This is a genomic window from Methylobacterium sp. WL119, assembly GCF_008039875.1.
GTDB lineage: Bacteria > Pseudomonadota > Alphaproteobacteria > Rhizobiales > Beijerinckiaceae > Methylobacterium.
In genome coordinates, this window is record NZ_VRUU01000005.1 from 1 (window position 1) to 109,005 (window position 109,005).

Consider the following 109,005-nt stretch of genomic DNA (forward strand, 5'->3'; position numbering starts at 1 on the left):
CCCCCGCCCCCTGGGCCGAGCCCGTCGCCACCGCCCTGCTGGTTCTGGCCGACGGCACCATCCTCGAAGGCTTCGGCATCGGCCAGACCGGGATCGCCGACGGCGAGGTCTGCTTCAACACCGCGATGACCGGCTACCAGGAGATCCTGACGGATCCGTCCTATGCCGGGCAGATCGTCACCTTCACCTTCCCGCATATCGGCAACACCGGCACCAACGACGAGGACCTCGAGAGCCTCGACGCGGCCCCGGCCTCGGGCGTGCGCGGCACGGTGATCGCCTCGGCCGTGACGCAGCCGTCGAGCTGGCGCTCGTCGTCCCACCTCGATGCGTGGCTGAAGGCCCGCGGCATCCTCGGCATCACCGGGATCGACACCCGCGCGCTGACCGCCCGCATCCGCGACCACGGCATGCCGAACGCGGTGATCGCCAACGATCCCCAGGGCAACTTCGACCGCGAGGCGCTGAAGGCGCGCGCCGCCGCGCTGGCGCCGATGGAAGGCCTCGACCTCGTGCCCCCGGTCACCAGCCGCGAGCGCTCCGACTGGAGCGAGTCGACCTGGACGGTGAAGGCCGGCTACGGCCGCGGCGTTCCGGGCGAGGGCCTGCGCGTCGTTGCGATCGATTACGGGGTGAAGCGCAACATCCTGCGGCTGCTGGCCGAGGCCGGCTGCTCGGTCACGGTCGTGCCGGCCACCACCAGCGCGGCCGACATCCTGGCGTTGAAGCCCGACGGCGTCTTCCTCTCGAACGGCCCCGGCGACCCGGCGGCAACCGGCGAGTACGCCGTCCCGGTGATCCGCGAGCTGCTCGCCGAGAAGGTGCCGACCTTCGGCATCTGCCTCGGCCATCAGCTGATGGGGCTCGCGCTCGGCGGCCGCACGGTGAAGATGGGCCAGGGCCATCACGGCGCGAACCATCCGGTCAAGGACAAGACCACCGGCAAGGTCGAGATCGTCTCGATGAACCACGGCTTCGCCGTCGATCCGGCGAGCCTGCCCGAGACCGCGGTCGAGACCCACGTCTCGCTGTTCGACGGCTCGAATTGCGGGCTGACGCTCACCGACCGCCCGGCCTTCTCGGTCCAGCACCACCCGGAAGCCTCGCCGGGCCCGCGCGACAGCCACTACCTGTTCGAGCGGTTCGTGACGCTGATGCGCTCGGGCACGCCGGAATCCCGCAAGCCCGAGACGGCGGCCTGATCGACCGGTTCCGCCGCCCTCGCAACGCCGAAGACGCCGCGCTCCGCCATGTGGCGGGCGGGGCGCGTGACGATCGCGCCTGGCGGTCGGAAGCAACCGCCGCCTGCCGTCGGTGTTGTTGGTCCACACGATGGATCGACAGCCCGAAAGGCGCATCATGGCCGAGCACGACGCAGACCGCCCCTCGCTGAAGGGGTTTTCCGCGAACGCGGACCGCAACGGGCAGGATCTCGGGCAGGATTCGCCTCTCGACGTCGGCAGCCCGGCCCGGACCCAGGCCGATCTGAAGGGCGATCCGGCGGGCGAGGCCGAGACCGCGCGGATCGCCTCGGGCATGCCGAGCGAGGACGCGACCGACCAGACCGAGGCCGAGACGCCGGCCGAGAACCTGCGGGCGATCCGCGGCGAGGGTCAGCCGGGCGCCTCCGCCTCCGAGGCGATCGACCGTGCCACCGCGCCGGTCGGCCACGACGACGGCAAGCGCTGATGGCCCGCGACACGGACGAGGCCTCGCAGACCGTCACCCGCAAGCCGGACGATCAGGTCGGCAGCAGCGGCGAGCCCGCGGCCGGCGGCGGCGGCCAAACCGCCGAGCAGTCGGCGATCACCGACATGGGCACGGGCGGCAAGTCCGACCCCGAGCGCAAGTCCGACTGGAAGCAGGGCGGCGAGCCCGGCCGCGCTCCGCCGACGCCCGGCGGTTCGTCGGGCGGGCATTCCGACCAGAAGGCGTCGCGCGGCCCGCAGGCCGACGAGACCGTCGCCTCCGGGCATTACAAGGCCGAGCGCGAGGAGGGCGAATGAGCGATCACGACAAGCCGGCGGACGAGACGCCGGACACGAAGAAGCCCGCGAATTCCGCACCCGATGCGGTGATGGACCCGAACGAGAAGACCGAGGGTCATCCGGGCATGGGGCCGAAGGGCGGCGGCACTGACAAGGATACCGACCCGGGCGGCGGGTGAGCCTCGCCGCCGGAACCCTCCTCTTGTCGGGAGCCCTCGCTCCCTCGTCGCGGCAGACGCACCTTCCCTCCCCCCTCTGCGGGGGAGGGTGGACCTCGCGTGAGCGAGGGTCGGGAGAGGGGAGCGACCTCTCCGGACAGCGCGCTCCCCTCTCCCGACCCGCTTCGCGGGCCGCCTCCCCCGCAGAGGGGGGAGGGAGCTGCCCCTATTTCGATAGCGTCACGATATCGACCCAACGAAAAAGGGCCGGGCGATCGCCGCCCGGCCCTTCGTATTCCGATCCTTATGGATCCTCAGCTCGCGCTGCTCGCCGCTCCGCCCGAGCGCTCGAAGCGCTTGCGGTCGTTCGGATCGAGGTGGGTCTTGCGCAGGCGGATCGACTTCGGGGTGACTTCCATCAGCTCGTCGTCCTGAATCCAGGCGAGCGACTTCTCCAGCGTCATCCGGATCGGCGGGGTCAGGCGCACGGCCTCGTCCTTCGAGGTGGTGCGGATGTTGGTGAGCTTCTTGCCCTTGAGCACGTTCACCTCGAGGTCGTTCTCGCGGTTGTGCTCGCCGATGATCATGCCCTGGTAGACCTTGGCGCCGGGCTCGATCATCATCGGGCCGCGGTCCTCGAGGTTCCACATGGCGTAGGCCACGGCCTCGCCCTTGTCGTTCGAGATCAGCACGCCATTGCGGCGGCCGGCGATCTCGCCCTTGAAGGGCTCGTAGGCCTTGAACAGGCGGTTCATGATCGCCGTGCCGCGCGTGTCGGTCATCAGCTCGCTCTGGTAGCCGATGAGGCCACGGGTCGGTGCGTGGAAGACGAGGCGCAGGCGATCGCCGCCCGACGGACGCATCTCGATCATCTCAGCCTTGCGCTCGGACATCTTCTGCACGACGACGCCCGAGTACTCCTCGTCGACGTCGACCACGACCTCCTCGATCGGCTCAAGGATGCCGCCGTCCTCGTCCTTCGAGAGCACGACGCGGGGACGCGACACGGCGATCTCGAAGCCCTCGCGGCGCATGGTCTCGATCAGGATCGCCAGCTGCAGCTCGCCGCGACCAGAGACGAAGAAGCTGTCCTTGTCGGCGGCCTCCTCGATCTTCAGCGTGACGTTGCCCTCGCCCTCCTTGAACAGGCGGTCGCGGATCATGCGGCTGGTGACCTTGTCGCCCTCGGTGCCGGCGAGCGGCGAATCGTTGACGATGAAGGACATGGTGACGGTCGGCGGATCGATCGGCTGGGCCTGGATCGGGGTCTCGACCTGCGGGTCGCAGAACGTGTCGGCGACGGTGCCCTTCACGAGGCCGGCGATGGAGACGATGTCGCCCGCCTCGCCGACGTCGATCGGCGCCCGCTCGAGGCCGCGGAAGGCGAGGATCTTCGAGACGCGGCCGGTCTCCACGAGCTTGCCCTCGCGGTCCATCACCTTGATCGCCTGGTTCGGCTTCACGGTGCCGGAGGCGATGCGGCCGGTGATGATGCGGCCGAGGAACGGGTTGGCCTCGAGCAGGGTGCCGAGCATCCGGAACGGGCCTTCCTCGACGCGGGCCTGCGGCACGTGCTCGAGCACGAGATCGAACAGCGGCGCGAGCCCTTCGCTCTGATCGCCGTCCGGCGTCGTGGCCATCCAGCCGGCGCGGCCGGACCCGTAGAGGATCGGGAAGTCGAGCTGGTCGTCGGTGGCGTCGAGCGCCGCGAACAGGTCGAACACCTCGTTCACCACCTCGGTGATGCGGGCGTCGGGACGATCGACCTTGTTGATTGCCACGATCGGGCGCAGGCCGATCTTGAGGGCCTTGCCGACCACGAACTTGGTCTGCGGCATCGGGCCTTCGGCCGCGTCCACCAGCACGATCACGCCGTCGACCATCGACAGGATGCGCTCGACCTCGCCGCCGAAGTCGGCGTGGCCGGGGGTGTCGACGATGTTGACGCGGGTATCCTTCCAGACGACCGAGGTCGCCTTGGCCAGGATGGTGATGCCGCGCTCCTTCTCGAGGTCGTTCGAGTCCATCGCCCGTTCCTCGACCCGCTGGTTGTCGCGGAAGGAGCCGGACTGCGACAGCAGCTTGTCGACGAGCGTCGTCTTGCCGTGGTCGACGTGGGCGATGATGGCGATGTTGCGCAGCTTCATGGTGTTTCCGAAGCGAGTAGAACCCGCCACGGGACGGACCGCGATTGCAGTCGGCCACGCCGGGTCGAGAACGGGTTCGAGCTATTGCGCCGCAATATAAGGAGTCGGCCTCGGCGGCAAGGGGGCAGCGGTTCTGCGGTGATCGCGAGCCCTGCTCAACCGTTCAGGGCGAGCGGCAGCGCCACGAGCGCGATCGGCAGCGCCAGCAACGCCGCCGGGCGGAGCCAGCCCGGGCGGTAGGACAGGAAGGCGACCACGAGCAGCGCCGCGCCGGTCAGGGCGCCGATCCATTGCACCGGACCGAAGTTCCAGCCCTCCAGCGCCACCGCCGCCACGAAGGAGAGGCCGATGCCGGACCAGCCGGCGATGCGCAGGGTCCGGGCGCGGGCCGCGCCGGGACGCACCAGGAAGGCGTCGCGATGGTGACGGTCGAGGCTGAGCGCCAGCGCCGACAGTCCGGCGAAGCACAGGGCGAGGTTGAGGCCGACGACGATGGCGGTCACGCGCGCAGGGCCTCCCCGCCCGTGATGCCGGCGTCCGCCCGGAGCGCCGGCCGGAGCCGCGCCTGCCCCGCCTTCCGCGCGGCGAGCCCGAGGAGGATGCCGAGGGCGATCATCGCGGCGTCGAAGCCGAGGAAGCGCGTCTCGCCGGCGAGCGGATGCAGGCCGGTGGTGAGCGCGCCGACGACCGGCACCGCCAGGAATAGGCCTCCGACCAGCCCGAGGCCTTCGCGCCAGACCGATTCGGCCGGGCGGAGGGCGCCGGCGACCGCCACCAGCGCCCAGGCGCCGAAGAACGTTCCAACCTCCCAATCCGCGCGGGCGGCAAGGTCGAGCGGCAGCAGGCGGTTGGCCAGGAAGTAGGCGGCGATTCCGGCGGGCAGGCCGACGATGGTCCCGACGTTGAGCGTCCGCACCAGCCGCAGGCCGAAGCCTTCCGCCTCCGCCCCTTGCGGCGCCCGCGCCACGGCCCACAGCACGAGCCCGGTGGCGACGGTGGCGGCGCCCATCACCCCGCACAGGAAGAACAGCACGCGCAGGGCCGCGCCGGCGAAGTGCCCCTCGTGCAGCCCGAGCATGACGGTCGAGGTCTTGGCCGCGGCGCGGGTCGCGCCGTTGCTGCCGAGCATCGCCCCGGTCGCGCCGTCGAACGCGATCTGCGGATGCTCGTGGGCAAGCCCGTGCGGCTCCTCGAAGACCGCAAGCACGGAGGGCGTCGCGTCGGCAGGGTTGAAGACGGAGACCCCTTCCGGCGCCTCGCCCCTGGCGGCGATGCCCTGCGCGACCATGCCGGAGAGCGGCGCCAGGGTGCCGGGCTTCCCGGACGGGGCGCGGAGCTCCGGCATCAGCCCGCTGTCGACGTAGAAGCGCATCTCGTCGCCCTTGTAGGCGGAGACGACGCCCCACGGCATGTACATCGGCGCGAGGGTGACGAGGCCGGTATAGGTGATCATCAGGTGGAACGGCAGCGCGAGCACGCCGAACACGTTGTGCGCATCGAGCCAGCCGCGCTGCGAACGACGCCGCCGGAAGGTGAAGAAGTCGGCGAAGATCCTGCGGTGGGTGACGATGCCCGAGACCAGTGCCACCAGCATCACCAGCGCGCAGGTGCCGACGATCCAGCGGCCCCAGAGCGGCGGCATGCCGAGCTCGAAATGGAAGCGGTAGAGGAAGTCGCCGCCGCGTGTGTCGCGGGCCTTGGTCGGCGTCCCGGTGGCGGGATCGAGCAGGGCCTGATGGAACGGGCCTTCCAGGCTCTTCCACCACATCACGCCGATCAGCGGCTTCTCGGGCTTCGGCAGCTCGATGTACCAGCCGGTGGCGTCGGGCATCGCCCTCTGCAGGTAGGCGGCGGCGAGGTCGGCGGAGCGGGCCGGGTCGCTCGCGGTCTCGGCGAGCTCCGGCCGCATCCACTGCGAGATCTCGGTCCGGTAGTAGCTCGCAGTGCCGGTGACGAAGACGCAAAACAGCACCCAGCCGACGACGAGGCCGGACCAGGCGTGCAGCCACGCCATCGATTGGCGAAAACCCTGCCTCATGCGGCACCGACCGCAGCGAAGCCGCCGGCGAGCCAGAGCCCGCCGCCGAGGACGGCCGCGAGCCCGGCGACCGTCAGGGCGGCACGGCCGAGCGTCGGCGCGGCGAAGACGTAGATCACCACGGCGACCATCACCGCGAAGCTCAGGAGGGTCGCCGTCGCGACCGCCTCGGAGCGGACGAGCGGCAGCGTCAACGACAGCAGGGCGGTCAGCAGCGCCGCCACCGCGTAGCCGCCGGCGACCGCGAGCACGATCCGCCCCACGACCGCGAGGCGGTAGGCCGGACGGCGGCGTGCGACCTTCTGCGGTGCCATCGGGCCGACTCCAAGGGGCTTCACGCCCTCGAAGGGCGGCGTTCCGTGCCGGGGGTAGCAAGGCGCCCTGCGGCCGCGCAACCGCTATGTTTCAGAACCATTCCAGTTCTCGCCCAACGGTTTAGCTGTCGTCGACGACGGGATTGCGGGGTGCGTCTCGAACGTGCGCGACCATCGGCGGGCGACAAGGGGCGTGGGCAAGCGCCCGGCAAGGATTGCTCCGCGGGCGCGCACGCCGCATGCAGGCAGGGTCCAGGCCCGACACGCGAGATGCCGACCCCCGTGACCCAGCCCAAGCCCGATGCGCCCCGTCCGCCGATCCGCTTCCGCGGCCGCTCGTTCATGGCGACCGTGCTCGCGCCGCTGCCCCCGATCGAGGATTGGCTCGCCGATCTCGACGCCCTGCGCCAGCGCGCACCCGCGTTCTTCGCCGGGCGCCCGGTGATCCTCGATCTCACCGGGCTTACGCTCGATCGCGACGACCTGACCGGTCTGGTGGCCGAGCTCTCGGCGCGCGCCATCGCGATCTACGGGATCGAGGGCGCGGCGCCCGCGCTGCTCGGGCCGGGCCTGCCGCCGGCGCTGGCGGGAGGGCGGCCGACCGGGGAGATCAAGATCCCCGAGGCCGAAGCCCCCTCCCCCGAGGCGGCCGTGCCGGCGCCGCCCGCGCAGGCTTCGGCCGTCTCGCTGATCCTCGACGCACCGGTGCGCTCGGGCCAGGCGGTTCTGCATCTCGAGGGCGACGTGACGGTGATGGGCGCCGTCGCCTCGGGCGCCGAGGTGATCGCTGGCGGCTCGATCCACGTCTACGGCGCCCTGCGCGGCCGCGCGATCGCCGGTGCCGCCGGCAACCCGAACGCGCGGATCTGGTGCCGCAAGTTTGAGCCCGAGCTGATCGCGATCGACGGCCTGTACAAGGCCGCCGACGACCTCGATCCGAGCTTCACCGGCCAGGGCGTCGAGGTGCGGCTCGTCGAGGACGCGATCCGCTTGGCGCTGCTGGAGCGCGGCTGAGCCGACATCACAGGATCCGGGCATGAGATTGCGACAGGATCCTCATCCTTAACCGTTCGGTAACCATATCCGCCGTCAATGATCCGGTAAGGAATCGTTGACCCGTGAAAACACAGATCGTTCCGGACCCCAACCGTCCCGTTCCGGCACAGCCCGAGAAAGCCGTTTCCCTGGAGACGGTTGCTGCGCCCGCCGGCACCGAATCGTCCGCGCCCGAGCCGGCTACGGCAGCCTCGGACCCGGCAAAACCTGCCGCCCCGGCGAAGCCCGCCGCCCGACGCGCCCTCGCCTTCCGAGGGCGTGCGTTCAAGGCGATGGCGCTGAAGCCCGAGCCGCCGCTCGCCGACTGGCTGGCGGATCTCGACGCGGCGCTCAAGCGCTCGCCGACCCTGTTCGACGGGCGCGCGATCATCCTCGATCTCGGCGCCCTGCGCCCGGACCACGACGCGCTGCAGGCGCTGGTGGCCGACCTCGTCGGACGACGCGTCCGCATCCTCGGCTTCGAGGGCGTGGAAACGATCGCACCCGGCCTGCCGCCGCTGCTCGTCGGCGGGCGTCCGGCGACCAATCTGGATCTGCCGAAGGTGCCGGACGAGCCGGTCTCCACCTCGATCACCATCGAGGGCTCGGTCCGCTCCGGGCAGACGGTGGTGCATCCCACCGGGGACGTCACGGTAATGGGCTCGGTCTCGTCCGGGGCGGAGATCCTCGCGGGCGGCTCCATCCACATCTACGGCGCGCTGCGCGGCCGGGCGATCGCGGGCGCCGCCCGCAACCCGCGGGCCCGCATCTACTGCCGCAAGTTCCAGCCCGAGTTGCTCGGGATCGATCGCCTCGTCCGCACGGCCGAGGACATCGGAACGCAGCTGCAGGGCAAACCCGTACAGATCTGGCTCGACGGCGGCGCGATCCGCATGGCCGGCCTGGACTGACTTTCGAACTTTCAGAACTCGATCCGATCACCGCAGATCAAGGAGCGACACGCGTGGCAAAGGTTTTGGTCGTCACATCGGGCAAGGGCGGCGTCGGCAAGACGACGACAACGGCGGCACTCGGCGCCGCGATCGCGCAGGGCGGGCAGAGCGTCTGCGTCGTCGATTTCGACGTCGGCCTGCGCAACCTCGACCTCGTCATGGGTGCCGAGCGCCGGGTCGTCTACGACCTCATCAACGTGGTCAACGGCGATGCCAAGCTCAACCAGGCGGTGATCCGCGACAAGCGGCTCGAGACCCTGCACCTGCTGCCGGCCTCGCAGACCCGCGACAAGGACGCGCTCACCGACGAGGGCGTCGCCCGCGTCATGGAAGAGCTCCGCGAGAAGTTCGACTGGGTGATCTGCGATTCGCCCGCCGGCATCGAGCGGGGCGCCCAGCTCGCCATGCGCCACGCCGACGTCGCGGTGGTGGTGACCAACCCGGAAGTTTCGTCGGTGCGCGACTCCGACCGCATCATCGGCCTGCTCGACTCCAAGACGATCAAGGCCGAGCGCGGCGAGAACATGGACAAGCACCTGATCCTGACCCGCTACGACCCCGCCCGGGCCGACCGCGGCGACATGCTCAAGGTCGAGGACGTGCTCGAGATCCTCTCGATCCCGCTCCTGGCGATCATCCCCGAGAGCCAGGAAGTGCTGCGCGCCTCGAACGTCGGCTGCCCGGTGACGCTGAACAACCCGCACTGCGCGCCGGCCCGTGCCTATTCCGACGCGGTGCGCCGGCTCAAGGGCGAAGAGCTGCCGATGACCATGCCGACGGATCGCAAGTCCTTCCTCGACAAGCTGTTCCTGCGGAGGGCCGCATGACCCTCCTCGGTCTCTTCAACAAGCGCGCATCCGGCTCCGTCGCCCGCGAGCGCCTGCAACTGATCCTCGCCCACGAGCGCTCCGAGACCGGCCAGCCCGACCTCGTGATCACGCTGCGCGAGGAGATCCTGGCGGTCATCGCCAAGCACGTCTCGGTCGAGCGCGACAAGGTCAAGATCACGCTCGAACGCGGCGAGGGCGTCTCGACGCTCGGGCTCGACATCGAGCTGCCGCTGATAGCCTCGAAGACGCGGACCGAGGCGAAGCCCGAGAAGGCGGCCCTGGAGAAGGCAGCGCCGGAGAAGCGCAAGCAAGCGGCCTGAATGGCTGCTCGGCCCGACTGGCCAGCCCGCGGATCCCAGCGATCCGCGGGCTTTTTCCGTTCGGCCCCGGGACATCGGAACAGGCGCGATCACCCACGAATCGGTGACGGAACGATCGCGGCCGCGCAGCATTCCTAGCCACCCCATTCGGGTTGTGGAGATAGCAATGCGTCGTCTGATCCTGGCATCCATGGTTGCCCTCACCGTTTCCGGCACGGCGTTCGCCGCCGAGAAGCAGACCACCCCGACCACGGCCGCGAAGTTCGTCCCTGTCCCGCAGGACGCGGTGCTGAGCTACAACCTGATCGGTCTGAACGTGATGGACGGCTCGAACAACAACGTCGGCGAGATCAAGGATCTCGCGATCGAGAACGGCAAGCTCAGCAGCTACATCCTCTCGGTCGGCGGCTTCCTCGGCATGGGCGAGCGCTACGTCTCGGTCGAGCCGTCTTCGGTGGCGCTCGGCTACGACGAGGGCGCGAAGAAGTGGAAGGCGATCATCGGCGCCACCAAGGACCAGCTCAAGGCGGCGCCCGAGTTCAAGTACGACGGCAAGTTCAAGCGCTGAGCCTCAGCCTCGCGACGTTTCGCAAGCGCGTGGCAGCCCGCGGGTCGAAGGATCCGCGGGCTTCCTCATGTTTCGATCTTCCCGTCGGCCAGAAAGGCGATCAGCGACGCGTTCACCGCCTCCGCCGCGTCGTGCTGGACCCAGTGGGTCGCCTCGGGAAACCATGCGATGCGGCCCGCATCGCAGAGCGCGAGGCTCGCCTCGGCGAGGCCGGATTCGAGCGCGTGATCGCGCCGCCCCCACAGGATCAGGGTCGGCATCGTGATCCGCGGCGCGGTGCCGGGCCGCGGAAGGCGTAGCGCCCGGTACCAGTTCAGCATCGCCGTCATCGCTCCGGGCCGGGCCCAGGCATCGGCGTAGCGATCCAAGTCCGCCGCGGTGAAGCTGCCCTTCCGCCCGGTCTTCGCCAGCGCCTGGCGTAGCACCGCACCGTCGTTCGCGGTCAGGCGCGTTTCGGGCAGGCGCGGGATCTGAAAGAAGCCGACATAGAGGCTGCGCAGCATCTGCGTCGGATGCCGCCGGACGTAGGGGCCGAAGACCGCCGGATGCGGCGCGTTGAGGATCGCCAGCCGCGCGATCCGCTCGGGATGGAACGAGGCCGTCCACCACGCGACGAGGCCGCCCCAATCGTGGCCGACAAGCCGGAACGTCGCGAAGCCGTAATGGTTGGCCAGCTCGATCACGTCGGCAGCGAGCCGGTCGAGATGGTAGGCGGCGAGGCCCTCGGGCTTGTCGCTGCAATTGTACCCGCGCTGGTCGGGCAGGACGAGGCGCAGGCCCGCCTCTGTCAGGGGGCCGATCTGGCGGCGCCAGCCGTACCAGAATTCGGGGAAGCCGTGCAGGACGATCGTGGGAAGCCCGTCCGCCGGACCGGCTTCCGCGACGTGCAGGCGGATGCTCGGCAGGGCGACCGACGACGTCCGGACCGATTCGAGCAAGGCGACCTCCCCTCGTCGCGCGTCGCGGGCGGCGGGACCCCTCGGCACCGCCGCCCCAGCGATGCCCTCAGCCTTCGCGAACGAATATCATGGTCGAGAGCGGCGGGAGGGTCAGGCTCAGGGAATGACCCTGGCCGTGGCTCTCCGCCGCGTCGGCCTCGCGGCCGCCCATGTTGCCCATGTTCGAGCCGCCGTAGATGCCGGCATCCGAGTTGAACGCTTCGCGATAGAAGCCGCCCGCCGGGACGCCAATGCGGTAGTTCTCGCGCGGCACAGGCGTGAAGTTCGAGACGACGATGGCGATCTCGCCGGCCTCGCGGCCCTTGCGGGCCCAGGCGATCACGCTGTTGTCCTGGTCGTCGGCCACCAGCCACTGGAAGCCCGCCGCCTCGGTGTCGCGGCTGTGCAGTGCCGGCGTCGAGACGTAGAGCCGGTTCAGGTCGCGGATCACGTCCTTGACGCCGGCATGGGCGGGGTCGTCGAGCAGGTGCCAGTCGAGCGACTGGTTGTGGTTCCACTCGCGCTCCTGGCCGAACTCGCCGCCCATGAAGAGCAGCTTCTTGCCGGGATGCCCCCACATGAACCCGAAATAGGCGCGCAGGTTGGCGAACTTCTGCCAGCGGTCGCCGGGCATCTTGCCGAGCAGGGAGCCTTTCCCGTGCACCACCTCGTCGTGGGACAGCGGCAGAATGAAGTTCTCGGAGAAGGCGTAGAGCAGCCCGAAGGTCAGGTCGTGGTGGTGGTAGCGGCGGTGGATCGGGTCCGTCGAGACGAAGTTCAGGGTGTCGTGCATCCACCCCATGTTCCACTTGAAGCCGAAGCCGAGCCCGCCGGTGTAGGTCGGGTGCGAGACGCCGGGCCAGGAGGTGGATTCCTCGGCGACCGTGATCGTGCCGGGGGCGTGCGCGTAGGTCGCCTCGTTGGTCTTGCGCAGGAAGTTGATCGCGTCGAGGTTCTCGTTGCCGCCGTACTGGTTCGGGATCCACTCGCCCTGGCGGCGCGAGTAGTCAAGGTAGAGCATCGAAGCGACGGCATCCACGCGCAGGCCGTCGAGGTGGTAGTGCTCGAGCCAGAACCGGGCATTGGCGGCGAGGAACGTCGCGACCTCGGCCCGGCCGAAATTGTAAATGTAGGTGCCCCAATCCTGGTGGAAGCCCTGGCGCGGGTCGGCATGCTCGTAGAGGTGCGTGCCGTCGAACTGGCCGAGGCCGTGCGCGTCGAGCGGGAAGTGGCCGGGCACCCAGTCGAGCATCACGCCGATGCCGGCCTCGTGCGCCGCGTTCACGAAGGCCGCGAAGTCGTCGGGCGTGCCGTGCCGGCTCGTCGGCGCGAACAGGGAGACCGGCTGGTAGCCCCAGGAGCCGTCGAACGGGAACTCAGTGATCGGCAGCATCTCGATATGGGTGAAGCCCATCTCCTTGACGTACGGGATCAGGCGCTCGCCCATCTCCTTGTAGGTTAGGTAGCGGTTGCCCTCGTCGGGCACGCGCGCCCACGAGCCGAGATGCACCTCGTAGATCGAGATTGGGGCGTGGCGCGGGTCCTTGTCGCCGCGGGTCGCCATCCACTGCTTGTCGTGCCAGGCGGGCTCGCTGGTGCCCTGCAGCACGGAGGCCGTCTCCGGCGGGTGCTGCGCGGCGAAGGCGACCGGGTCGGCCTTCAGCGGCAGCAGCGCGCCGTCCGGGCCGCGGATCTCGAACTTGTAGTGCTGGCCGGCCTTGAGGCCGGGCACGAACAGCTCCCACAGGCCGCCGTTCTGCCACAGGCGCATCGGATGGCGGCGGCCGTCCCACTCGTTGAAGTCGCCGACGACGCTGACGCGCCGGGCATTCGGCGCCCACACCGCGAAGCGGAAGCCGTCGATGCCATCGAGACAGCCAAGCTGCGCGCCGAGGATCTTGTAGACGAGGTTGGTCCCGACCTCGCGCAGGGTGTCGACGTCGTGCTGCTCCAGCGACGAGCCGAAGCCGTAGGGGTCGTGACGGCGGCGCTTGGCCCCGTCCCAGGTCTCGACCTCGATCTCGTAAAGCGGCCGGCCCTGGCTCTCGACCTTGGCGACCCAGAACCCATCCGGGTGGCGCCGCTCGAACGGCACCGCCTCGCCGCCGACGATGAGCGCGGCGGACTTCGCCTCCGGCAGCACGGCGCGGACCTCCCAGGCTCCGGGCCCGACCTGATGCGGGCCGAGCACGCTGAACGCGTCGCCGTGGTTGGCCGCCATCACCGCCGCGATCGCATCGGGATGCACGCTGTGCGTCGTGCCCGCCTGCGCGGAGCCGGACGGGGCGACATTCGAGACCGGGTTCGTGTCCGACGGATCGGTGCGGGTCGCGAAGGTCTGGTCGATGGCCGTCATTCAGGTGCCTCTCTCGGGTGACCGAAGCGGCGTCCGAGAAGGTCGGACGGCTTCAGGCCGGTCAGTCTCCGCGCGCGCCGACGAAGCCGTTCTTGCCCCGTCGGCACGCGCATGGGATCAGGACGCCTTGGCGTCCTCCAGAATGGTCAGAACCCCACGGGCGGGGATTTCGATCCAGTCGGGGCGGTTGTTGGCCTCGTAATCGACCTCGTAGAGCGCCTTGGTCAGCAGGCAGAGGCGAAGCAGCCGGCCATGCGTCTCGGGGTCGGTCACGGCGGCGCGGCTTTCCGAGACCGCGGTCTCGTAGCCCTTCAGGAACGCCGCATCGATCATGCCACGCCACGCGAAGGCGGCGGTGCGCGCCCGATCCTCCGAATCCGCGAAGCGGCCGGCGATCTCGCGGGTCACCGTCTCGGCGCCGTAGGCGAACGAGCGCAGCATGCCCGCCACGTCGCGCAGCGGCGTCGACTTCGCCCGGCGCTCGTCGGCCGGACGCGAGGGCTCGCCCTCGAAGTCGACCAGCACCAGGTCGCCGCTCGACACCAGCACCTGCCCGAGATGGTAGTCGCCGTGGATCCGCGTCTTGAACGCGCCCTTCGGCGGGTCGCGGGTCAGCGACGCGATCAGGGCGTCGACCTCGCCACGACGCCCGGCGAGCGCGACGCTCGAAGGGCGGCCCGCATCGAGCCCGCGCTCGGCGATCGCCTTCAGGCCGCGGAAGGCCCGATCGGCCTGGTGCCGGGCATCGGCGCCGAGCACCGCCAGGTCGTCGGCGGTGAAGGGCTCCGCCGCGAAGGCCGCGTCGCCGGTCTCGATCGCGAAGGCGTTGTGCATCTCGGCGGTCCGCCGCCCGAGCAGGTCGGCCCAGCGCAGGTGATCGTGGAACGCCTCCGCCGGCGTCGGCGCCTCGCTCTCGGGGGCCAGCACCACGGTCTCGAAATCGCGGCGCAGGCCTTCGAGCATCACCGTCCAGGCGTCGCCCTGGTTGAGGACGAAGCTCTGCAGCACGGCGAGCGCCGTGCGCGTGCCGTCCTCGGCGACGTGCTCGAGGGTGCCGAGCAGCGCCGGCGTGTTCGGGAACTTGGCCTCCTCGGTGAGGAAGCGCCCGACCTCGACTTCCGGGTGCGTGCCCGGCTGCAGGCGGCGCAGCAGCTTGAGCATCATCTTCGCGCCGATGGCGATCGAGGTGTTGCTCTGCTCCGCCGAGAGCCGGCGGACGTCGCTCGCCTCGAACGGCACGCTGTGGTCGAAGGCCGAGGTCGAGGAGAACACGAGCTTGCCGCCCTCGGTCGGGATCTCGCGGCCGTCGCGCATCCCCTCGGCGAGGCAGATCGCGAAGTCCGGCGAGGCCGCCGCGCCGTAGAGCAGGCCGGTGCGCGGGCCGCGGCGCACGCGCGCCACGGCGAATTCGAGCAGCGTCTCGTCCTCGCGCCCCTCGTCGACGCCGACGGGGACGAAGTATTGCTGGCGCTCGCCGTTGGAGAGCTGGACGTCGAGGCGCGGCAGCAGGAAGCGGGCTTCGCCGCCGGCCTCCTTCACGGTCGCGCAGTCGACGACCTGCACGCTCTTGATCCGCGAGCCCTTGGCACCGAACCAGCGCCGGCTGGCGATGAAGGGCGGGATCACCGTGCGCTCGAAGGCGAGGCGCTCGCGACCGGCCATCAGGCTCTCGATGCCGCCGGTGAGCACCAGCGTGAACAGCTCGGGCGCCTCCTTCATCGGCCCGATCGTGCCGGTGTTCGCCGACGACAGCGAGAACCAGTAGAAGCCGTAGGATGGCAGGGTGAGCAGGTAGGGCAGCTCGCCGATCGGCGGGAACTCGGTTCCGCCGGTGAGCTCGATCGGCACGGCGCTGCGCAGCTCGGACAGGTCGAGCTGCACCGCCTGCGGCGCCCGCGACAGGTTGGCGACGCAGAGCACGCGCTCGCCCTCGAACTCGCGGATCCAGGCGAGCACCTTGCGGTTCGACGGATACAAAAACTGCATCGAGCCGCGGCCCAACGCGGTGCTGTTGTTGCGAATGGCGATCATCCGCCGCGTCCAGTTGAGCAGGCTGGTCTGCGACTGCGTCTGCGCCTCGACGTTGAGGGCGTCGAAGCCGTAGATCGGGTCCTGGATCGCCGGCAGGAACAACCGCTGCGGGTTGGCCCGCGAGAAGCCGCCGTTGCGATCGGGCGACCATTGCATCGGCGTGCGCACGCCGTCGCGATCGCCGAGGTAGATGTTGTCGCCCATGCCGATCTCATCGCCGTAGTACAGCACCGGCGTGCCGGGCATCGACAGCACGAGGGACTTCATCAGCTCGATCTTGCGCCGGTCGTTCTCGAGCAGCGGCGCGAGACGGCGGCGGATGCCGAGGTTGATGCGGGCGCGGCGCTCGGCGGCGTAGAACGACCACAGGTAGTCGCGCTCCTCCGCCGTCACCATCTCGAGCGTCAGCTCGTCGTGGTTGCGCAGGAAGATCGCCCACTGGCACCCTTCCGGGATCTCGGGCGTCTGGCGCATGATGTCGGTGATCGGGTGCCGGTCCTCGCGGGCGATCGCCATGTACATGCGCGGCATCAGCGGGAAGTGGAACGCCATGTGGCATTCGTCTCCGTCGCCGAAATACTGCGCGGTCTCCTCCGGCCACTGGTTGGCTTCCGCCAGCAGCATCCGGTCGGGATAGCTCGCATCCAGCGCCGCGCGGATCGCCTTGATGACCGTGTGGGTCTCGGGCAGGTTCTCGCAGTTCGTGCCGTCACGCTCGATCAGGTACGGGATCGCGTCGAGGCGCAGGCCATCGACGCCCATGTCGAGCCAGTAGCGCATCGTCTCGATGACCGCTTCCAGCACCTTCGGGTTGTCGAAGTTCAGGTCGGGCTGGTGGCTGTAGAAGCGGTGCCAGAAATACTGCTTGGCGACCGGGTCCCAGGTCCAGTTCGAGGTCTCGGTGTCGAGGAAGATGATCCGCGTGTCCGAATACGGCGTGTCGGTGTCCGACCACACGTAGAAGTCGCGCTCGGGCGATCCGGCCGGCGCCTCGCGGGCGCGCTGGAACCACGGATGCTGGTCCGAGGTGTGGTTGATGACCAGCTCGGTGATCACCCGCAGGCCGCGCTCGTGCGCGGCGTCCACGAAGCGCCGGAAGTCGGCCATCGTCCCGTAGGACGGGTTGACCTCCTCGTAGTCGGCGATGTCGTAGCCGTCGTCGCGCAGCGGGGACGGATAGAACGGCATCAGCCAGATGGCGGTGACGCCGAGGTCTCGGACATAATCCAGCCGCTGGGTAAGGCCCTCGAAATCCCCGATCCCGTCGTTGTTCGAGTCGAAGAACGACTTGACGTGGATCTGGTAGATGATGGCGTCACGGTACCATTGCGGATCGCTGCGATCGATCATCGCGTCGTTGCCTCGCACGTCGGATTCAGGGGCGGTGGTGCCGGTCCCGCGCGAGGATGATCGTCGCGTGATCGGTGTGCGGCTGTAGAACCGCAGGATGGTGGCGACAGCGCGACCGACCGGGCCGATCGCGCTGGATTTCTGTTCACACGGGCAGCCTCAGCCCGCAACCCGCTTCGGACGGCTGAGCCGCCAGATGATGCACGAGCGCTCGACGGGATCGAGGGCGATGCGGTGCGACTTGCCGCGCAGCTCGAACGTGTAGCCGTCGAGCAGGTCCTCGACGGCGACCGCCCCGCCGTCGCCCTCGCCAAGCAGCCAGAGCGGCACCTCGTAGGTGCATTCCTGGCGGTTCTTGGGATCGAGGTTGACCATCACGAACACGCAGTTGTCGCGGTCGGGCGTCGTCTTGGCGTAGGCGATGATGCTGTCGTTGTAGGCCGCCGTGAACACGACGTTGCGGAAATCCCAGAGCGCGGGGTTCTCGCGACGGATGTGGTTGAGCTTGATGATGTGCTCGCGGATGTTACCGGGCCGGTCGTAGTCCCAGGCCTTCAGCTCGTACTTCTCGGAGTTGAGGTACTCCTCCTTGCCGGGATACGGCGCCGCCTCGCACATCTCGTAGCCGTTGTAGATGCCGTAGACCGACGACAGGGTCGCGGCCAGCGTCGCCCGCACGACGAAGCCGGCGCGGCCACTCGTCTGGAGGTAATGCGGGTTGATGTCGGGCGTGTTGGCGAAGAAGTTCGGCCGGTAGTACTCGCCCATCTCGCCCGCAAGCTCGGTCGCGTACTCGATCAGCTCGGCCTTGGTGTTGCGCCAGGTGAAGTAGGTGTAGCTCTGCTGGTAGCCGGCCTTGGCGAGCTTCTTCATCATCTTCGGCCGGGTGAAGGCTTCGGCGAGGAAGAGCGCGTCGGGATAGCGCCCGTTCACCTCCGCGATCACCCATTCCCAGAACGGGATCGGCTTGGTGTGCGGGTTGTCGACCCGGAAGATGCGCACGCCGCGGCTGCACCAGCCGAGCAGGATGTCGCGCAGCTCGATCCACAGCGACGGCAGCGCGCCGCCGTAGAAGTGCACGTTGGAGATGTCCTCGTACTTCTTCGGCGGGTTCTCGGCGAACTTCAGCGTCCCGTCCGGGCGCCACTCGAACCACTCGGGATGGTTCTTGATCCAAGGATGGTCGGGCGAGCACTGGATCGCGAAGTCGAGCGCCACCTCCATGCCGTGGGCGTGGCTCGCCGCGACCAGGCGCTCGAAGTCGGCCAGCGTTCCGAGTTCGGGATGGACCGCCTCGTGGCCGCCCTCCTCGGTGCCGACCGCGTAGACCGAGCCGACGTCGCCCGGCAGCGCCTTCAGGGTGTTGTTCTTGCCCTTGCGGTTGGTGCGCCCGACGGGGTGGATCGGCGTGAAGTACAGCACGTCGAAGCCGAGCTCGCGGATCTCCGGCAGGCGGCGGATCACGTCGTCGAAGGTGCCGTGGCGATTCACGTCCATCGACTGCGAGCGTGGGAAGATCTCGTACCAGGCCGAGAACCGGGCCGCGAGCCGATCGGCGATCACCTGCGCCGTCACGGGGTAGCGCGAGGCGTTCACCCGCTCGGCGTTGCGGCGGACGAGGCTCGCCGCGTCGGGCACGAGGATGCGGTCGAGCTGGGCGGCCGAGCCGGTCTCCTCGGCTCCGAGCGCGGCGACAAGCGCCTGCAACCGCTCCTTGTCGCGCCCCTCGGCGAGGTCGGCCGCGGTCTGGACCAGGGTGACGCCCTCGATCGTCTCGAGGCGGACGTCGACGCCGGCGTCGCGCTTCTTCAGCGTATCGCGCATCCAGGACGAGAATCCGTCGCGCCAGCCCTCGATGGTGAACTCGTAGCGGGCGTTCTTCTCGAGCGGGAATTGCCCGGCCCAGCGGTCGTTGTCGACGAAGACCATCGGGTCCCGGCGCCATTCGCTCGCGCCGACGACGCGCGACAGGATCGCCGCGTTCAGGATCTCGTGACCGTCCGAGAAGATGTCGGCCTCGATCCGCAGGTTCTCGCCGACGACGCGCTTGACCGGAGAGCGGCCGCCGTCGAGTTCCGGCGTCACCGCCTCGATCACGACGCGACCGGTGCCGTCCGGCGTTCCGCGGCTCGACAGCTTGGTCACGGCCGCCGCGACGGCGCTGATGATGCGCAGCTCGCCCGGCGCCAGGTCGATGGCGCTACCGGGATGGAAGGCGATCGGCTCGGCCTCCGGCGTGCGGTCGACGAACGGCCCGAGCTGGCCGCCCGTCCGGGTGATCAGCGCCCCGGCATCGACCGGCACCGGCTTGTCGGTCGGGTTGAAGAGCAGGATGACGGCGTGCCGGGCGGAGGCCGGATGGCCGGAATCGTAGCGGGCGAGCGCGACGAAATCGGCGTCCGGCGCGGAGATCCGGGCCTGCGCGCCCTCGACGTTGGCGGCCGGAAGCTCGGCGCGCAGGGCGTTGATCGCGGCGACATAGGCCGAGATGTCGATCCCGGTCTCGGATTCGCGGTCGGCCGGCGTCGTGTCGACGACGTGGACCGCGCGGCGATAACCCCACTCGTAGCCGATCGGCATCAGGACGCCGGCCGAGTAGAACGCGGCGAGAGCGTAGCGGCTGCGCAGCTGTGCGGCGACGGCCTCCGGGCCGCCCGACGCCTTGGCCGCGAGCCGCGGCATGTCGTGGTTCTCGGGGAACGCGATCGAGGGGGCGATGACGCGCAGGCGCTCGTACTGCTCCAGCGCCCAGGGCTTCTTCAGGTCCCACCACGCGAACGAGTTGAAGAGGTAGTCGAACCCGGCACCGGCGGTGGCTTTCGCCTCCTCGAAGGTGCAGCCCAGGGTCTCGGCGGCGAAAAGGCAGCCGGCCTCGCGCGCCTTCGCCTGCCCGATCAGGGCGCGCCACGTCTCCGGCGGGACCTTGTAGGCCGCATCGCAGCGGAAGCCGGCGACGCCGAGGCTCTGGAGATGGGCGATGTAGGCGTCCCAGATCCGGGTCAGCTCGTTGCGCGGGCCCTCGGAATGGTAATCGAGCTCGGCGAGATCGCCCCAGACGGTGCGGATCGACGGATCGTCGGGATCGACCGCCGCCGGGCTGGCGATCGAGCCGTCGGCCTCCTTCACGAACAGGTCCGGCCTGTCGCGGGCGAGGCGGCCGTCGTTGGCGGTGTGGTTGATGACGAGGTCGGTCATCACCGAGAGGCCGATGGCCTCGGCCGCCGTGCAGAAGCACCGGATCTGATCGTCGTCGGCGGTGCCGTCCTGGTCGCGGAAGCGATCGTCCAGCCGCTCGGGGTCGGCGACGGCGTAGAGGCTGCCCGAGCCGCCGGTGGCGTGGAACGGGTTCAGGTAGACCCAATCGAAGCCGAGGGCGGCGATCCGCGGCAGCTCGGCCGTCCAGTCCGAGACCCGCCCGACGAGGAGCGGGAACAGGTTGTAGATCCGCGGCCCCTGGATGCGCGCGTCCGAGGCCCGCGTCGCGAGGCCGGCCGGCGGCGCGACGGGGGCGGCCCCATCCGCTGCGGCATTCCTCGATGCGGTGGTCGGTGCGTTCATGCTGGCCTCGAGTTGTTGGATGGCGTCATCGACTAACGCCCGAATGCCGGGTGCGTGCCGTGCCCACGGATGCGGCGCGGCACGCTGGGATCACGCCCGGCGCCGGAGGACGGCGTAGGGCAGCGCGGAGAACAACGCTGCGAGATCGGCGGAGCCGTCGTAGCCGGCCCCCGTGACGATGTCGTGCCAGGACGTGCCCGCGCCGAGATCGACCGTCGTGCCGGCGAACCCCGCCCCCGACCAGGTGGCGTCCGTGACCAGTCCGGCGACCAGTCGCGGGACCGCGACGAAGATGTCGCCGTCCGCGCTCGCGTCGGAGCGAAGGTAGGCGACGACGTTGTCCGCACGCGGCCCCGTCGCCTCGATCGCCCGGTAGTCGGCCTCGGCATAGAAGGCCGGACGCGCGGCGCGGTCGGCGAGCAGACGCTTCAGGGTCGCCTGCTTCACCCGTCCGTCCGGCCAATGCGCCAGCAGTTCGGGCAGCACCCCCTGGTCCGCAAGAGCGCGTTCCATCGCCGCGTAGTTCACCGGCCGGCGGTTGTCGGGATCGACGAACGAGAAGTCCCAGAACTCGGTGCCCTGGTACACGTCCGGCAGGCCGGGCAGCGTGCATTTGAGGACCGTGCGGCCGAGGCCGGCGATCATCCCGAGATGGGCGAGGCGCCGGGCGAACGGCCGCAGCTTGGCCAGGAACTCGGACCCCGGCGCGATCAGCGCCTCGAACAGCTTGGCGACCGCACCCTCGTAGGCTTCGTCGACGTTGACCCAGCTCGACCTGCGCTTGCCCTCGCGCATCGCCTTCTCACTGTAGGCGGTCAGGCGCTTGCGGAAATCCTCGATGGCATTCGGCTCGTCGGCATCGAGCAGCTCGAGCGGCCACGCCCCGAGGATGGCCTGGAAGAACATCCACTGGTCGTTGGCGTCCGGCGCCGGCTCGTCGTCGATGGTCGTCAGGTGCGGGACGGCGATCGTGCGCCACAGGTCCCAGGCGCGGGCCCATTCCTCCGGCAGCTCGGACAGGGCGAGCAGGCGCGAGCGCGCATCCTCGCCGCGCTTGGTGTCGTGGGTCGCCGTCGTGATCATCGCGTTCGGCCAGTCGCGGGCACGCGCCGCCTGGAGCGCGTGGAAGTGCTCCGCGTCGAGGCCGTACTCGCCGGGATCGCCGCCGACCTCGTTGAGGCCGAGCAGCATCGCGTAGCGGTAGAACAGCGTGTCCTCCAGGCTCTTGGCCATCACCGGGCCGGTGAGCTGCTGGAAGCGGCGGCGGAACCGCAGGATCACGATCGGGTCCGGCCGTCCGGGCCCGGAGGTCTCGATCCGGCCGATGAGCGCGGCGGCCGCGAAGTCGTGGACCGAGCGGTCCGGCAGCGCCGACCAGCGCTTGGCCTTGGCGACCGCGCCCTCGATCAGCCGAACGTCCTCGGCCTCCACATCGCTCTCGTCGAGGTCCGGCGGCAGGTAGCTGCGATAGGTCGGGAACCGCGCGATGATCTCGATGAGCGCCCGGCGGATCGCGTTGACCGAGAAGTCGCGCGTGCGCCGGTCGGCATCGGCGATCTCCTTGAGGTCGGTGGTCAGCACCTCGAGCTCGCTGGCGAAGCTGATCTCGAGGATCTCGGCCTTCGCGGCGCGAAGCTGAAAGCCGTAGGGCTCGTCGAAGCCGGTGGCCCACTCGTAGAGCCGCTTGATCTTGCCGCGCTTGCCCTGGTCGACGAGGATGCCGTCGAGGTGGTTCAGCACGTCGTAGCCGGTGGTGCCGGCGACCGGCCACGGCCGAAGCTTCTCGCCCGGCTCCAGGATCTTCTCGACCACGACGTAGAAGCCCGGTCCGACGGCCGCCTGCAGCGCCCGCGCATAGCCCTGCGGGTCGGCCAGGCCGTCGATGTGGTCGATGCGCAGCCCGTCGATCCGCCCCTCGCGGACGTGCCGGAACACGGTCTCGTGCGAGCGGTGGAAGATGTCGTTCAGCTCGACGCGCAGGCCCGCCAGCGAGTTCACGTCGAAGAAGCGCCGGTAGTTGATGTCGCTCGACGCGACGCGCCAATGAGCGAGGCGATAGGCCTGGCTCTCCAGGAGCCGGTGCAGCGGGCCGAAGCTGTCCGGGCGGCCCTTGAAGCCGTTGAGCAGCTTGAGGCTGCGGTCGATCGCGGCTCGGATCTCCGGCGATGCGGCGCAGACGGCGGCGAGCCGCTGCTTGAGCCCTTCCGCCTCCTCCGGGAAGGCGACGCGGCGCTTCGCGTCGGTCTCGGCGCCCATGGTGCGCAGGCGCTCGGAGATGGCGAGCAGCTCGCCCTGCGCCTCCTCGTCCACGTCGCCGAGCGCCGCTAGCACCCGATTGAGGATGGTCGGGTAGTTCAGCGGGCGGATCGGGAACTGGTGCTCGTAGTGCCAGACGCTGAAGGCCCCGGCGACCGCGTCGAACTTGAGCTCGAGGTTCCCGTTCTCCAGCGCCTCGCCGTAGCGCTCGCCGAGGAAGGGGATCACCAGGTTGCGGTTGGCGCCCAGGCGCTCCCAATCGATGTCGAAGGCATGGCCGAAGGGCGAGAGCGCGCCCCATTCGAGCACGGACAGCCACCACGGGTTGTCGGCGCCGCCGACGCCCATGTGGTTGGGGACGATGTCGAGCAGCAGCTTCAGCCCGTGCGCCCGCAGCGCGTCGGACAGGCGCACGAAGCCGGCCTCGCCGCCGAGCTCAGGGTTGATCGCGCCGTGGTCGACGATGTCGTAGCCGTGGGTCGAGCCGGGTCGGGCCTTCTGCAGCGGCGAGGCGTAGACGTGGCTGATCCCGAGCTTCGCCAGGTACGGGACGATCTTCTCCGCGTCGGCGAAGGTGAAGTGCTTGTGGAACTGCAGGCGGTAGGTCGCGCGCGGCGGGGCGGTCGCGAGGCGGGCGGCACCGGAGCGTGGGCCGCGATCCTCGGCCGACAGGGCGGCGGCGAGCTTCGCCAGCGGGCCGCCCGGCGCGGCGATGGCGGCGAGGTCGCGGTCGAGCTTGCGCCGCCAGTTCGGGTAGCCCTCGGTCGAGCCCGGCACGTTGGCCTGGCTCAGCTCGGAGACGACGTCCTCGTACTGCACCGCGGTCAGCATCGACGGAGCGCGGGCGAGGTATCGCGCCGCCGCCTCGAACGGGGCCGCGTCCGGCGGCTCGGCGCCGACGATGAGCTGCTGCGCGGCCAGCGCCTCGGACAGGCGCCGGCGCTCGGTGACGCGCTCGTTGCGCTCCGCCTCGGCCCGCTCGGCGTCGTAGAGGCCGAGGGACTGGCGCGTGTCGGTGTCGACCCCGCGCCACCAGCCGACGAAGGTCGGCAGGTCGTGCGTGGTGATCGCGGTCAGCGCGTCGCGGGGATAGGCCTCGGGCGCCTTGAACCGCCCGTCCTGCTCACGCTCGAACGCCAAGATCCGGTAACTAAGGATGCCGGCCTGCATCAGCGCGTCCGAGAAGCCCTCCGGCGCGGTGCCGAGATCCTCGGCGATGACGAGGCACTTGTTGCGATGGCTCTCCAGGCGCAGCACCGCGATCATCGGCTCGAACGGCATCGCCACGTAGGCGCCGTCCTTCGCGCCGCCGCCGAGCGGGATCAGGAACAGCCGGGCGAGCTGGAAGGCGTGGTCGATGCGGATCGCGCCGGCATGGCGCATGTTGGCGCGCACCAGCGCCCGGAAGGCGGCGAGCCCGTCGCGCTCCATCTCGAGCGGATCGAAGGCCGGCAGTCCCCAATCCTGGCCCTTGGGCGCGAGCAGGTCCGGCGGTGCGCCGATCGAGACGCGGTCGGCGAAGCGCTCGGGATGCGACCAGATCTCCGAGCCGCCACGGTCTGCGCCGACGGCGAGGTCGCGGTAGAGGCCGATGCGCATGCCGGTCGCGAGCGCCCGCTCGGAGGCGTCTGCGAGCTGCCGGTCGGCGAGGTACTGGAGCCAGGCGTGATACGACACCGCGTCGCGGTGCTCGTCGGCGAAGGCCGCGACGGCGTCCGTTCCGGCGCGCCGGAATTCCTCCGGCCAGTCGCCGAGCCACTGGGCGCCCCGCCCCTTGAAGTGCTCGGACAAGGCCTCGAACGTGGCGTGCGATTGAAGATCCTCGCCGCCCTCCTCCCGGAAGGCCGTGAAGCCCGCATCCGCGCCCCGGCTCGCATCCGACTCCGCCCAGAAGTCCTGCAGCACCGGCGAGAGCACGTCCCACACGCCCTGATGGTCGACCAGGGCGGCGGCGCGCAACGCTTCGACGCGGGGCGCCATCTCGGCGAGACGCCTTTCCGCCCGCGAGCCGACGAAGCTCGGCATGCTCGTCGGCGCGATGAACAGCGTGTCGAGGAACAGGCGCGAGGACGGCGAGTAGGGCGAGATCTTGGTCCGGTCGGCGGCAAACAGGGCGTGCACCGGGCTCAGGCCGAGAAACGATGCGCCGCGCAGGCCCGCATCGCGCGCCGCCTGACCCGCGTCGGCATAAGTGCCGATCCCGAGGTTGGTGTCGGAGCGCAGGCCGTAGAGCTGGGCCGCGAGACCCCAATCGCTGGCGCCCTCGTCGGCATAGGCGCGCGGACGCCAGCAGCGCTGCGGCGCCGAAATGATCCAGGCTTCCGCAGTCCGGTCGCCGAGGGTGACGGCGAGGTGATGGTAGCCCGGGGTCAGCGGCGGCAGCTCGAACCCGGCGGTATCGCTGGACAGGGTTGCCCGGCCCTCGCGGGCGTTGCCGCGCTCGTCGACGAGGCGCCAGACCGCCGTCCCCTCCCCGCGAACCGGAACGCGCACCGCGCGGCGCGCCTCGACCGGCAGCAGCGGCGGGATCAGGCCGTTGCGCAGGGCCTCGACCTCGCCGAGGCTCCGGGCGATCTCCTCGTCGGTGCCGACCGCGAAGCCGAGCGCCGCGAGCATGCCGCGGCGGACTTCGAGCGCGGTCTCGACCGGCTTGCCGAAGGCGTCGACGTAGCCGTCGGCGATGCCTGCGAGGTCGGCAAGGCGTTGCAGTGCAATGCTCATCGGGCCGCTTTCGTCAGAAATACACCCGTCCAGGCGGGCAGAGACGCACCGGTGCGGTCCGGCGCATTGGTCCAGACCGGCGTGTCGTCGCCGGCCTCGACGGAGAACGGCGCATCGCCGACATTGGCGACGAACCGCAGGGTCCCGCCCGCGTAGGACCAGGTGCAGTCGACCACGTCGGCGCGGGGAAGGATCGCCTTTGCGTTGCGATAGCCGGACTTGGCGAGCGGCACCACCACGTCCCGGCGCAGGGCCAAGAGCCGGGTGGTCTCGGCCAGCACCTCCCGGTGCGGCGAGCGCTCGCGCTCGGACCAGTCGAGCTTCGACGCTTCGAAGGTCTCGGCCTCGGTCGGATCCGGGATCACCGACGTGTCGTCGGCGAAGGCCGCGAAGCTCTTGAACTCCTTGCGGCGCCCTTCCCGGACGGCCTTGTTCAGCTCCGCGTCCGGCGCGAAATCGACGAAGAACAGGAACGGCGTCGAGGCCGACCATTCCTCGCCCATCCACAGCATCGGAATCTGCGGGCTGAGCAGGAGCCCGGCGCGCGCCAGATCGAGCTTCTTCGGATCGGCGAGCTCACTCAGGCGCTCGCCGAGCGCGCGGTTGCCGACCTGGTCGTGGTTCTGCAGGAACGTCACGAACGCGGTCGGCGGCAGGTGGGCCGAGGGCTCGCCGCGCGGATGGTCGCCCAGCGTCTTGAACGGCTCGCCCTGATAGGCGAACCCCTCCGACAGGCAGCGCGCCAGCCGCTCGACCGGCTTGTCGCTGAAGCTCTCGTAGTAGCCGGAATCCTCGCCCGTCAGCAGCACGTGCCAGCAATGGTGCAGGTCGTCGGCCCACTGGGCGTCGTGCTGGAGCGGCTTGCCCGAGCCGTCGCGCTCGAGCCACTTGGCCTGGTTGGCCTCGTTCTCGAGCATGAGATGGATCTGGCGATCGGGGAAGGCCGCGCGGACCGTCTCGCCGAGCTCGGCCAGGAAGTGCGTCGGCGAATCGTCGAGGATCGCGTGGACGGCGTCGAAGCGGATGCCGTCGAAATGGTATTCCTCGAGCCAGTACAGCGTGTTCTGGATGAAGAACTGCCGCACGGTGTGGCCGCTCTCCTTGCCGTCGAAGTTGATGCCCGCGCCCCACGGGGTCTGGTGCCGCTCGGTGAAGAAGGTTTTGGCGTAGGCGTGGAGATAGTTCCCGGCCGGCCCGAAGTGGTTGTAGACCGCGTCGAGGTAGACCATCAGCCCGAGCCCGTGCGCGGCGTCGATCAGGCGCTTGAGGTCGTCGGGACGGCCGTAGGCGGCGTCCGGCGCGTAGGGCAGCACCCCGTCGTAGCCCCAATTGCGGGTGCCCTTGAAGTCGGCGAGCGGCAGCAGCTCGATGGCGGTGACGCCGAGCGCCTTCAGGTCGGCCAGCCGCTTCTGCAGCCCGGCATAGGTGCCCTCCGGCGTCGCGGTGCCGACATGCGTCTCGTAGATCACCGCCTCCTCGAACGGCCGGCCCTTCCACGCGTCGTCGCTCCAGGCGAAGGCGGCCGGGTCGATCACCTCGGACAGGCCCGACACGTCGTCCGGCTGGAAGCGCGAGGCGGGATCGGGCACCACGAGGTCGCCGTCGACGCGGAAGCCGTAGCGGGCGCCGGCCGCGACCCCGGGGACGGTCGTTCGGCGCCAGCCCTCGCCGGCATCCGGAAGCGCGTGATCCGTCCCGTCGACCACCAGCACGACGTCCCGTGCCGTCGGGGCCCAGAGCGCGAAGCGGACGCCTTGGTCCGCGATCTCGGCGCCGAAGGCCATGTTGTGCGTGCGCCGCATCGGGCCACCATCCTCATCGTTCGGGGCTCACGGGTCGGTCCGGATCGCGCGGGGGCGATCCCCGGAACGGTGCCGGGCGTGAACAGCCACGTCTGTCACAGAAGCGGTCGGCCCAGCTGTTGTTCCCCGCACCGCACCCAAACCCTGCCGATCGCGCGGCGGCATTCGGGCGCGAGCTTGGCCGGAGCCAGCGCAAGGCGGGAACGCGCGGGGATCCTGCGGTTGCAGGCGTCGCTCGCGGTCGCGAAAAAGGCGGCGGACGCGCCGGGATCGGGTGCTTGCGCCGGTGCGACGGGAGGAATAATTAACCGTCTGATATCATTCGTCTTCCCCCACGTCGCGCCGCGTGCGGCGCTTCGGCGTGGGATGCACCTGACAACGGCCCCGGACGCGGGGCCTTCGCCACACGGATAAAAGCCCTTGGCCGACAACGACGAGACAGGGGCCGGCACGCCGCCGCCCGCCAGCGACATCAAGCCCGTCTCCATCACCGACGAGATGCGCCGGTCCTACCTCGACTACGCGATGAGCGTGATCGTGAGCCGGGCGCTGCCGGATGCGCGCGACGGCCTCAAGCCGGTGCACCGGCGCATCCTGTTCGCCGCCTACGAGAGCGGGCACCTGCCGGAGCGCAAATACGTCAAGTCGGCCCGCATCGTCGGCGACGTGATCGGTCTCTACCACCCGCACGGCGACCAATCGATCTACGACGCCTTGGTCCGCATGGCGCAGGACTTCTCGATGCGGCTGATGCTCATCGACGGCCAGGGCAACTTCGGCTCGGTCGACGGCGATCCCGCGGCGGCGATGCGCTACACCGAATCGCGGCTCGCCAAGCCGGCGACCGCGCTGCTCGCCGACATCGACAAGAACACCGTCGACTTCCAGCCGAACTACGACGAGTCGCGCGAGGAGCCGTCGGTCCTGCCGGCGCGGTTCCCGAACCTGCTCGTCAACGGCGCCGGCGGCATCGCCGTCGGCATGGCGACCAACATCCCGCCGCACAATCTCGGCGAGCTGATCGACGCCTGCATCGCGCTGATCGACGATCCGGGCCTGACGATCGAGCAGCTCACCGAGATCGTGCCCGGCCCGGATTTCCCGACCGGCGGGGCGATCCTCGGCCGCGCCGGCACGCGCCAGGCCTACGCCACCGGCCGCGGCTCGATCATCATGCGGGCGAAGTCCCACGTCGAGGAGCTTCGCAAGGAGCGCGAGGCGCTGATCTTCACCGAGATCCCGTACCAGGTGAACAAGGCCACGCTGGTCGAGAAGATCGCCGAGCTGGTCAAGGAGAAGCGCGTCGAGGGCATCTCGGACCTGCGCGACGAGTCCGATCGCGACGGCATGCGCATCGTCGTCGAGATCAAGCGCGACGCGATGGCGGAGGTGGTGCTGAACCAGCTCTACCGCTTCACGCCGCTGCAATCCTCGTTCGGCTGCAACATGGTGGCGCTGAACGGCGGCCGCCCCGAGCTGATGAACCTGAAGGACCTGCTCCAGGCCTTCATCGACTTCCGCGAGGAGGTCGTCTCCCGCCGCACCAAGTTCTTGCTGAACAAGGCGCGCGAGCGCGCCCACGTGCTGTGCGGCCTCGCGATCGCGGTCGCCAACATCGACGAGGTGATCCGGCTGATCCGCACCTCGCCCGACCCGAACTCGGCGCGCGAGGCGCTGATGGCCCGCGACTGGCCGGCCCACGACATCGCCCCGCTGATCGCCCTGGTCGACGACCCGCGCCACCGGGTGGCGGACGACGGCACCTACCGCCTCTCGGAGGTGCAGGCCCGCGCGATCCTCGACCTGCGCCTGCAGCGCCTGACCGCGCTCGGCCGCGACGAGGTCGGCGACGAGCTGAAGTCGCTCGCCGACGAGATCGCCGACTACCTCGACATCCTGCGCTCGCGCCAGCGCATCCAGACCATCGTCAAGGACGAGTTCGCTGAGGTGCGGACCCAGTTCGCGACTCCGCGGCGGACGGTGATCCTCGACTACGATTCGAGCGTCGACGACGAGGACCTGATCCAGCGCGAGGACATGGTCGTCACCGTGTCCCATGCCGGCTACGTCAAGCGCGTGCCGCTCTCGACCTATCGGGCCCAGCGCCGCGGCGGCAAGGGCCGCTCCGGCATGTCCACCCGCGAGGAGGATTTCGTCACCCGCCTGTTCGTGGCGAGCACGCATACGCCGGTGCTGTTCTTCTCCAGCCAGGGCCAGGCCTACAAGGAGAAGGTCTGGCGCCTGCCGATGGCGGCGCCGAACGCCCGCGGCAAGGCGCTCGTCAACATTCTGCAGCTGCAGGACCAGGCCGAGCGCATCACCACGATCATGCCGCTGCCCGAGGACGAATCGTCCTGGGACACGCTGGACGTGATGTTCGCGACCGCGTCCGGCGGCGTCCGGCGCAACAAGCTGTCCGACTTCGTGCAGGTGAACCGCAACGGCAAGATCGCGATGAAGCTCGATCCGGGCGACCACATCGTCCACGTCGAGATCTGCCGCCCCGAGCAGAACGTGCTGCTGACCACCGCGCTCGGCCAGTGCATCCGCTTCCCCGTCGAGGACGTCCGCGTCTTCAAGGGCCGCGATTCCACCGGCGTCCGCGGCATCAGCCTCGGCAAGGGCGATCGCGTCATCTCGATGACGATCCTCAACAGCTTCGACGCGACGCCCGAGGAGCGCGTCGGCTTCCTGAAGATGCAGCGCGCCGTCATCGGCGACACCGCACCCGAGGCCGGCGACGCCGATGCCGAGGAGGCTGCCACCGATGCGCCGCTGCTGTCGCAGGAGCGCTACGCCGAGATGGGCGCCAACCAGCAGTTCGTTCTGACGCTGGCCGAGCGCGGCTACGGCAAGCGGACCTCGTCGTTCGAGTACCGGACCTCGGGACGCGGCGGAAAGGGCATCAAGGCGATGGAGGTCAACCCCCGCAACGGCAACCTCGTCGCCTCCTTCCCGGTCGAGGCGGCGGACCAGATCATGCTGGTGACCAATGCCGGCCAGCTCATCCGCGTGCCGGTGGACGACATCCGCGTCGTCGGCCGCGCCTCTCAGGGCGTGACCGTGTTCGACACCGCCAAGGACGAGCGCGTCGTCTCCGTCGAGCACATCGCCGGCGAGGACGAAGGCGGCGAGATCATCGACGAGACGGCGTGAGGCGGAGGCCCTGCAGGGCGGCGGATCCAGCCGTCCTGCAGGGTTTCGGCACCGGCTTTTCGCGCGTGCTAGAAAAAATGATACTCGGCGTGGGATGATTTTTCCGGGATAAACGTAGCGTATATATTTGACGAAAGCATCGTCGCGACTGGACTAACGATGTTTCCGAGTGTTGCCGCGAAGTCATATTCAAGGTGAGGCGGCGGGGTTACTGGTCTGCAACGTCAGTCCCCAACCCCGGATGCCGCCCGTGCTGAAGTCCTTCGCCCTCGCCGCCGTCGCCTCGGCGACCCTCGCCGCCTCAGCCGGCGCCGCCGACCTTCCGCGCCGGGCCCCGCCGCCGGTGTTCACGCCCGTCCCGGTCTTCACCTGGACCGGCTTCTACCTCGGCGCGAATGCCGGCTACGCCTTCTCCGAGCGCGACAACGTCCGCACCGCCGGCATCGGCGCGCTGCAGCTCAACGTCGACCGCGGCCTGCGCCGCTCGAGCGTGCCGCTGCCGCAGGACGGCTTCACCGGCGGCGGTCAGATCGGCTACAACTACCAGTTCACCCCGGGCTCCGGCATCGTCGTCGGCATCGAGGCCGACGCGCAGTACACCGACCTGCAGCGCCGCCGCACCGAGACGATCTTCAACCCGGCCTTCAACCCCAACGTCCTGACCAACAGCTACCGCACCGAGCTGAACTACCTCGGCACCGTGCGCGGCCGCATCGGCTACGCCTTCGATCGGGTGTTCGTGTACGGCACCGGCGGCTTCGCCTACGGCGACGTGACCCAGTCCGTCACGTTCCAGACCGGCGCTCCGGTGACCTACGCCGCCCGCCGCTCCAGCATGGAGACCGGCTACGCCTACGGCGGCGGCATCGAGTACGCGCTGCCGACCGAGTCGTTCCTGAACTTCTTCCGCGCCAGCGCGGTCACGATCAAGGGCGAGTACCTCCGCTACGACCTGGGGAGCCGCAACCTCTTCGTCGCCAATGTCGGCCCCGCCGGCACGCCGGGCATCGGCTACATCTCGCGCCTCTCGACCGAGGGCAGCCTCGCCCGCGCCGGCATCAACTACAAGTTCGGCACGTACTAGGATCTGCGCCGGGCTGCGGGCAGCCCGGATCGATCGAGATCGACCGGAAGGGTGGGAGCGGAAGCGCTTCCGCCCTTTCTCGCGTTTCCGGCCGGCGGTCCATTCGCCGGGGCCGGCGGTTCCGTTCGTCACGAAAATCCTCTAGGGCGTTGCGGGCATGAACCGCACCGCGCTCTATGCCGGGTCCTTCGATCCGGTGACCAACGGCCATCTCGACGTCGTCCGCCAAGCCTGTCGGCTGGTGCCGCGCCTCGTGATCGCGATCGGCGTCCATCCCGGCAAGGCCCCGCTCTTCTCCGCCGAGGCGCGGGCCGAGCTGCTCGCGGAGACCTGCGCGCCGCTCGCCGCCGCCGAGGGGACGGAGCTGGAGATCGCGACCTTCGACGACCTCGCCGTGACGGCGGCGCGCCGCTGCGGCGCCAGCCTGTTCATCCGCGGCCTGCGCGACGGCACCGATCTCGACTACGAGATGCAGCTTGCCGGCATGAACGGCGCGATGGCGCCCGAAGTCCAGACCGTGTTCCTGCCGGCCTCGATCCAGGTCCGCCCGATCACCGCGACGCTCGTCCGGCAGATCGCCGCGATGGGCGGCAACGTCTCGCCCTTCGTGCCGGCCCAAGTGGCCGAACGCCTCGCGGCCCGCTTCGCGAGCCGCAGCTGAGCCCCCAACGCTTCTCAAGGAGACGATCCCCATGAACCGCCGCAACGCCGTTTTCGCGCTCGCGCTCTCCCTCACGCTCGGGGCCTCCGCCGCCCGCGCCGCCGACGCCAACACCGTCTACCTCGACACCAAGGACAGCCGCGTCACGATCGAGCTGCGCCCGGACATCGCGCCCAAGCACGTCAAGCAGCTCAAGACTCTGATCGCCCAGGGCTTCTACAACGGCCTGAAGTTCCACCGGGTGATGGACGGCTTCATGGCCCAGACCGGCGACCCGAAGGGCAACGGCACCGGCGGCTCGAGCCTGCCCGACATCCCGGCCGAGTTCTCCTCGGCGCAGTTCCGCCGCGGCACCGTCGGCATGGCGCGCTCGTCAGATCCGAACTCGGCCAACTCGCAGTTCTTCATCTGTCTCGGCGATGCCTCCTTCCTGAACGGCCAGTACACCGTGGTCGGCCTCGTCTCCGACGGCATGGATGCCGTCGACAAGATCAAGAAGGCGGCGCCCGGCGCCGCTGGCGGCGCGGTCCAGAACCCGGACAAGATCGTCAAGATGCAGCTGGCCGAGAAGGCCAAGTAAGCGGCGATGCGGGGCCTGCGCCGCGCGTCGGCGACCCTCCTCGTCGCCCTCGTGCCCGCCGCCGCGGGCGCCCAGCCGTTCTACGGCTACGCGTTCGACGGCGAAGGCCCCGGCTATCCGCTGAGCCTGCCGCAGACGTTGCGGGCGACGATCGTCGTCCCGCTCGCGGTGAAGCCGGTTCCGCGCCCGAACACCCTGGCCGAGCTCTATCCCGCCCTCGCGGCGTGCTGGCGCCCGCCCGCCATCCTCGAGGATGCGTCGAACGTCGAGATCACCGCGCGGCTGTCGCTCCGGCGCGACGGAAGCTTGCTCGGGCCGCCGCGGATCACGTATGCGAGGGGCGTCGGTCCGAAGACGCGCCCGACCCTGGTGCATGCGACGATCGACGGATTGAACCGTTGCCTGCCGGCCCAGATCACGCCCGGCCTCGGCCGAGCGATCGCCGGGCGTCCCGTCGCCCTACGTTTCGTCTACCGGAAGGTCACCGCGAACCGACCCGGATGACGGCCACCGATCACCCCGCCGCGCCGCAGCCAGGCGCAGCGCCCCCGCCCTGAACAACCTGGAGACCGACATGGCCGACACCGAAAACCTCGTCCTCGAGACCACCAAGGGCCGCGTCGTCGTCGCGCTGCGCTCCGACCTCGCGCCGAACCACGTCGAGCGCATCAAGACGCTCGCCGGCCAGGGCTTCTACGACGGCGTGCCGTTCCACCGCGTCATCGACGGCTTCATGGCGCAGACCGGCGATCCCACCGGCACCGGCTCGGGCGGCTCCGACCTTCCCGACCTGAACGCCGAGTTCAACGCCGAGCCGCACACCCGCGGCACCTGCTCGATGGCGCGCACCAACTTCCCGCACTCGGCGAACTCGCAGTTCTTCATCTGCTTCGACGACGCCCGCTTCCTGGACAAGCAGTACACCGTCTGGGGCAAGGTCGTCGAAGGCATGGACGTGGTCGACACGATCAACAAGGGCGAGCCGCCGCGCTCGCCCGACAAGATCGTCAAGGCGACCATCGCCGCCGCCTGAATCCGGACCCGTCCGTCGCCCCCGAGAACCGGGCGACGGACGGTGCCCCACGCCCCAAGTTTTCTGCACGCGATACCCGTTTCAGTCGTCGATCCCTCGCCCGCGGCGGAGGCGATGCATGCCTCCATCGAGCAGACGTTCGTCGAGCGCGAACTGCCGACGGCAGCCGTATCGGATCGAGGATCGAAAGATCGGGATGCGCCGGCGTCCTCAACGCAGCGCCGATCGCCGACGCCCTACCCACCCTGCCTCCACGAATATCGGATCATACGGTTCGGCTGAGCCATTCGCGACGGCGCTACGCCAGGATCGAGCCGTCCGCTTGCAGCGCCATGGCCCCGCCGGCGGTTGCTCGATCGGCGATCGCTCGATCCCGCTCGTCATCGGGCTCGACACGGTGGCCGGACCCGTCACGAACCCGTCTGCGCCCCGAAGGCGCTCGCATCGCTCGCCGTAGCGATGCTTGGGCGGGACCGCTCGCTCGGCGTCGTCCGGGTCACTGGCGCGCACCCGGAACGCCCGGCGAATTTAACCCATGTTGGTGTCGGTCTTGCGCCGGCAACTTAGCGTGACGGTTGCGCTCGCCCGTCATTCGAACACGTCGCGGTTGGCGCGTCGATCTCTTCCGCCGCGGAGCCATCGTGCCGAGGCCGGCGCTCGCGGGTGCGGACGCGGATCGACACGATGTCGTCCATGGCCATGCGCGAGCAAGAACACATCGGATGGTCGAGAAGCGGGATACGGGCGTGAGCGAGGCGATTCAGGACGAGACCTTGCAGGCGCCGGTCGCGATCGCCCGCAGCCGCAGGGCGTCCCCCGCAGGTCCGCGCTATCACGCGGTCATCACCGCCCGCGACGGCGCGAAGAGCCTTCACCCGTTGCCAGCATTCGGCGACGACGAAGCCATCGCGCAGGCGCTCGCGCTCGCCGAAGGCCGGGTGATCGAGGTCTGGGACGGCCCGCGCCTGATCGAGCGCTTCAACGCAGTCACCTGGTAGCGCCCGAACCGTAAATGGCAGGCGTCGCGACCGTCGGCATGATCTACAGAAGGGGTGGAGCGGGTACCGGGAATCGAACCCGGGTATTCAGCTTGGAAGGCTGCTGCTCTACCATTGAGCTACACCCGCAATCCGCGCCGGATAGCATGGCGCGGTGAGCTTGAGAAGGCCGGAGACGCTGCGATCCGGCCCCTCCCGGCGTGGTTCTCAGTGCGCCGCGACCTGCCGCGTCGGCACGATGTCGTTGGCCATCACCTCGCCGAACGGGCCGTCGTTGCGGGCGTTCGAGGGGCCGATGCCGGTGGTGGCGCGCAGCGGCAGCTTCGGGAAGACGAGCTCGGCGAAGCGGTAGGCCTCCTCGAGATGCGGGTAGCCGGAGAGGATGAAGCGGTCGATCCCGAGATCGATGTACTCCTTCATCCGGTCGGCGACCTGGTCGGCCGAGCCGACCAGCGCCGTGCCGGCACCGCCGCGCACCAGCCCGACGCCGGCCCAGAGGTTCGGCGAGACCTGAAGCTTGTCCCGGCTTCCGCCGTGCAGCGCCATCATCCGGCTCTGCCCGACCGAATCCTGGCGCTTCAGCGTGGCCTGCGCTTTGGCGATCGTGGCGTCGTCGAGCTTCGAGATCAGGCGGTCGGCCGCCGCCCACGCCTCGCCCTCGGTCTCGCGGACGATGACGTGCAGGCGGATGCCGTAGGAGAAGGTCTTGCCGCGCGCCTCCGCGGCCGCCTTCGCGGTCGCGATCTTCTCGGCGACGCCGGCCGGCGGCTCGCCCCAGGTAAGGTAGACGTCGCAATGCTCGGCCGCCACGTCGATGCCGGCCGGCGACGAGCCGCCGAAGTAGAGCGGCGGATAGGGCTTCTGCACCGGCGGGAAGATCAGCCGGCCGTTCTCCGCCGAGAGGTGCTTGCCCGTGAACGAGACGGTCTCGCCGGCCATCAGGCCGCGCCAGATGTGAAGGAACTCGTCGGTCACCGCGTAGCGCGCGTCGTGGTCGAGGAACACGCCGTCGCCGCGCAGCTCCACCGGATCGCCGCCCGTGACGACGTTGATCAGCAGGCGCCCATCGGAGATCCGGTCGAGCGTCGAGGCCATGCGGGCGGCCGCCGAGGGCTCCATCAGGCCGGGACGCACGGCGACGAGGAAGCGCAGGCGCTGCGTCAGCGGCGCGAGTGCCGAGGCGATCACCCAGGAATCCTCGCAGGAGCGGCCGGTGGGCAGCAGCACGCCGTAATAGCCGAGGGCGTCGGCGCCCTGCGCGATCTGGCGGAGATAGCTCAGCGACACGTCGCGCGCGCCCTCAGACGCGCCGAGATAGCGGCCGTCGCCGTGCGTCGGCAGGAACCAGAGGACGTCGGTCTTTCCGTCGGTCGAGGCGGTCATCGAAAGGTCTCCGTGTCGGCTCAGGCCGCCGAGGGCGTGCCGAGCAGGTGCTCGAGGATGCGGCCTTCGAGCCGCGCCAGGTCGGGATCGCCGCGGCGGCGCGGCCGGGGCACGTCGACCCGCAGATCGAGGGCGATGCGGCCCTCGTCGACGACGAGGATGCGGTCGGCCATCGCCACGGCTTCGGCGACGTCGTGGGTCACGAGGAGCGCGGTGAAGCCCTGCGCCCGCCAGATCCGCTCGATTAGGTCCTGCATGCCGATGCGGGTGAGCGCGTCGAGCGCGCCGAGCGGCTCGTCGAGCGCCAGGAGGCCGGGTCCGCTGACCAGCGCCCGGGCGAGCGCTACGCGCTGGCGCTGGCCGCCGGACAGGGTGGCGGGCCAGACGCCGTCCTTGTCGGCCAAGCCGACCTCCTCGAGGGCCGCGAGCGCACGCGCCCGACGCTCGGCCTTGGTGCCGGTGCCGGTGCCGGACAGGCCGACGGCGACGTTGTCGACCACGCGGGCCCAGGGCAGCAGCCGCGGCTCCTGGAACATGATGCGCCGCGGCCGCTGAGACCGGCGCGGGCCGGCCTCGGCCTCGTCGAGGCCGATGCGCCCGGAGGTCGGCGTCTCGAGGCCGAGGATCAGGCGCAGCAGGGTGCTCTTGCCGCAACCGGAGCGGCCGACCACCGCCGTGAAGCCGCCGGCGGGCAGGAACAGGTCGAGCCCCGCGATCACGGCGTTGCCGTCGAAGCTCTTGTGGAGGTCGCGGACGGTGACCGCGATGCCGCGTTGCTCCCCCGCCCGGTCGGGGGAGGATCGGGATGAAGGTTGCGCGCTGCCCGAGAGCGTCGCGACCCTCTCCCCCTGGGACAGCGCAGGCGCGCCGGTGTCCGGTTCCCGCGCCGGCGGCTTGTCGCGGAGTTGGGCGTCAAGCAGCATCAGGCGCTCCTGTAGGCGGGGTTCCAGGCGAGGCAGCTGCGCTCCAGCTGCCGCGTCAGCGCGTCGGCGAGCTTGCCGAGCGCGGCGTAGATCAGGATCGCCAGCACCACGACGTCGACCAGCATGAACTCGCGTGCCTGCATCGCCATGTAGCCGAGGCCCGAGGAGGCCGAGATGGTCTCGGCGACGATGAGCGTCAGCCACATGATCCCGAGGGCGTAACGCAGGCCGACGAAGATCGACGGCAGCGCGCCCGGCAGCACCACGCGGCGAAACAGCTCGGCGTTCGACATGCCGTAGACGCGGCCCATCTCGACCAGGGCCGGATCGACCGAGCGGATGCCGTGCAGGGTGTTGGCGTAGATCGGGAAGAACACGCCGAGCGCCACCAGGAACAGCTTGGCCTCCTCGCCGATGCCGAACCACAGGATCACCAGCGGGATCAGCGACAGGTGGGGTACGTTGCGCACCATCTGAACCGAGGTGTCGGTCAGGCGCTCGGACAGGCGCGAGAGCCCGTTGGCGAGGCCGAGGCCGAAGCCGATGCCGCCGCCGACCACGAAGCCGGCGAGCGCGCGCAGCGTGCTGACGCCGAGATTGGTCCAGAGCTCGCCGGTGCGGCCGGCCGCGATCCCGGCGCGGATCACGTCGAGCGGCGCCGGCATGAAGCGGTTCGAGACCAAGCCGGCCGAGACCGCCGCCTGCCAGCCGACGAGGATCGCCACCGGCAGCAGCCAGGGCACGGCGGCGTCGCGGATGCGGGAGGGGGTGGCGCTCATCGGATCTCGGCCTTGCGTTGCGGGTGGGCCCAGACGGCGTCCGCGACCCGGATCGGTTTCGGCAGGAGGCCGAGGGCGTGGAAGGCGTCGGCCACCGCCTGCTGGTCGGCGATCGTCTGCGCGTCGAGGGCTGCGACCCCGTAGGACAGGCGATCGAGCGCCACCGTGAGCACCGGCGCCGGGATGCCGACCGAGGGCGCAAGCTCGGAGGCGACCGTGCCGCCGTTGCCGGCGGCCCAGGTGTCGACCTCGGCGATCGCCTTCAGGATTGCGGACACGATGTCCGGGCTCGCCTCGGTGAAGACGCGGCGCGACAGGTAGAACTGGCGGTTCGGTGCGATCCCGGTGCCGTCGGCGAGGATGCGCGCACCGGTCGAGCGCTCGGCGGCGGCGAGATAGGGGTCCCAGATCGCCCAGGCGTCGACCGAGCCGCGCACGAAGGCGGCGTTCGCGTCGGCCGGCGAGAGGAAGACGAGCCTGACCGCATCGTAGGCGATGCCGGCCTTCTCCAAGGCGCGCACCACGAGGAAGTGGACGTTGGAGCCCTTGTTCAAGGCGATGGTCTTGCCACGCAGACCCGAGACGGCGCGAATTGGGCTGTCCTTCGGCACCAGGATCGCTTCGCCCCGCGGGGCCGGCGGTTCGGTGCCGACGTAGCGCAGGTCGGCGTTGGCGGCCTGGGCGAAGATCGGCGGCGCCTCGCCGGCGGAGCCGAGGTCGATCGCCCCGGCGTTCAGCGCCTCGAGCAGCGGCGGACCGGAGGGAAACTCCGACCACGCGACCTCGTAGCCGAGGGGCGCGAGCGCCTTTTCGAGGGTTCCGCGGCCCTTCAGCAGGACCAGCGACCCGTATTTCTGGTAGCCGATCCGGACGGCGGACGCAGCGCGGGCCGGGCGTAGCGCGATCGCCGCCGCGAGGCCCAGGCCGGCCGAGAGCAGGGTGCGGCGTCGCAGCGGCACCGAGCCGTCGACGGCGGCGAGACGCGCGGCACGTTGGGGATGAAGGTCGTCGGTCATCGCGGATCAGCCGTTGCGTGCGGGTGGAATCCAGACCGCGTCGGCGACGCGGATCGGCTTCGGAATCAGCTTCAGGGCGTGGAAGCGGTCGGCGATCACCTGCTGCTCGGCGGCGACGCGGTCGTTCATCGGGCCGATGAGGAAGTCGGTGCGGTCGACCGCGCGACGGGTGGCGGCGAGGGGCACGCCGGTGCCCTTCGAAAGCAGGTCGGCGACCTCGCCGCGATTGTCGCCGCACCAACGCGCGACGCCGCCGAGCACGTCGATCACCTCGGCCAGCACCGCGCCGCGTCCCTCCGCGAAGGCGCGGCTCGCCAGGAAGAAGTTGTTCTGCCGCGCGATCTCCTTGGCCGTCGCCAGCACGCGGACGCCGTCGCCGCCCTCTGCGATGGCGTAGTACGGGTCCCAGATCGTCCAGGCGTCGATGCTGCCGCGCGAGAACGCCGCCGCGGCGTCGGCGGGCGCCAGCGTCACCGGCTCGATGTCGGCGTAGGTGAGGCCCGCCTTCTCCAGCGCGGCGACCGTGAGGTTGTGGGCGCTCGACGCCTTGGCGAAGGCGACGCGCTTGCCCTTCAGCTCAGCCAGCGACCGGATCGTCGAGCCCTTGGGCAGCAGGATGCCCGAGCCCGAGCCGCCGGCCTCCTGCGCCGCGGCGTAGACCAGGCTCGACTTGGCAGCCTGCGCGAAGATCGGCGGGGCGTCGCCAGTCTGGCCGAAATCGATGCCGTCGAGGGACAAGGCCTCGAGTAGCGGCGGCCCGAAGGAGAACTCGATCCAGCGCACGCTATGGCCGAGCTTGGCCAGGCGCTCCTCGATCACGCCCTGCTGCTTGGCGACCACGAGGATGCCGTTCTTCTGGTAGCCGATGCGCAGCACGCCCGGCTCGGCGGCCACCGCCGGACGGGTCAGGGGCAGCGCCGCGGCGAGGGCCGTGGCGACGAGGCGGCGGCGGTCGATCATCGCGGGTCTCAGCGCGCGGCGGCGAGCGCCACGGGGGCGGACGATTCCGCCGCGATCCCGGCGCGCACCAGGGCCGCGAGCTGGGCGCCGGCCTGGGCGATCCGTTCGCGCACGCCCGCATCCGTCGGGAGGCCGTCGGTGAAGTCCGGATCGGAGCCGTAGACGGTGGTCGGCACCTGCAGGGCGCCGAAGAACCCGAACAGCGGCCGGAACGAATGCTCGACGACGAGCGCGTGGCGGGCGCCGCCGCCGGTGGCGACGATCGCGACCGGCTTGTTGGCCAGGGCCGCCGGATCGATCAGGTCGAAGACGTGCTTGAACAGCCCGGTGAAGCTGCCCTTGTAGACCGGCGAGCCGACGACCAGCGCGTCGGCGCCCTCGATCGCCTCGATCACCCGGCGGGCGGGAAGCGACAGCGCATTCCGCGACCAGGCCGCGCCGAGCCCGGTGCCGGCATCGACGAGATCGAACAGCCGAAGGTCGAGGCCGCCGTCGACGGTGGCGGCCTCGGCCACGGCCTCGACCAGGGCGCGGGTCTTGGACGGGCGCTGAAGGTTGGCGCTGAAGCCCACGAGTTTCGGTCGCGTCATCGTCGGATCTCGTCTCGAAAGGAAGGTGGCGCAAGGCACGGTCCGGACGCGGGACGGCCGCGCCGCCACCCGTTCGGACCGTGCCGCGATGTCCTCCCAAAGGTGAGGCGTGCGGTGCACGCGGTCAATGAAACGTTCTTGCAAAAGAACGCTCCGGTTGAGGTGATCGTTGCCCGATGCGACCGGGAGGGGGTTTTTCGTTCTCCTTCCCCTAGTGCACCACGAAACGACCGACCTCTTCCACGAGCTCGGCCCACCATCGTTCTTTGTGAAGAACGCCGATACGATCGTTCGCGTGGTGCGCCGACCGCTGCGCTCCGCTCGGGGAAGCTTCGTTCCCCGGAAGGGCGGGCGACGAAAATTTCTTGCTCATTCAGGCAAAAGATTGCGCGTTGCTTCCTTTGACGGCGGCATCGACTTTGGAAATACTTGACGGACAGGCAAATCGGCACGACGGCGAGCGGCTGCTCGATGCGATCTTCGATCCGCGACCATGCGGGACGATCGCTCTTCGCCCTTGCGGGAGGCCTGACCGACGAGGAGGCGCAATCCCATGACAAACCGCAACGCGACCGAAGAGCCGATCCGCTTCGCCTACTGGGTGCCGAACGTCTCCGGGGGGCTCGTCATCAGCGCGATCCCGCAGCGCACGAGCTGGGACGGAGATTACAACCGCAAGCTCGCGCGGATCGCCGAGGATGCCGGCTTCGACTACGCGCTGACGCAGATCCGCTTCACCGCCGGCTACGGCGCCGAGTACCAGCACGAATCGGTGGCCTTCAGCCACGCGCTGCTCGCCGTGACGACCAGGCTCAAGGTCATCGCCGCGCTGCTGCCCGGGCCGTGGAACCCGACCATCGCGGCCAAGCAGATCGCGACGATCAGCGAGCTGACCGACAACCGCATCGCGATCAACGTGGTCTCGGGCTGGTTCTCGGGCGAGTTCCGCGCCATCGGCGAGCCGTGGCTCGACCACGACGAGCGCTACCGGCGCTCCGAGGAGTTCATCACCGCGCTTCGCGGGATCTGGACTCAGGAGAACTACACGTTCCGCGGCGATTTCTATCGCTACACCGATTACAACCTCAAGCCGAAGCCGGCGGTGACGCCGGAGATATTCCAGGGCGGCTCGTCGCGGGCGGCGCGCGACATGGCGGCGCGGGTGTCGGATTGGTACTTCACTAACGGCAACACCCCCGAGGGCATCCGGGCGCAGGTCGCCGACCTGCAGACGAAGGCCGCCGCCAACGGCCATGCGGTCAAGGTCGGCGTGAACGCCTTCGTCATCGCGCGCGACACCGAGGCCGAGGCGCGCGCCGTGCTGCAGGAGATCATCGACCATGCCAACCCGGATGCGGTGAAGGCTTTCGGCCACGAGGCGAAGAACGCCGGCCGGGCTTCGCCCGAGGGCGAGGGCAACTGGGCGAAATCGACCTTCGAGGACCTCGTCCAGTACAACGACGGCTTCAAGACCAACCTGATCGGCACGCCGGACCAGATCGCCGAGCGCATCATCGCGCTCAAGGATGCCGGGACCGATCTCGCGCTGCTGGCCTTCCTGCATTTCCAGGAGGACGTGGCGTATTTCGGCGCGCACATCATCCCGCGGGTCCGCGCGCTCGAAGCCGAGCGCGCTGAGCGCGCCGAGGCGGCGTAGGCGCGCCGATGCCGAGCATCCCCTCGCCGCGCGATCGGGAAGAGGCGGATGCGTATCCGACGACCGCCCTCGAACTTCGGAGAGATCGATGAACATCGCCGTCAGCACCCAGGCGCTGTCCGGAACAGCGTCCTCTCGCGGCGTCCCGGGCCCGGCCCGTCCATCCGAGGCCGCCCACGTCATCCGCGACGACGCCGAGGCGATCCGCGTCGCCCACGCGCTCGCCGCCTCGATCCGCGAGGGGGCGTCGGAGCGCGACCTCGCGCATGCCCGGCCGCTGGCGGAGCTCGACCGGTTCTCGCAGAGCGGCCTATGGTCGATCAACGTTCCGCGCGAGCACGGCGGCCCCGAGGTGTCGTATCGGACGCTGGCGCAGGTGATCGCCATCGTCGCCGCGGCCGACCCTTCGATCGCGCAGATCGCGCAGAACCACCTCGGCATCGTCGCCGCGATCCGCACCGTGTCGGACCCCGAGCAGCAGGCCCTCCTGTTCGCCGAGGTGCTGCGCGGCACCCGCTTCGGCAACTCGTTCTCGGAGAAGGGCACGGCGCGCGCCGCCGACTTCGCCACCGACTTCACCGACCACGGCGACCACGTGATCGTGCAGGGCCAGAAGTTCTACGCCACCGGGGCGCTGCTCGCCCACCTCGTGCAGATCGTCGCCGTCGACGATGCGGGTCTCGCCTGGTACGCGATCGCCGACCGCAACGCGCCCGGTCTGACGGTGATCGACGACTGGTCGGCCTTCGGCCAGCGCGGTACGGCGAGCGGCACGGTGCTGATCGAGGCCGTGCGGGTGGAGAAGAGCCACCTCGTCCCGGCCTGGAAGGCCTATCAGGAGCTGCCGCGCCTCGACGGGGCGATCTTCCAGATCATCCAGGCGGCGATCGACGCCGGCATCGGCCGCGCGGCTCTCGACGACACCATCGCCTTCGTGCGCGAGAAGGCGCGGCCGTGGATCGATGCCGGTCAGGATCGGGCCTCCGACGACCCCTACACCATCCAGGCCGTCGGCGACCTCACCATCCGCCTGCACGCGGCCGAAGCGATCCTCGACCGCGCCGGCCTCGCGATCGACGCCGCGCTCGTCGACCATGATGTAGGGCTGGTGAACGCCGCCAAGATCGCGGTCGCCGAGTCGAAGGTGCTCACCACCGAGATCGCGCTCGCGGCCTCGAACAAGCTGTTCGAGCTCGGCGGCACCCGCTCGACGCTCGCCGAGCACAACCTCGACCGGCACTGGCGCAACGCGCGGACGCACACGCTGCACGACCCCGTCCGCTGGAAGGTGGCGATCGTCGGCAACCACGCGCTCAACGGGGTGGCGCCCCCCTCTCACGCCTGGAGCTGAGGCGCGTCAGGCCGCGCGGATCGCCTCGGCGATCTCGGCCGGATATTCCTCGTGCGGGCTGAGGGCGCCCGGCACCGGTCGGCCCTCGACGCGGCCCGACGCGACGAGCGCGTCCATCTCGGCGCCGGACCGGCGCGGGGCGCGGCTCGGGCGCAGCACCCGGATCGGCGGCAGGCCGTCGCCGAACAGGGCGAGGAAGGCCTCGCGCGTCGGCACCGGATCGAGCCCGCCGGTGACGAAGGCCGCCGTGCCGAAGCGCGCGCCGCGCTGGCGGGTGATCGCGGTCTTCTCCGCGATCAGCGCGTCGGTGACGTGCGCCGCGTCGCCGTAGACGTGAGCGCGCATCATCCGGCCGGTCACCTTGGGCCGGATGTTGAGGGCATAGAGGACGTCGCCCAGCCCCGGCGTCTCGACCGCGCGGCGGATCGCGGTGAACAGGCCCCGGCGCTCCGGTCCCATCACGGTCGGGAGCGGGCCTCGCCAGGTCGGCGCCACCAGGACGAGCCGGGCGAACGCCGTCGGATGCCGGCGGGCGGCGGCCACCAGGTAGCCCGCCGCGTGGCCGGCGGCGACGCCGAGTGCGTAGGGACCGGGTGCAGCCGCGAGCAGCGCGTCGAGGTAGGCGTGGAACGTCGCCGGATTCAGCGGCAGCCGCGCCCGCGGATGCGCACCGAAGCCGGGCCAGTCCGGGATCAGGCAGCGATGGTCCCAGGCGAGCTGGTCGGCGAGGCCGCGCATCTCGGCTCGCGACGCGATCGTCGAGAGCGCCGGCAGCAGCAGCACGTCGGGGCCGGCCCCGATCCGATCGCACGGCGTCGGCACCAAGCGGCCGGCCACCGTGAGGTCGAGGGTCGCGGTCTCGCGCATCGGATCGGGCCCGGCTCGGATCAGGTGCGCAGCAGCTCGTTGATCGCGGTCTTGGCGCGGGTGCCGGCGTCGACGCGCTTGACGATGACGGCGCAGTACAGGCCCGGTCCGGGCGAGCCGTCCGGCAGCGCCTTGCCCGGCATCGTGCCGGAGACGACCACCGAATAGGGCGGCACGCGGCCGTAGAAGACCTCGCCGGTGGTGCGGTCGACGATGCGGGTCGAGGCGCCGATGTAGACGCCCATCGACAGCACGCTGCCCTCGCCGACGATCACGCCCTCGGCCACCTCGGCGCGGGCGCCGATGAAGCAGTTGTCCTCAATGATCACCGGGTTGGCCTGCAGCGGCTCGAGCACGCCGGCGATGCCGGCGCCGCCCGAGATGTGGCAGTTGTCGCCGACCTGGGCGCAGGAGCCGATCGTCACCCAGGTGTCGACCATGGTGCCCTTGCCGACCCGTGCCCCGAGATTGATGAACGACGGCATCAGCACGGCGCCGGGCGCGATGAACGAGCCGCGGCGGACGAAGCAGCCGGGAACGGCGCGGAAGCCCGCGGCGCGGAACTCGGCCTCGCTCCAGCCCTCGAACTTCGAGGGCACCTTGTCCCACCACGGCGCCTCGCCGGGGCCTCCGGAGATCGGCGCCATGTCGTTGAGGCGGAAGGACAGCAGCACCGCCTTCTTCAGCCACTGGTTGACGACCCAATCCTGGTCGCCGCTCTTCTCGGCGACGCGCGCCTCGCCGGAATCCAGCAGGGCGAGGGCCGCCTCGACCGCCTCGCGAACGGCGCCGCGCGTGCTCGTGTCGATGCCGGCGCGGTCCTCCCAGGCGGCTTCGATGGTCTGGGCGAGGGCGGCGTGGGACATGGGTCTTCCGGACAGGGTTTTCGTGAGCGCCCGTGCTTACAAGCGGCCGACCGCCCTGTCACCTGACGGTCCCGGTGCGCGGGACGGCGTCCGGCCGCCGTCCCGCAGACGGATCCCCGTGCGCAGCACCCGCGACATCGCCTCGCCGGCTCAGGGCTTCCGCAGCCGCTCGAACCCGAGCCGGCCAGCTCGGGCACTCGAACGCCTGCGTGCAACGGACGCGCCTGGATCGCGCCTCGTTCGGCAACATCTCACGGTTTCGCGGGTAGCTCCTGAAGACCGCGGCTCCGTGCCGACCGGTGCGTGGAGCGATGGGACGGCATGAGACACAAGGCATTGCGCGATCAGGTCGTCGTCGTCACCGGCGCGTCGAGCGGCATCGGGCTCGCGACCGCCCGCCGGGCCGCGGCCGGGGGCGCACGCGTGGTGCTGGCGGCCCGCAGCGCCGACGTGCTCGAGACCGTGCGGTCGGAAATAGAGGCGTCCGGCGGCCGGGCGATCGCCGTCGCCTGCGATGTCGGGAACCGGGCCGAGGTCCAGGCCGTGGCCGATCGCGCGGTGGCCGCGTTCGGCGGCTTCGACACCTGGGTGAACGTCGCCGGCCTCACCATCTACGGGCCGCTGCGCGAGGTGTCCGACGCGGACAACCTCCGCCTGATCCAGACCAACCTCTGGGGCACGGTGTTCGGGTCGCTCGTCGCGGTCGAGCACCTGCGCCGCCGCGGCGGTGCGCTGATCAATCTCGGCAGCGTCGCCTCCGACCTCGCCTTCCCGTTCCAGGGCATGTACGTGGCGAGCAAGCACGCCGTGAAGGGGTTCACCGACGCCCTGCGCATGGAGCTGCTGGCCGAGGATGCGCCGGTCTCGGTGACGCTGGTCAAGCCGACCTCGATCGACACGCCGCTGCCGCAGCGGGCGCGCAACTACATGGACCGGGAGCCGATGCTGCCGCCGCCGATCTACCCGCCCGAGGAGGTCGCAAACGCCATCCTGCACGCCGCCGTGCATCCGCAGCGCGACATCATCGTCGGCGGGGGCGGCAAGCTGATGGTGGACGGCAAGGAATTCGCGCCGGGTGCCTACGATCTGCTGGCGCCGGCGATCATCGCGATGCAGAAGCGCGGCGAGGCACCGCGCGACCCGGCCGGCGCATTGCATGCGCCGAAGCATGCGGGCGCGGTCCGCGGCACCCAGCCCGGCTACGTGATGCGCACCAGCGCCTACACCCGGGCGACCCTGCATCCGGTCGCCGCGACGGCGGGGCTGATCGGGCTCGGCCTCGCCGCGCTGGCGCTGACGGGCATCGGCAGCAAGGCGGCCAATCCGTCCCGCGGGCGCAGGCGCTCGCTCTAGGATGGCCGCCCTGCTGCTCGACCCGTCCGGCCTGCCCGGCCCTCCCCCCGAGACCCAGCGCATCGTCCCGCGCAAGATGGTCGACCTGCCGGACGGGCGGTCGATCGCCTATGCCGAGACCGGTGCCGGGCCGGACCTCGTCGCCATCCACGGCACCCTGATGACGCTGGAGGACATGTGGCTCGGTCCGGTGCCGGCGCTCGCCCGGCACTTCCGGGTGGTCGCCGTCGACCGGCCGGGGCACGGACGCAGCACCCGCGCCCGCGGAACCGACGCCTCGCCTTGGCGCCAGGCCGAGCTGATCCACACGGCCGTGCGATCGCTCGGGCTGCATCGCCCGGTGATCGTCGGGCATTCCTACGGCGGCGCCTTCGCGCTGGCCTACGGGCTGCTCTACCCCGACGACGTCGCCGGCATCGTGGCGCTCGCCCCGGTCTGCTTTCCCGAGCTTCGCCTCGAGCAGGTGCTGTTCGGCCCGCGCGCCGCCCCCGTGTCCGGCCCGGTGCTGTCGCGGGCTCTCGGGGCGTCCGCCGACCCGACGCTTCTGCCGATGCTGTGGAACGCGATGTTCCTGCCGCAGACGATGCCGAAGGCCTTCGCCGAGGCGTTCCCGTTCGGGTTCGCCGGGCGGTCCGGCCAGATCGTCGCCGAGGCGGAGGATGCGCTGTCGCTCTGGGCGGCGCTGAGCCGGAGCGCGGCGGCCTACGCGACCTGCCGCGTGCCGGTGCGGATCCTGGCGGGCGATGCCGACATCGTGGTCAACCCGATGATCCACGGCGCCCTGGCCGCCCGCGTGATCCCCGGCGCCCGTTACGAGCGGCTGCCGGGCATCGGGCACATGCTGCACCACTTCCGCGTCAACGCGGTGACGGAGGCCGCGCGCGCCGTCCTGCCACGATCGTGACGGTCGGCCACAGTGGCCCGGTCGCTCAATCCGCGTCGAGCATGGCGCGGACCCGGTCGAAGCCCCGATTCAATCCGGTCAGGTCTTCGGCCAACGCGTCGTGGATCGCGGCCGCGGCGTCGGGGAACTCCTCCAGCACCCTACGCATCAGCGTCGGGGTGATGCGCATGACCTCCGCCGCGTCGCGCGCGGTGGCCTCGCTCGGCCGCTCGCCGCGGACGAACAGGGCGAGCCGCCCGATCAGCGCAGAGCGCCCGGCCAGGATCGTCTCGCCGCCGGGCACGCGCGGCTCGAGGGCGATCGTGCCCGACAGGACGATGAAGCCGCCGTCGGCAGGATCGCCGCGGGCGAACAGCCGCTCGCCGGGATCCAGCGACCGGCGCTCTGCGGCGAAGGTGAGCAGGCGCAGGGCGTCGCGCCCGAAGGCTTCGAACACCGGCGCGGCGGCGAGGATCGCGATGTCGTCTTCGATGCCCAACCCGCGCCGGTCCTTCCCCATCCGATCGGCGATCCTTAGCGGAAGCGTCGGTAACGGGGAACGGGCTCAACGCAGCAGCGCCGCCCCGAACAGGTCGGCATGACGCTCCACGCCGCCGCGCCCGACATGGCGGGCCTCGTGGTCGAGGAGCCAGCGCTTGCGTTCCAGGCCGCCGCCGTAACCGGTGAGCGTGCCGTTCGCGCCGACGACGCGGTGGCACGGTACCACCACGCAGATCGGGTTCGCACCGTTGGCGGCGCCGACCGGGCGCACCGCGCGCGGATGCCCGATTCGCGCCGCGAGCGCGCCGTAGCTCTCGGTCGTCCCGGGCGGCACGGCGCGCAACGCGGCCCAGACCGCCCGCTGCAGCACGGTCCCGCCGGTAACCGTCTCGATCGCGTCGATGGCGGTGAGGTCGCCGTCGAAGTAGTCCGCGAGCGCGCGCAGCGCCCCGCTCGGATGCGGGCTGTCGGCGATCGACCAGCCGCCGCGGCCGTAGCCGCGTTCGAGCAGCGTTTCCATGCGGTCGCGATAATCGTCGAAGTCGACGACCCGCAGCCGCCCGTCCGCGTCGGTGAGGAGGACGAGCGTTCCGATCGGGCTCGCCAGGGTCTCGCGCCGAAGGGCGACCGGGGCGGCCCTCATGCCGGCATCACGGCAGCAGCTTGTAGCCGCCGCCCTCGGTGACGAGAATCGCGGCGAGCCCCGGATTCGGCTCGATCTTCTGCCGGAGCCGGTAGATGTGGGTCTCGAGCGTGTGCGTCGTGACCTGCGCGTTGTAGCCCCAGACCTCGGCGAGCAGCGTGTCGCGGCCGACCACCTCGCGCCCGGCGCGATAGAGGAAGCGCAGGATCGCGGTCTCCTTCTCGGTCAGCTTCAGCTTGGAGCCGCGCTCGCCGACCAGGAGCTTCGCGCCCGGCTTGAAGGTGTAGGGGCCGATCTGGAAGACCGCGTCCTCGGACGCCTCGTGGCTGCGCAGGTGCGCGCGGATGCGGGCGAGCAGGATCGCGAACTTGAACGGCTTGGTGACGTAGTCGTTGGCGCCCGCCTCGAGGCCCTCGACGGTGTCGGCCTCGGAATCCTGCGCCGTCAGCATGATGACCGGCCCCTTGAAGCCGTTCTTCCGCATCAGGCGGACGGCCTCGCGCCCATCCATGTCGGGCAGCCCGACATCCATCACCGCGAGATCGATCCGGTCGGCGGCGACGCGGGCGATGGCCCGGCCCGCATCGACCTCGGCGACCACCGTGAACTCCTCGCAGAGGTCGAGCTGCTCGGTCAGGGTCTCGCGCAGGATCGCGTCGTCGTCGCAGATGAGAAGGCGGTAGGCGTTGGACATCGTCCGAGGAACTCTTCGACAGGGCACGACCGGAACGAGTCGTGCCCCGGAACTCCGGCGCGCGGGCGATCTCGCTTCCAAAAACCCGAGGGTTCTTCGACCCGGGTAGTCGCCTTAGAATAACGCGCTTTTCGCGGCGGGGAATTGCCTTGTGCACAATTATTCGACCATTTCGGTGACATCCTGCCCGTATGGGCCTCGCAGGACGGGGCCGGCACGGGCGGGCGGAGCCGATCGGGGCCCCGAACGCCGAGCCTGGAATCACTCTCGCGCAGCATCATGATTCAACGACCTCGCCCTCCCCGAACCGGCTCCCGACCCGGCAAGACGACCACCCTGGCGACGCTTCGCGTGCACCCGCGCGTCGGCGACCGGCGCAAGGGCCTGCTGCAGGCCGGCGACGCCATCATCCCCTGCGCGTTGGGAAGCGCCGGCATCGTGCAGGTGAAGCGCGAGGGCGACGGCGGATCGCCGCGCGGTCGCGTCCGCCTGCGCGGCGGCAGCTATCGGTCCGACCATCTTCCTCGCCCTGCCACCACCCTCCCCTTACGCCGGACGGCGCCGGGCGACGGCTGGTGCGACGACGTCCGCGACCGCCGCTACAACCGGCCGATCGCCCTACCCGCGCCGGGAGTGAGCGCGGAACGGATGTGGCGCGACGACGGTCTCTACGACGTGGTGATCGACCTCGACCACAACCGCGGCCCGATCCGCCCCGGCCGCGGCTCGGCGATCTTCCTGCACATCGCCCGGCCGGGCTACACGCCGACGGAGGGCTGCGTCGCGCTCAAGCGCGCCGACCTGCTCCGGCTCCTGCGCCGCCTCGGGCCGCGCACCCGCCTCGTGATCGGGTGATCGCGCGAGGATCGAGACCAGGACCGTCGGCCGCCATGAAGCCGTGACACCAGAATCTTTGCCTATCCGTGGCTTCTCAACTGGCATCTGGGCCGATACCCTCCTAGCGCAGATCGCCACCGCCGGAGGATGAGCCGTGCTGGACGAGACCACGACGCCGGACGCGCCGGACTACGACCGCCTGCTGCGCGCGAATCTCGAACGCATCTTCAACGAACGCGACGGCGCCGAGCGCGAGCGCGCCCTCGATGAGCTCTTCGTCGCCGACCCGGTCATGTACGAGCCGACGACCGTCGTCGTGGGCCGTGCGGCGATCTCCGAGATCGCCGGCAAGCTTCTCGAGCGGTTCGGGCCGGACTTCCGCTTCGCGCCCGATGGCGTCGCGGTCGGGCATCACGGGCTCGGCGTCCTGCGCTGGAAAGGCGGCCCCCGGAACGGGCCGGTCGTCGTCACCGGCGCGGACGTCGCGAACGTCGTCGATGGGCGGATCACCCGCCTCTGGGTCATGCTGGACCCGCCGAAAACCTAGGGGCGCGTCGAGCACCACCGCGTGAGCCACGATGTGAGGTCTTCGCCGGCGTGCGGGGGGCCATCGGCGACGGGCGGTCGACTTCGGACCGCAGGCGGACCGTCGACCGAACCGATCTCTTTCCGGCCGGGACAGACTTCTGAAGCGTCGGCATAACCGGCCCTTCACCGACGCCGGGTCATGATGCGCCATGACCAGCCCCGTCGCCCGAGCCGTCCAGATCCAGGCCGGTGCCCTGTCTCAGTCGATCGGCACCGCCGTCGCGCGTCAGCAGATCGACGCGCAGAAGGCCGTCGCCGCGCTGGTCGCGGAGACGGCGGTTGCCGTTTCGCCCCCGGTGCCGGCCGGTCAGGGACGGGTCGTCGACCGGACGGTGTAGCCGTCACCTGCGCCATGGTCGTAAGCGGCGCCAGCGATCGGGCTCGATGCCTGATCGCGATGGGTCGGACGCCGGCACGCGGTTTCAGCCGGCGGCCGGCACCGCACCCGGCACCGCCTCCCGCCGCGGCGGGCTCAGCGTGAGGATCAGCGCCGAGGCGACGAGGCACAGCGCGCCCGCGGCGAAGAAGGCCGGCAGGTAGCTCTGCAGCTCGGTCCGCGAGAGGCCGGCGCCGAAGGCTGCCGTCGCTGCGCCGAGCTGGTGCCCGGCGAAGACCCAGCCGAAGACCACGTTGGCGCGCTCGCGCCCGAACCGCTGCGCCGCCAGCTTCACCGTCGGCGGCACGGTGGCGATCCAGTCGAGGCCGTAGAACACCGCGAACAGCGACAGCCCGGCGAAGGAGAAATCGGAGAACGGCAGGCACAGGAGCGAGAGCCCGCGCAGGCCGTAGTACCAGAACAGGAGCCAGCGGTTGTCGTAGCGGTCCGACAGCCAGCCCGAGGCGACCGTGCCGACGAAGTCGAACACGCCCATGCCGGCGAGCACGCTCGCCGCCTGGACCGGGCGCAGGCCGTAATCGGCGCAGAGCGGGATGAAGTGGGTCTGGATCAGCCCGTTGGTGCTCGCGCCGCAGATGAAGAAGGTGAGGAACAGCACCCAGAACACCCGCGTCCGCGCGGCCTCGCGAAGCGCCGCGATGGCGCCGACGGCGGGCCCGCGCGGCGGGGCGGCATTCGCCGCCGTCTCGCCGTAGGGCAGCAGGCCGACATCCTCCGGCCGGTCGCGCAGCAACAGGAACACGAAGAGGGCCGCCAGCCCGAGCAGGCTGCAGACCGTGAGCAGGGCGGCGCGCCAGCCGAGCGCCTCGGTCAGCGCGGCGAGGATCGGCAGCACGATCAGCTGGCCGGTGGCCGAGCTCGCGGTGAGCAGCCCGACGACGAGGCCGCGCCGATGCGAGAACCAGCGCGTGGCCACCGTCGCTCCGAGCACCAGCGCGGTCAGCCCGGTGCCCACGCCGACCACGACGCCCCAGAGCAGGATCAGCTGCCAGAGCTGCGTCATCGCGAGCGAGGCCAGCAACCCCGAGGCGATCAGCGCCAATGCCGCCAGCACGATCCGGCGCGGGCCGTAGCGGTTCATCAGGGCGGCGGCGAAGGGGCCCATCAACCCGAACAGCACGAGGCGGATCGCCAGCGCCGAGGAGATCGAGGCGGTGTCCCAGCCGAATTCGGTCTGCAGCGGCAGGATCAGCACGCCGGGCGCCCCGACCGCGCCGGCCGTGACCAGCATGGTGAGGAAGGTGACCGCGGCCGAGACCCAGCCATAATGCACGCCGCGGCGCGCCAGCGCCCGGGCGAGCGCGCCGGACAGCACAGGGGACGGACTGGCGACCATCATCACACCCTCGACCGATTCGGAGCGCCCACGCCCGAAGCAGGCATATGCATGTATTTCGGCGGGACGCCAAGCTCGGATTTCGGTCGAAGTGGCGGACCGAACGGAGCCGGCGCGCGTGCGTCGCTAGTCGCGTCCGGCCATGGCGCCGGCGTTCATCAGCCCGTCCGGGTCGATGGCGGCCTTGACGGTCTCGATCAGGGCGAGCCGGGTCGGGTCGGCGTAGCGGCGGAGCAGGTCGCGCTTGAACCGGCCGATGCCGTACTCGGCGCTGAAGCTGCCGCCGAGATCGATCGCCACCGCGTAGAGGTCGTGTGCGATGCCCGCCTCGACCCGGCGGGTGAAGGCGAGGCGGTCCTCGCCCGCCGGCACCATCAGGTTGTAGTGGACGTTGCCGTCGCCGACATGGCCGTAGAAGGACAGGCGCACGCCCGGCATCCGCTCCGCCACCAGCGCACCGCCGCGGGCCAGGAACGCGCCGAGCCGCGAGACCGGCACCGCGATGTCGAGCTTGACCGAGCCGCCGGCATGCTTCTCGCCCTCGGGGATGGTCTCGCGCACGGTCCACATCGCCCGGCGCTGCGCCTCGGAGCTCGCCAGCACCGCATCGGTGATCCATGCCCGTTCCATCAGGGCTTCGAGGGCCGCCATCAGCACGTCGTCGAGCGGGATGTGACGCGACGAGGACGAGAGCTCGAGCAGCACCGCCCCGCCGGCTCCGGTGGCGAAGCCGGTCGCGGCGCCGCGCATCTCGGCGACCAGAGCGAGCGACGAGGCCGAGATCAGTTCGAAGGTCGAGACCAGGTCCGAGGTCTCGCGGCGCAGGAACGCGGCGATCTCCGAGATCGGCGCGCCGGCGGCGAGCTGCAGCCACGCGGTCGCGCGGAAGCTCTGCGCCGGCCACAGCTTCAGCACCACCCCGGTGACGATGCCGAGCGTGCCCTCGGCGCCAACGAAGAGCTGCTTCAGGTCGTAGCCGATGTTGTTCTTGCGCAGCCGCTTCATGTCGGAGAGCAGCGACCCGTCCGGCAGGACCGCCTCCAGCCCGAGGACCAGGTCGCGGGTCATGCCGTAGCGCAGCACCTGTAGGCCGCCGGCATTGGTTCCGAGGTTGCCGCCGAGGCGGCAGCTTCCCTCCGCGCCGAGGCTCAGCGGCAGGAGGAGGTCGTGCGCGGCCGCGGCCGCCTGAGCGTCGGCGAGGATCGCCCCGGCATCGCAGGCGAGCGAGAAATCGAGGGGATCGACCGATCGGATCCGCGTCATCCGCTCCAGGCTGACGACCAGCTGCCGTCGTCCGGTTTGCGGCGTCGCCCCGCCGACGTAGCCGGTGTTGCCGCCCTGCGGCACGAGCCCGAAGCCCTCGGCCTTCGCGAGGCGCACGAGCGCCTGCACCTCGGCGACCGACCGCGGCCGCAGCACGGCCGCCGTCTCGCCCTGCATCAGGTCGCGCTGGTCCCGGGTGTAGCGCCCGGTGTCGGAGCCGGTCAGCACCCCACCCTCGCCGAGGAGGCTGCGGAACGGAGCGACGGCATCGGAGAGGGTCATGACAGCTCGCGCGGGTTTCGGACCTCGGGCGCGGACCATGTCGCCCCAACGCCCGGTTGAAAAGCCGCGATCAAGCCTCAGCCGGTCGATCCGCCTCGGACGCATGAGAAAGCGGCAGGGCTCGCACCCCGCCGCTGGATCTCGGCCCTCTGCTCGGGCGCGCCGCCTTTCACCAACGACGGCCCGCGCGTTACGACCGTCGCGATCACGCCGCGGGGAATGACCCGACGGACGACGTCGGCGACGACCTCCAAGCCCGCCAGCCGATCAGCAGCGATTGCCGCCGGCGGTCTGGCCGTACTGCTTCACCGGGAAGTTTTGCTGGTTGGCATTGCCCTCGGCGGCGGAACTCATCCGGCAGGTAGCCGGATTGCGGTCGAACCGCTGATCGAAGCCGTCGAACGAACCCGTCGTCTCGACGTCGTAGGGCGCAAAACCGGTGTAACGCGCCGGACGGTCGTAGGCCATTGCCGACGAGATCGTGGCGACGCCAAGAATAGTAGCGGCGGCGATGGCGGCGATACGGGTCTTCATGATGGCGTCTCGGCTCCTCTGCAGGACAAACCCTGATCCGGGTCCGTTTCTCTCTGCTTGAGACTGAGATGGTGAGCCGCTTACATTTTCGACGTGCCGCCGCGCACGCACCGGCCGGGATTAAAAAGCTTGCCGCAACTACAGCAGATCGCCAGCGTCGGCGTCCTCGTTTGGCAAGCTTGCAAGCTTGCGCCAGGGGCGGGCCGCGAGCGCCGCATCGGCTCCAGGCGACAGCGTGACGCCACCCCGCGGGATCGCATGGTCCAGGCGATCGCTCCAACGACGTCGAGCCGATCGGGCGCACAGGGTCACCGCTGCGCGAGCGGCAGACGTCGATTCGAGCTGAAGTGTTCAGGACCGTTGCGGAGAGCGCAACCAAAATGGTGCCGCTTGAGGGATTCGAACCCCCGACCCCCTCATTACGAAACACGGGTTATAGCTCGCAACAGTTGACAGGACTGCTTACCAGCCTCCAAAAATGCTGACCGCGAGAGGGTTTGCCTACGGGTAACACCTCATCATGCGCGCGGGAGCGAGCGTGGGCATCCGCCACGCTGCTTACCATGTGCTTACCGGGGTGCGATGCGGCTCACGAACCAGACCGTGGTGGCCGTCGTGCTCCCCGCCGGGCGCGACAAGCTCGTGGTGTTCGACGACGACCTGCCTGGGTTCGGTCTGAGCCTCAGCAAGGGCGGCTCGCGGACCTGGGTCGTGCAGTACCGGAACGCGCTGGGGCAATCGAAGCGCGAGACGTTGGGCAAGGTCGGCGTCCTCACTGCGAGCGATGCGCGCCGCGCCGCCGGCAAGCGCCTGGCACGGGCGAAACTCGGCGAGGATCCGCACGCCGAGAAGGTGAAGGCCAAGGCGCGCGCTGCGATCACCTTTGGCGCCGGCGTCGAGCCATATCTTGAGGCGGTCGCTCCGAAGCTACGACCCGCCTATCTCAGCGAGGCGTCTCGCTACCTTCGGACGGTGTGGCGCCCGCTGCATCGGCTGCCGCTTCATTCCGTGGGCCGACAGCAGATCGCCGATCGCTTGGCGGAGATCCGTCGGGAGACCGGCCCGCACGCGGCGAACCGCGCCCGCTCGGCCCTCTCGGCGCACTTCGCGTGGCTGGTCGGGACCGGAGCGGCCGAGCTCAACCCGGTGATCGGCGTGCCGAAGCCGGCGCCCGAGGTCCGGCGCGCCCGCATCCTCACCGAGGACGAGGTCGCCAAGGTGCTCGGCGCGTGCCGGAACGACGACTTCGGCCGGATCGTGCGGCTGCTGCTGCTGACGGGCCAGCGCCGCGACGAGGTTGCCGGCATGGCGTGGCTCGAGGTCGACCTTGCCGGCGCGCTCTGGTCGCTGCCGGCGCATCGCGTGAAGAACGGGCAGGATCACGACGTCCCGCTGTCGGCCCCTGCCCTGCAGATCCTCACCGCCACCGAGCACATCGAGGGCCGGACGCTCGTGTTCGGTCAGGGCGACGGAGGATTCCAGGGGTTCTCGCGGGCGAAGGCGGCGCTCGACGCGCGCGCGGGCGTCACAGGCTGGCGGCTTCACGACCTGCGACGCACCGCAGCGACGCTGATGGCCGATCGGCTGAAGGTGCTGCCGCACGTGGTCGAGGCTGTCTTGAACCACATCTCGGGTCACAAGGCGGGTGTCGCCGGCATCTACAACCGAGCGGTTTACGCCTCGGAGAAGCGCGAAGCCCTAGACCTTCTCGGCACCTATCTCGCGGGTCTTGAGCCACGCATCCAGATCGCCGCGGCGGACGCCCAGGCGCCGCTCGCTAAGCCGAAGAAGCGTCGGGCCGCGCCCGTCCTTGCAGATCCGGCGAAGGGTCGCCGTACTTAGCCCAACCTCGCGGGCGGCCGCCTGGAACGGCACGACATGGCGTGCGGCATCGGTCATGCGGCCCTCCCTACGATGTCGAGTGCGTCGGTTGGAATGGAGCCATCAGAAAAGGTCTTTCGATGGGGTGTTTGTGAAATGCCAGCCTTGCAGGCAGCATCCAAGGGCTCTGCCCGGTTTGGCCGGAGTTCGCCTAATTTCTTGCTGAATTGGATCCATCGATGACGACTAATCCAATTGCTGATGCAGAAGGCTTCCTTGCTACCTTGCGTCTTGAAGATCCGCCCGAAGATGCAGCTTTTGCGACGCAGATCACCCGGCTTGAAGCTCTTCCGAAAGGACGTCTCCGAGATCAGCTGCTCGCGAAACTGCGTGCGAGGAGGCGGGAAGCACAATCTCGCCGACAAGAGGATGCAAACCTGAATCGCGGTATCCGATGAAAGCACTACCTTGCTCGTCGTATCCGACAATATTGATGGGTGGAACTGCATCCTGAACCTGTTAGCGATCATCAGCCGTTAGCCTCCGGCATCCCGTTGTGCTCGACGCCGTCGAGGAGGCGGCCGGCGGCCTTCTTGCCGACGCGTGAGACGACGGTCGGATGCTGCCCAGCGTGAAGGCCTTCGCGATCGCGCTGCAGGCAGAAGTCGCGCGTGTGCGGCCCGCTCGCACCGTCGCGGTAGATGATCCGGTGCTCGGTGCGCTCGAATGCGGGCCCGAAGGCGCTGCCGTCCTGCCACTCGCCGTTCTGCTTGTGGTGGTACGGCACTCCGGCCTTGGCGCACTGGTCGCGGATCGATCGGAACCAGTCCGGGTGCGACGGCCGGGCCTTGTGCGCGCCCTGGTCGGTCTCACCGCCGGTGATGATCCAGTCGATGCGCTCGATGTCGGACGCCTGCAGCGCGTCGCGGATGACCGTGTGGCCGCGGACCGTGCCGTAGACGATGCGCGTGAAGTCGATCGGGCCGAGCAGCGGTTCGGCTGAGACGAAGGTGAAAACTGGGCGCAGGTCGCGCGCGGCGTCGAGCAGGTGCCGCACGTTCCGGTTCGCGACCTCTTGGTTCTCGCACGTCGCGCCGAGCGCTGCGTTGTCCGGCAGCCCGCCGACCGCCTCGGCCATCGCGACCGCGTTCTGCGGCCGCTTCGACAGCAGCAAGTGCACGAGGTTCGGCGTCTCGCGCATCACCGCGAACCACTCGCGCCGGATGCCGGGATCGGCCGCGTTGTCCCACGCGTCGCAGAGCGACGGGAACACGCTGATGATCTTGCCGGCGGCCTTCGCCTCGCGGTCCCATTTCGCAAGGTTGCGCCAGTAGGACTCGCTGGTCCGCGCGCGCTCGCCGTGCGGGCCCCACTCGACGCGGCCGAGGCGGGTGTCCATCAGGTGAGCGACGTAGCAGCCGTCGCACGCCGGGCTGATCTTCGTGCAGCCGATCCAGGGGCTCCACGATTTGTCAGTCCATGAAATACTTGTATAATTACCCATGCGTGTACCCAAACCTAAAGCCGGCAGCCGAAAAGAAATCTTTTCTTTGAAAGATCCGACAGATCTTTTCCGCAAACTCTACTGGGAGTTCGGCGAGCTTCAGAAGGCCCTGCACCCCACTTCGGACGAATTCCCGTGGGTGCATGCAATGTCTTATCGAGCCTTCAACTTTGCCGTTACGGCTTGGCATCTGACTGACTGGACGTGGTTGAGCATCGACGATTCCACTAAGTCCGCACTGGCTGAACACTACAGATTCTCTATAGCTGCGGACGATCGAAAAAATCTTGAGCGATTTCAGCAATCCGTAGCTCAGGAATGCGGCGCACTTCATATTTGTAGGCGCATCGCAACGGCGTCCAAGCACTTCGATCCAGCAAAGCCGGATGAAAAGCTTCACGCTAGGAGCGAGTGGGCGGCGGTCATTGAAGCAGCGGGCGATCTGCGGCAGGGGCAGCAAATACTCACACTGCGTATCTCGTACTCTGGCTCTGACCGTCCCGCCGATTTGGTCTTCCTGGAAGCACTCGAATTCTGGGAGCGGCTTCTTGGAAGCCTCGGGTTTTTGGAGGGTCGGTCCGTCGATGGCGTAAAGAATGAACCCTAAGTTTTTCCAGCGGGGAGAGACGCTAGTGCTGTGGTACAGCCAGCGATGAAGCCCATGCCGTGACATGCAGTGGGTCTCAGCCATGGACGCGTTCCTCTATAACGTTGGATCTTGCGCAGCGGCCACGCTTCCATGCAGAGTTCGGCGCATGGATTGGCGCTTCTCTCTCTTCCTGCTGGCGATGCTTGGCCTGCTGCTCGGCTTCAGTTGGGGCACGTCTGAAGGCGGTCTCTGCAGCGCTCCATACGTGGCCAAGATGCTCGCCGAGCCATCCAAAGATGGCGCACTCAATTGCTTCGAATTCTGGTTTAATCGTTATCAGACTTTGATTGGTGTGCTTGGGGCGGTCGGCGCTGCGGCCGTGACTTGGGTAGGTGTTAAGCAACAAATAAACAGGCTTGACGAGCAAGTTAAATTTGCGAGAGTGCAATTTGCATCGAATTATCTTGCAGATCTCAGGGAGAGAATATCTGTTGTAGAAAAAATACAATTGGAGTTTCGACAGCTTTGTATTTGGGTAGGTGAAATCGATACATCGTTCAAGAATTTCTTGGATGCTGTATCGGCAAATATGGCGCTTCCTCCGGATGAAATTGATCATCTTTACGCTTCGCGGCACATACGAAAGGTCGGCCTGGGCGTAGCCAGAAAGATTTACGGTGAAAACGCCTTTCAGACAGAGGAACAGCTGGTTAGAATAATCGATAAAGTTGAAGACTGTGCTAGAATTGTATTCAATGCTGTGGACGTAGATGTAAATACCTCCAAAATTCGCGACGAAGTCCAAAATATCACGAAAGATACCTTGGGCCTGTGTGGCGTCATAAACATGATGAGGGAGTCTTACATGCATTGGCATGGAACACTTCAAAGTAAATATGAAATAAAAGCCGACTTTCCGAGTTACGAAAAATTGGAAAGACAGATAAAATATAAAGAATATCGTCGCGTCAGTGATTTTCTGGAGAAAGAAATTTCCCGGTTGCGAATGCTGAGGGACCGAACGACGGAAGACGCTGATAAGGCTTTGTTCTAGACTAAGAACTTCGCTCATACTCCGCACATCCCTTCGCACTCGTGGAGGAAGCCGAACTCCTCCTGGCCGCGCTCCGCGGCGGTCGAGAAATCGACGTCCTCGAGCGGCACGCGCTGCCGGTGCATGAATTGCTCGGCCTGCATCGCTGGCACGCCCGGCCGGTCGATCGGCGCACGGATGGCGCGGTCCACCTCGACCACGTCCGCCCGGCGAGCCGGGTCGGCCATGATCTCGCGCCACTGGTCCTGATCGTGGAAGGGGCAGCCCTCGCACGACGACTTCGGCGGACGCGGGTAGCCGTTGCGGTCCAACCACGCGAGACAGTCGCGGCGGTTCATCCGAAGCTCGAGTAACGGATGGCGGTTCACCTCGAACCGTACCTTGGACGGCGTGGCCCGGATCACCTCGTCGAGGCTGATGCCGATCCACTTCTCGACGGCACCGGCCGGGATCGGATCGCGCGGCCCCGCGCCCAGCAGCTCGCGCACCTTCCGGCGGATCGGCTCGACCTTGTAGTGTGAGGTGCACTGCCGGCGGCCGATGCCGTCGAGATGTTCCCCTCGTGTGGTCGTGCGCTGACCAACCTCGACGAGTTCGCCGTCTCCATCCGTGTCAAACACCGGCACGACGGTGCCCGCCGGCACGGTACGCCGAAGGAAGAACGGCACGGTGACGAAGCGGCCCGCGCGTCCGGAACCGCGGTTGAGCAGATCGTCTCGGAGGTTGCCGGCCGACACGATGTGGACGGGGAACGGCAGCACGTTGCCGGACGCAAGCCAGCGTAGGTGCTCCATCACCGCGGCCGGCTCCCAGCCCGTGTCGGCGAAGATCGCGCAGTCCGGCATCGGACCGATTTCGCCATGGGCCGCCAGCAGCGCGAGCGTCGTCGACTGCACGCCAGCACCGAGCGAGAGGACGCGGAGGATCGGGGCGGTGCTCATGCCGACATCTCCGCGAGCGCTTCGTGCCGGGCGAGCGTCATCAGGCGCGCCTTGACCGTGTGCGGCCGGCGACCGGTCAGCCGGCCGATCTCGGCGTTGCTGCGCCCCTCGGCCTCAAGCGCGAGAAGGCGCCGATCCTCGTCGTCGGTGTAGCGGCGGACGGGATACCCGTTGCGCGAGACCACGAGCGGCCCGAGCACCTTGCTCTTGATCTGACGGCGGTTCGGCGGTTCGGCGCCGGCGGCGAGGCATTTCCAGTAGACGGTCGATTCCGAGCAACCGATCGCGGCGGCGATCGCCGAGTAGGTCGCGCCCCCTTCGCGCATCTCGGCGATGCGCTCGATCTCGGCGTCGGTGAGACGGCGGGCCGGCATCACGCGGCCTCGCTGTTCGGGAGGTCGCCGGGGAACGTGTCCTCGTCGCGCGCGTCGGCGTCGTCGAGCAGCCGGTCGAGGTCGGCCCGGATCTCGCCGAGTGCCTCGACTTGGCGGGGCGTTAGGCGCTCGGTCCACGCCGCGTAGGCCTCGCGACCGAGGCGGGCTTTGCCGCGGGCGACGTCGAACAGCGTCGGCTTCGGGGCGCCGGTCGGTGCGGCTGGCCCCCGCTCCGGCGCCGGCCCGCGATCCGCCGGCAGCGGCTTCACTGTGAACGGCTTGCGGCTCGCGCGGGTGACCGTGAGCGCCATCGTGATCGGGCTCGGGATGTCCGACATGTGGCTGATGCGGATGCCACCGACGGCCGCGCCGCCGAACTGCACCGCGTCGTCGCGGTAGAGCGTCATGCGGCGGCCGACGTAGGTCGCGCCGTCGTTGCCCCAGACCCGGACGAGGACGCGCCGCATCGACTTGCCGGGCTTGTACGGCTTGCCGCCGTCACCCTCGAAGTAGACCGCGATCGGCTGGTCGGGCTCTTTCATCGCCGAGACGCGCGTGACCGTGATGGTGCGCGGCCCGCCGATCAGGTCGTCGGCGTTGAGCTGGTCGCTCTTGGGGGCGATCGTCTGCGAAAGGTCTGTCACGCCACGATCTCCCTGTTGATGCGCTTGGTCGGGACGGCCTTCGACTTGGCGATGGCGTCGAGGTAGCGGTCGTGGGCCTCCACCAGGCGCCGCTCGAAGTCGCCGGCGGCCTCCTCGATCGCGGCCTGGATCTTCTCGTCGGGGTAGGCGCGGATCACCGCCATCGGCAGGCCGCCGGAGTACGAGACGAGGTCGCACCAGTCGCGCTCGGCCACGAGGAGGCCGGTCTGGATCTGGATCAGGTAGTCGGCCGGGATCGAACCCTCGGCGACGTGCACGACGAAGGTCTCGATCTGGTACTTCTGGCGCCGGGACTTGCACTCGACGAGCCCGTCGGTGCCGACGATCGCGTCCGGCGAGTAGCCGAGCGTGAAGCCCCATTTGTCGTTGGTGATGAAGCCGACGGCCTCGGTCGGCGCATGGTGCTTGGCGTAGATGGACAGTGCCTCGAACTCGTCCTCCTGGCCGCGCAGCATGTCGTCGCCGATGAACCGCGGCTCGACGTGCTTCGTGATGCGCTGGGCGAGCAGCTCGTAGAGGTGCGCGCGCTCCTTCTCGTTCTTCGCCGCCTTGAAGGTCGGCGTGACGATCAGCTTCATCTCGGAAGCGGTGAGCAGTCCGCACCGGGCGGCGAGCCACTCGTCGGTGCCCTGGCCGAGGTCGGTGTAAAGACGGACCGAGGACGGCGCCCGGCCGGCGTTGGCGATCATTTCCATGGTGGTCACTCCGCGGCTGCGACGAGCATGGTGCCGCGCACCGCGCCGTCTTCGATGACGATGGCGGCCGACCGGCCGGACTGAACGACCTCGATCCAGACCTGGTAGTCCGAGGCCTGGGCCATCTCGGCGAGGATCCGCATGGCTTCCTCGTCGAGGAGTGAGCCGTCCTGGACGCGGATCACGCGGAGCTTCGGGTTCGCGGCCATGGCGATCGCGACGGAGGTCCGCAGCTGCTCGGCGCTCGACGCCTGGTCGAACGGCACGCCGTCCAGCAGGATCTCGTCGTCGCCGAACTCGATTCCCGGCACCGGCAGGTCGGCCTTCGCGATCGCCTCGCGCTTGGCCGCGGTGCGCTCGTCCATCGCCTTCGTCAGCGCGGCGGACGTGGCCTCGGCTTCCGCGGCGCGGGCTTCGATGCGGGCGCGCTCCTCGCGGCGGGCGACCAGCGCGTTGACGCGGCCGGCGTCGGCGATACGCTCCCGCAGGGCGGCGGTGTCGATCTGTTTCGGCAGGGTCTCGGCGTTGGCGAGCTGCCCGCGCTTCTGGTCGGCGGATCCCTCGGCATCGCGCAGACGGTCGTTAAGCGCCGCGATCTCAGCGCGGATGCGCTCGGCCTCGATGTCCAGCCGTTTTACCTCGGCGGCAGCAGCCTCACGGTTGGCGCGCCGCCGCTCGATGAGCGCATTCTGCTCGCCGGCCCGCTCCATTTCCGCGACGAGCGCCGCGTCGTCGACACGCTCGGCCGGAGCGTCGGCCGGGATCTCGATGCCGGCGGCCTGCGAGCGGAGCGTCCGCGCGTCCCGGTTCCAGGCGGTGCGCCGGTCGAAGTCCTCTTTGTTCGCCTTCTCGATCGCGGCGAAGTCGACGCCGGGGACGAAGCGCTTCAGCGCCTCCATCTGCGCCTTGCCGTCCATCCGGGTGAAGGCCAGCGGATCGAACGACAAGGCGCCGAGGAGCGCGTCGAGCATCTTTTGGGGCGACGGGTAGCGGGCGCCCTCCTCGCTCTCGACGACGAGAGTCGTGGCGAAGGTCTCGTCCTCGCGCTTCTTGAAGGTGCGCACGACCTTGATCTCGCCGAGGTCGAGCCGGATGCGGGCCTCGTTCTCGCCCTTGCGGATCGGCACCGCCTGGATGTGCGTGGTGCCCGAGAGGGCCCACCAGATCGCGTCGAGGACGGAGCTCTTGCCCTGCCCGTTCCGCCCGGTGATCTCGACGATGTTGCCGTCGGGCTCGATCGACACGGCGCGGAGCCGCTTCACGTTCTCGGCCTGCAGTTGAACGATCTTCATAGCTGGCTACTCCGCGGCGTCGGGAAGGCGGCCGCGGTTCATCCGCTCGGCCTGCTGGCGGCTCTCGGCGCGGACGGCCGCGACGTGATGGGGGTCGAGTGGCGCGGCGACGTCGGGCGCCGGGACGCCACAGCCGGCGTTGATGGCGGTCGCGATGGTCTCGGCGAGCGCGTGGTCGGACGCGGCCGATCCGGTCGGGATCAGCACGGCGAACACCTTGCCGTCGGCGTCGACGAGGGCGCGCAGGGCGCCCTCCCCGGTGCGCACCGGTAGGCGCACGCCCTGGGCGGTGAGGCTCTTGCGCCTGTGGGCCAGGGTGAGATTGGCGCGGGTGTAGGGGCTCATGGGCGCACCTCGGCGGCGTGGGAGATCAGGACGGTGCCGCCCGCGATGCCGACCGGCTCGAACAGGCCGGCGGCGCGGAGGGCGGCGAAGTGGCGGGGCGAGGCACCGGCGAGGTCGGCGTCGGCGAGGGTGACGCCGCGCCAGAGCGAGCCGTCGGCGCGGTGCTCGGGCTCGCCCCGGGCGTTGGCGCGGAGAGCGGCGAGCAGGTGGACCTGCAGGTCGGTGAGGCCGGCGCGCATGACCGCGCGGACCGTGGCGAACTCGTCCTGGGAGAAGGGCGTGAGGATCACAGCGCCCTCCCGTCCGTCCGCGGCGCGACCCGCCGGCGGCGCGTCTCGGCGAGGTCGGCCACGCCCGCCGGCAGGGCCGAAACCCGCATCTCCTGGGCGTGGATCTCGGCGACCGTCATCAGGCCGCGGATGGTGTCGAAGGCCTCCTCGTTGCGGCTGGCGCCAAGGAGGGTGAGCACGTCGTAGAGGGCGTCGCGCATACCAGCGTGCGCCAGGCGGAGCGTGCGGTTCTCGGCGCGCATGATGCAGAACGTCGCCTCGACGCGCTCGGCGAAGCACCGCAGCTCCTCGTGCTCCTCGGCGGTGATCGTGATGGGAGGCGCGGCGCTCACGACCGGCGCTCCCGGATCGCGCGGTTCTCAACGCTGATCCGCTCGGCCAGCTCGGCGTGCCGCTCGTAGGCGCTGGCCAGGTAGTAGGCCGCCTCGTCGGTGAGCATGGCCCAACCGAAGTCGCGAAAGAGGTCGCTCATCAGGTCGAGGTCGAGCGTCCGGTTTGCACCGTGGTGCTCGCCGATCGTCGCGATGTCCTTGTCGCGCTCGGTCGCCGCCACGAGGCGGCACGCGAGGCCGGTGGTCTCGGCAATGCTCGGCAGCGGCGGAATGGGCGTGTGCTGGTTCATCAGTAGTCCCCGTCGTAGTATTCGTCGCGGGCGGTGAAGTCGTAGTCTTCGAGGATCTTGGTCTCGATCGCTTCGTACTGATCGGGCGTCAGTAGCGAGAGGACGTCGGCGCCGGTGCTGTCCCGCGCCTCGTCGATCGTGATCTCGGGAGCTTCGCCCGGATCGCAGTTTTCGGGCGGCCCGTAGGTCTGCGGGGCCGAGCCGTGATGGTCGATCGTGAACTCGACCTCGAGGCAGGCGTCGCCTGATGCGTCGCGCGGGTCGGTCGCGGTGAAGGACGGCATCAGTCGAGCCCCCGCACGTGGCCGCACCAGCCCTTACCGTTCGGGCGTTGCTCGTAGTTCGGATCGCGACTGCTGTAGCTTTCGCCCGGGATCAGGAACCGATCCTTGGCGATGTCGAAAGTCTGCTCGGCCGCGATCCAGGCCATGCAGTCGGAAGCGATGCAGCCGGTGCATTCCGCCGAGGGAGGCGTCCCCGGGATGCGATTGAAGGACGTCGCCCCTACGAAGCCAGCGCTATGCGCGACCCGACTGAACGGGCACCATTTCTTGCGAGCCTGATCTTCGGTGATCATGCGAGGAAGCCCTTCAGGTTGGGGCTGCGGTCACGGGCGGGGATGAGGTCGGTGCCGGCGAGCGCGTCGCGGCGGGCCTGTGCCCAGCGGCCGGCGTGCTCGGCCATTGCAGCCTCGGCGGCGGCGAACGCCGGGCTCGGCCCGTGCTCGGCCATCGCGACGGCCCGGTCGGCTTCGGCGAGGCGGTAGGCGGCCTCCCGGGCGCGGCAGTCTGCGCGGAAGCGCTCGGTCGAGAGGCGGAGGTCGTCGGGCAGCGCCGGCGCGCTGATCGTGGCGTCGGCCGGGGTGCGGAGCTTGGGGGCGGCCATCAGGCGGCCTCCACGATGGCGAGGCCGGGCGGGTAGGTCCGGCAGCCCTCGACGCTTGGCAGGCACGGCGCCGGGCAGTCGAAGAAGGTGGCGACCGGGCGGCCGACGGTGTCGGCGATCACCTGCAGCGTGCTCGCGCTGACGCGGTTCTTGCCGTTCTCGTACTTCTGCAGCTGTGCGGCCGAGACACCGGCGGCGGTGGCGACCTCGCGCTGGGTCAGCTGCGCCGCCTGTCGAGCGTACTGGATGCGTTCGCCGATGCGACGGTCGGCGTCGGTTGCGGGAAGGCCGGCCATGTCAGCGGCCCTCCCCAAAGGTTGGGGCGCCGCCGAGCAGGTGGTAGCCGACGAGCCAGCCGATGCAGCCCGCACCGGGGAACGCGAGAACGGTCAGGATTTCGGAGAGGGGCATCGTCTTGCTCCATCGGGCTCGGTGAGCGGCGATGGAGAAAGGTTATAACCGAGGTTGTTGGTTGTCAACTACCCGAGTAGCACGCGTGGTTGTCAGCGGTTATCCACAGGTGGGAGGCAACCACCGCAGTTGACTAGGAGTAGCACAAAACAGGAACATCACATCCATGGTGTTCAGGGTTAGAGGCGGCCATGGGATCTCGGGAACCTGCGCGGAAGTCGTTCTACATCGTCCAGAGCTTCACCAGCGGACGGGATGGGGTTCGCATGGACGCGCCCGTGGAGGCTCGGACCGAGGCTGCGGCACGGCGCATTGCGGAACGGCTGTCAGCTCGAAAATCGTCCGTCATCGCTTTTGAGCGGACTGGCGATATCTCAAGCGGCGACTTCGACGAACCGCGGGTGCTGGTGAGCTACGGGAACATGGACGGCGAGGGGCCGGACAGCCTACCTTTCTGACCGCTATCGAAAATTCTTCGACACGACACGGTGGCGGAGGCCCCATTCGGCGCGATCTAGAGTGAAGTCACGCATGGGGTTGTACTGCCTCACGCGCCATTCCTCATCAGTCGATCCAAGGAAGCGCTTCACCATCGCGCGCGGCTCATCCGCTTTGGTGTTGTAGAAGACGCACGATGTGTTCACGAGCACTGGAAGCCGTGGGTTCACAAACAGCGTGTCGCCCGGCTCGAACTCAGGCACCATTGAATCGCCGACGTGGTAGATGGCGTAACCGTCTTTCACACCTTGGAGAAGGGGCGGGCGCTTTGCACTGCCGATCGGATCGCGCTCGATGATCAGCGCGCCTTCGCCACCCTCAGCTGACGCATAGAGGGGCACATCCCCGATTAAGCCGGCGGCCGCGGCCCAATATGCCGGGTCCTTCGCGTATTCCGGCACACTGATGCGTGACGGTTGCGCGATCGACGGCCTGGTGACCCGACCGCGCCCGAACGCTTCCTCGGGCATGGTTGCCGCGTCGATGCCGAGCGCCTCGCACAGCTTGTCGAGCAGATCGGTCGTCTGGGTGTCTTTCGTCTCGATCTTGGCGATGGCAGCCTGAGAGACGCCGACGAGGTTCGCCAACGCCTTTTGGCTCAGGCCCTTAGCCTGCCGAGCCTCTCGAATTTCGTCCTGCCATGCCATCGCCAACAATCCTACAACCTTGGTTGTGGAACTGCTCGGGAATTCTGGTTGTTGACAACCAACAACCGAAGCACTCATATTTCCGGCCATGTCGGACGTACGCCCCCTCATCGAAGCCGCAATCCGAGACAAGGGCTCGGAAGCGAAGCTGGCCGTGGCCTGCAAGGTCTCACAGGCCGCCATCAACAAGGCGAAGAAGGTGGGCCGCTGCTCACCCCGCCTCGCGGTCAAGATCGAAGGCGCGTGCGGCATTAGCCGACGGCTTCTCTGCCCCGAGTTCTTCGGGACGAGCTCCTTCCCCGCTGGGCTCACCGAGCTCAGCGCATGACCCGCCCCCGCACGCTCACCGCGCGCGGCGTGGCGCTCGGCATCCTCCTCGTGCTCGCCGGCTGCACCGATCCCGACGGGTCGCGCGATGTGCTCGAGGCCGCCGGCTACTCCGAAGTCCGCATCGTCGAGCGCCCGCACTGGTGGACCTCGAACTGCGGCGAGCGCGACACCTATGCGACGCCGTTCACCGCCGAGGGTCCGACGGGCATCCCCGTCGAGGGCGTCGTCTGCTCGCAAGGCCCCTACGGGAAGGGCGCCACGATCCGGATCACGCGGGTGAACCGGCCGGCTCGCGCGACCGGGCTCCCGCTGATGCCGGGGAGCACGGTGCGATGAGCGCGTTCGCCCTACTCGTCTCTGTTCCCGCCGAACCACCAGTCCGGGCTCCGGTCGACGCGGTCTGCCGTCTTCGGGTGCGCGCCCGGTGGCGTGACGACGGTTCGATCCTGACCGTCCTCTTCGACTCTCACGGCTACCGGCACTTCGAGACGCTGTTCCTGACAACGGCGAGCGGGGAGCTCGCGCTGCATTTCCTGCCCGTCTGTGGTCGCGCCTGATAAGCGCGCCCCTCCCCCATTCCGAGATCCGCACCACCAACGGCCTGGTCGGCCGGGTGCGGCGGGACGCCTGCGCTGCCGAACCCATCGTCACAGCAGGCGTCCCAACCCTTTCACCGCGTATCCCGGCCTCCGACCAGCGTCAGGAGGGTCAGCCGGCCCATCCGGTGGCGGCCCCCTCCGACCTGGGGCTCACCACGATGCAGTCGGCCGATGGGGCGCAGAGCGCTCACCTCACCCAATGCGCCTATGCCGTCGAGACGGTCATGCCGGTGCTGCGCGAGCGCGATGCCGCCCATCAGGCTCGATGCCTGGAGATGGGGCCGCGCGCCGTCCACGCGCTCCAACGGGCGAAAACCTTCCATGTCGCGGTTTCCAATCTCGCGGCGGTGGGCGAGCTTGCCGAACGTCTGGCGCTCTACCCTGATCTGCTGACCGTGCTCCAACATTTGGAGCGTGGCGACTCGGTTCGCATCGTGGTCACCGCGAATTCGGGCGGGACCGTTACTGAATTCGTGGGCGGGGGCGACGTCGTTGCCTTCGCTCCCATCGAGCGGGTGGCCTGACATGTTCGGCGCCCTTGCTCTTCTGCTCGCCGCCGCGTCGGTCTCGTGCTTCACGCTCGCCGCCGTGCGGGGCACCGCGCATCTCGTCGGCGTCGGCGTGATCGACGCGCTCGCAGCGGCCTGCTGTTTCATTGCGAGGTCGCTGTCGTGACCGTGGCCGTCCCCTATCGCGCCGGGCTCACCGGCCGATCGCGCGCCCGTTCGTTCCGACCTGTCGTCGGGCGCGCGTCCTCTTTGGACCTTCCCGCCGTGCATCCGGATCAGGCGCGCCAACGCCTGCCGGCCCCGTCGGGTCGTGTTCTCGTCTCGCGTGATCGCCTCAGCTTCCCGGCCGTCGATCGTGCTCGTGTCACCGCCGCGTTTGTCTTTCCTCTGCTGCACGTCGCGGCTCCCGTTGCTTCGATCCTCTTGAAGCACGCGGGGCTGATCGAATGTGGTCAAAGAACAAGGGGCGTCGGCCGATGATGACCGCCGAAGCCGAAGCCGGCCTGATCCGGCCGCAGGTCGTCGCGCTCGTCGCGAAGCTACGCGCCGACGGCCTATCCACCATGGGTGCCTACGAGGCGCTCGGCGGCATGGTCGGCAAGTCCGACACCTGGGTCCGTAAGGTCGTCGGCCGCTCGCCCGACGTCGCGATCCGCCTGCGCGACGCGCTCAGCGTCACAGCCGCCTACCGGCGGCTCTGCACCAGCATCGAGGCCGCCGCGGACGACGCCGCCGCCAACAACGCCCTGCTCCGGGAGGAACTCCATGCGGCTGTTTCGAGCCATCGCCCGGCTGCTCGTGGAGCGTCGGGACGGGCGCCGGCTGCGGGCGCAACTGCGCGCCGTCCAGGACGGTCGGCCGCATCCACACTGGTCCGCTCGTCTGCTGCGCCGGGTGTGCCGGCAGCGGCGGATCCGAGCCTGAACGACCTGCCGCTGTGGCGGGCGCTGAACGAGGGAGAGTGACGATGGTGGATGGTGGCGAGCAGCTGCGCGGGTTCGCGGCGAACGAGGCGCTCAAGCAGGGCGTGGCGCCGTTCGGCGACGCGATCCAGGCCCTGAAGGCTGGCCTGCGCGTCGCCCGCGCCGGGTGGAACGGCAAGGGCATGTGGCTCTCGCTGGTCACGACCTGGAGCGGAAACGTCGGCCCGGCTCCCGAGCAGTATGCCCTGCTGCCCTTCATCTGCATGCGCACCGTGCAGGCTGACTTCGTCCCTTGGCTCGCCTCGCAGACGGACATGCTCGCCGACGACTGGATGGTCGTCCCCGCCGCCTGATCCCGCACCACCGGGCGGCGCGCGGCGTCGCTCGGCTCACCCTCCAGGAGCACGAGCATGGGCCACTACACGAAGAAGCCAGTCACCGTGGAAGCGATACTCTGGGCCGGCACCTCCATCGTCGGGGGCGCGCCCGCTTGGATCAGCGAAGCGCTTCAGAAGGATCCGCACGAGCCCGGCGCGATATTTCGCCTGGACGACGACGTGCACATCTTCACGACCGAGGGCGTGATGATCGCGCGACCCGGCGACTGGATCATCCGCGGCGTCGAGGGCGAGATCTACCCGTGCCGGGACTCGGTGTTCCAGGCGACCTACGCCGTCGCCTCTGCTGCTCCCGACGGTAGCGGCACGCCGGCCATCACCCGCGGCGAGGCGGACGCCATCGTCGAGGCCTCCACCGCCCCGCGTGTCACCGCGGACGCGATCAAGGCCAAGATCGCCAGCGCGGACTTCTTCCGCTCGGGCGTGCTGACGATCTGCATCATCGAGATGGTGAGCGGCTTCACCTTCGTCGGCAAGTCGGCCTGCGTCTCGCCGGAGAACTACGACCAGGCCGCCGGCGAGCGCTACGCCTACGACGACGCCTTCCGGCAGATCTGGGCCTTCGAGGCCTACCTGCTGCGCGAGCAGCTGTCGGCGGCCTCGAACCAGGCGGCCTGATCGATGGCGCCCTTCGCCCCGAACTTCGAGACCGTGAAGCGCGTCGAGGCGTACCCGATCGCCGCCGTTGGTCCGACGTGGGTCACGGTCGATCTGCCGAACGGCGGGCAACGCTCGGTGCCGGTGACGGAGGGCTTCTCGGCGCGCCAGCCCGCCGTCGGCGACATGCTCGTCCGGTACGTCGACGGCTACCTCTCGCACTGCCCGGCCGAGATTTTCTGGCGGGATGCAGTGCCGCTCGACGCGAACCTCGTCGAGCCCGCCCGCGCGCCGGTCCGCACGCCCGTCGTCGAGGAGCCGCGCGTGCCACGGCGCGACGCCGGTCTGCCGCACGGCCGCCCGCATCCCTGACCTTCCGCCGTCACCCCGAGGAGAGCCCCTATGCGCAACCCCGTGTCCGCCTTTTTCGATCTCCTGAAGAGCGCGTTCCCCGAGACTCGCGAGCGCTTCGCGGCCGCCGAGAAGGATTTGGCGGACCACATCACGGCCGAGATCGAATCCGCCGTCGCGCCGCTGCGCGATGAGATCGCCGCCCTGCGCGCGGAGATCGGCGGGACCGCTCCGACGCCGCCTGCCGCGGCCTGACGGCGGTGCGCAGCGCCTTCCTCGAATCCTTCTTCCCGTTCGGACGCCGCCGGCCGTCCGATCAGGCTCCCCTCGCCGGCATCCGGATCCAGCTCATGAGCCTGCAACAGACCATCGACACCCTCGCCTCGGACGTGAAGCTCAGCGCCACGGTGACGATGCAGACCGCCGCCCTCGCTGCGGCCACCGCCGTCTCGGTGAAGGCGATCGGCGAGACCGTCGCCAAGCTGGCCGCGGACAAGGGCATCAACACGACGGCGGCCGACGCTTCGCTCGAGGGCCTCGGCGAGCACCTGTCGGCTCTGGTGACGACGACGGGCCAGACCGGGGCGACGCTGCCCGGAACCGATGCGGCTCCGGCCGCCGGCGCAGCCACAGGCTCGACCTCCGAAGCGACTGCCGAGGCGCCGGCGACGGAGACCGAGAAGCCGCCCGCCGCAGCTTGACCTTACCCAGTACGAAAACCGCCCGGCCTGCTGGGGAGCATGGCGCCGGGCGGTCCCCCTGAACGCGGGCGATGGGCCCGCATGGAGAGCACCATGGAAAACACGGCACACACCTCACTGCAAGCCGCCGCCGTCGCGCAGCTCGCGGCCGAAACCTTGTCCGGCGACGTCCGCGACGTGCTGCTCACTCAGGTGAGGGGCATGCAGATTCCTTGGTCGCAGCTGTCCGAGAAGGATCAGCAGTGGCGGATCGAGGCCATCCAGAAGCTGGCCGAGACGGTCGTCCGGCGGGCGATGACTGTCGTCGCGCATCAGGGCTTTACGCACCTCGATGTGCGGATCGCCACCAAGGGCAAGTTCGGTGACGGCGGGATCGAGCTGACGGCGAACGCCCCGTTCACGGTCGACAACATGATGCGGCTGGCCGAGCACAAGGGCGGTTCCGCGATCCTGGTTCTGACCGAGGTCGGCGAGTTCTTCGGGCAGCGCCGCGCTGCGCGGGCCGAGCCCGACCAGCGGGCGATGCCGCTCGGCGAGGACGAGGGCGTGGACGAGACGGCGCTTGAGGCCGAGGGCGTGTCTTACGCTGCGACGCTCCGCATGATCGAAGCGGCCCCCGAGCTGATCGGGCTGACCTTCGACCTGACCGCCTACACCGAGGAGGAACGGGCGGACCTCGCGTCGAAGATCATCGAGAAGAAGGGCAAGGTCTATCTCGGGCCGGAGGATGCTGCAGACGGCGGGGCCGGGGCCCCGGCCGACAGCGCCGAGACGCAGGAGCCCGCGCCGGAGGCCGCCCCCAAGACCGCGCGTCGCACGCGCCGTCAGATCCGCGAGACGGAAGCCGCCTGACCATGAACGCCCCCGTGCTGCCCCGGAAGGCCGGCCTGGGGGCGTCCGTTCTCGCGCTCGGACGCCTCAAGACCGGCGAGATGAACAAGACCGAGGCCGCGTACGCGCGGCACCTTGAGGGGCTGAAGGCTGCCGGTGAGGTCGCCTGGTACCGGTTCGAGGGCCTCAAGTTCCGGCTCGCCGACGGGTGCTTCTACACGCCCGACTTCGCCGTGATGCGCGGCGACGGCGCGATGGAGTGCCACGAGGTCAAGGGCCACTGGAGCGACGACGCGCGGGTCAAGATCAAGGTCGCAGCCGAAATGTACCCGCTGCGGTTCCTGGCGATCCGCGTCCTAGCGAAGAAGCACGGCGGCGGCTGGGAGGTCGAGGACTTCTGATGCTCGACGCTCGCGCCATCGCCCACCATCCGCCCGCCGTCCAGCGCCTGCTGGTGTGGTCCGCGCTCGGCTGCCGCCTCGTCCGCGAGGCCGGTCGCTGGCGGTTGGAGAAGCCCGCCGACATGCCGCGCGGCCGCGGGCCGGCGCCGACCCCAATCCAGGACCGCACTGCGCGGGCCGCCATCGCCGCCGGCGCCCAGACGGGCGCGCCGGCCGACCTGTTCACCACCGACCACCGCCAGGCGGCGTAGCGCCATGAGCGAAGCCTTTCCGGACTGGATCGCCGACCAGGCGCGCGCCGAGCGCGACATGGTCGATCGCTTTCACGACCTCGACGCGGTGCTGCTGCGCGTCGATGGCTATGCGCGGGACGCCGACGAGCGTGCCGCCCTTCTTGACCGTCTGACGAACGCCTCCGGTGCAGCGCGCCGGGTGGAGGCGGCAGACCTCCGACAGCTGATCGCGATCGCTGCGCACCACTTCGCGAACCTCGACCGCGTGCACCTGATCGAGGAGCCGGCGCTGTCGCGGAAGTCCCGGTTTCGGGAGGAGCGCGCATGACGGCCCGGCGCTCTGTAGATCCCGAACGCGAGCAGGTGCGAGGCTCGCCGCTGCGCGCCGTCGACCTCGACTGGCTGCGCGGCCAGGGCCTGACCGGCTGCCTGACGGCCTGGGGCCCGGCCCATCGATTCGACGTGCTGCTGCGCGACCGCGTCGCCTTCATGCGCGGCCGCCGCTTCGAGTTCCTGCGCCATCTGCAGGGCGAGGACGTGGAGCGGGTCGTCGCCTACACGCTGCTCGCCCGCGACGCCGGCGGCGCGCCGCTCGACGTCGTCGCGTGGCACCCGCGCACCGGCCGCGTCGCGACTTGGCTCGGGCGCACCGGCCTCCTCGGGCTGGAACACCCCTGCCCGGCGACGGCGGACGATCCGCTTATCGTGTTTCCCGATCCGCTGACCTGGCTCGCTGGGTCCCGCCGCGGTGTCGTCGTGGTCGACGAGCGCCTCGCGCGGCCGGATCTGCTCGAGGCCGGGTCGATCCAGGCCGCGGACATCGCGCACGGGGCGAAGCTCAAGGCGATGCTTGAGCGCGTGCGCCTGCCGCGGATCACCGTGCCGACGTCCTCGATCCGGTCGGTAGCCGCATGAACGAGGTCGTCACGCTTCACCACGGCCAACGCGAAACGAAGAAGCTCAACCGCGAGGCGGCGGACCTCGCCCGCTCGCGCTGGGGCCGGGACCTGCCCGTCGTCCAGGTGATGGCGGCGGAGATGCCGCGTGTCGTCGACGAGGCCGAGGAGACACTGATCGAGGCGGGTGCGCCCGTCTTCACCCGGGCCGGGGCGCTCGTCCGCCCCGTGTCGGAGCTGCTGCCGTCGACCAGCGGGCAACTCGCCCGCGTCGCGCACCTGCGCCCGCTCTGCAAAGCGTCGCTCGCGGACATCCTCGGGCAGACGATGCGATTCCAGCGCTGGGACGAGCGCCGGCAGTCCTTCGTGAACATGGACGTACCGCCGGTGGTGGCCGAGACGATGCTGGCCCGGCAGGGGCAGTGGCGCCTCCCGCCGCTCGCCGGGATCATCACCACGCCGACGCTGCGCGCCGACGGCACGCTGCTGTCTGAGCCCGGGTATGATCCGGAGACGCGCCTGTTCGTCATGCTCGACGAGGGCTTCACGCTCGGCCCCCTGCCGGAGCGACCGACCCGCGCCGATGTGGAAGCGGCTTTGAAGCTGCTGCTCGACCTGCTGTCCGGCTTCCCCTTCGTCGGACCCGTAGATCGCGCGGTCGCGCTGTCCGGGATCATCACCTCGGTGCTGCGACCTGGACTGCCGACGGCGCCTGCGCACGGCATCCGGGCGCACACCGCCGGCACCGGCAAAAGCCTGATGGTCGACCTGTTCTCGGCGATCGCGCTCGGCCGGCCCTGCCCCGTGATCGCCGTCGGCAAGACGGAGGAGGAGACCGAGAAGCGCCTGGGCGCCCTGCTCCTGAACGCCGTCTCGGTGATCTCCATCGACAACGTCAACGGCGAGCTCGGCGGCGACCTGCTCTGCCAGATGACGGAGCGGCCCTTGGTTCGCGTCCGCAAGCTCGGGACGAGCGAGGCGCCGGAGATCGAGTGCCGGTCAATGGTATTCGCCACCGGCAACAACCTGGTGCTGGTCGGCGACATGACGCGGCGGACGGTGCTCTGCACGCTCGACGCCGGCGTGGAGCGACCGGAGACGCGCGAGTTCGAATTCGATCCGATCCAGCGCGTGATCGAGGACCGCGGGAAGTACGTTGCCGCGGCGCTCACCATCGCGCGCGCCTATCGCGTCGCCGGCTTCCCGAAGCGATGCGTGCCGCTCGGGAGCTATGGCGTCTGGTCCGACACGGTGCGCTCGGCCCTGATGTGGCTCGGCGAGGCCGATCCGGCGGCGAGCATGGAGACCATGCGCGACGAGGATCCGGAGCTGCTGGAGATCCGGAGCCTGCTCGCCCACTGGCGCGACAACCTCGCGGAGGCGTCCTTCTACACGGCGAGCCAGGTCATCGACACGGCCATCGAGAAGGACACCGGAGGTGGCTTCCTGAGGCCCGAGTTCCGCGACCTGCTGCTGCGCATCGCCGGCGACGGGCCTGTCGTGTCGAGCAAGCGCCTAGGGCGGCGCCTCGTGAAGATGCACGGGCGCGTGGTCGGCCAGATGCGGCTCGACCTGCGGGCGGACGAGAAACGCGGCAATCGCTTCGCGCTGTCGAAGATCCGCGTCTGGGACGGGACGGGCGAGGAATGACGCGCGTCCGCACCGGTGGGGTTTTGTGGGGTTTCTGGGGTTTTTTCCGGCCCCTATACGCGCGCACGCAGCCGAGGATGCGTAGGTGTACTAAAATAACCCCAGAAACCCCCAGAAACCCCCAATACCTTCCTGAACAGGTCCGGGCAGGACTGATCGGGAAAGGTCGTTCTCTCCTGCCCGGAGAGGACGTCACCATGTCGAGCCAAGCCCAGCCGATCGACCTCACCAGCACCACCGCCCAGATCGCGGCCGCCTACGTCTCCCGGAACCACGTCCAGGCCTCCGAGCTGCCGGGCATGCTCCGGACGATTCACGGGGCGCTGGCCGGCCTGGGGCAACCCGCGGCGGCTCCCGCGCCCGCCAAGCCGACCGAGGCGCAGATCCGCGCCTCCATCCGGCCGGACGCGCTCGTGAGCTTCGAGGACGGCAAGCCCTACAAGGCCCTGCGCCGGCACCTGACGCTGCGGGGGCTGTCGCCTGCGGATTACCGCCGGAAGCACGGCCTGCCGATCGACTATCCGATGACGTCGGCGGACTACTCCGCGCGTCGCTCGGCAATCTCGCAGGCGATCCAGGTCGGGCGCGGTGCGCCGGTCCTTCAGGCTGCCGAGTAGTTCCGCCCTGATCGAACCGCCGGGAGAGGCCGGCATGCGTGACGAACACACCAACGCCGGGGCCGCGAGCCCTGGCCTACCCGCCGCGGTACAGCCATCGCCAAGTCGCGGCGTGGGTGATCTCAGGCCTCACGGACAAGCCGCCGATGCCGGGCCTCGGTGAAGCGCCGTCCGACGTGCGGATGCGGCGCCTCGTCGAGCGGCACGTGCCGGACCGGGAGCACCGGGAGCAGCTGAAGGCCTGGTCTCGCGCACAGTCCGACGACGGCGCATTCCGCGAGGCCTGCCGGCTGCGGGGCTGGAACCGCACCTCGGCGCAGCGGCACGTCGACCTCGCGCTCGCACAGATCTTCCTCGTGATGTGCACGGCGGATTGTGCGCTGTAGCTGCCTCGGCACGTTGGCTGAACCTCTCCCTAAACGTCCGAGAAGAGCGGGGAGCCAACCATCAGCCCCTCCATTTGAGAACCAGAAACCGGATCAGGAGGACCAATGCGATCACCGCCACCGTTAGTGCCTGTGCAAGGAGCGTAAGCGCCCCAGGAGCCCATCCGGCAAACATGGGTAGGGGCTTGCCGAAGTAATGGAACATCGGGGTTACAATCACCGCGACCGCGATCGGCAGCCACCAACCCCAAAGCCACTTTGGAGTTTCGCTCTCCTTATCCCGCGGCGGTTCGGACATCCCATCTCCTCTTGCTTTCGATCGACGCTGCTATCACCGACGAGGCCGCATGCTTGGTTCGGATCGTTGTCGGTCGGACAGGGAGGCTGCCGTCTCTCTGGTGCTCGCTGGGTGCGTCAAGAACTGAATGCAATCGCCCTTGACCACTGTGCCAATTTGGTCCGACCCCCAAAATACGGGCCCGGCAACGACGCCGCGCCATAGGGGAACGCAACCGTGACCGCGTCGGCCAGCCAGTCGTCCAGCACCACCCGCACCATCCGGATCGCCACCACCACTGCCGAACGCCGCCGCGCGAAGAACGGGCGGCTCGGCCCGCTCACCGCCCGCGACGTGAACATCGAGGTCGGCGAGGCGTCGATCGCCGATCCCTACGCGCCGGGCTCATTCCGCACCGGCCAGGTCAACCGCCGCGTCGACGTGCTGGCAACCGAGCACAGCGCCGGCCGGATCACGGAATCGCAGTTCCTCGTCGGCCGCATGATCCAGGCGGTGTTCGAGCGGGGTTCGGGCGCGAAGCTCGGATCGGGCGGATGGAACCCGGGCGGGTCGCGCGATCAGACCATCGCCCACGAGCTGCAGATCATCTTCGCGATCGAGGACGCCGAGAAGGTCAAGAAATTCGTCGGGCACCTCGAGCGCGCGATCGGCGCGGTTGGTGTCCGGTTCCTCCGGGCCATCCTCTCCGAGGGCCAGACCTTCGCGACCTACGCCGCCGCCCGCGGCAAGGCTGGGGAGCGAGGCGCGGCCCAGATCGCGGGGCACTTCCGGCTCCTGCTCGAAGGCCTGGTGGAGAGTCAGCACACCGCGACCGGGGCGGGGCGGCCGGTGCCGGACGATCAGTATGCTGCGCGAGCGCGGGAGGTGGTGTTCACCCGCTGACGAAAGACTTGGGGCGTCAAAGTGAAGGAAGACAGGCGGACGGCGAACACCCGCGCTTGCGCACTGCGAAATCAATGTAAGTTCTCCGGTGATTTTTCTTCAAACATTGCCTCATACAAAGACGGCGCAACGCCCGTTTCGACATCAAGAGGGGCTTCTTCAAAAACGAGTATCTTTGAAAAGCTTTGAATTGCTAAAGCAATTCCACGTTCTATCTTTTCCAAATCGCTTTGGGGCGCGCCAAAGCTGTCGCGCAAACTATACAGCTCTGATCTTAATGCGGCTTCGGACTCTATTATTTTCCAATCGATGCCTTCACCAATGAGGCGCAGGCGTTTGGGGGTCGTTCCGTATCTATTCATCAAAACTTCGTTGAAAGCATTGGCGAGACGCCATCCCGCTCTTTGAATAATCTTTTGTTCAACTGCCGCAACTTCTGCAGGTATTTCCCGATCCTTGTAAAGCTTCCTAATGTTGCGGATTATGCCGCTTTTTTCATTCCAGTCGGGCGATGCAATCATTCCTACGTACAAAACCCAATTCAATGTTGTAAGGCCAATCACCGAAGATATCTCGTCCATTCTTGCCAGCATTTCTTCGGCTCGACCGAGTTTTTCTTCAACTGCTCGCTCTCTTAATTTGGCCTCGACTCCCCAGCCTTTTAAGCTCTCTAACAGAGGTAGATTGTGAACGAATATTAAAGCGATAGTAAATCCAGCAACTACTGTTGCTGACGCAGTTTTGTCGGCTATAGCAAGACCTAAAGTCACGCTCGCGGAAGCGCCCGCCGCGAGCAGTAGCCAGTTTTTTCTGTAAGCATCGAAATTCATGGATGGCACCCAAGCTTGTAGGTGGGCACAATAGATGCTTGACCCGACGGGCGAAACAGGCGAGATCACCACCGTCGGAAGACATGCGCCCGGGGCTCACAAGCCGCCGGGCGTTTCCATGTCAGACCGAAACTACCCCAGCACACTAGGGGCCTGATGGCACCGTCGCTGCCGCGGTCTCGGGACGGGTCGCCGGGGCCCCGCCTTCCCCAGAGCCGTGACCACTCCTCGGACCGCGAGGGGGCTGGCGGATGTTCGGTGTAGCGCACGCCGAACGGTAGGCATGGCGCACAGGTGCCGCCTGGAGCCGACCTGATAACGGTCCCGATCGCCCGGCGGGGCGACGAGCTAGGTGGAAAGCCCGGCGCCCTTCTTCAGCGAACCCGCTCAACAGCTTAGGCGTTCTCCTCGGAGACGTGAGCGCAGTTCCGTGCCATGATCGGTTCCACGATGAGCGCGATCCAGATTGCCAACGAGATGCGTGCCGCCGCCCGGGACTTCGGGCGCCGCACCCGTTTCGGCGACCAGGCCGAATACCTCGAGGCCAAGGACGATCACTGCCGGCGCATGGACCGGCTGCTCGCCGACCTCGTCCGCGCGATCGGCACACCGCCGCCGCTCTCGATCCAGCCCGGCACCCGCCGTCTCGGCGCGCGCTCGGTCCAGGTCGTGATCCGGGATCGCACGCCCCAGAAGCGGGTCGCGGCGCGAGGCTGAGCAGCGCCGTCAGCAACCGATGCAGATGTCGTGGACCGTGCGAGGTTCGCGCTTCGGGCCGATTTTCTGATTTGGAAGCCGACCAGCCGGGACCGGCCTCTCGTTCGTGGGCTCAAATGGCCCTCGTTTGGGCGGCGTTTGCGCAAGTTCGGCGGCTGGAACCGGGGCTCGCGGAACCGTCAAAGCCATCCCCTGAGCGTGGGTCTCGGCGATCGATGTCGCGTCGATCAGTAGGGCAACGAGCAGCACCTTCGACCAGGACATCGGACCTCACCTTGGCGGCCTAACGCGGGGTCGAAAAAAGAGGTCCATCCCATCGTTCGGCCGCTCGGAGCGGCTGCACGATAATCGCCCTTCTCGTGCATCCAAACCGGGGTTTTCGGCATGGCCGGAGGCGCAGTTATCGTGCGTCCGGCGACGGATGCGGCGACCCTTCCTGATGCGCTCGACCAGGCCGCGGCCGGGTTCGCTGCAGCCTCAAAGTCGGCCGCCACCCGCCGCGCCTACGCCGCCGACTGGCGCGACTTCCTCGGCTGGTGCGCCGAACATGGCGACGCCACCCTGCCCGCATCGGGCCGCACGGTCGGGCGCTACCTGACCCATCTCGCCGGCCTCGGCCGCTCGGTCTCGACGATCGATCGCCGGGCCGCCGCCATCGCCGCCGTGCACCGCGCCGCCGGCCACACCGCGCCGACGGCGCTCGAGGAGGTCCGGTCGATCCTGACCGGCATCCGCAACACCCTCGGCCGCCGCCCGGACAAGCAACAGGCCCTCACCGCCGACCTGGTGGCGAAGGTCGTGAAGCGCATCCGCGGAACGGACCTCGCGAGCCATCGCGACCGCGCGCTGATCCTGCTGTGCTTCGGCGCTGCGCTCCGCCGGTCCGAGCTCGTCGCGCTCGACGTCGCCAATCTGGAACGCCACCGCCGCGGGCTCCTCGTCCGGATCGGCAAGAGCAAGACCGATCAGCAGGGCATGGGCCGCTCGGTCGCGATCCTCGACGGCAAGCTGAAGATCCCCGCGGCCGTCGCCGCCTGGCTCGAGATCTCGGGTATCGCCGACGGTCCGGTGTTCCGCGGCGCCGACCGCGGTCGTCTCTCCGCCGATCGCCTTACCGCCGGGCAGTTCGCCCGCATCCTGAAATCGCGCTGTGCGACGGCCGGGCTCGACCCGGAGGCCTTCAGCGGCCACTCGCCCCGCCGCGGATTCGCGACGTCGGCCGGTGACGACGGGGCCGACCTCCGGCTGACGGCCAAGCACATGCGCCACGCGAAGCTCGAGACGACGCTGGGCTACATGGAAGACGGCGAGCTGTTCCGCGAGAACGCCGGCCGGAGCTTCCTGTGAGCCCCGCGACCACCGCCCGCGCCCTCGCCGGGCTCAACGTCCAGCGCGGCCGCCCGACCGCCGCGCAGTGGGTCGACGCCCTCGCGATCCTCGCGAACACCACCCGCGCGCCCCGGCACACGCTCCACGTCGAGTTCACGCCGGGCGGCTCGGCCCGGATCACCGAACATCCTTTCGAGAAGGTCTGAGTATGAGCCGCGCATCCGACCTCATCGATCAGGTGGAGGCGAGCGTCGCGGCGCTCGTCGGTCGCTCCGTCGCCGAAGCCGAAGGGCTCGCGATCGATTTCGAGGCCTACGCGAGCATCGCGCCGAATCCGCTTCGGGAGCGGGTCGCGCTGATCCTCGCCGAGGAAATCCGGACGGCCTCCGACCAGCGTGAGCACCGCCGCGCGAGCATGCAGAGGTTCCGCCTGTGATGACCGCCGAGCAGTTCGACCGCCTCCCGGAAATGCTCCGGGACATCGTCGTCACCGACCGGAAGCTCGACGCGGCTCGCGCCGCGGTCCGTGCCGCCGCCGTGCCCATGATTGCGGACATCCGCCGCCTCGCCGGGCTTCGCGCCGACCAGGTGCGGCGCGCCCGCCACCTCTACGGCCGCGCGCCCCTGCGCGGCGAGAACGGGCCGGGCCGGCCCACATCTGCGAGAGCATGATCATGCCCCGCGTCTGCGCCTTCCTGTTCCTGGCCGGCCTTGCGCTGGCAGCGACGCCCGCCCGGCCGCGCCCCGCGCGGTACGTGTTCCCCGTCTCGCCGACGAGGCACTGATGCGCGACGTGCTCGGCTTCCGCCACACCGCCGGCGTCGCGCTGATCCTCGCCGCCGGCTGGGGCTGGGTCTGGGCGTTCACGCCAGCCCACGCCGACGAAGGTCGCAGCTTCCTCGCCGTCGCGCTGGTCTGTCCGGCCAACCTCGCCGGCCCGGACTGCTCGCGTGACACGGCGCTCGACATGGCCGTCCAGCCCGTCGCGCTGGTGACGGAATGTGCGCAGGTCGGCGTGCTGCTCGCGACGCACTTGGCGCTGCAGCCCGGCGAGAGCCACAAGATCCTGTGCGAGCGGCGCCGCGGCTGATGCTCACCCGCCCGCGCCCGCCGACGGACCTGCTCGGGCAGGCCGGCGCGGACACCGCGAACCCGGTCGCCCCCGCGGTCGATCTCGAAGCCTGGATGCGCGCGACCTTCATCGACGAGGACGCGCCGCTTCTGAACGAGGACCACGCGCACCTCCGCGATGCCAGCCTCGGCGTCCTGTGGTGCTCGATCCCGAACGAGCGCCAGGGCAACGGCGTCGTCGGCATGTGCGAGGAGGCGACCTTCATCGGCAACCGCTGGGCGAAGGCCCGGTGGGCGATGCAGATCGCGGGCTGGTTCGGGTCGATCCCGGACTTCCTGCTGACCTTCCATGCCGACTACGCCGACCAGTGCTCCGACGCCGCGTTCTGCGCGCTGGTCGAACACGAGCTCTACCACGCGGGCCAGAAGAAGGACCGCTGGGGCGCGCCGCGCTTCAACAGCCAGACCGGCCGGCCCGTCTTCGGCATCCGCGGCCACGACGTCGAGGAGTTCGTCGGCATCGTCGAGCGCTACGGCGTCGGCAACGCGGCGGGCCAGACCGCGGCGCTGGTCGAGGCGGCCCGGCACACCCCGATCGTCTGCGAGACGGACATCGCCGGCGCCTGCGGGACCTGCGGCCGATCTTTGACCTCCGCCTGACAGGATTCGCGCCGTGGCCACGCTCAACGACGAGGTAAAAACCTTCATCGTCCAACAGCTTGCGTGCTTCGATACGCCCTCCGGGGTGGCGAAGGCCGTCAAAGAGGAATTCGGGCTCGAGGTGAGCCGACAGGCAGTCGAAGCCTACGATCCCGGCAAGCGGGCGGCGGCCAACCTGTCGGACGGCTACCGTCAGATCTTCGAGGCGACCCGCACGGCGTTCCTCGCCGAGACGGCGACGATCGGCATCTCGCACAAGGCCGTCCGTCTCCGCACGCTGCAGCGCCTCGCCGAGAAGGCCGAGCGTCAGGGCAACATGGCCTTCGTGGCTTCGGTGCTTGAGCAGGCCGCAAAAGAGTGCGGCGACGCCTTCACGAACAAGCGCCAGGTCGAGGCCACGGGCAAGGATGGTTCGCCGCTGATCGACGGCGGGATCACGGTCGCGTTCGTGCGGGCGCCGCCGGTCCATGCAGGTTGAGTTTCCGGAGAAGCTCGACTTCCTGTTCGAGCCGGCACGCTACAAGATCGCTTACGGCGGCCGCGGGGGCGCCAAGTCCTGGGGCTTCGGCCGCGCCCTGGTGATCATGGGCGCGCAGCGGAAGCTTCGGGTGCTCTGCGCTCGCGAATTCCAGAACTCGATCGCGGAATCGGCGCACGCGCTGCTCGCCCAGCAAATCGACCTCCTCGGCCTCTCCGGCTTCTACGACACGCAGGAGAAGCGGATCCTCGGCGCGAACGGCACCGAATTCATCTTCAAGGGGCTCCGGCACAACGTCGCCTCGGTGAAGTCGACCGAGGGCGTCGACGTGTGCTGGGTCGAAGAGGCCCGCACTGTCTCGAAGGCCTCCTGGGACGTGCTGATCCCGACCATCCGCAAGGAAGGCTCGGAGATCTGGATCAGCTTCAACACCGAGCTCGAAGGCGACGAGACCTACCAGCGCTTCGTGAAGAAGCCGCCGACCGGCGCGCGCGTCGTCAAGATCGGCTGGGAGGACAACCCGTGGTTCCCGGACGTGCTCCGGCAGGAGGCGCTCGACCTCAAGGCGCGCGACCCGATCGCCTACGAGACGGTCTGGGGCGGCAACTGCAAGCAGGTCCTCGACGGCGCGATCTACGCGAACGAGATCCTCGCCGCGGCTCGTGAGAACCGCTTCACGAAGGTCGCCTACGACCCGTCGAAGCCGGTCCACACCTTCTGGGACCTGGGCCGAGCCGACAAGACGAGCATCTGGTTCGCTCAGATCGTCGGGTTCGAGTTCCGGCTGATCGACTTCTACGAAAACCGCGGCTTCGCGCTCCAGCACTACCTCGATGTGCTGAAGGCGCGCTCCGAGGGCAAGGACGGCGTCCCGGGCTACGTCTACGGCGAGCACTGGCTGCCGCACGACGCGCGGAACGAGCTGCTCGCATCCGAGCGAACGATCGAGCAGCAGATGTGGGCGGCCGGGCATCGCGTCCGGATTACTCCGAAGCTCTCGGTCGCGGCCGGCATCGACGCGGCCCGCAAGATCTTCGCCCGGTGCTGGTTCGACGAGGAGCGGTGCGCCGACGGGCTCCAGGCCCTGCGGAACTACCGCTACGAGGTCGACGAGAAGACGCAGGCCTTCTCGAAGAGCCCGCTGCACGACTGGGCCAGCCACGGCTCCGACGCCTTCCGCTACTTCGCCGTCGGCATCGCCGAGCCGCGCGAGGACGACGCTCCGCCGGACGGCCCCAACGACCGCTACGCGCGCCGCCGGCGCAGCGAGGCACAACCCTCAGGATCGGCATGGGCGGCATGAGCGACATCGACGACGATGCCGGCGCCGACGCGCGCTCGCCCGAGGAGCAGGCCGACCTCGACCGCGAGGCCCGCTTCCGCAAGCTGAAGGCGTGGTACCGCACCGACCGCGATGCGTCCTCGGCTTGGCGCGCCGACGCGCGGATCGACTTCGACATGGTCGCCGGCCACCAGTGGGCCTCCGAGGACGAGGCCGCCCTGCGCGAGCAGGGCCGGCCGCCGATCACGTTCAACCGCGTCCTCCCGATCATCAAGGCGGTGGCTGGCGCGGAGGTGAACGCCCGCCTCGACATCCAGTATCTGCCCCGGGAGGTCGGCGACGCCGCGCTGAACGAGCTGCTGACCGAGGGCTCGCGCTACCTCGCCGACGAGGCCGAGGCCGAGGACGAGGAGTCGGACGCATTCGTCGACACGGCGATCTGCGGCATGGGCTGGGTCGAAATGCGTCTCGACTACGAGACCAACCCGGACGGCGACTACGTCGAAGACCGGGTCAACCCGCTCGAGATGATCTGGGACGCCTCGGCGACGAAGCGGAACCTCGTCGACGCCCGCCGCCTGTTCCGCGCCAAGAGCATGGACATGGCCGAGGCGCGCGGGCTGTTCCCGGACGCCGACCCCGAGGACCTCGACGCGGCCTGGGCCGAGGATCGCGACGGAGAGCAGCACCACCAGATCCAGCCGGACCAGAAACGCAGCGACCGCCCCGGCGACGTCTCTGACGGCACCTCGCGCGTCACCATCGTCGAGGCGACCTGGTGGGAGCGCAAGCGCGTCGCCATCGTCACCGACCCGACCACGGGCGAGAGCCAGGAGATGGAGCCGGCCAAGGCCGACGTCCTCGAGCGGCGCGCCGCCGCGCTTGGGATGCAGGTCGACATCCGCCGCATCACGAAGCGGGTCTACCGCCGCGCCTTCCTCGGCAACACGATCCTGAAGGAGACGCCCTCGCCCGCCGGGGACCGCTTCGCCTACGCCTGCATCACGGGCGACCGCGACCAGAACCGGAACTCGTGGTTCGGCATCGTGCGCCCGATGCGCGACCCGCAGCGCTTCGCGAACAAGTGGCTCTCGCAGACCCTCGACATGCTTAACCGCCAAGCCAAGGGCGGCCTGCTGATGGAGAAGACTGCGGTGCCCGACCAAGCCGCGTTCGAGGCGAGCTACGGCAAGCCCGGCGCCATTTCGTGGGTGACGGACGGTACCCTGCAAAGCAGTCGCATGAAGGAAAAGCCGCTGCCGGTCCTGCCGGCCGGCCACTACCAGCTGATGGAGTTCGCCATTGGCTCGATCCGCGACGCCTCGGGCGTGAACCTCGAGCTGCTCGGCCAGAAGCAGAACGACCAAGCCGGCGTGCTGGAGTACCAGCGCAAGCAGGCCGCGATGACGATCCTCGCCTCGCTGTTCGACAGCCTCCGGCGCGCGCGCAAGCACATCGGTCGGGTGCGCCTCTACATGATCCAGACCTTCCTCTCGGACGGACGCTTGGTTCGGATCATGGGCGAAGGCGTGATGCGGATCGTGCCGATGCTGCGGGACAAGACCGCCGGCGACTACGACGTGGTGATCGACGACGCGCCGTCCTCGCCGAACCAGCAGCAGGTCGTCTGGCAGACCTTCACCAGCGTCCTGCCGATCATCAAGGACATGATCACCCCGCAGGTCCTGCTCGAGGTCCTGCCCTACTCGCCGTTCCCCGACTCGTTCGTCGCCAAGATGCGCGAGCTGCTCGCCCAGCCAGCGCAACCGTCGCCGGAACAGCAGCAGCACCAGCAGATCGCCGTCCAGACCGCGCTCGCCAAGATCCAGGACATGACGGCCGGCGCGAACCTGAAGAACGCCAAGGCCGGCCGCGAGGCGGGCCTGACGCATCACGACACCCTCGACGGCTTCGCCAAGGTCGCGGCGATGGCCGCGCCGCCTCAGGCGCCCGCACAGGCCGGCTTCGCCGCCTGACCCCTTACGCCCGCCGGCGGCGCACGCCGGCATCCGTCTCCATCACGTCACGAGGTTCCACATGAACGACCACGCCGAAGGCATGGGCGAAGACGCCTTCTCGACCGAAGATCAGGCCGCCTGGGACGCGATGCGCGAGGGCGGTGACGCCGCTCCAGAGCCCGTGGGCGCCGTCGAGCCGGCCGCCGCTGCGCCGGTCGCTCCAGCGGCCGCCGAGCCCGCTGCTGCGGCCCCCGGCGAGGTCATCGACCCCGAGAACGAAGAGGGCGCTCCCGAGGAGAACAAGGGCAAGTTCGTCCGCCACGGCGCGTTCCACCAGGAGCGCGAGCGCCGGAAGGCCGTCGAGCGCCAGTTCGCCGAGCTGCAGGAGCGCCACGCCCGCGTCGACGAGCGGGTCCGCATCCTGTCGGAGGCGATGAACCGCCCGGCGCCGGCCGCCGCCGCACAGCCGGCCGCCGCCGCCGAGCCCGAGAAGGTGCCGGACCCCGCCGAGGACATCTTCGGCTACGTGAAGCACCTGGAGAAGCAGCTGGAAGCCGTGCGCACCGGCCAGAGTCAGATGACCGAGGCGCAGAAGCAGGCCGAGACCGCGCGTCAGGCCGAGGCCGAGCGCAACACCGTCATCGGCCACTACCAGACCGACATCCGCACCGCGGTCGCCGCCGATCCGACCTTCGCCGACGCCTACGAGCACCTGTTCTCGGGTCGCGTGAACGAGCTGCAGTTCGCCGCCGGCCTGACCCAGCAGCAGGCCGTCGAAACCGCGCGCGAGGAGGAATTCCAGCTGGTCCAGGCGGCGATCGCCCGGCGCGTATCCCCGGCCGCGCTGATCCTGAAGATGGCCAAGGGCCGCGGGTTCTCTCCGAAGGCGCCCGAGCCGACCCCGATGCCGGCAGCCGCCGCCGAGACCCCGGCCGAGCGCGCCGCGCGCATCAGCAAGGGCCAGGAGGCGTCCCTGTCGCTCTCGGCCGCCGGCGGCTCGCCGGCCGGGGAGATCACGCTGGAGATGCTCGCCAGCATGAGCGAGGCGGACTTCGCCAAGCTCGAAAAATCCAACCCGGGCCGCGTCCGCGCCCTGATGGGGGGCTGATCCGATGCGTCGCCTGATCCTCGCCGCGGCTCTCATCGTCGCGCTCCAGCCGGCCGAGTTCGCGCGCACGGCGATGGAGACCAACCAACTCGTCGACGACAACGGCGCCCCGATCGGGACGCCGGCGAACCCGCTGAACGTGACCTGTAAGGCGGGCTGCACGGGCGGCTCCGGCGGAAGCGGTGGCACGGTCACGCAGGGACCGGCCGCGACCGACACGTCTGCCAACCGCTGGCCGGTGCTGGCCTACCAGGGCGGGACGTGGGTGCTCGGCGCGGGATCGGCCAGCATCGGCTCGATCGCCAACACCGCGTTCGGCATCTCCGGCACGCTGCCGGCCTTTGCTGCGACGCCGACGTTCAATCTCGGCACGCTGAACGGTGCGGCGACCGCTGCGAACCAAGCTTCGGAGATCGCGGCCCTCGGCGCGCCGGGCGATGCTGCCAACGCCAATACCGTCATCGGCCAGCTGAAGCAGGCGAACGCGAACCTGCTCGTCGCCACGCCTGCTGCGGTCACGACGGCCGCACCGTCCTACGCGACAGGGACGACGCAGGCCCTGAGCCTGACAACGGCGGGCGGCCTTCGCGTTGATGGCTCGGGCGTGACACAGCCCGCACTTCTCCGGCCCACCGCCGATACCGCCAGCGGTATCACGCCGGCCGGCGCGAGCGCATCCACCGCCTACGCGGTTAAGAGCGGTTCGACCAACCTCTACGGCTACAGCATCACGATGAGCTCGACGGCGGGTTTCCTCGCGCTGCTGAACAGTGGGTCCGCACCAGCTTCCGGGGCGACCATCGGACCGCTCGAATGCATTCCGGTCGCGGCGGCGGGGTACGCCGTCCGGCGTCAGGACATTCCCGACCGTTACCCGGCTGGGCTCACCGTCGTCATCACGTCGTCCTGCACGACCTACACCCCGGTGACGCCGGTGGTTTCGACCGTGCTGGCTCAGTAGCCGCTTGACCCCGCGGGCGAACCCCGTCATTCCCCTATTCGTCGCGAGACGTGCGGGCGCCCTGCCCCGGTCGCGACCTTCACCTTCGACCGACCGGCCCTGAACACACCCTCCATCTCGCGGGGCGCGTTCGTGTGTCCGGTCACCTTCGCCTGATCGCCCGTCACGCGATCCGCACAGCCGCGTCAGAGCCTTCGTCCGCGCCACGTACGGCGCCCGTCCGACCACCGTCCCCAACGGTCATCCGGGGCCCGGCCTTCGTCCGCTCGCGGCGTCACGCGCAGCACGAACCCCTTCCCGCATTCCCCCGATCTCCGAAGGACCCCCTCCGATGGGTACCACCACCTATGGCCTGAACGACGCGCTCGCCGCCAAGCTCTGGTCGATGAAGCTCTCCACCGAGGCCACCAAGGCGCTCGACATCGGCCCGCTGTTCGGCGAGTCCGCCAAGTCCGTGATCCAGGTCAAGACCGAGACCCAAAAGGGCACCGGCGACAAGGTCACCTTCGGCCTGCGCATGCAGCTGTCGGGCAACGGCTTCACCTCGTCCGATCGCGCCGAGGGTAACGGCGAGCAGCTGACCACGAACTCCGACGCGATCACCATCGACGAGCTCGGCAACGTCGTCGGCATCCGCTCGAAGAACACCATCGATTCCCAGCGCGTGCCGTTCAACCTGCGCGACGAGGCCAAGGACGGCCTGGTCGATTGGTTCCAGCTGCGCACCTCGGTGACGTTCTTCAACCACGTCTGTGGCTACACCCCCGCGAACTTCGTCCAGGTCGACGGCTCGGGCGGCGTGAAGTTCACCGGCAACAACGTGGTCACCGCCGCGACCCGCGTCATCCGCCCGAACGCCCGCGCCAACGACGGCGCGCTGGTCGCCGGCGACATCCTCACGCTCGACCAGATCGACGCCGCGGTCGAGATCGCCAAGACCGGCGGCAACGCCGGCGGCGTGAAGATGCGCCCGATCACCATCGACGGCATGGACGAGTGCTGGGTGATGTACCTCCACCCGACGCAGGTGACGCAGCTGCGCCGCAACACCGCCGCGGGTCAGTGGTTCGACATCAAGAAGGCCGCGCTTCAGGGTGGCCAGATCACCAAGAACGCGATCTTCAACGGCTCGGTCGGCATGTACAACAGGGTCATCCTGCGCGAGTCGCAGCAGGTGACCCTCGGCGTCGCCGCCGACGGCAAGACCATCATCCCGACCGTGCGCCGCGCGGTCCTGATGGGTGCCCAGGCCGCGACTGCCGCCTTCGGCAAGTCCGGCGGCCCGACGAAGTACCGCTGGAACGAAGAGCTCTACGACCACAAGCGCGAGCTCGAGGTCTCGGCCTGGGCGATCTGGGGCCTGAAGAAGACGACCTTCAACGGTGCCGACTTCGCCGCGATCGTCATCCCGACCTACGCCGTCAACGCCGGCTGATCCGCGCCGACCCGTGATCCCTGACGCGCGGGTCGGCTTCGGCCGCCTGCGCGTCGTCCGCCGTTTCCAGCACTGAGAGGGCCCGACATGGCCACCAACGTCACCCCGACCAAGCCGCCCGTCCGCTCGACCTTCCACGGGCAGGTCGGCGAGATCCGCTCGCGCGTCACCTTCTCCGACATCGGCCTCGTGGCCGGCCTGCCGATGAAGAACGCCTTCCCGATGGGCGCGATCATCACCCGCACGACCATCATCGTGAGCCAGGCCTTCAACGCCGCAACGACCAACCCGCTCGTCGTCGGCTCGACGCCCGGCGGCAACGACCTCGTCGCGGCGGCCGACGCCAACGCCGGCGCCGTCGGCGTGAAGCGCCCCGACACCGCGACCGCCCTCGCGCAGCTGCCCGCCGACACGGTGCCGTACGTCTCCTACGCCCCGACCGGCGCCGCGCCGACGGCGGGCGTGGCCGACATCGTGTTCGAATACGTCGCGCCGCGTCCGGTCGCCTGATGAGCGTCATGGCGTGGGCGCTATGCGCCGCCCGCGTCGCCGATCTCGAACCGACGGCGGAGCCCAGCGCTCCGCCGTCGCCCCCTTCCGATCCGGAGACGCGCCCCGATGACGGCATCGACGCTCGGCGACCTGGTCGTGGAGATCATGGACGATCTCGACAGGCCCGACCTCGAGCCGCAGATCCGGCGCGGAATCGCGGCCGCCGTCCGGCACTTCCAGCCTGAGCGGTTCGCGTTCAACGAGCGCATCCTGACCTTCCAGACGATCCCGGGCGCCGACGTCTACGGGAAGGGCGACGCGCCCGCGATCCCCGGTCTCTACGCGATCGGCAGCGTCGTGCTCGTCGACGGCGATCAGGTCTGCGACCTCAACCGTGTCGCGGAGACGTGGGTCGAGAGCGCCGACCAGCCGGCGAGCGAAGCCCAGCCCTGCGCCTACTCCTACTTCGACAGCACGCTCCGGCTCTGGCCGGTGCCGTGCGATGCCTGGACGATCCGGCTGTCGGCGCACGTGAAGCTCGACATTCCGGCTGAGGACGACACGCCGAGCGCGTGGTTCGACGAAGCCCGCGACATGATCTCGGCGCGGGCGAAGTGGCACCTCGCGCTGCACGTCCTGAAAGATGCGGGCCTCGCCGCCGCGATGCAGGTCGCGTTCACCGAGGCGTTCGGGACGCTGCGCGCCCGTGCGAACGGGATCGCGTCGACCGGGCAGATCCAGGCCTGGAACCTCTGACATGGCGGTGGTGAAGCTCGCGCCGTTCGCGCCCGACATCGCCTCGGTCGACGCCTCGGTATCGAGCGTGGCCACCAACGTGCTGCCGCGCGCCGATGGCTATGGGCCGTGCCTGTCACCGGCCCCCATCTCCCTGCCCCTGCCGGCCGACTGCCGCGGCGCCATTGAGGTGAACTCGCCCGGCTTCGGCTTCCCGGTCTACTTCGCCGGCACCGGCACCAAGCTCTACAAGTTCAACCTCGGCACCTCGGGCTGGGACGACGTGTCGAAGGACGGCGCAACCTACTCCGTACCGCCGGGCGACTATTGGTCGTTCGCCGTCTACGGGACGCGCCTGGTCGCCGTGGCGCTCGGCGGCCGCCCGCAGGCGATCGACATCGACATCGGTAAGGCCTTCGCGGATCTCGGCGGCATGCCGCCCCGGGCCCGCCATTGCGGCGTCGTCGGCGAGTTCCTGGTGCTGGCCGGCCTCGCCTCCGATCCGAACGCCGTCCAGTGGTCCGACCTCGGCAATATCGATTCCTGGCCGCTCGGGCTCGCCAACGGCCACGAGGGCGACATTCAGCTCTTCCCCGACGGCGGCGCGGTCACGGGCTTCGCCGGCGGCGAGTTCGGCATCGTCTTCCAGGAGCGCACGATCCGCCGCATGGTGTTCGTGCCGAACTCGACCGAGGTGTTCGACTTTTCGATCCTCGAGGAGAATCGCGGCTCGGTCGCGCCCTGGTCGCTGACCAAGGTCGGGCCGCGGGTGTTCTTTCTCGACCGCGACGGGTTCTACGTCTTCACCGGCGGCGCGTCGTCGACGATCGGCGCCGAGCGCGTGAACCGCTTCTTTTTCGATCGGGTCGATCCGAACGCCGTTGCGAGCACCGTGGTGATCCGCGACGCGACCGGGCCGCGGGTCCTGTTCGCCTACCGCTCGAAGATGGCCTCGGGCTCCGATCCGACGCTCCTCGATCAGGTCCTGCTCTACGACTGGCTGCTCGACCGCTGGACGTACATCGACCTGCCGGTGCGGTTCGGCCTCGTGGCGGCAACGCCCGCGACCTCGATCGACAACATCCCCGGCTCCCTGGACGACGCGGGCCAGAAGCCGCTCGACGATCCCTCCTATGCCGGCGGCGCGCCTGCGCTCGGGCTGGTGACGCTCGACAACCGCCTGGCGCTGCTGAATGGCCCGGCGCTCGAGGCGCACGTCGAGACGCCGGACGCGATGCTGTCTCGGCCCAACCGCGCCTTCGTGCGCGGCGTGCGACTCGACAGCGATGCCGATGACTGGCGCGCGCAGGTCGGGACGCGCGAGACCACGCGGCAGGCCGACGTCGTCCGCTACCGCCCGGAGACCGCCCCGAATTTCGAGCGTTTCGCCCCGTGCCGCGCCTCGGGTCGGTATCACCGCGCGCGCATCCGCATTCCGGCCGGCACCGCCTGGTCCTACGCTTCCGGCATCGAGCCGGACGTGACCGTCGAGGGCTCGCGATGATCGTCCCGGGCAAGTCCGAGCGCGATCTGGCCAAGTTCGCGCAGGCGCTGGGCGACCTCGCGCAGGGCGGCTCCAATGCGCTCGGCGCATCCGGCGTGACGCTGGCGCCCGGGGCCGTCGAGACGGTCGTCGCCGATTCCCGCTGCACCGAGGGCGCGCTGGTCGCGCCGATCCCGACCTCGGCCTCCGCCGCGGCGACGACGATCTGGCTGAAGGCGACCGCGCGCGGCTCGTTCACCTGGGGGCACGACGCTTCGGACGCCGCCGACCGCACGTTCCGCTACGAGATCCGGCGGCCCTGATGCACCTGCAGCCGATCGACCGCACCGACCTCGCGCGAGCCTGGGCGGTGGCGGAGCCGTGGCTGGCGCAGGCCTGCGCAAGGCCCGGCTGCGACCTCACCGTCGCCGACCTCCACGCCGCGCTCGAGCGCGACGAGGCCGCGTTGATCCTGATCGTCGACGGCGGGCGGCCGGTCGCCGCCGGCGTGACGCAGGTGCGGGATCACCGGAGCGGGCAGCGAGCCTGCTGGATCCTCGCCCTCGGCGGAAGCGGCGGCGCACGCGCCTTGGCGTCCACCATCCACGAAATCGAGGCTGGCGCTGCTCGGGTCGGATGCGCGCAGGTTGAATTCATCGGCCGCCCGGCCTGGGGCCGGCTGCACTCGAGCTACGTCGCCACCCGCTGCTCCGCCGGCACCCACTTCTCGAAGACGCTGAGGCACTGACATGGGCGGCGGCACCAAGACCCAGACCACGACGCAGAACACCAAGTCTGACCCGTGGGATCCGGCACAGCCCGCGCTCCAGCAGATCCTCGGCGGTGCCACCACGGCGCTGAACTCGGGCGTCGGATCGCAGGTCTACACCGGGCAGCGTGTGGCCGGGCTCGGGTCCGACACGCTCGACGGCCTCGATGCGATGAAGACGGGCGCGGCCGCCGGCACCGGCACCGCAGCGGCCGGCAACAGCTACCTCGGAGGCTTGCTCGGCTCGGGCGGCTCGACCCCGGCGACGCAGGCGGCGGTCGCCGGTCTCGGGGGCGTCAACACCAACGTCGACACGTCGGGCGTCTCGTCCGCCGCGGCGCGCCTCGCCGATCCGAACAGCATCGCCCGGACCACCGGGGCGGCGCTGGCCGGCGGCGACTACGCGACCGACGCCTCGCCATTGTCCGGTCTCGCGAGCAATCTCGCCACCGGCGGGACGCAGACCGAGCGCTCGCTTCAGGACGTCGCCGACGGGAAGTACCTGTCGGGGGGCAACCCGTACCTGCAGGCGATGATCGACAAGGCGACGACCAGCGCCGCCTCGACCGTCGGGCAGAAGTTCGCAGCCTCGGGTCGGTATGGCTCCGGCCGGTTCGCCGGCGCCACGGCGGAGGCGGCCCAGAATGCCGACCTTGGCCTGCGCTACCAGGATTACTCGACCGAGCGCGACCGGCAGGCCGCGGCCGCCGGCGCGATCGACAGCGCGGAGAACGCGCGCGCCAGTACCGCGACGGGCGTCTACCAGGGCCTCGTGGGTATCAATCAGGGCAACGCGGGGCTCGCCGCCACCGGTGCCGGCCTCTCGCTCTCCGCCGATCAGGCCGGGCTCACCGGCGCCTCGACGCTCGCCTCGCTCCAGGGCTCGAACGCCGACCGCACGCTCGGCCAGCAGGGTGCGCTCCTCTCGGCCGCGCAGGGCGACCGCGCGGCGGGCCTCGCGGCGATCGGCGCCGAGGGGGCGAACCAGACTGCCCTCACCGCACCCGGGCAGACCCTCGCGCAGGTCGGTGCGATCCAGGATGCGGCCCGGCAAGATCAGCTCACGTCGGATCAGACCGTCTTCGACGAGCAGCAGGCCGCGCCGTGGAAGCAGCTCGGGCTCGCCTCGAGCGTCGTCGATCCCATCGCCGGCCTCGGCGGCACGACGAGCGGCACGACGGTCCAGAAGATCCCGCAGGCGAGCTTCTTCCAGCAGCTGATGGGCGGGCTGATCGGCGCCGGCGGCGCTGCCGCCAATTCGGCCTCCGCGCTCGGCAAGGCCGGCCTGATCTGAGGGCGGTTCCGTGGCATCCTCTCCCGCCCCCTTCGGCTTCTTGCCGCCCGGCGTGCTTTCGGGCCTGCGCCGGTCCGTGATCGATCCCGAGACCGGTAACGCGGTCGTCACATCGGCGCCTACCGGCGAGGTGGTCCAGCGGTCCGCGGTCCTGCCGATCGGGCGGGATGACGACGGGCGGCTGACGCCGGCGGTACCGGGGCTGATCGCCGACGCCCCGCAGAGCATCGCGTCGGCCCTCACGTTGCCTCGCGATGCCTGGCGCGGAGATGTCCAGACCCAGCCCACGATGATGAGCGCGGACGAGGGGCGGCGCGTCGCCGACCTCGCCGGCACCGCGATGACGGGATCGCTGCCGTTCGGGGTGCCGAAGGGCGCGCTGCGGATGTTCGGCGGCGCCGCGACGCACGAGGTCGACCCGTTCGCGGCGCTCGAGGCGGGACTGGCCGCCGGCATGAAGGATGCGGAGCCGATCGCCCGGCCGATCGCCCGCGTCGACCCGACGGCGAAGTCGTGGGACCTGTTCCACGGCACCGCGGCGCCGGAGGATTTCGCGCGCTTCAACCCGCACCTCGCGGCATCCTCGCGTCCGCACACGCCCGAGGGCGAGACCGGCGCCGTGTTCCTGTCGCCGGCTGCAGGGGAGGCCAACCATTACGCCTCGGCGCGCTCGTCGTCCGGCCCGGATGCAGCCGGTCCCCGCGTGATCCGCACGACCGTCGATCCGGGCAAGACCGACGTCTTCGACCTCCCGGCCCTGTTCGAGAACGACCCGACCTTCGTCGCACGGGCGCGGGACGCGTTCATCCAGGACGCGAAGAGCAACGGCGCCGACCCCGACGTGGTCGCACGCGCCGGCTCGGTTTTCGACGAGCGCCATGCCCGGATGCTCGACGAGTTCCGGATCGCCCGCGATCTGAACGCGCAGCTCGCCGAGCTCGGCTACCCGGCGACCGAGGTCCCGCAGGTGCAATGGGGCTACGGCGCGACTTCGGCGGCGATCCAGCGCGCTCGCGAACAGGGTCTCGACACCGCGGTCCTGCGCGGCCTGAGCGAGAGCAACGGCGGTGACCAGGTCGTCGCCCTGACGCCGGGCCGGGTCCGCTCGTTCTACGCGCCCGACCAGCTTCTCTACTCCGGCGGCCCGTCGGGGGCCGGCGTCGGCGTCGCCGCGCTCGCCGCCCGCTCCGACGCGCAGGCCGCCCCCTCCCAAGGAACCCCGCCTATGTCCGCTGGCCCTGCTCTGTTCGGCTTCAACCTGTCGCCCGAGGACATCGCGCGGCTGATGCGCCAGCAGGGCGCCGACCCGCGCGCCGACATGCCGGCAGAGGATGCGGCCCCGGTCTCGTTCCTGACGCAGCACGGCCCCGACGGCTTCGTGATCCCGCCGGCCGTCCGCGCGACGGCGCCGGCGGGCGATCCGTCCGCGCTGCGCCCCGACGAACAGGCGGCCGCCGTGGCTGCCAGCGCGCCGGCCCCGTCGCTCGAGAACGCTCCGGCCAGACTGGCCCCGGCACCGCAGAGCCTCACCGGCCTTCCGCCGTCCTTCAGCTTCCCCGATCCGGTCGCGCCGCGCTCCGCACCAGCGCCGGCCTCGCGCGTCGCCGCCCACGCTCCCGCACCCGAAGTCGACGACGCGCCGGCGCCGATGACGGTGCCCCTGCCGCCGCAGCGTGCGCTCGGCCTCGGCGCGCCGTCGCAGGCCGACATGCCCGCTGTCGGTGCCGTCCCCGCGCAGGGCCAAGCGCCGGCCGGTGCGCCGGCGGTGCCGGAGAAGGAAGGCCCCGGCATCGGCGCCATCCTCGGCCGCCTCGGCGATGCGGGGGTCGGCGATCAGATGATGGCCTTCGGGTCCGGCCTGATGAGCAAGCACGGCTTCGGCGCCGGCGCGGCGGCCGGCTTTGACAACATGCAGCGGGCCTCGAAGGACCGCGCCGTCACGGATCTCGCGAAGGCCGACCTCTCCCTCAAGCAGCGTAAAATCGCGCAGGAGACGGCCGCGCTCGGCGGCAACGCGGCGATCATCAAGCGCGCCTTCCCCACCCTGTCCGATGCCGAGGCGATCGCAGCAGGCTCGAACGGCGGCCAGGTCACCGAGGCGCTCAAGATCCTGCGCGACCCGAACCACGGGCGCGAGAACGATCCGGCCATCGTGAAGGCGCGCGCGCAGGCGCAGGCCGAGGGTACGGCGGCGGGGTCGAAGGACGATGTGCAGATCGTGACGCGCCCCGACGGCTCGATCGCTGCGGTGAACAAGAGCCAGATTGGCGAGCCGAACGCCGCTGCGGTCACCACCGTCGCCCCGGCGACCGGCGGCACGCGGATCTGGGGCGCACCGGGCCCGGATGGGCAGGTAGTCCAGGCGCCGCCGAACACGCCGGCCGGCACGCCGGGCTACTACGACGAGAAGGGCGCGCCGCACGTCTCCCTGACGCAGGGCACGAACCAGCTGCCGCAGAAGGCCAACACCGAGCTCGACGCGGCTGCCGTGAAGGCCATCACCGAGAGCCGGGCGAAGGCCGAGGGTGCCGTCGGCACCATCGCGGCGATCAACCGGCAGAAGGAAGCCCTCGACAACGGCATCGTGTCGGGCGCGGGCGCGGACTGGCGCACCAAGGCGCGAGCGATCACGGCGCAGATCCTCGGCATCCCGGACAGCTACGTGACGCAGTCGCAGCTCTTCGACCAGGCCGCGACCCAGAAGAGCGCCGAGCTCGCCAAGGCGATCTCGCAGTCCGGCCACACGACGAACATGGACCTTCAACTCGGCAAGACGATCTCGTCGGGCGACCGCTCCAGCGTCGAGGCCGCGCTGCGGGCCGGCATCGAGGCGCAGGAGATCCTCGCCAAGAAGACGATCGAGCACCACAACAGCAGCGTGGATCGGTTCGCGACGCCCGAGACGGCCCAGCGTGCCGGGTTCTTCAAGGTCGAGCAGCCCGAGATCTACCAGTACAAGCCCACGGCCCCCGACCGGTCCGCCGTCGAGACCGAACTGCGTCGCCGGGGGATGATGCGTTGAGCGACCTGTCGAAGCTCTCCGACGACGAGCTGATGCGGCTCTACCACGCCACGCCGGAGCCGAAGCCGGCGCCCGGCGCGGCGCCGACGGCAGATCTCTCCAAGATGTCGGACGCCGACCTGATGAAGCTGCACGCCAGCTTCACGGACGCGCCCTCCTCCGGCGTGGCCGGCGATGATGTTGCTGCCGTCGGGCGCGGGATCATCGACGGCGTGCCGGTGGTCGGCCCGTACCTCACCGCTGGCGTGAACAAGGCCGTCGCCGGCGTGCGCGCGCTCCAGCACGACACGAAGTACAGCGACGAGCTGCGCAACGTGGAGAATTTCGGACGCGCCACGGCGGCCGAGCACCCGATCGCCGACATGGCGGGCCAGCTGGCGGGCGGTGTCGTCGGCACGCTTCCGCTAGTTGCCGTCGCGCCCGCCGCGTTCGGCGCGGGTGCCGGCGGGTTGGCAGCTCGCACGGGCGCCTCGCTTCTTAGCGGGGGCGTACTGGGTGGTGCCGATGCGGCCGTCCGGAACGATGGCGACCTGCCTGCGACCAAGGATGGCGCCTTGATTGGCGCGGGCCTTGGCGCGGCCGGTCCTATCGCTGGGCGCCTCGTCGGCAAGGCTGTCACCGCGATGCGGGGTGGCGATCCCGGGATGCACCTCCTGCGGGAAGCGACGCACGGGATATCCGAATCCGAACTAGCCTCGGCGCAGGCGATCCGTGACAGCTCGCGCGCGCTTCCGGGCGGCGGCGTCGAAATCCCCCTCGACGAGGCGCTGAACCGCGCCACCGACGGACGGGCCGGGCGCGTTTCGCAGCTCTCCCGCGTCGCGGCGAACTCCGGCGGCGAGGGCGGGCGGATCGCCTCCGAGGTCTATGCCGGCCGGCCCGCGTCGATCGACAACGTGTCCCGTGCGCTATTCGACCAGATCGCGCCGGAGAACGTGGCGCCGTCGGCCGTCGGGCTCGACGTCCAGTCGGCGGCGCGCGCCGGCGTCCGACAGACCCCCGAGGGCGTAGCCCTGGATCAGGCCCGCGCCGCCGTCGGCCCGCGCGTCACGCCGGATCAGGCCGGCCGCACGATCCAGCCGGAGATGCGCAACGTCGCCGACGCACGCGAGGCCGTCCGGTCGCTGCAGGCCGATCGCGATTATGCCGCCGCGCGCGCTGCGCCGGAGAATGCCGGCATCGAGCGCACGGTCACGGTGGAGCGCCCCGGCGAGCCGGTCGTGATCCAGCCGACCTACAGCCGGCCACAGTTCGAGGCCGATGCTCCCCGCCCGGCTGACCCGGCACCGGTCCGCGGCGCGGCCACCGAGGCTGATGCGCAGGGTGAGAGCCTCGCCCGCTTCATCGCGCGCAACGGCGGCCTCGACCTCACGAGCGATCTGCGCAGCCAGGACTTCCACCGGTTCAACATCCCCGGCGCCGGCACGGTGGCGCGAGAGGGCGGCAAGCCGCTCGACAGCTTCTGGCGCGTGAAGCTGATGGAGGCGGGCTACCTGCGGCCGGACGCCGACGGTGGCATGGCACGGGACATCCGCGGCGAGCTGATGCGCAAGCTCACGAACGAGCGCCGCGGCGTGCCGTCGTACCCGATCGGGCAGGAGCGGGCGCCGCTCGGCGAGCGGCTGAAGGCCGGGCAGATCGCCGACGACTTCAGCCACGCCCGCGACCTCGCCGAGAGCCGCCTGAACGAGGACCTGACCCGCGTCGGCGTCGATCCGGCGAGCGTGCATCCGGACATCCGCGACCGCGTCCTCGGCACGCTGATGCGCGACGGCGGCGCTGATCCGGTCGAAGCCTACGAAGCGGTCGTCGGCAAGATGAAGGGGCCGCTCGAGCCCTACACAAAGACGCCGACCATCACCGAGGAGATCCCGGACGTCCGATTCGGGCAGGTGAACCCGATGCCGGCGCTTGATGCGGTCGCCGGGCAAGCCCGCACCGCCAAGAGCGACGTGCGGGGGGCGCTCGGCAACGTCCGACGCGACCTGATTAGCGCGGACGGCCAGCCCGACATGAGCGTCGAGGGCCTGCTGCACGCCCGCGAGCGCAACGACTTCGCGATCCGGCAGGCGCAGGAGGTCGGCGACGCGACGAAGGTGCGTGACCTCACGATCCCTCGGCAGGCGCTCGACCGGCAGCTGAAGGCCGTCCCCGAGGTCGCGACGGCCGACGCCAACTTCGCCGCGAACAGTCGGCCTCTGGAGCCGTTCACCGGCAACACCCCGCTCGGGCGCGTGGTCCAGCGCGATCCGACCACCGGCCGGATGGCGACGCCGACCGAGCAGGTACCGAGCCATCTGCAGGGCGCCTCGGCCGCACGCGAGTTCCTGGCGAATGCGACGCCGGCCGCGCGCCAGGCCTACGAGGGCCATGTCGCGACCCGCATCCTCGACGCGGCGACCGACCGGCGCGGCACGATCAATCCGGACGCCCTGAACCAGGCGCTGCGCGAGCACGTCGACGTGCTGACGGAGATGCCGGACGTCTACCATCGCCTCGACGACGTGGTGCGCGCCCGCGACGGGCTCGCTCGCGTCGAGAAGAGCCCGCTCGGGCAGCTCGCCCAGACCGACGACGTCCGCCGCGCCGTCAACGTGCTGTTCCCGCAGGTGCCGCAGGGCGCGAACCACCATGAGATCGCCGCGGCGATGACGGCGGTGGCCCGCAACAACCCGGCGGCCGCGCGTGACCTGACGCGGATCTACCTCGAGACGCTGTTCAATGAATCGACCCAGCAGGTGAAGGGCATCGCGGCGCAATACGGCGGCGCGGGCTTCGCCTCAGCGGTACGCGGCAACCCCCAGCAGCGCCACAACCTCGAAGCGGTCCTGCGCGTCCTGCCCGACGGCGAGATGCGCGCGGCTGCGGTCGACCGGCTGCTGACGACCCTCGAGGCGACCGGCTACAGGCCGCAGAAGGGCTCGGATACCGCGTTCAACCAGGCGATCCAGAAGCAACTCGCCAGCGGCAACACCCCGGTCGGACAGGCGATCGCGAGCGCAGCGTCCGGCGCGACGGCGGGCGCCACCGTCGGCGGCCTTAGCGGGGCGCTCGGCGGCGGTGTGGTCGGCCTGAAGCACGGCATCAGCGATGCGGTGACCCATGCTCGGATGATGGGGAACGGCGAGGCGATCGCGCGGCTGATCTACGATCCGAAGGCGCTTCCGGACCTGCGGGCTCTCTCGAAGTCGCCGCCCGGCTCGAAGAACGCCGAGCTCTTCACGGCGCGGCTGCTGCGCCTGGCGAACGACGGCCAGCGGCCGGTCGTGAATCAGTCAGCGACGGCGCGGTAGGAAGGGGCGCATCCGGCCGGCCTCGTTGCGAGGCCAGTAGCCGACGACCGCCGCAACGACGAATATCGCCACGATGAAGGCGATTGAGCCGCACTCACCGACGGAGTCGGTCAGCCAACGATTGAAGCCCGGCACAACGAGCTTCAGCACCCAGCCGATTGCCAGCATGACGGCGGTGAACAGGACGAAGGCCACGACGCGATGCATCACAGCACCTTCGTGCAGACCGCGTGGATGCTTCCCTCGCCGTTGGGGCCGGTCGGGATCGCACAACGCTGCATGCTACCGGTCAGCCTGTCCAGGAGATAGAAGGTGTCCCAGCCCATCGAATCCTTCGAGAAGTTGACCGCTTCCCAGCGGTTGGATAGCGCGCCGACCATCGCAGAAATGATGATCGCTGCGAGGAGCGTGGCGGGAACGGCGAGCCAGCGGGGCATAGTGATCAGTGCATGAGCTTGGAGATCGCGAACGCGATCGCGCTGATGCCGCCCAACATGCCGACAATGATCGCCACCGTCTGCCACGTGGTCGGGATGCTCGTTACGCGGCCAGAGACATTCTCCATCTTGCCGGTCAGTTCTCCATGCATCCGCGCCAACCCGGCCGCGTCAGCAGTGTGATCGAGACGCGTTTCGAGTTTCGCCAGTACCGTATCGACGGCGCCGAATCGATCCGACATCCCACTGAACCGCTTCTCGTTCTCCAAACGGCCGTCGCCGATGGACCTTGAGATAGCGTCCAGCTTGTCGAGGATCGCCTTCTGACCGTCTTCGAGAGCTTTAACGCGCGGTCCCATAGGATCTTCTGGGCCTCCCCCGTCTCCGGTATTCATAGCCCCACCTATGACTGCACGATCGACAGCAATCGCACTGCGGCTGGACGACGATGCTAACTGCGAATAGCTCGTCTTTCGCCTTTCAGCCATACAGTTACTCCCTCCCTAAATTTTTTTCTTTTATCCATTTAACTATCGCAGCGCGTCGAATGAATTTTACGTTGGCGCAGGTTTGACACTCGACAATCATAACTTTAATGTTGTTACTAGTAATTTCTTGGTCGCTGGACTTTACGTCGATTGCACCATAAATTTGTTCATCAAGTGGTCCTATGAACCAGCTTTGACTTTTACAAATTTCACATATGAATTCCCCACCGGATTTTTCTTCAAGATAGCTCGTTACATCGGAGTATGAGAGCTTTTCGATGTCTGGCGGGTCGAACAAATTTGGAAAAGCCATCAGTTCGCCCCCTCTGGATCTTCTCGGTTCGGGAGCAGGCCCTGGCCTGTAAGCCAATCGCGTAGCGCGTAACGAACAGCGTCAGGCCGCGACGCTAAAGGCTCATTCGCTGTCTTGGCGCGCATGAAAGCATCCAGCGCGTCGATCATCGGCGCGGGCATGCGGACGTTCACGGCAGCGGTATCGAGCCGCGGCCTGCCCCTTGGTCGGCGATCCAAATGCGTCGTCATCGCTTTTCATAGCGCTATTAAATCGGTGGGCAAGCTGCCCCCTGTATTACCCTTGACCCGACGGGCAATCCGCCTGAATAAGCCACCGTCAGGCGCCCTGCGCGCCGGCAGACAAGGCCGCTCCGAGATGGGCGGCCTTTCGCGTTTCCGGAGCACCGCATGGCCGCAGATCCTCGCGCCGCGGCGCTCATCGTGTCGGCCCAGCGCATCGGTGCCAACCCGCTCGATTACGCGACCGTCATGTCCTACGAGACCGGCGGCAAGCTCGATCCGAGCGTTCGGGGCGGAGCCGGCAACCGGCATATCGGCCTGATCCAGTTCGGCCCGGCCGAGCAGAAGGCCTACGGCGCGAGTCAGGACCAGAGCTTCGAGGAGCAGCTGCCGGCGGTCGAAGCGTACCTGACCGACCGCGGCTTCAAGCCCGGGATGGGGCGCCTTGACCTCTACTCGACCATCAACGCCGGGCACCCGGGGCTCTATGACAAGAGCGACGCCGGCAACGGTGGCGCGCCCGGGACCGTCGCCGACAAGGTCAACGGGCAGATGGCCGGGCACGAGGCGAAGGCCGCGGCCTTCCTCGGCGGCGACTTCACGCCGTCGATGCCCGGCGGTGCAGCGCCAACGCCCGCTGCCGGCGCTTTCGGTCTCGCCGGCCCCGTCGCGTCCGGTACCGCCGATTCCGTCACGCCCGCCGCTGGCGCCACGATGCAGGCGCCCGCGAAGGACGACAGCGTCGACGTCGCCGGCCTGCTGAAGGCGCTGAACGGCGGCGGGCAGGCAGCGGCCTCGCCGGTCGCGCAATCGGCCGCCGCATCGGCCGCACCGCAGATGCTGCAGCCGCATCGCCCGGCGGCCCAACCGTTCGACGCTTCGCGCTTCTTCGCCATGCTCCCCGGCGCCCGCTCGCGCTGATCCACCCCAACCGCTGCACCACCCGATCCGGACGCGCTCGCGTCGTCGGAGCCGGACCCGTGCGCGCCGCCAGGAGCCGCCATGACGGGCCTGAAAGACTTCTCCACCGACGCCGCGTCGAACGATGTCGGCGCCCCCCCGATCCTCTGGCAGGAGGGGCAGCCGGCCGGGACCGTGAACAACTCGGCGCGTGCGCTGATGGCCGCGTTGGCCTGCTGGCGTGACGACAACTCGGGCATTCTCGGCGCGACCGGGGGCGCGTCCGGCGCGTACAGCCTCGCCACAGAGCAAGGGTTCACGTCGGCCGACTACGCTCAAGCGTTCGACCTGGCCTGGACACCGGATGCCGCCAACCCCGGCCCGTGCACGTTCCAGCCGGACGCTGCCGGGCCAAAGCCGATGCGCAGGCCGGGCGGCGCCGAGCTCGCACCGGGCGATATCCAGGTCGGGCAGGTCTACCGGGTTCGGTGGCATCCCGGGACCACCGTCGTCACGGTCGTAGCTCCGTTCATCGAACAGGCCGGCTCGATCAAGGCTTTCGCGTCCGCTGCAGCCGTCCCCCCGGGGTGGCTGCCGTGCGTCGGGTCGCCGATCTCGCGCGGGGTGTATGCCGCCCTCTTCGGCGCGATCGGAACGACCTGGGGCGTCGGCGACGGATCGACCACGTTCAACCTGCCGAACTTCCAAGGCCGTACGTTGTTCGGGGCGGACATCAACGCGGGTCTCCTGACCGGCGCTGGTGGCATCAACCCCACCGTCGGATCGATCGGCGGTGCGGAAGCGATCGCGCTGTCTGCAGCGCAGCTGGCAAGCCATACCCACACCGGGGCGGCAGCGGCGGCGGGCGCGCACGATCACGGTGGCTCGGTCGTAGCGGCGGGGCAGCACTCCCACGGCGGTGCAACGACGGCGGCCGGAAACCATACGCACGGCGGTTCGACCGTGACCGCTGGCTCCCATGCACATACCGGCACGACCGCGTCTGCCGGCACGCACGGACACCCGATCACCTACAGCATCGGAACCGCTGGCAGCGGCGGCACGAACCGCGTCGTCACGGATCTCGAGCCGAACGGCAGCAACAATGCGGGCGGCGCAACCGACGGAGCCGGTGCCCACACCCACGACTTCACGACAGCAGCGTCAGGCGACCACAGCCACGGCGTGACGATCGCTGCCGTCGGGGACCACGCTCACGGCATCCTCGCCGACGGCCAGCATGCGCACGCGATCAACGTCGTCGCCGACCATACCCACACCCTGACGATCGACGCCGCCGGCTCCGGCGCAGCGCACCCGAACATGCCGCCAGGCGCGGTCATCGTCTGGGCGATCAAGGCCTGAACCCGCCTCAGCAATCCTGGATCACGCCCATGCTTGTGCGCAATGCGCTCCTCGCCGCCCTTGCCCTTGTCGCTGTCGCGAGCGGCCCCGCCGCATCCCAGACCGCGCCGGGTAGCGCCTTCTCCTGGAGCACCGATCCGGACCGGAATGCGGTGGTCGACCCGGCGATCCCGGCGCAGGACGGGGCTTCTGCCCGGTCGTACATGTCGACGGTGCGTGGGGTCATGTCCGGCGTAGCGCAGGCGCTCGGAACGCGCGGAGCCGCAGGCGGGATCGCGACCCTTGGATCGGACGGCCGGCTGCCCGGGCCGCAATCCCCAGCGAATCCCAGTTCCGTGACGAGCACGGTCCTCGAATCACTCATCGTCTCGCCCAAGTTTTCGCACGGCGGGATGGTGTTTCAGAATACCGCCGTCGCGGCGGGTGACATCCTCGGTCCCCAGCAGCCGCCCTCGTACTTCACCCATGACGGCGTTCGGTCATCGATCGTCGTGATGCCGGATGCGACGGCGCAGACCACCTCCGCGTTCGGGGGCTACGTCCGCAACAACTCGACGCGGGACGCCGCCGGCATTTTCACGACCTGCGCACAGGTCGCAGAAAACGGCCCTTGCTGGGGCGCCAACGTCACGATGATCGATGCCGGAGCGAACGGCGTCGTCACGAGCGGGGGCGGCAAGCGGCTGATCGGTATCGAGATTAACCCGTCCGTCACGAGCCCGAACACGACGGTCCAGGGCATCTCGATCATCGGATCGTCGATCTCTCAACCGGCCTACTCCGATGGCATCACGGTCAGCCACCTGAACGCGAGCGCACCCGGCACCCGTACGTGGAGCCACGCCTTCGTCGTCGGCGATGCGTCCGCGCAAATCGGCTATCTGACGGGAGCGCTGTCGCTGACCGGCTCCAACGTCGGCGGCATCCAGAACTACCTGAACTATCGCGACTCGGCCGGCACCGCACAGGCGGTTCGGTACGCGGCGACCGGCGCCGGCGGTCTGGCGATTAGCGGCACGGCCGCCGCCAACGGCATCACCATCACGCCGGCCGCCGCCGGGCAGTTCCCGACGATCCAGGCATTCGGCTCGGATGCGAACCCCGGCCTCGTGCTCCAGGCGCAGGGTCTCGGTCAGGTGGTGACCCAGAGCCTCCTCAGCGTCGCCAAGGGTCTCTATGTCGCCGCCTCGGCCACGTTCGCCGTGCCGGTGAAGTTCCCGGTCTATCCTGTCGCCTCCCTGCCGACCTGCAACGCGGCGGCACAGGGGAGCTACGCCGCGGTCTCCGACGCAACGACGCTGACGTATGGCGCCGCGCCGGTTGGCGGCGGGTCGATCTCGACGCCGGTCTATTGCCGCGGCGACGTGTGGACCATGCACTGATGAGCCGCCTCCTCGCAGCGGTCGCGCTGCTCAGCACGCTGGCTACTTCCGCCATGGCAGATGCCCTGCCCGTCTGGTGGCTGGGGGCGGTTTCGGCCGGTATCGTTGACCCGTCCAGCGTTCCCGCCGCGGACTCTTTAAGGCTGATCGGCGGTGAGATCGAGATCTCGGGCATCGCCGTTCGCCGCCATCACCCGGTCTCCGTCGCCGTCGATGTCGAGGGCATCCCGGCCCGCATCTGCCCGGCGCCTCGCCGCCGCTGATCCTTCATCTTCGTGGAGACGACCATGGCCTCGTCCACCGACGCGGGGGCGTTCGCGCGCCTGGATCGCGCCCTGTTCTTCGCTGCGATCCGCCCGCTGTTCGGGTCGATGACGCAGGCGCAGGTGGACGGCGTGGGCCGGCTGCTCGACGCCTTCCTGCTGCACGCCCTGCTGCTCGACCGGCGCCACCTCGCCTACATCCTGGCCACGAGCTTCCACGAGACCGGCCGACGGATGATGCCGGTGCGGGAGGGGTTCGCGACCTCGGATGCGGCCGCGCGCCGGGCGGTAGCCGCCCTGTTCGCGTCAGGCAAGATCAGCCGAAACTACGCCCTGCCGAACGCGCGCGGGCTCTCGTTCTACGGCCGTGGCGACGTGCAGCTGACCTTCGAGGATAACTACGCCGCGATGGGCAAGCTGCTCGGGCTCGACCTCGCCGGCAACCCGGACCTGGCGCTCGACCCGGCCGTGTCGGCCTGGATCCTGATCGAGGGCGTGACGCGCGGCGTGTCCATCAAGGGCGACTTCACCGGCCGGGCGCTCGAGGACTTCATCGCCGGCAACCGGTGCGACTACGTCGGGGCCCGCCGGACCGTGAACGGGACGGACAAGGCGGCGGCAATCGCGGGCTACGCGGAGCGGTTCGAGGCGGCGCTGGTCGCCGGCGGGATGCCGCTGACGGCGGCACGGATGCCGGGAGCGCTCGGGGCCGGGCCGCCGCCCATCGTCGCTCCGCCCCGGGCGGCCAGCCCCGCTCCGACGACTCCTGCCCTGCCCCAGCCCGCCCTCACCGGCGGGCTTTCTTCTGCGCCGAGCTTTGCGCCCGCCCCGGGGTTCTGGTCGCGCGTGCACGCCCTGCTCTCTCACCCAAAGGCTGCCTGACCATGATCGCTCGTAATGCCCGCCGCATACAGGTGATCTGGCGTCGTCTCCGGGGCTGGCGCACGTTCATCTTTTTCACGCCGGCGTTCCTGGTGACGCTGCTCGACGCGCTCCACGCGATCGACTTCCGGCAGCTGCTGCTTGACATGGGCGCGCCCGAGGGAACGGCGAAGGCGATCGTCGCCGGCTGCTTCCTCGTTGGCATCGTTCTGCGGGCTTACACCACCACACCGCCGATGCGGCCGCAGGGTGGCCCGGACGCCGGAGGGCCACGCTGATGGGCCTCCTCGCCTCGTTCATCCTCGGCCTGCCCGGCATCGCTGGGAAGCTGCTCGACTACCTCGGTAAGCGGTCCGACAACACGGTTCTGACCAACGGCCAGAACGTGACGGCCGACACGACCGTCGCGCAGGCGCAGCTCGTCGCGTACGTCGAGGAGCGCAAGGCCATCGAGGCAGAACGCGCGGCGCAGCGCCTCTCGCCGTGGTCCGCCTGGATGATCCCGACGGCGTTCGGGCTCTGCATGCTCCACTTCGGCGCGATCGTCCTCGACTCGACGTTCCTATTCAACTGGCAGGTCGCGAAGCTGCCGACGCCCTACGACGCGATGGAGCAGATGATCGTCGCGTCCGTGATCGGCGTCGCCGGCGTCCAGGCCGCGGTCGGGCGTATCTTCTCGAAGCGGTAGCGCTTCAACCTCCCCCGCAGCAGGGGGAGGGATCACCGCGCGACCGGAACACCGGCGCGCCTCACTCGGGGCTGCACGATGTCCGACACCGCCGAACCGAAGAGGGCGCGTCGTACGCGCCGCCACGATCCCACCGCCCTACGCCGTTCGGCGCTGGAGCACATCGGCTCCGAGCTCGGGGCCGCCATTCAGCCGCCGGTGCCGCCGGGGCTGGGCGAAGGGCTGCTGGATCGAGCCGCCCGGGGGGACACGATGCAGGACCGGCATATCGCGAACCTGCTCGGACAGCTGCTGGCTCGGAGCGAGGCCAACGGCGACCAAATCGACGAAACGCGAGCGCAGGTGACCCGCATGGACGAGAAGCTCGAGGCGATCAGCCGCCGGCTGGATGGAGTCGCCTACCAGAAGGACATCGCGTCGTTCATGACTCGCGAGGAGATCGAGCGGAAGATCGAGAAATCGGCCACGGAGATCAAGGGCGAGGTCGCCGGCCTGCGCAAGATCGGCTGGGGCCTCACCTCGGCTGTGCTCATCGGTGCGGTCGGCCTGCTCGTGAAGGTCATCATGGCGGCGGCGCACATCGCGACCTGACCTCGCGTTGACAACTGTTAACACCCTCGGCGCCCGGCGCTCACGCCATTCGAGATCGCCTGCGGACCGGCTCAGTGAGCTCCTGCCCCAAGGGATGAGGCTCCCTCGGCCTTGTTCTACTCCCGCCTCATCCCGGCCGGCAGCGAGACGGACTTGGAGCTGATGGCGCTGGGTGGCATGTTTCTAGAATGAGCGCTCATCCCATACGGGCCTTACACGGCAGCTTCTTTCGTTGCTCAGCATGCGGTGAACGGTACCTGACCACCTGCGGAACCAAAGCTGAAGGCCCTACATCGCAAGACGATGCTCGGTTCCTGAACTACGACTGCCGCCGGATTATGGGCGACTACGAGGACCCGCGGTTTCGCTCCTTTCGCCGGTTGGGAGAGGATGAAACGATCTGATCATGTCTAAGTATAGCGCGGACTGAGGATGAGCGCCGGCTTCCCCCGTGGACGTAACCTCTCCCACGGCTTGCTCCCGAGCTTCGTCGTTTGGTATGCCAGAGATCTAGGGCCGCCGGGCTTTCGCTCTCCTCTAGCTTCGGTATCCACAACCTCGGCCCGGCCAGCACCCGCTGCGCCGGGCTTTTTCGTACCTGCACTACCCCTCGCCCGGATACACCCCGGTCGCCCGCCATATCCGAATTCGCAGGAGCCGGATCTGCGCGCGCCGCAGCGCCGAGCCGGCATAGCCCTGAAGCACTGGATCGCCCCACAGCCTCAGGATCTTGCGGTTGTTCCGG

121 protein-coding genes and 1 tRNA gene (1 of these 122 only partly in view) are annotated in these 109,005 nt (G+C 69.5%); 76 read left to right on the plus strand and 46 right to left on the minus strand.

All coding sequences use genetic code 11. The annotated features are described in order from the left end of the window. The 4 genes from carA to FV227_RS28820 form a co-directional block, all read left to right on the plus strand. The coding region (gene carA / locus FV227_RS03795; RefSeq protein ID WP_147858308.1) for a glutamine-hydrolyzing carbamoyl-phosphate synthase small subunit at positions 1 to 1,202 on the plus strand (1,202 nt) is incomplete at its 5' end. Between the two features lie 157 nt (positions 1,203 to 1,359). Continuing rightward, the gene (locus FV227_RS03800; protein ID WP_147728665.1) at positions 1,360 to 1,689 is read left to right on the plus strand and encodes a hypothetical protein; all 330 of its coding nucleotides are present in this window, start codon (positions 1,360 to 1,362) and stop codon (positions 1,687 to 1,689) included. Next, positions 1,689 to 2,006: a hypothetical protein gene (locus FV227_RS03805; protein WP_147858309.1), complete on the plus strand. Its 318-nt coding sequence runs from the start codon at positions 1,689 to 1,691 to the stop codon at positions 2,004 to 2,006. Before FV227_RS03800 ends, FV227_RS03805 begins: the two co-directional genes overlap by 1 nt. After that, positions 2,003 to 2,167: a hypothetical protein gene (locus FV227_RS28820; RefSeq protein WP_187274670.1), complete on the plus strand. Its 165-nt coding sequence runs from the start codon at positions 2,003 to 2,005 to the stop codon at positions 2,165 to 2,167. The genes FV227_RS03805 and FV227_RS28820 overlap by 4 nt, the downstream gene beginning before the upstream one ends. A gap of 293 nt (positions 2,168 to 2,460) precedes the next feature. Here the strand turns inward: FV227_RS28820 and typA are convergent, their stop codons facing one another. The 4 genes from typA to FV227_RS03830 all read right to left on the minus strand — a co-directional run bounded on the left by typA (position 2,461) and on the right by FV227_RS03830 (position 6,645). Continuing rightward, positions 2,461 to 4,293 carry a translational GTPase TypA gene (gene typA, locus FV227_RS03815; protein WP_147728668.1) on the minus strand — a complete coding sequence of 611 codons (1,833 nt, stop codon included), beginning with the start codon at positions 4,291 to 4,293 and terminating at the stop codon, positions 2,461 to 2,463. 155 nt (positions 4,294 to 4,448) lie between these two features. Continuing rightward, positions 4,449 to 4,796 (minus strand): DUF3325 domain-containing protein, encoded by a 348-nt coding sequence (locus FV227_RS03820; protein WP_147842130.1) that lies wholly within the window; start codon positions 4,794 to 4,796, stop codon positions 4,449 to 4,451. Beyond that, positions 4,793 to 6,331 (minus strand): PepSY-associated TM helix domain-containing protein, encoded by a 1,539-nt coding sequence (locus tag FV227_RS03825; RefSeq protein WP_147858310.1) that lies wholly within the window; start codon positions 6,329 to 6,331, stop codon positions 4,793 to 4,795. Before FV227_RS03825 ends, FV227_RS03820 begins: the two co-directional genes overlap by 4 nt. Beyond that, the gene (locus FV227_RS03830) at positions 6,328 to 6,645 is read right to left on the minus strand and encodes an iron transporter (RefSeq protein WP_147729697.1); all 318 of its coding nucleotides are present in this window, start codon (positions 6,643 to 6,645) and stop codon (positions 6,328 to 6,330) included. Before FV227_RS03830 ends, FV227_RS03825 begins: the two co-directional genes overlap by 4 nt. Before the next feature lie 270 nt (positions 6,646 to 6,915). Between FV227_RS03830 and minC (FV227_RS03835) the strand changes: the two genes are divergently transcribed. The 5 genes from minC (FV227_RS03835) (at position 6,916) to FV227_RS03855 (ending at position 10,351) form a co-directional block, all read left to right on the plus strand. Then, positions 6,916 to 7,659 (plus strand): septum site-determining protein MinC, encoded by a 744-nt coding sequence (gene minC / locus FV227_RS03835; RefSeq protein WP_147858311.1) that lies wholly within the window; start codon positions 6,916 to 6,918, stop codon positions 7,657 to 7,659. A 314-nt stretch (positions 7,660 to 7,973) separates the two neighbouring features. Beyond that, on the plus strand, positions 7,974 to 8,591 hold the full coding sequence (minC, locus tag FV227_RS03840; RefSeq protein ID WP_147726438.1) for a septum site-determining protein MinC: 618 nt from the start codon (positions 7,974 to 7,976) through the stop codon (positions 8,589 to 8,591). A gap of 53 nt (positions 8,592 to 8,644) precedes the next feature. Beyond that, positions 8,645 to 9,460 (plus strand): septum site-determining protein MinD, encoded by an 816-nt coding sequence (gene minD / locus FV227_RS03845; protein WP_147726435.1) that lies wholly within the window; start codon positions 8,645 to 8,647, stop codon positions 9,458 to 9,460. Then, a complete protein-coding gene (gene minE, locus FV227_RS03850; protein ID WP_147726434.1) occupies positions 9,457 to 9,783 on the plus strand; it encodes a cell division topological specificity factor MinE in 327 nt (108 codons plus the stop codon). Before minD ends, minE begins: the two co-directional genes overlap by 4 nt. 166 nt (positions 9,784 to 9,949) lie before the next feature. Then, on the plus strand, positions 9,950 to 10,351 hold the full coding sequence (locus tag FV227_RS03855; RefSeq protein ID WP_147726433.1) for a PRC-barrel domain-containing protein: 402 nt from the start codon (positions 9,950 to 9,952) through the stop codon (positions 10,349 to 10,351). A gap of 65 nt (positions 10,352 to 10,416) precedes the next feature. Here the strand turns inward: FV227_RS03855 and FV227_RS03860 are convergent, their stop codons facing one another. The 6 genes from FV227_RS03860 to treZ all read right to left on the minus strand — a co-directional run bounded on the left by FV227_RS03860 (position 10,417) and on the right by treZ (position 27,363). Further along, positions 10,417 to 11,289 carry an alpha/beta hydrolase gene (locus FV227_RS03860; protein ID WP_147858312.1) on the minus strand — a complete coding sequence of 291 codons (873 nt, stop codon included), beginning with the start codon at positions 11,287 to 11,289 and terminating at the stop codon, positions 10,417 to 10,419. 67 nt (positions 11,290 to 11,356) lie between these two features. Beyond that, positions 11,357 to 13,645, minus strand: coding sequence for a 1,4-alpha-glucan branching protein GlgB (gene glgB / locus FV227_RS03865; protein WP_147726431.1), 2,289 nt, complete (start codon positions 13,643 to 13,645; stop codon positions 11,357 to 11,359). Between the two features lie 117 nt (positions 13,646 to 13,762). Further along, positions 13,763 to 17,026 (minus strand): maltose alpha-D-glucosyltransferase, encoded by a 3,264-nt coding sequence (gene treS / locus FV227_RS03870; RefSeq protein ID WP_147726430.1) that lies wholly within the window; start codon positions 17,024 to 17,026, stop codon positions 13,763 to 13,765. A 159-nt stretch (positions 17,027 to 17,185) separates the two neighbouring features. Next, complete coding sequence (locus FV227_RS03875; protein WP_147858313.1) at positions 17,186 to 20,584, minus strand: maltotransferase domain-containing protein; 3,399 nt, start codon at positions 20,582 to 20,584, stop codon at positions 17,186 to 17,188. Between the two features lie 90 nt (positions 20,585 to 20,674). Further along, on the minus strand, positions 20,675 to 25,561 hold the full coding sequence (locus FV227_RS03880; protein ID WP_147858314.1) for a malto-oligosyltrehalose synthase: 4,887 nt from the start codon (positions 25,559 to 25,561) through the stop codon (positions 20,675 to 20,677). Continuing rightward, the gene (treZ, locus tag FV227_RS03885) at positions 25,558 to 27,363 is read right to left on the minus strand and encodes a malto-oligosyltrehalose trehalohydrolase (RefSeq protein WP_147858315.1); all 1,806 of its coding nucleotides are present in this window, start codon (positions 27,361 to 27,363) and stop codon (positions 25,558 to 25,560) included. Before treZ ends, FV227_RS03880 begins: the two co-directional genes overlap by 4 nt. Positions 27,364 to 27,783: 420 nt before the next feature. Here treZ and gyrA point away from each other — a divergent pair, with 420 nt between their 5' ends. From gyrA to FV227_RS03920, 7 genes are all read left to right on the plus strand, one after another. Continuing rightward, positions 27,784 to 30,519, plus strand: a complete 2,736-nt coding sequence (gene gyrA / locus FV227_RS03890) for a DNA gyrase subunit A (RefSeq protein ID WP_147726650.1) — start codon at positions 27,784 to 27,786, stop codon at positions 30,517 to 30,519. Positions 30,520 to 30,760: 241 nt separating this feature from the next. After that, positions 30,761 to 31,603 carry a porin family protein gene (locus tag FV227_RS03895; RefSeq protein ID WP_147841846.1) on the plus strand — a complete coding sequence of 281 codons (843 nt, stop codon included), beginning with the start codon at positions 30,761 to 30,763 and terminating at the stop codon, positions 31,601 to 31,603. A gap of 157 nt (positions 31,604 to 31,760) precedes the next feature. After that, positions 31,761 to 32,264 carry a pantetheine-phosphate adenylyltransferase gene (gene coaD / locus FV227_RS03900; protein ID WP_147726647.1) on the plus strand — a complete coding sequence of 168 codons (504 nt, stop codon included), beginning with the start codon at positions 31,761 to 31,763 and terminating at the stop codon, positions 32,262 to 32,264. Positions 32,265 to 32,295: 31 nt separating this feature from the next. Then, positions 32,296 to 32,844: a peptidylprolyl isomerase gene (locus FV227_RS03905; RefSeq protein ID WP_147858316.1), complete on the plus strand. Its 549-nt coding sequence runs from the start codon at positions 32,296 to 32,298 to the stop codon at positions 32,842 to 32,844. A 6-nt stretch (positions 32,845 to 32,850) separates the two neighbouring features. After that, entirely contained in the window at positions 32,851 to 33,348 is a 498-nt protein-coding gene (locus tag FV227_RS03910) for a hypothetical protein (RefSeq protein WP_147726644.1), read from the plus strand. A gap of 70 nt (positions 33,349 to 33,418) precedes the next feature. Next, positions 33,419 to 33,877 carry a peptidylprolyl isomerase gene (locus FV227_RS03915; RefSeq protein WP_147726642.1) on the plus strand — a complete coding sequence of 153 codons (459 nt, stop codon included), beginning with the start codon at positions 33,419 to 33,421 and terminating at the stop codon, positions 33,875 to 33,877. Between the two features lie 722 nt (positions 33,878 to 34,599). Next, complete coding sequence (locus FV227_RS03920) at positions 34,600 to 34,875, plus strand: hypothetical protein (RefSeq protein ID WP_147726640.1); 276 nt, start codon at positions 34,600 to 34,602, stop codon at positions 34,873 to 34,875. A 55-nt stretch (positions 34,876 to 34,930) separates the two neighbouring features. Here the strand turns inward: FV227_RS03920 and FV227_RS03925 are convergent. From FV227_RS03925 to FV227_RS03955, 7 genes are all read right to left on the minus strand, one after another. After that, positions 34,931 to 35,004, minus strand: a tRNA-Gly gene (locus FV227_RS03925). Positions 35,005 to 35,082: 78 nt separating this feature from the next. Then, a complete protein-coding gene (ssuD, locus tag FV227_RS03930) occupies positions 35,083 to 36,258 on the minus strand; it encodes an FMNH2-dependent alkanesulfonate monooxygenase (RefSeq protein WP_147726638.1) in 1,176 nt (391 codons plus the stop codon). 20 nt (positions 36,259 to 36,278) lie between these two features. Next, on the minus strand, positions 36,279 to 37,181 hold the full coding sequence (locus tag FV227_RS03935) for an ATP-binding cassette domain-containing protein (protein ID WP_147858317.1): 903 nt from the start codon (positions 37,179 to 37,181) through the stop codon (positions 36,279 to 36,281). Continuing rightward, positions 37,181 to 37,960 carry an aliphatic sulfonate ABC transporter permease SsuC gene (ssuC, locus tag FV227_RS03940; RefSeq protein ID WP_147728038.1) on the minus strand — a complete coding sequence of 260 codons (780 nt, stop codon included), beginning with the start codon at positions 37,958 to 37,960 and terminating at the stop codon, positions 37,181 to 37,183. Before ssuC ends, FV227_RS03935 begins: the two co-directional genes overlap by 1 nt. Then, positions 37,957 to 38,976 (minus strand): sulfonate ABC transporter substrate-binding protein, encoded by a 1,020-nt coding sequence (locus FV227_RS03945; RefSeq protein WP_147728037.1) that lies wholly within the window; start codon positions 38,974 to 38,976, stop codon positions 37,957 to 37,959. Before FV227_RS03945 ends, ssuC begins: the two co-directional genes overlap by 4 nt. A gap of 6 nt (positions 38,977 to 38,982) precedes the next feature. Then, a complete protein-coding gene (locus tag FV227_RS03950; protein ID WP_147728036.1) occupies positions 38,983 to 39,936 on the minus strand; it encodes an aliphatic sulfonate ABC transporter substrate-binding protein in 954 nt (317 codons plus the stop codon). An 8-nt stretch (positions 39,937 to 39,944) separates the two neighbouring features. Next, a complete protein-coding gene (locus FV227_RS03955; protein ID WP_147858318.1) occupies positions 39,945 to 40,526 on the minus strand; it encodes an NAD(P)H-dependent oxidoreductase in 582 nt (193 codons plus the stop codon). 553 nt (positions 40,527 to 41,079) lie between these two features. Between FV227_RS03955 and sfnG the strand changes: the two genes are divergently transcribed. Further along, on the plus strand, positions 41,080 to 42,183 hold the full coding sequence (sfnG, locus tag FV227_RS03960; protein ID WP_147728034.1) for a dimethylsulfone monooxygenase SfnG: 1,104 nt from the start codon (positions 41,080 to 41,082) through the stop codon (positions 42,181 to 42,183). Between the two features lie 88 nt (positions 42,184 to 42,271). Continuing rightward, positions 42,272 to 43,534, plus strand: coding sequence for an SfnB family sulfur acquisition oxidoreductase (locus FV227_RS03965; protein ID WP_147858319.1), 1,263 nt, complete (start codon positions 42,272 to 42,274; stop codon positions 43,532 to 43,534). Positions 43,535 to 43,540: 6 nt separating this feature from the next. On the opposite strand, the gene FV227_RS03970 is transcribed toward FV227_RS03965, so the two are convergent. Together FV227_RS03970 and dapD are read right to left on the minus strand one after the other, a co-directional pair. Further along, positions 43,541 to 44,401 carry an alpha/beta fold hydrolase gene (locus FV227_RS03970; protein WP_147858320.1) on the minus strand — a complete coding sequence of 287 codons (861 nt, stop codon included), beginning with the start codon at positions 44,399 to 44,401 and terminating at the stop codon, positions 43,541 to 43,543. 20 nt (positions 44,402 to 44,421) lie between these two features. Further along, complete coding sequence (gene dapD / locus FV227_RS03975; protein WP_147729790.1) at positions 44,422 to 45,267, minus strand: 2,3,4,5-tetrahydropyridine-2,6-dicarboxylate N-succinyltransferase; 846 nt, start codon at positions 45,265 to 45,267, stop codon at positions 44,422 to 44,424. Positions 45,268 to 45,588: 321 nt separating this feature from the next. On the opposite strand from dapD, the gene FV227_RS03980 reads away from it, so the two are divergent. Further along, entirely contained in the window at positions 45,589 to 46,620 is a 1,032-nt protein-coding gene (locus tag FV227_RS03980; protein ID WP_147858321.1) for an SDR family oxidoreductase, read from the plus strand. Between the two features lies 1 nt (position 46,621). Continuing rightward, positions 46,622 to 47,524: an alpha/beta hydrolase gene (locus FV227_RS03985; protein ID WP_147858322.1), complete on the plus strand. Its 903-nt coding sequence runs from the start codon at positions 46,622 to 46,624 to the stop codon at positions 47,522 to 47,524. A gap of 25 nt (positions 47,525 to 47,549) precedes the next feature. Here FV227_RS03985 and FV227_RS03990 read toward each other — a convergent pair whose 3' ends face one another. From FV227_RS03990 to FV227_RS04000, 3 genes are all read right to left on the minus strand, one after another. Beyond that, a complete protein-coding gene (locus tag FV227_RS03990; RefSeq protein ID WP_147725681.1) occupies positions 47,550 to 48,002 on the minus strand; it encodes a Crp/Fnr family transcriptional regulator in 453 nt (150 codons plus the stop codon). Between the two features lie 66 nt (positions 48,003 to 48,068). Continuing rightward, entirely contained in the window at positions 48,069 to 48,647 is a 579-nt protein-coding gene (gene ogt / locus FV227_RS03995; RefSeq protein WP_147725680.1) for a methylated-DNA--[protein]-cysteine S-methyltransferase, read from the minus strand. Between the two features lie 7 nt (positions 48,648 to 48,654). Further along, positions 48,655 to 49,341: a response regulator transcription factor gene (locus tag FV227_RS04000; RefSeq protein ID WP_147725679.1), complete on the minus strand. Its 687-nt coding sequence runs from the start codon at positions 49,339 to 49,341 to the stop codon at positions 48,655 to 48,657. 279 nt (positions 49,342 to 49,620) lie between these two features. Between FV227_RS04000 and FV227_RS04005 the strand changes: the two genes are divergently transcribed. The 3 genes from FV227_RS04005 to FV227_RS04015 all read left to right on the plus strand — a co-directional run bounded on the left by FV227_RS04005 (position 49,621) and on the right by FV227_RS04015 (position 51,104). Then, positions 49,621 to 50,196 (plus strand): L,D-transpeptidase family protein, encoded by a 576-nt coding sequence (locus FV227_RS04005; RefSeq protein WP_147725678.1) that lies wholly within the window; start codon positions 49,621 to 49,623, stop codon positions 50,194 to 50,196. Positions 50,197 to 50,332: 136 nt separating this feature from the next. Beyond that, a complete protein-coding gene (locus FV227_RS04010) occupies positions 50,333 to 50,725 on the plus strand; it encodes a nuclear transport factor 2 family protein (protein ID WP_147858323.1) in 393 nt (130 codons plus the stop codon). Between the two features lie 190 nt (positions 50,726 to 50,915). Further along, entirely contained in the window at positions 50,916 to 51,104 is a 189-nt protein-coding gene (locus FV227_RS04015; protein ID WP_147725676.1) for a hypothetical protein, read from the plus strand. Between the two features lie 84 nt (positions 51,105 to 51,188). On the opposite strand, the gene FV227_RS04020 is transcribed toward FV227_RS04015, so the two are convergent. From FV227_RS04020 to FV227_RS04030, 3 genes are all read right to left on the minus strand, one after another. Next, positions 51,189 to 52,478, minus strand: coding sequence for an MFS transporter (locus FV227_RS04020; RefSeq protein ID WP_147725684.1), 1,290 nt, complete (start codon positions 52,476 to 52,478; stop codon positions 51,189 to 51,191). 147 nt (positions 52,479 to 52,625) lie between these two features. Next, positions 52,626 to 54,044 (minus strand): FAD-binding oxidoreductase, encoded by a 1,419-nt coding sequence (locus tag FV227_RS04025; RefSeq protein ID WP_147858324.1) that lies wholly within the window; start codon positions 54,042 to 54,044, stop codon positions 52,626 to 52,628. 267 nt (positions 54,045 to 54,311) lie between these two features. Next, positions 54,312 to 54,578: a hypothetical protein gene (locus FV227_RS04030; protein ID WP_147725674.1), complete on the minus strand. Its 267-nt coding sequence runs from the start codon at positions 54,576 to 54,578 to the stop codon at positions 54,312 to 54,314. Between the two features lie 582 nt (positions 54,579 to 55,160). Here FV227_RS04030 and FV227_RS04035 point away from each other — a divergent pair. Beyond that, positions 55,161 to 56,420, plus strand: coding sequence for a site-specific integrase (locus tag FV227_RS04035; protein ID WP_147858325.1), 1,260 nt, complete (start codon positions 55,161 to 55,163; stop codon positions 56,418 to 56,420). A gap of 508 nt (positions 56,421 to 56,928) precedes the next feature. Here FV227_RS04035 and FV227_RS04040 read toward each other — a convergent pair. Further along, a complete protein-coding gene (locus FV227_RS04040) occupies positions 56,929 to 57,903 on the minus strand; it encodes a DUF5131 family protein (protein ID WP_147858326.1) in 975 nt (324 codons plus the stop codon). Here FV227_RS04040 and FV227_RS04045 point away from each other — a divergent pair. Beyond that, the gene (locus FV227_RS04045; protein ID WP_147858327.1) at positions 57,902 to 58,510 is read left to right on the plus strand and encodes a hypothetical protein; all 609 of its coding nucleotides are present in this window, start codon (positions 57,902 to 57,904) and stop codon (positions 58,508 to 58,510) included. The genes FV227_RS04040 and FV227_RS04045 overlap by 2 nt on opposite strands. A 148-nt stretch (positions 58,511 to 58,658) precedes the next feature. Further along, positions 58,659 to 59,546 carry a hypothetical protein gene (locus tag FV227_RS04050; RefSeq protein ID WP_147858328.1) on the plus strand — a complete coding sequence of 296 codons (888 nt, stop codon included), beginning with the start codon at positions 58,659 to 58,661 and terminating at the stop codon, positions 59,544 to 59,546. Positions 59,547 to 59,560: 14 nt separating this feature from the next. On the opposite strand, the gene FV227_RS04055 is transcribed toward FV227_RS04050, so the two are convergent. Genes FV227_RS04055 through FV227_RS04115 form a run of 13 tightly spaced genes read right to left on the minus strand, consistent with a single transcriptional unit; the run spans position 59,561 to position 65,951 of the window. Beyond that, complete coding sequence (locus tag FV227_RS04055) at positions 59,561 to 60,487, minus strand: hypothetical protein (RefSeq protein WP_147858329.1); 927 nt, start codon at positions 60,485 to 60,487, stop codon at positions 59,561 to 59,563. After that, a complete protein-coding gene (locus FV227_RS04060; RefSeq protein ID WP_147858330.1) occupies positions 60,484 to 60,861 on the minus strand; it encodes a helix-turn-helix domain-containing protein in 378 nt (125 codons plus the stop codon). The genes FV227_RS04055 and FV227_RS04060 overlap by 4 nt, the downstream gene beginning before the upstream one ends. Next, positions 60,861 to 61,505 (minus strand): hypothetical protein, encoded by a 645-nt coding sequence (locus tag FV227_RS04065; RefSeq protein WP_147858331.1) that lies wholly within the window; start codon positions 61,503 to 61,505, stop codon positions 60,861 to 60,863. The genes FV227_RS04060 and FV227_RS04065 overlap by 1 nt, the downstream gene beginning before the upstream one ends. Beyond that, complete coding sequence (locus tag FV227_RS04070; protein WP_147858332.1) at positions 61,502 to 62,221, minus strand: YqaJ viral recombinase family protein; 720 nt, start codon at positions 62,219 to 62,221, stop codon at positions 61,502 to 61,504. Before FV227_RS04070 ends, FV227_RS04065 begins: the two co-directional genes overlap by 4 nt. A 5-nt stretch (positions 62,222 to 62,226) precedes the next feature. Beyond that, on the minus strand, positions 62,227 to 63,513 hold the full coding sequence (locus FV227_RS04075) for an ATP-binding protein (RefSeq protein WP_147858333.1): 1,287 nt from the start codon (positions 63,511 to 63,513) through the stop codon (positions 62,227 to 62,229). A gap of 6 nt (positions 63,514 to 63,519) precedes the next feature. Next, positions 63,520 to 63,858 (minus strand): hypothetical protein, encoded by a 339-nt coding sequence (locus FV227_RS04080; protein WP_147858334.1) that lies wholly within the window; start codon positions 63,856 to 63,858, stop codon positions 63,520 to 63,522. After that, the gene (locus FV227_RS04085) at positions 63,855 to 64,148 is read right to left on the minus strand and encodes a hypothetical protein (protein ID WP_147858335.1); all 294 of its coding nucleotides are present in this window, start codon (positions 64,146 to 64,148) and stop codon (positions 63,855 to 63,857) included. The genes FV227_RS04080 and FV227_RS04085 overlap by 4 nt, the downstream gene beginning before the upstream one ends. Beyond that, positions 64,145 to 64,480, minus strand: coding sequence for a hypothetical protein (locus FV227_RS04090; protein WP_147858336.1), 336 nt, complete (start codon positions 64,478 to 64,480; stop codon positions 64,145 to 64,147). The genes FV227_RS04085 and FV227_RS04090 overlap by 4 nt, the downstream gene beginning before the upstream one ends. Then, complete coding sequence (locus tag FV227_RS04095; RefSeq protein WP_147858337.1) at positions 64,477 to 64,770, minus strand: hypothetical protein; 294 nt, start codon at positions 64,768 to 64,770, stop codon at positions 64,477 to 64,479. Before FV227_RS04095 ends, FV227_RS04090 begins: the two co-directional genes overlap by 4 nt. Continuing rightward, the gene (locus FV227_RS04100) at positions 64,770 to 65,054 is read right to left on the minus strand and encodes a hypothetical protein (protein ID WP_147858338.1); all 285 of its coding nucleotides are present in this window, start codon (positions 65,052 to 65,054) and stop codon (positions 64,770 to 64,772) included. Before FV227_RS04100 ends, FV227_RS04095 begins: the two co-directional genes overlap by 1 nt. After that, complete coding sequence (locus FV227_RS04105) at positions 65,054 to 65,347, minus strand: hypothetical protein (protein ID WP_147858339.1); 294 nt, start codon at positions 65,345 to 65,347, stop codon at positions 65,054 to 65,056. The genes FV227_RS04100 and FV227_RS04105 overlap by 1 nt, the downstream gene beginning before the upstream one ends. After that, positions 65,344 to 65,655, minus strand: a complete 312-nt coding sequence (locus FV227_RS04110) for a hypothetical protein (protein ID WP_147858340.1) — start codon at positions 65,653 to 65,655, stop codon at positions 65,344 to 65,346. Before FV227_RS04110 ends, FV227_RS04105 begins: the two co-directional genes overlap by 4 nt. Continuing rightward, a complete protein-coding gene (locus FV227_RS04115) occupies positions 65,655 to 65,951 on the minus strand; it encodes a helix-turn-helix transcriptional regulator (RefSeq protein ID WP_147858341.1) in 297 nt (98 codons plus the stop codon). The genes FV227_RS04110 and FV227_RS04115 overlap by 1 nt, the downstream gene beginning before the upstream one ends. A gap of 381 nt (positions 65,952 to 66,332) precedes the next feature. On the opposite strand from FV227_RS04115, the gene FV227_RS04120 reads away from it, so the two are divergent. Continuing rightward, positions 66,333 to 66,524: a hypothetical protein gene (locus FV227_RS04120; RefSeq protein WP_246686342.1), complete on the plus strand. Its 192-nt coding sequence runs from the start codon at positions 66,333 to 66,335 to the stop codon at positions 66,522 to 66,524. A gap of 3 nt (positions 66,525 to 66,527) precedes the next feature. Here the strand turns inward: FV227_RS04120 and FV227_RS04125 are convergent, their stop codons facing one another. Further along, positions 66,528 to 67,211, minus strand: a complete 684-nt coding sequence (locus FV227_RS04125; protein WP_187274671.1) for an XRE family transcriptional regulator — start codon at positions 67,209 to 67,211, stop codon at positions 66,528 to 66,530. A gap of 88 nt (positions 67,212 to 67,299) precedes the next feature. On the opposite strand from FV227_RS04125, the gene FV227_RS28825 reads away from it, so the two are divergent. The 19 genes from FV227_RS28825 (at position 67,300) to FV227_RS04210 (ending at position 76,633) form a co-directional block, all read left to right on the plus strand. Beyond that, positions 67,300 to 67,539 carry a hypothetical protein gene (locus tag FV227_RS28825; protein WP_187274672.1) on the plus strand — a complete coding sequence of 80 codons (240 nt, stop codon included), beginning with the start codon at positions 67,300 to 67,302 and terminating at the stop codon, positions 67,537 to 67,539. After that, complete coding sequence (locus FV227_RS04130) at positions 67,536 to 67,877, plus strand: hypothetical protein (RefSeq protein ID WP_187274673.1); 342 nt, start codon at positions 67,536 to 67,538, stop codon at positions 67,875 to 67,877. The genes FV227_RS28825 and FV227_RS04130 overlap by 4 nt, the downstream gene beginning before the upstream one ends. After that, a complete protein-coding gene (locus FV227_RS04135) occupies positions 67,874 to 68,098 on the plus strand; it encodes a hypothetical protein (RefSeq protein WP_147858344.1) in 225 nt (74 codons plus the stop codon). The genes FV227_RS04130 and FV227_RS04135 overlap by 4 nt, the downstream gene beginning before the upstream one ends. Before the next feature lie 200 nt (positions 68,099 to 68,298). Continuing rightward, positions 68,299 to 68,664, plus strand: coding sequence for a hypothetical protein (locus FV227_RS04140; RefSeq protein WP_147858345.1), 366 nt, complete (start codon positions 68,299 to 68,301; stop codon positions 68,662 to 68,664). Between the two features lies 1 nt (position 68,665). Further along, on the plus strand, positions 68,666 to 68,815 hold the full coding sequence (locus FV227_RS28830) for a hypothetical protein (RefSeq protein ID WP_187274674.1): 150 nt from the start codon (positions 68,666 to 68,668) through the stop codon (positions 68,813 to 68,815). Positions 68,816 to 69,125: 310 nt separating this feature from the next. Next, positions 69,126 to 69,614, plus strand: a complete 489-nt coding sequence (locus tag FV227_RS04145) for a hypothetical protein (protein ID WP_246686341.1) — start codon at positions 69,126 to 69,128, stop codon at positions 69,612 to 69,614. A gap of 2 nt (positions 69,615 to 69,616) precedes the next feature. Then, on the plus strand, positions 69,617 to 69,925 hold the full coding sequence (locus FV227_RS04150) for a DUF2829 domain-containing protein (protein ID WP_147858346.1): 309 nt from the start codon (positions 69,617 to 69,619) through the stop codon (positions 69,923 to 69,925). Positions 69,926 to 69,982: 57 nt separating this feature from the next. Beyond that, complete coding sequence (locus FV227_RS04155; protein WP_210246695.1) at positions 69,983 to 70,588, plus strand: Gp49 family protein; 606 nt, start codon at positions 69,983 to 69,985, stop codon at positions 70,586 to 70,588. A 3-nt stretch (positions 70,589 to 70,591) separates the two neighbouring features. Continuing rightward, positions 70,592 to 70,939 carry a hypothetical protein gene (locus tag FV227_RS04160; RefSeq protein WP_147858347.1) on the plus strand — a complete coding sequence of 116 codons (348 nt, stop codon included), beginning with the start codon at positions 70,592 to 70,594 and terminating at the stop codon, positions 70,937 to 70,939. 30 nt (positions 70,940 to 70,969) lie between these two features. After that, complete coding sequence (locus FV227_RS04165) at positions 70,970 to 71,173, plus strand: hypothetical protein (RefSeq protein ID WP_147858348.1); 204 nt, start codon at positions 70,970 to 70,972, stop codon at positions 71,171 to 71,173. A gap of 95 nt (positions 71,174 to 71,268) precedes the next feature. Next, positions 71,269 to 71,619: a hypothetical protein gene (locus FV227_RS04170; RefSeq protein ID WP_147858349.1), complete on the plus strand. Its 351-nt coding sequence runs from the start codon at positions 71,269 to 71,271 to the stop codon at positions 71,617 to 71,619. A 93-nt stretch (positions 71,620 to 71,712) separates the two neighbouring features. Next, complete coding sequence (locus FV227_RS04175) at positions 71,713 to 72,471, plus strand: hypothetical protein (RefSeq protein WP_147858350.1); 759 nt, start codon at positions 71,713 to 71,715, stop codon at positions 72,469 to 72,471. A gap of 2 nt (positions 72,472 to 72,473) precedes the next feature. Beyond that, complete coding sequence (locus FV227_RS04180; protein ID WP_147858351.1) at positions 72,474 to 72,851, plus strand: DUF1064 domain-containing protein; 378 nt, start codon at positions 72,474 to 72,476, stop codon at positions 72,849 to 72,851. After that, on the plus strand, positions 72,851 to 73,102 hold the full coding sequence (locus tag FV227_RS04185; RefSeq protein ID WP_147858352.1) for a hypothetical protein: 252 nt from the start codon (positions 72,851 to 72,853) through the stop codon (positions 73,100 to 73,102). Before FV227_RS04180 ends, FV227_RS04185 begins: the two co-directional genes overlap by 1 nt. Before the next feature lie 4 nt (positions 73,103 to 73,106). Continuing rightward, positions 73,107 to 73,412 (plus strand): hypothetical protein, encoded by a 306-nt coding sequence (locus tag FV227_RS04190; protein ID WP_147858353.1) that lies wholly within the window; start codon positions 73,107 to 73,109, stop codon positions 73,410 to 73,412. Continuing rightward, positions 73,409 to 73,999 carry a hypothetical protein gene (locus FV227_RS04195; protein ID WP_147858354.1) on the plus strand — a complete coding sequence of 197 codons (591 nt, stop codon included), beginning with the start codon at positions 73,409 to 73,411 and terminating at the stop codon, positions 73,997 to 73,999. Before FV227_RS04190 ends, FV227_RS04195 begins: the two co-directional genes overlap by 4 nt. Beyond that, positions 73,996 to 75,630 carry a hypothetical protein gene (locus tag FV227_RS04200; protein ID WP_147858355.1) on the plus strand — a complete coding sequence of 545 codons (1,635 nt, stop codon included), beginning with the start codon at positions 73,996 to 73,998 and terminating at the stop codon, positions 75,628 to 75,630. Before FV227_RS04195 ends, FV227_RS04200 begins: the two co-directional genes overlap by 4 nt. 197 nt (positions 75,631 to 75,827) lie before the next feature. Continuing rightward, a complete protein-coding gene (locus FV227_RS04205) occupies positions 75,828 to 76,247 on the plus strand; it encodes a MucR family transcriptional regulator (RefSeq protein ID WP_147858356.1) in 420 nt (139 codons plus the stop codon). Positions 76,248 to 76,285: 38 nt separating this feature from the next. After that, entirely contained in the window at positions 76,286 to 76,633 is a 348-nt protein-coding gene (locus FV227_RS04210; protein ID WP_147858357.1) for a hypothetical protein, read from the plus strand. A gap of 61 nt (positions 76,634 to 76,694) precedes the next feature. Here FV227_RS04210 and FV227_RS04215 read toward each other — a convergent pair whose 3' ends face one another. Continuing rightward, positions 76,695 to 76,931, minus strand: a complete 237-nt coding sequence (locus tag FV227_RS04215; RefSeq protein WP_147858358.1) for a hypothetical protein — start codon at positions 76,929 to 76,931, stop codon at positions 76,695 to 76,697. A gap of 216 nt (positions 76,932 to 77,147) precedes the next feature. Here FV227_RS04215 and FV227_RS04220 point away from each other — a divergent pair, with 216 nt between their 5' ends. Then, on the plus strand, positions 77,148 to 77,813 hold the full coding sequence (locus FV227_RS04220) for a hypothetical protein (RefSeq protein ID WP_147858359.1): 666 nt from the start codon (positions 77,148 to 77,150) through the stop codon (positions 77,811 to 77,813). Between the two features lie 71 nt (positions 77,814 to 77,884). Here FV227_RS04220 and FV227_RS04225 read toward each other — a convergent pair whose 3' ends face one another. Then, positions 77,885 to 78,643: a hypothetical protein gene (locus FV227_RS04225; protein WP_147858360.1), complete on the minus strand. Its 759-nt coding sequence runs from the start codon at positions 78,641 to 78,643 to the stop codon at positions 77,885 to 77,887. 450 nt (positions 78,644 to 79,093) lie between these two features. On the opposite strand from FV227_RS04225, the gene FV227_RS04230 reads away from it, so the two are divergent. From FV227_RS04230 to FV227_RS28835, 21 genes are all read left to right on the plus strand, one after another. Next, positions 79,094 to 79,360, plus strand: coding sequence for a hypothetical protein (locus FV227_RS04230; protein ID WP_147858361.1), 267 nt, complete (start codon positions 79,094 to 79,096; stop codon positions 79,358 to 79,360). A 405-nt stretch (positions 79,361 to 79,765) separates the two neighbouring features. After that, positions 79,766 to 80,707, plus strand: a complete 942-nt coding sequence (locus FV227_RS04240; protein WP_187274675.1) for a site-specific integrase — start codon at positions 79,766 to 79,768, stop codon at positions 80,705 to 80,707. Then, positions 80,704 to 80,895 (plus strand): hypothetical protein, encoded by a 192-nt coding sequence (locus FV227_RS04245; RefSeq protein ID WP_147858364.1) that lies wholly within the window; start codon positions 80,704 to 80,706, stop codon positions 80,893 to 80,895. Before FV227_RS04240 ends, FV227_RS04245 begins: the two co-directional genes overlap by 4 nt. 2 nt (positions 80,896 to 80,897) lie before the next feature. Then, positions 80,898 to 81,125 carry a hypothetical protein gene (locus FV227_RS04250; RefSeq protein ID WP_147858365.1) on the plus strand — a complete coding sequence of 76 codons (228 nt, stop codon included), beginning with the start codon at positions 80,898 to 80,900 and terminating at the stop codon, positions 81,123 to 81,125. After that, positions 81,125 to 81,361: a hypothetical protein gene (locus FV227_RS04255; protein WP_147858366.1), complete on the plus strand. Its 237-nt coding sequence runs from the start codon at positions 81,125 to 81,127 to the stop codon at positions 81,359 to 81,361. The genes FV227_RS04250 and FV227_RS04255 overlap by 1 nt, the downstream gene beginning before the upstream one ends. A 112-nt stretch (positions 81,362 to 81,473) precedes the next feature. Beyond that, positions 81,474 to 81,779: a hypothetical protein gene (locus tag FV227_RS04260; RefSeq protein WP_147858367.1), complete on the plus strand. Its 306-nt coding sequence runs from the start codon at positions 81,474 to 81,476 to the stop codon at positions 81,777 to 81,779. Then, complete coding sequence (locus FV227_RS04265) at positions 81,779 to 82,420, plus strand: putative metallopeptidase (RefSeq protein ID WP_147858368.1); 642 nt, start codon at positions 81,779 to 81,781, stop codon at positions 82,418 to 82,420. Before FV227_RS04260 ends, FV227_RS04265 begins: the two co-directional genes overlap by 1 nt. Before the next feature lie 13 nt (positions 82,421 to 82,433). Continuing rightward, positions 82,434 to 82,898 (plus strand): DUF2280 domain-containing protein, encoded by a 465-nt coding sequence (locus FV227_RS04270; protein ID WP_147858369.1) that lies wholly within the window; start codon positions 82,434 to 82,436, stop codon positions 82,896 to 82,898. Continuing rightward, on the plus strand, positions 82,888 to 84,201 hold the full coding sequence (locus FV227_RS04275) for a PBSX family phage terminase large subunit (RefSeq protein WP_147858370.1): 1,314 nt from the start codon (positions 82,888 to 82,890) through the stop codon (positions 84,199 to 84,201). The genes FV227_RS04270 and FV227_RS04275 overlap by 11 nt, the downstream gene beginning before the upstream one ends. Beyond that, positions 84,198 to 86,156: a portal protein gene (locus FV227_RS04280; RefSeq protein WP_246686340.1), complete on the plus strand. Its 1,959-nt coding sequence runs from the start codon at positions 84,198 to 84,200 to the stop codon at positions 86,154 to 86,156. Before FV227_RS04275 ends, FV227_RS04280 begins: the two co-directional genes overlap by 4 nt. A gap of 61 nt (positions 86,157 to 86,217) precedes the next feature. Next, the gene (locus FV227_RS04285) at positions 86,218 to 87,246 is read left to right on the plus strand and encodes a hypothetical protein (RefSeq protein ID WP_147858372.1); all 1,029 of its coding nucleotides are present in this window, start codon (positions 86,218 to 86,220) and stop codon (positions 87,244 to 87,246) included. A 4-nt stretch (positions 87,247 to 87,250) separates the two neighbouring features. After that, positions 87,251 to 88,207, plus strand: a complete 957-nt coding sequence (locus FV227_RS04290) for a hypothetical protein (protein WP_147858373.1) — start codon at positions 87,251 to 87,253, stop codon at positions 88,205 to 88,207. A gap of 331 nt (positions 88,208 to 88,538) precedes the next feature. Next, positions 88,539 to 89,642 (plus strand): N4-gp56 family major capsid protein, encoded by a 1,104-nt coding sequence (locus tag FV227_RS04295; RefSeq protein WP_147858374.1) that lies wholly within the window; start codon positions 88,539 to 88,541, stop codon positions 89,640 to 89,642. Positions 89,643 to 89,729: 87 nt separating this feature from the next. Next, positions 89,730 to 90,152: a hypothetical protein gene (locus tag FV227_RS04300; RefSeq protein WP_147858375.1), complete on the plus strand. Its 423-nt coding sequence runs from the start codon at positions 89,730 to 89,732 to the stop codon at positions 90,150 to 90,152. Between the two features lie 108 nt (positions 90,153 to 90,260). Further along, complete coding sequence (locus FV227_RS04305; protein WP_147858376.1) at positions 90,261 to 90,890, plus strand: hypothetical protein; 630 nt, start codon at positions 90,261 to 90,263, stop codon at positions 90,888 to 90,890. Position 90,891: 1 nt separating this feature from the next. Then, positions 90,892 to 92,373, plus strand: coding sequence for a hypothetical protein (locus FV227_RS04310; RefSeq protein WP_147858377.1), 1,482 nt, complete (start codon positions 90,892 to 90,894; stop codon positions 92,371 to 92,373). After that, a complete protein-coding gene (locus tag FV227_RS04315; RefSeq protein ID WP_147858378.1) occupies positions 92,370 to 92,675 on the plus strand; it encodes a hypothetical protein in 306 nt (101 codons plus the stop codon). The genes FV227_RS04310 and FV227_RS04315 overlap by 4 nt, the downstream gene beginning before the upstream one ends. After that, positions 92,675 to 93,100, plus strand: coding sequence for a hypothetical protein (locus FV227_RS04320; RefSeq protein WP_147858379.1), 426 nt, complete (start codon positions 92,675 to 92,677; stop codon positions 93,098 to 93,100). The genes FV227_RS04315 and FV227_RS04320 overlap by 1 nt, the downstream gene beginning before the upstream one ends. Before the next feature lies 1 nt (position 93,101). Further along, entirely contained in the window at positions 93,102 to 94,415 is a 1,314-nt protein-coding gene (locus FV227_RS04325; RefSeq protein WP_187274676.1) for a hypothetical protein, read from the plus strand. A gap of 10 nt (positions 94,416 to 94,425) precedes the next feature. Next, positions 94,426 to 97,437 (plus strand): hypothetical protein, encoded by a 3,012-nt coding sequence (locus FV227_RS04330; protein ID WP_147858380.1) that lies wholly within the window; start codon positions 94,426 to 94,428, stop codon positions 97,435 to 97,437. Beyond that, positions 97,434 to 100,730 carry a hypothetical protein gene (locus FV227_RS28835; RefSeq protein WP_187274677.1) on the plus strand — a complete coding sequence of 1,099 codons (3,297 nt, stop codon included), beginning with the start codon at positions 97,434 to 97,436 and terminating at the stop codon, positions 100,728 to 100,730. The genes FV227_RS04330 and FV227_RS28835 overlap by 4 nt, the downstream gene beginning before the upstream one ends. Here FV227_RS28835 and FV227_RS04340 read toward each other — a convergent pair. The 3 genes from FV227_RS04340 to FV227_RS04350 are packed head-to-tail and all read right to left on the minus strand — an operon-like array spanning position 100,713 to position 101,526. Further along, on the minus strand, positions 100,713 to 100,937 hold the full coding sequence (locus FV227_RS04340) for a hypothetical protein (RefSeq protein WP_147858381.1): 225 nt from the start codon (positions 100,935 to 100,937) through the stop codon (positions 100,713 to 100,715). The two genes, FV227_RS28835 and FV227_RS04340, sit on opposite strands and share 18 nt — an antisense overlap. Beyond that, on the minus strand, positions 100,937 to 101,167 hold the full coding sequence (locus FV227_RS04345) for a hypothetical protein (protein WP_147858382.1): 231 nt from the start codon (positions 101,165 to 101,167) through the stop codon (positions 100,937 to 100,939). The genes FV227_RS04340 and FV227_RS04345 overlap by 1 nt, the downstream gene beginning before the upstream one ends. A 5-nt stretch (positions 101,168 to 101,172) precedes the next feature. Further along, on the minus strand, positions 101,173 to 101,526 hold the full coding sequence (locus FV227_RS04350) for a hypothetical protein (RefSeq protein ID WP_147858383.1): 354 nt from the start codon (positions 101,524 to 101,526) through the stop codon (positions 101,173 to 101,175). An 831-nt stretch (positions 101,527 to 102,357) separates the two neighbouring features. Here FV227_RS04350 and FV227_RS04355 point away from each other — a divergent pair. The 8 genes from FV227_RS04355 to FV227_RS04390 all read left to right on the plus strand — a co-directional run bounded on the left by FV227_RS04355 (position 102,358) and on the right by FV227_RS04390 (position 108,260). Then, positions 102,358 to 103,110: a hypothetical protein gene (locus FV227_RS04355; protein WP_147858384.1), complete on the plus strand. Its 753-nt coding sequence runs from the start codon at positions 102,358 to 102,360 to the stop codon at positions 103,108 to 103,110. Between the two features lie 81 nt (positions 103,111 to 103,191). Further along, positions 103,192 to 104,454, plus strand: a complete 1,263-nt coding sequence (locus FV227_RS04360) for a tail fiber protein (RefSeq protein WP_147858385.1) — start codon at positions 103,192 to 103,194, stop codon at positions 104,452 to 104,454. Positions 104,455 to 104,483: 29 nt separating this feature from the next. After that, entirely contained in the window at positions 104,484 to 105,836 is a 1,353-nt protein-coding gene (locus FV227_RS04365) for a hypothetical protein (RefSeq protein WP_147858386.1), read from the plus strand. Next, positions 105,836 to 106,099 (plus strand): hypothetical protein, encoded by a 264-nt coding sequence (locus tag FV227_RS04370; protein ID WP_147858387.1) that lies wholly within the window; start codon positions 105,836 to 105,838, stop codon positions 106,097 to 106,099. Before FV227_RS04365 ends, FV227_RS04370 begins: the two co-directional genes overlap by 1 nt. 24 nt (positions 106,100 to 106,123) lie before the next feature. Then, positions 106,124 to 106,981 carry a glycoside hydrolase family 19 protein gene (locus FV227_RS04375; RefSeq protein WP_147858388.1) on the plus strand — a complete coding sequence of 286 codons (858 nt, stop codon included), beginning with the start codon at positions 106,124 to 106,126 and terminating at the stop codon, positions 106,979 to 106,981. Between the two features lie 2 nt (positions 106,982 to 106,983). Further along, entirely contained in the window at positions 106,984 to 107,259 is a 276-nt protein-coding gene (locus FV227_RS04380; RefSeq protein ID WP_147858389.1) for a hypothetical protein, read from the plus strand. After that, positions 107,259 to 107,669: a hypothetical protein gene (locus FV227_RS04385; protein ID WP_246686392.1), complete on the plus strand. Its 411-nt coding sequence runs from the start codon at positions 107,259 to 107,261 to the stop codon at positions 107,667 to 107,669. Before FV227_RS04380 ends, FV227_RS04385 begins: the two co-directional genes overlap by 1 nt. A 78-nt stretch (positions 107,670 to 107,747) precedes the next feature. Beyond that, the gene (locus FV227_RS04390) at positions 107,748 to 108,260 is read left to right on the plus strand and encodes a hypothetical protein (protein ID WP_147858390.1); all 513 of its coding nucleotides are present in this window, start codon (positions 107,748 to 107,750) and stop codon (positions 108,258 to 108,260) included. 603 nt (positions 108,261 to 108,863) lie between these two features. Here FV227_RS04390 and FV227_RS04395 read toward each other — a convergent pair. Beyond that, positions 108,864 to 109,005, minus strand: partial view of a hypothetical protein gene (locus FV227_RS04395; protein WP_147862872.1) — the 3' portion only. 134 nt of this gene lie beyond the right edge of the window; the window shows 142 of its 276 coding nt (coding positions 135-276); its start codon lies off the right edge, out of view — the gene reads right to left on this strand; its stop codon occupies positions 108,864 to 108,866.

Excerpts from the sequence above, each read along its gene's own strand:
- FV227_RS03945 (WP_147728037.1), bottom strand. The coding sequence starts at position 38,976 with ATGACCGACGACCTTCATCCCCAACGTGCCGCGCGTCTCGCCGCCGTC.
- FV227_RS04345 (WP_147858382.1), bottom strand. The coding sequence starts at position 101,167 with ATGCCCCGCTGGCTCGCCGTTCCCGCCACGCTCCTCGCAGCGATCATC.
- FV227_RS04070 (WP_147858332.1), bottom strand. The coding sequence starts at position 62,221 with ATGGAAATGATCGCCAACGCCGGCCGGGCGCCGTCCTCGGTCCGTCTT.
- FV227_RS04300 (WP_147858375.1), top strand. The coding sequence starts at position 89,730 with ATGGCCACCAACGTCACCCCGACCAAGCCGCCCGTCCGCTCGACCTTC.
- FV227_RS04350 (WP_147858383.1), bottom strand. The coding sequence starts at position 101,526 with ATGGGACCGCGCGTTAAAGCTCTCGAAGACGGTCAGAAGGCGATCCTC.
- FV227_RS04055 (WP_147858329.1), bottom strand. The coding sequence starts at position 60,487 with ATGAGCACCGCCCCGATCCTCCGCGTCCTCTCGCTCGGTGCTGGCGTG.
- FV227_RS04000 (WP_147725679.1), bottom strand. The coding sequence starts at position 49,341 with ATGTCCAACGCCTACCGCCTTCTCATCTGCGACGACGACGCGATCCTG.
- FV227_RS04050 (WP_147858328.1), top strand. The coding sequence starts at position 58,659 with ATGGATTGGCGCTTCTCTCTCTTCCTGCTGGCGATGCTTGGCCTGCTG.
- FV227_RS03920 (WP_147726640.1), top strand. The coding sequence starts at position 34,600 with ATGGTCGAGAAGCGGGATACGGGCGTGAGCGAGGCGATTCAGGACGAG.
- FV227_RS04320 (WP_147858379.1), top strand. The coding sequence starts at position 92,675 with ATGCACCTGCAGCCGATCGACCGCACCGACCTCGCGCGAGCCTGGGCG.
- FV227_RS03805 (WP_147858309.1), top strand. The coding sequence starts at position 1,689 with ATGGCCCGCGACACGGACGAGGCCTCGCAGACCGTCACCCGCAAGCCG.
- minC (WP_147858311.1), top strand. The coding sequence starts at position 6,916 with ATGCCGACCCCCGTGACCCAGCCCAAGCCCGATGCGCCCCGTCCGCCG.
- FV227_RS04110 (WP_147858340.1), bottom strand. The coding sequence starts at position 65,655 with ATGGCCGCCCCCAAGCTCCGCACCCCGGCCGACGCCACGATCAGCGCG.
- FV227_RS03915 (WP_147726642.1), top strand. The coding sequence starts at position 33,419 with ATGGCCGACACCGAAAACCTCGTCCTCGAGACCACCAAGGGCCGCGTC.
- minC (WP_147726438.1), top strand. The coding sequence starts at position 7,974 with ATGGCGCTGAAGCCCGAGCCGCCGCTCGCCGACTGGCTGGCGGATCTC.
- FV227_RS04205 (WP_147858356.1), top strand. The coding sequence starts at position 75,828 with ATGTCGAGCCAAGCCCAGCCGATCGACCTCACCAGCACCACCGCCCAG.
- FV227_RS04230 (WP_147858361.1), top strand. The coding sequence starts at position 79,094 with ATGAGCGCGATCCAGATTGCCAACGAGATGCGTGCCGCCGCCCGGGAC.
- FV227_RS04060 (WP_147858330.1), bottom strand. The coding sequence starts at position 60,861 with ATGCCGGCCCGCCGTCTCACCGACGCCGAGATCGAGCGCATCGCCGAG.
- FV227_RS04305 (WP_147858376.1), top strand. The coding sequence starts at position 90,261 with ATGACGGCATCGACGCTCGGCGACCTGGTCGTGGAGATCATGGACGAT.
- FV227_RS03855 (WP_147726433.1), top strand. The coding sequence starts at position 9,950 with ATGCGTCGTCTGATCCTGGCATCCATGGTTGCCCTCACCGTTTCCGGC.
- dapD (WP_147729790.1), bottom strand. The coding sequence starts at position 45,267 with ATGTCCCACGCCGCCCTCGCCCAGACCATCGAAGCCGCCTGGGAGGAC.
- FV227_RS04340 (WP_147858381.1), bottom strand. The coding sequence starts at position 100,937 with ATGCATCGCGTCGTGGCCTTCGTCCTGTTCACCGCCGTCATGCTGGCA.
- FV227_RS04285 (WP_147858372.1), top strand. The coding sequence starts at position 86,218 with ATGAACGACCACGCCGAAGGCATGGGCGAAGACGCCTTCTCGACCGAA.
- FV227_RS04135 (WP_147858344.1), top strand. The coding sequence starts at position 67,874 with ATGAGCGCGTTCGCCCTACTCGTCTCTGTTCCCGCCGAACCACCAGTC.
- FV227_RS04310 (WP_147858377.1), top strand. The coding sequence starts at position 90,892 with ATGGCGGTGGTGAAGCTCGCGCCGTTCGCGCCCGACATCGCCTCGGTC.
- FV227_RS04355 (WP_147858384.1), top strand. The coding sequence starts at position 102,358 with ATGGCCGCAGATCCTCGCGCCGCGGCGCTCATCGTGTCGGCCCAGCGC.
- FV227_RS04145 (WP_246686341.1), top strand. The coding sequence starts at position 69,126 with ATGATGACCGCCGAAGCCGAAGCCGGCCTGATCCGGCCGCAGGTCGTC.
- FV227_RS04130 (WP_187274673.1), top strand. The coding sequence starts at position 67,536 with ATGACCCGCCCCCGCACGCTCACCGCGCGCGGCGTGGCGCTCGGCATC.
- FV227_RS03935 (WP_147858317.1), bottom strand. The coding sequence starts at position 37,181 with ATGCTGCTTGACGCCCAACTCCGCGACAAGCCGCCGGCGCGGGAACCG.
- FV227_RS03965 (WP_147858319.1), top strand. The coding sequence starts at position 42,272 with ATGAACATCGCCGTCAGCACCCAGGCGCTGTCCGGAACAGCGTCCTCT.
- ssuD (WP_147726638.1), bottom strand. The coding sequence starts at position 36,258 with ATGACCGCCTCGACCGACGGAAAGACCGACGTCCTCTGGTTCCTGCCG.
- FV227_RS04200 (WP_147858355.1), top strand. The coding sequence starts at position 73,996 with ATGAACGAGGTCGTCACGCTTCACCACGGCCAACGCGAAACGAAGAAG.
- FV227_RS03985 (WP_147858322.1), top strand. The coding sequence starts at position 46,622 with ATGGCCGCCCTGCTGCTCGACCCGTCCGGCCTGCCCGGCCCTCCCCCC.
- FV227_RS04365 (WP_147858386.1), top strand. The coding sequence starts at position 104,484 with ATGCTTGTGCGCAATGCGCTCCTCGCCGCCCTTGCCCTTGTCGCTGTC.
- FV227_RS04190 (WP_147858353.1), top strand. The coding sequence starts at position 73,107 with ATGAGCGAAGCCTTTCCGGACTGGATCGCCGACCAGGCGCGCGCCGAG.
- FV227_RS04025 (WP_147858324.1), bottom strand. The coding sequence starts at position 54,044 with ATGACCCTCTCCGATGCCGTCGCTCCGTTCCGCAGCCTCCTCGGCGAG.
- FV227_RS04160 (WP_147858347.1), top strand. The coding sequence starts at position 70,592 with ATGGCGCCCTTCGCCCCGAACTTCGAGACCGTGAAGCGCGTCGAGGCG.
- FV227_RS04080 (WP_147858334.1), bottom strand. The coding sequence starts at position 63,858 with ATGAGCCCCTACACCCGCGCCAATCTCACCCTGGCCCACAGGCGCAAG.
- FV227_RS04185 (WP_147858352.1), top strand. The coding sequence starts at position 72,851 with ATGCTCGACGCTCGCGCCATCGCCCACCATCCGCCCGCCGTCCAGCGC.
- FV227_RS03950 (WP_147728036.1), bottom strand. The coding sequence starts at position 39,936 with ATGATCGACCGCCGCCGCCTCGTCGCCACGGCCCTCGCCGCGGCGCTG.
- FV227_RS04140 (WP_147858345.1), top strand. The coding sequence starts at position 68,299 with ATGCAGTCGGCCGATGGGGCGCAGAGCGCTCACCTCACCCAATGCGCC.
- FV227_RS04040 (WP_147858326.1), bottom strand. The coding sequence starts at position 57,903 with ATGGGTAATTATACAAGTATTTCATGGACTGACAAATCGTGGAGCCCC.
- sfnG (WP_147728034.1), top strand. The coding sequence starts at position 41,080 with ATGACAAACCGCAACGCGACCGAAGAGCCGATCCGCTTCGCCTACTGG.
- FV227_RS04370 (WP_147858387.1), top strand. The coding sequence starts at position 105,836 with ATGAGCCGCCTCCTCGCAGCGGTCGCGCTGCTCAGCACGCTGGCTACT.
- FV227_RS03980 (WP_147858321.1), top strand. The coding sequence starts at position 45,589 with ATGAGACACAAGGCATTGCGCGATCAGGTCGTCGTCGTCACCGGCGCG.
- FV227_RS04250 (WP_147858365.1), top strand. The coding sequence starts at position 80,898 with ATGAGCCGCGCATCCGACCTCATCGATCAGGTGGAGGCGAGCGTCGCG.
- FV227_RS28825 (WP_187274672.1), top strand. The coding sequence starts at position 67,300 with ATGTCGGACGTACGCCCCCTCATCGAAGCCGCAATCCGAGACAAGGGC.
- FV227_RS04380 (WP_147858389.1), top strand. The coding sequence starts at position 106,984 with ATGATCGCTCGTAATGCCCGCCGCATACAGGTGATCTGGCGTCGTCTC.
- FV227_RS04225 (WP_147858360.1), bottom strand. The coding sequence starts at position 78,643 with ATGAATTTCGATGCTTACAGAAAAAACTGGCTACTGCTCGCGGCGGGC.
- FV227_RS04215 (WP_147858358.1), bottom strand. The coding sequence starts at position 76,931 with ATGTCCGAACCGCCGCGGGATAAGGAGAGCGAAACTCCAAAGTGGCTT.
- FV227_RS03910 (WP_147726644.1), top strand. The coding sequence starts at position 32,851 with ATGCGGGGCCTGCGCCGCGCGTCGGCGACCCTCCTCGTCGCCCTCGTG.
- FV227_RS03905 (WP_147858316.1), top strand. The coding sequence starts at position 32,296 with ATGAACCGCCGCAACGCCGTTTTCGCGCTCGCGCTCTCCCTCACGCTC.
- glgB (WP_147726431.1), bottom strand. The coding sequence starts at position 13,645 with ATGACGGCCATCGACCAGACCTTCGCGACCCGCACCGATCCGTCGGAC.
- FV227_RS03830 (WP_147729697.1), bottom strand. The coding sequence starts at position 6,645 with ATGGCACCGCAGAAGGTCGCACGCCGCCGTCCGGCCTACCGCCTCGCG.
- FV227_RS04325 (WP_187274676.1), top strand. The coding sequence starts at position 93,102 with ATGGGCGGCGGCACCAAGACCCAGACCACGACGCAGAACACCAAGTCT.
- typA (WP_147728668.1), bottom strand. The coding sequence starts at position 4,293 with ATGAAGCTGCGCAACATCGCCATCATCGCCCACGTCGACCACGGCAAG.
- FV227_RS04180 (WP_147858351.1), top strand. The coding sequence starts at position 72,474 with ATGAACGCCCCCGTGCTGCCCCGGAAGGCCGGCCTGGGGGCGTCCGTT.
- FV227_RS04120 (WP_246686342.1), top strand. The coding sequence starts at position 66,333 with ATGGACGCGCCCGTGGAGGCTCGGACCGAGGCTGCGGCACGGCGCATT.
- ogt (WP_147725680.1), bottom strand. The coding sequence starts at position 48,647 with ATGAGGGCCGCCCCGGTCGCCCTTCGGCGCGAGACCCTGGCGAGCCCG.
- FV227_RS04165 (WP_147858348.1), top strand. The coding sequence starts at position 70,970 with ATGCGCAACCCCGTGTCCGCCTTTTTCGATCTCCTGAAGAGCGCGTTC.
- FV227_RS04115 (WP_147858341.1), bottom strand. The coding sequence starts at position 65,951 with ATGGCCGGCCTTCCCGCAACCGACGCCGACCGTCGCATCGGCGAACGC.
- FV227_RS04075 (WP_147858333.1), bottom strand. The coding sequence starts at position 63,513 with ATGAAGATCGTTCAACTGCAGGCCGAGAACGTGAAGCGGCTCCGCGCC.
- FV227_RS04005 (WP_147725678.1), top strand. The coding sequence starts at position 49,621 with ATGATTCAACGACCTCGCCCTCCCCGAACCGGCTCCCGACCCGGCAAG.
- coaD (WP_147726647.1), top strand. The coding sequence starts at position 31,761 with ATGAACCGCACCGCGCTCTATGCCGGGTCCTTCGATCCGGTGACCAAC.
- treZ (WP_147858315.1), bottom strand. The coding sequence starts at position 27,363 with ATGCGGCGCACGCACAACATGGCCTTCGGCGCCGAGATCGCGGACCAA.
- FV227_RS04045 (WP_147858327.1), top strand. The coding sequence starts at position 57,902 with ATGCGTGTACCCAAACCTAAAGCCGGCAGCCGAAAAGAAATCTTTTCT.
- FV227_RS28830 (WP_187274674.1), top strand. The coding sequence starts at position 68,666 with ATGTTCGGCGCCCTTGCTCTTCTGCTCGCCGCCGCGTCGGTCTCGTGC.
- FV227_RS04175 (WP_147858350.1), top strand. The coding sequence starts at position 71,713 with ATGGAAAACACGGCACACACCTCACTGCAAGCCGCCGCCGTCGCGCAG.
- FV227_RS04290 (WP_147858373.1), top strand. The coding sequence starts at position 87,251 with ATGCGTCGCCTGATCCTCGCCGCGGCTCTCATCGTCGCGCTCCAGCCG.
- FV227_RS04385 (WP_246686392.1), top strand. The coding sequence starts at position 107,259 with ATGGGCCTCCTCGCCTCGTTCATCCTCGGCCTGCCCGGCATCGCTGGG.
- FV227_RS04295 (WP_147858374.1), top strand. The coding sequence starts at position 88,539 with ATGGGTACCACCACCTATGGCCTGAACGACGCGCTCGCCGCCAAGCTC.
- FV227_RS03970 (WP_147858320.1), bottom strand. The coding sequence starts at position 44,401 with ATGCGCGAGACCGCGACCCTCGACCTCACGGTGGCCGGCCGCTTGGTG.
- FV227_RS04260 (WP_147858367.1), top strand. The coding sequence starts at position 81,474 with ATGCGCGACGTGCTCGGCTTCCGCCACACCGCCGGCGTCGCGCTGATC.
- FV227_RS04150 (WP_147858346.1), top strand. The coding sequence starts at position 69,617 with ATGGTGGATGGTGGCGAGCAGCTGCGCGGGTTCGCGGCGAACGAGGCG.
- FV227_RS04265 (WP_147858368.1), top strand. The coding sequence starts at position 81,779 with ATGCTCACCCGCCCGCGCCCGCCGACGGACCTGCTCGGGCAGGCCGGC.
- FV227_RS03800 (WP_147728665.1), top strand. The coding sequence starts at position 1,360 with ATGGCCGAGCACGACGCAGACCGCCCCTCGCTGAAGGGGTTTTCCGCG.
- FV227_RS03880 (WP_147858314.1), bottom strand. The coding sequence starts at position 25,561 with ATGAGCATTGCACTGCAACGCCTTGCCGACCTCGCAGGCATCGCCGAC.
- FV227_RS04280 (WP_246686340.1), top strand. The coding sequence starts at position 84,198 with ATGAGCGACATCGACGACGATGCCGGCGCCGACGCGCGCTCGCCCGAG.
- FV227_RS04095 (WP_147858337.1), bottom strand. The coding sequence starts at position 64,770 with ATGAACCAGCACACGCCCATTCCGCCGCTGCCGAGCATTGCCGAGACC.
- FV227_RS04275 (WP_147858370.1), top strand. The coding sequence starts at position 82,888 with ATGCAGGTTGAGTTTCCGGAGAAGCTCGACTTCCTGTTCGAGCCGGCA.
- FV227_RS04015 (WP_147725676.1), top strand. The coding sequence starts at position 50,916 with ATGACCAGCCCCGTCGCCCGAGCCGTCCAGATCCAGGCCGGTGCCCTG.
- treS (WP_147726430.1), bottom strand. The coding sequence starts at position 17,026 with ATGATCGATCGCAGCGATCCGCAATGGTACCGTGACGCCATCATCTAC.
- FV227_RS04195 (WP_147858354.1), top strand. The coding sequence starts at position 73,409 with ATGACGGCCCGGCGCTCTGTAGATCCCGAACGCGAGCAGGTGCGAGGC.
- FV227_RS04030 (WP_147725674.1), bottom strand. The coding sequence starts at position 54,578 with ATGAAGACCCGTATCGCCGCCATCGCCGCCGCTACTATTCTTGGCGTC.
- ssuC (WP_147728038.1), bottom strand. The coding sequence starts at position 37,960 with ATGAGCGCCACCCCCTCCCGCATCCGCGACGCCGCCGTGCCCTGGCTG.
- FV227_RS04375 (WP_147858388.1), top strand. The coding sequence starts at position 106,124 with ATGGCCTCGTCCACCGACGCGGGGGCGTTCGCGCGCCTGGATCGCGCC.
- FV227_RS04390 (WP_147858390.1), top strand. The coding sequence starts at position 107,748 with ATGTCCGACACCGCCGAACCGAAGAGGGCGCGTCGTACGCGCCGCCAC.
- FV227_RS04255 (WP_147858366.1), top strand. The coding sequence starts at position 81,125 with ATGACCGCCGAGCAGTTCGACCGCCTCCCGGAAATGCTCCGGGACATC.
- FV227_RS03895 (WP_147841846.1), top strand. The coding sequence starts at position 30,761 with ATGCCGCCCGTGCTGAAGTCCTTCGCCCTCGCCGCCGTCGCCTCGGCG.
- FV227_RS03875 (WP_147858313.1), bottom strand. The coding sequence starts at position 20,584 with ATGAACGCACCGACCACCGCATCGAGGAATGCCGCAGCGGATGGGGCC.
- minE (WP_147726434.1), top strand. The coding sequence starts at position 9,457 with ATGACCCTCCTCGGTCTCTTCAACAAGCGCGCATCCGGCTCCGTCGCC.
- FV227_RS04105 (WP_147858339.1), bottom strand. The coding sequence starts at position 65,347 with ATGATCACCGAAGATCAGGCTCGCAAGAAATGGTGCCCGTTCAGTCGG.
- FV227_RS04170 (WP_147858349.1), top strand. The coding sequence starts at position 71,269 with ATGAGCCTGCAACAGACCATCGACACCCTCGCCTCGGACGTGAAGCTC.
- FV227_RS28820 (WP_187274670.1), top strand. The coding sequence starts at position 2,003 with ATGAGCGATCACGACAAGCCGGCGGACGAGACGCCGGACACGAAGAAG.
- FV227_RS04125 (WP_187274671.1), bottom strand. The coding sequence starts at position 67,211 with ATGGCATGGCAGGACGAAATTCGAGAGGCTCGGCAGGCTAAGGGCCTG.
- FV227_RS04035 (WP_147858325.1), top strand. The coding sequence starts at position 55,161 with ATGCGGCTCACGAACCAGACCGTGGTGGCCGTCGTGCTCCCCGCCGGG.
- FV227_RS03955 (WP_147858318.1), bottom strand. The coding sequence starts at position 40,526 with ATGACGCGACCGAAACTCGTGGGCTTCAGCGCCAACCTTCAGCGCCCG.
- FV227_RS03825 (WP_147858310.1), bottom strand. The coding sequence starts at position 6,331 with ATGAGGCAGGGTTTTCGCCAATCGATGGCGTGGCTGCACGCCTGGTCC.
- FV227_RS04155 (WP_210246695.1), top strand. The coding sequence starts at position 69,983 with ATGGGCCACTACACGAAGAAGCCAGTCACCGTGGAAGCGATACTCTGG.
- FV227_RS04360 (WP_147858385.1), top strand. The coding sequence starts at position 103,192 with ATGACGGGCCTGAAAGACTTCTCCACCGACGCCGCGTCGAACGATGTC.
- FV227_RS04315 (WP_147858378.1), top strand. The coding sequence starts at position 92,370 with ATGATCGTCCCGGGCAAGTCCGAGCGCGATCTGGCCAAGTTCGCGCAG.
- FV227_RS04100 (WP_147858338.1), bottom strand. The coding sequence starts at position 65,054 with ATGCCGTCCTTCACCGCGACCGACCCGCGCGACGCATCAGGCGACGCC.